Annotated in this window: 111 protein-coding genes, 1 pseudogene and 1 riboswitch (2 of these 113 only partly in view); of the genes and pseudogenes, 57 read left to right on the forward strand and 55 right to left on the reverse strand. The window is 74.9% G+C overall.

Annotation, left to right across the window (positions count from 1 at the left end; translation table 11 throughout):
- The 7 genes from mraY to mraZ form a co-directional block, all read right to left on the reverse strand.
- Positions 1–356, reverse strand: the beginning of a protein-coding gene (mraY, locus tag GCU60_RS01625) for a phospho-N-acetylmuramoyl-pentapeptide-transferase (protein ID WP_163201884.1). It extends 721 nt beyond the left edge of the window; the window shows 356 of its 1,077 coding nt (coding positions 1–356); it begins with the start codon at positions 354–356; the stop codon falls past the left edge of the window.
- Positions 353–1,741, reverse strand: a complete 1,389-nt coding sequence (locus tag GCU60_RS01630) for a UDP-N-acetylmuramoyl-tripeptide--D-alanyl-D-alanine ligase (protein ID WP_163201885.1) — start codon at positions 1,739–1,741, stop codon at positions 353–355. Before GCU60_RS01630 ends, mraY begins: the two co-directional genes overlap by 4 nt.
- Complete coding sequence (locus GCU60_RS01635; protein WP_345770319.1) at positions 1,738–3,291, reverse strand: UDP-N-acetylmuramoyl-L-alanyl-D-glutamate--2,6-diaminopimelate ligase; 1,554 nt, start codon at positions 3,289–3,291, stop codon at positions 1,738–1,740. The genes GCU60_RS01630 and GCU60_RS01635 overlap by 4 nt, the downstream gene beginning before the upstream one ends.
- A gap of 154 nt (positions 3,292–3,445) precedes the next feature.
- Positions 3,446–5,299, reverse strand: coding sequence for a penicillin-binding transpeptidase domain-containing protein (locus GCU60_RS01640; RefSeq protein ID WP_163201887.1), 1,854 nt, complete (start codon positions 5,297–5,299; stop codon positions 3,446–3,448).
- A gap of 3 nt (positions 5,300–5,302) precedes the next feature.
- Entirely contained in the window at positions 5,303–5,959 is a 657-nt protein-coding gene (locus GCU60_RS01645) for a hypothetical protein (protein ID WP_163201888.1), read from the reverse strand.
- Positions 5,956–6,951: a 16S rRNA (cytosine(1402)-N(4))-methyltransferase RsmH gene (rsmH, locus tag GCU60_RS01650; RefSeq protein WP_163201889.1), complete on the reverse strand. Its 996-nt coding sequence runs from the start codon at positions 6,949–6,951 to the stop codon at positions 5,956–5,958. Before rsmH ends, GCU60_RS01645 begins: the two co-directional genes overlap by 4 nt.
- 422 nt (positions 6,952–7,373) lie before the next feature.
- Positions 7,374–7,808 (reverse strand): division/cell wall cluster transcriptional repressor MraZ, encoded by a 435-nt coding sequence (gene mraZ, locus GCU60_RS01655; protein ID WP_163201890.1) that lies wholly within the window; start codon positions 7,806–7,808, stop codon positions 7,374–7,376.
- Positions 7,809–8,031: 223 nt separating this feature from the next.
- Here mraZ and GCU60_RS01660 point away from each other — a divergent pair, with 223 nt between their 5' ends.
- The 3 genes from GCU60_RS01660 to GCU60_RS01670 are packed head-to-tail and all read left to right on the forward strand — an operon-like array spanning position 8,032 to position 12,672.
- Positions 8,032–9,015 carry an AAA family ATPase gene (locus GCU60_RS01660; protein ID WP_163201891.1) on the forward strand — a complete coding sequence of 328 codons (984 nt, stop codon included), beginning with the start codon at positions 8,032–8,034 and terminating at the stop codon, positions 9,013–9,015.
- Between the two features lie 4 nt (positions 9,016–9,019).
- Entirely contained in the window at positions 9,020–10,366 is a 1,347-nt protein-coding gene (locus GCU60_RS01665) for a DUF58 domain-containing protein (RefSeq protein WP_163201892.1), read from the forward strand.
- Positions 10,363–12,672 carry a transglutaminaseTgpA domain-containing protein gene (locus tag GCU60_RS01670; RefSeq protein WP_163201893.1) on the forward strand — a complete coding sequence of 770 codons (2,310 nt, stop codon included), beginning with the start codon at positions 10,363–10,365 and terminating at the stop codon, positions 12,670–12,672. Before GCU60_RS01665 ends, GCU60_RS01670 begins: the two co-directional genes overlap by 4 nt.
- Before the next feature lie 11 nt (positions 12,673–12,683).
- On the opposite strand, the gene GCU60_RS01675 is transcribed toward GCU60_RS01670, so the two are convergent.
- The 3 genes from GCU60_RS01675 to GCU60_RS01685 all read right to left on the reverse strand — a co-directional run bounded on the left by GCU60_RS01675 (position 12,684) and on the right by GCU60_RS01685 (position 15,257).
- Complete coding sequence (locus GCU60_RS01675) at positions 12,684–13,088, reverse strand: DUF3040 domain-containing protein (protein WP_163201894.1); 405 nt, start codon at positions 13,086–13,088, stop codon at positions 12,684–12,686.
- Positions 13,089–13,210: 122 nt separating this feature from the next.
- Entirely contained in the window at positions 13,211–14,461 is a 1,251-nt protein-coding gene (dinB, locus tag GCU60_RS01680) for a DNA polymerase IV (protein ID WP_163201895.1), read from the reverse strand.
- A 100-nt stretch (positions 14,462–14,561) separates the two neighbouring features.
- Positions 14,562–15,257, reverse strand: a complete 696-nt coding sequence (locus GCU60_RS01685; RefSeq protein WP_163201896.1) for a permease — start codon at positions 15,255–15,257, stop codon at positions 14,562–14,564.
- 254 nt (positions 15,258–15,511) lie between these two features.
- Between GCU60_RS01685 and GCU60_RS01690 the strand changes: the two genes are divergently transcribed.
- The 3 genes from GCU60_RS01690 (at position 15,512) to GCU60_RS01700 (ending at position 18,115) form a co-directional block, all read left to right on the forward strand.
- Positions 15,512–15,778 (forward strand): hypothetical protein, encoded by a 267-nt coding sequence (locus tag GCU60_RS01690; protein WP_204261210.1) that lies wholly within the window; start codon positions 15,512–15,514, stop codon positions 15,776–15,778.
- Positions 15,779–15,846: 68 nt separating this feature from the next.
- Entirely contained in the window at positions 15,847–17,106 is a 1,260-nt protein-coding gene (locus GCU60_RS01695) for a cupin domain-containing protein (RefSeq protein WP_163201897.1), read from the forward strand.
- Positions 17,078–18,115 carry a sucrase ferredoxin gene (locus GCU60_RS01700; RefSeq protein ID WP_239520278.1) on the forward strand — a complete coding sequence of 346 codons (1,038 nt, stop codon included), beginning with the start codon at positions 17,078–17,080 and terminating at the stop codon, positions 18,113–18,115. The genes GCU60_RS01695 and GCU60_RS01700 overlap by 29 nt, the downstream gene beginning before the upstream one ends.
- Positions 18,116–18,124: 9 nt before the next feature.
- Here GCU60_RS01700 and GCU60_RS01705 read toward each other — a convergent pair whose 3' ends face one another.
- Genes GCU60_RS01705 through GCU60_RS01715 form a run of 3 tightly spaced genes read right to left on the reverse strand, consistent with a single transcriptional unit; the run spans position 18,125 to position 20,569 of the window.
- On the reverse strand, positions 18,125–19,315 hold the full coding sequence (locus tag GCU60_RS01705) for an alkaline phosphatase family protein (RefSeq protein ID WP_163201899.1): 1,191 nt from the start codon (positions 19,313–19,315) through the stop codon (positions 18,125–18,127).
- The gene (locus tag GCU60_RS01710; protein ID WP_163201900.1) at positions 19,312–20,046 is read right to left on the reverse strand and encodes a methyltransferase domain-containing protein; all 735 of its coding nucleotides are present in this window, start codon (positions 20,044–20,046) and stop codon (positions 19,312–19,314) included. The genes GCU60_RS01705 and GCU60_RS01710 overlap by 4 nt, the downstream gene beginning before the upstream one ends.
- Before the next feature lie 37 nt (positions 20,047–20,083).
- Positions 20,084–20,569 (reverse strand): VOC family protein, encoded by a 486-nt coding sequence (locus tag GCU60_RS01715; protein WP_163201901.1) that lies wholly within the window; start codon positions 20,567–20,569, stop codon positions 20,084–20,086.
- A gap of 163 nt (positions 20,570–20,732) precedes the next feature.
- Between GCU60_RS01715 and GCU60_RS01720 the strand changes: the two genes are divergently transcribed.
- Positions 20,733–20,918: a hypothetical protein gene (locus GCU60_RS01720; protein WP_163201902.1), complete on the forward strand. Its 186-nt coding sequence runs from the start codon at positions 20,733–20,735 to the stop codon at positions 20,916–20,918.
- Between the two features lie 25 nt (positions 20,919–20,943).
- Here GCU60_RS01720 and GCU60_RS01725 read toward each other — a convergent pair whose 3' ends face one another.
- Positions 20,944–21,546, reverse strand: coding sequence for a GDSL-type esterase/lipase family protein (locus tag GCU60_RS01725; protein WP_163201903.1), 603 nt, complete (start codon positions 21,544–21,546; stop codon positions 20,944–20,946).
- Positions 21,547–21,805: 259 nt separating this feature from the next.
- On the opposite strand from GCU60_RS01725, the gene GCU60_RS01730 reads away from it, so the two are divergent.
- The gene (locus GCU60_RS01730) at positions 21,806–22,129 is read left to right on the forward strand and encodes a hypothetical protein (protein WP_163201904.1); all 324 of its coding nucleotides are present in this window, start codon (positions 21,806–21,808) and stop codon (positions 22,127–22,129) included.
- A gap of 11 nt (positions 22,130–22,140) precedes the next feature.
- On the opposite strand, the gene GCU60_RS01735 is transcribed toward GCU60_RS01730, so the two are convergent.
- From GCU60_RS01735 to GCU60_RS01745, 3 genes are read right to left on the reverse strand one after another with little or no spacing between them, the layout of a single operon-like run.
- Positions 22,141–25,932: a DNA polymerase III subunit alpha gene (locus GCU60_RS01735; RefSeq protein WP_163201905.1), complete on the reverse strand. Its 3,792-nt coding sequence runs from the start codon at positions 25,930–25,932 to the stop codon at positions 22,141–22,143.
- Positions 25,929–26,441: an SAV_6107 family HEPN domain-containing protein gene (locus GCU60_RS01740; RefSeq protein WP_163201906.1), complete on the reverse strand. Its 513-nt coding sequence runs from the start codon at positions 26,439–26,441 to the stop codon at positions 25,929–25,931. Before GCU60_RS01740 ends, GCU60_RS01735 begins: the two co-directional genes overlap by 4 nt.
- Positions 26,441–26,767 carry a DUF6504 family protein gene (locus tag GCU60_RS01745; RefSeq protein ID WP_163201907.1) on the reverse strand — a complete coding sequence of 109 codons (327 nt, stop codon included), beginning with the start codon at positions 26,765–26,767 and terminating at the stop codon, positions 26,441–26,443. The genes GCU60_RS01740 and GCU60_RS01745 overlap by 1 nt, the downstream gene beginning before the upstream one ends.
- A 193-nt stretch (positions 26,768–26,960) precedes the next feature.
- Between GCU60_RS01745 and GCU60_RS01750 the strand changes: the two genes are divergently transcribed.
- Genes GCU60_RS01750 through GCU60_RS01775 form a run of 6 tightly spaced genes read left to right on the forward strand, consistent with a single transcriptional unit; the run spans position 26,961 to position 32,376 of the window.
- On the forward strand, positions 26,961–27,494 hold the full coding sequence (locus tag GCU60_RS01750) for a YbaK/EbsC family protein (protein WP_163201908.1): 534 nt from the start codon (positions 26,961–26,963) through the stop codon (positions 27,492–27,494).
- Complete coding sequence (locus tag GCU60_RS01755) at positions 27,491–28,081, forward strand: GNAT family N-acetyltransferase (RefSeq protein WP_163201909.1); 591 nt, start codon at positions 27,491–27,493, stop codon at positions 28,079–28,081. Before GCU60_RS01750 ends, GCU60_RS01755 begins: the two co-directional genes overlap by 4 nt.
- Positions 28,078–29,760, forward strand: a complete 1,683-nt coding sequence (locus GCU60_RS01760; RefSeq protein ID WP_345770321.1) for a phytoene desaturase family protein — start codon at positions 28,078–28,080, stop codon at positions 29,758–29,760. Before GCU60_RS01755 ends, GCU60_RS01760 begins: the two co-directional genes overlap by 4 nt.
- Positions 29,757–30,566, forward strand: a complete 810-nt coding sequence (locus tag GCU60_RS01765) for a carotenoid biosynthesis protein (RefSeq protein ID WP_345770322.1) — start codon at positions 29,757–29,759, stop codon at positions 30,564–30,566. The genes GCU60_RS01760 and GCU60_RS01765 overlap by 4 nt, the downstream gene beginning before the upstream one ends.
- Positions 30,563–31,720 carry a glycosyltransferase gene (locus GCU60_RS01770; protein ID WP_163201910.1) on the forward strand — a complete coding sequence of 386 codons (1,158 nt, stop codon included), beginning with the start codon at positions 30,563–30,565 and terminating at the stop codon, positions 31,718–31,720. The genes GCU60_RS01765 and GCU60_RS01770 overlap by 4 nt, the downstream gene beginning before the upstream one ends.
- Positions 31,717–32,376 carry a flavin reductase family protein gene (locus GCU60_RS01775; RefSeq protein ID WP_345770323.1) on the forward strand — a complete coding sequence of 220 codons (660 nt, stop codon included), beginning with the start codon at positions 31,717–31,719 and terminating at the stop codon, positions 32,374–32,376. The genes GCU60_RS01770 and GCU60_RS01775 overlap by 4 nt, the downstream gene beginning before the upstream one ends.
- Here GCU60_RS01775 and GCU60_RS01780 read toward each other — a convergent pair whose 3' ends face one another.
- On the reverse strand, positions 32,377–33,354 hold the full coding sequence (locus GCU60_RS01780; RefSeq protein ID WP_163201911.1) for a PfkB family carbohydrate kinase: 978 nt from the start codon (positions 33,352–33,354) through the stop codon (positions 32,377–32,379).
- 136 nt (positions 33,355–33,490) lie between these two features.
- A complete protein-coding gene (locus tag GCU60_RS01785) occupies positions 33,491–34,237 on the reverse strand; it encodes a CDP-alcohol phosphatidyltransferase family protein (protein ID WP_204261211.1) in 747 nt (248 codons plus the stop codon).
- On the opposite strand from GCU60_RS01785, the gene GCU60_RS01790 reads away from it, so the two are divergent.
- On the forward strand, positions 34,236–35,039 hold the full coding sequence (locus GCU60_RS01790; protein WP_204261212.1) for a lipase family alpha/beta hydrolase: 804 nt from the start codon (positions 34,236–34,238) through the stop codon (positions 35,037–35,039). The genes GCU60_RS01785 and GCU60_RS01790 overlap by 2 nt on opposite strands.
- 5 nt (positions 35,040–35,044) lie before the next feature.
- Here GCU60_RS01790 and GCU60_RS01795 read toward each other — a convergent pair whose 3' ends face one another.
- Positions 35,045–35,422: a hypothetical protein gene (locus tag GCU60_RS01795; RefSeq protein ID WP_163201912.1), complete on the reverse strand. Its 378-nt coding sequence runs from the start codon at positions 35,420–35,422 to the stop codon at positions 35,045–35,047.
- Between the two features lie 116 nt (positions 35,423–35,538).
- Between GCU60_RS01795 and GCU60_RS01800 the strand changes: the two genes are divergently transcribed.
- Complete coding sequence (locus GCU60_RS01800) at positions 35,539–37,614, forward strand: HNH endonuclease signature motif containing protein (RefSeq protein WP_239520279.1); 2,076 nt, start codon at positions 35,539–35,541, stop codon at positions 37,612–37,614.
- Positions 37,615–37,671: 57 nt separating this feature from the next.
- The gene (locus tag GCU60_RS01805; protein ID WP_163201913.1) at positions 37,672–38,307 is read left to right on the forward strand and encodes a hypothetical protein; all 636 of its coding nucleotides are present in this window, start codon (positions 37,672–37,674) and stop codon (positions 38,305–38,307) included.
- Here GCU60_RS01805 and metF read toward each other — a convergent pair.
- On the reverse strand, positions 38,297–39,205 hold the full coding sequence (metF, locus tag GCU60_RS01810) for a methylenetetrahydrofolate reductase [NAD(P)H] (RefSeq protein ID WP_345770324.1): 909 nt from the start codon (positions 39,203–39,205) through the stop codon (positions 38,297–38,299). The genes GCU60_RS01805 and metF overlap by 11 nt on opposite strands.
- A gap of 140 nt (positions 39,206–39,345) precedes the next feature.
- Here metF and GCU60_RS01815 point away from each other — a divergent pair, with 140 nt between their 5' ends.
- The 3 genes from GCU60_RS01815 to GCU60_RS01825 are packed head-to-tail and all read left to right on the forward strand — an operon-like array spanning position 39,346 to position 42,988.
- A complete protein-coding gene (locus GCU60_RS01815) occupies positions 39,346–40,542 on the forward strand; it encodes a polyprenyl synthetase family protein (protein ID WP_239520280.1) in 1,197 nt (398 codons plus the stop codon).
- Positions 40,542–42,038, forward strand: coding sequence for a phytoene desaturase family protein (crtI, locus tag GCU60_RS01820; RefSeq protein ID WP_163201914.1), 1,497 nt, complete (start codon positions 40,542–40,544; stop codon positions 42,036–42,038). The genes GCU60_RS01815 and crtI overlap by 1 nt, the downstream gene beginning before the upstream one ends.
- Positions 42,035–42,988 carry a phytoene/squalene synthase family protein gene (locus GCU60_RS01825; RefSeq protein WP_345770325.1) on the forward strand — a complete coding sequence of 318 codons (954 nt, stop codon included), beginning with the start codon at positions 42,035–42,037 and terminating at the stop codon, positions 42,986–42,988. The genes crtI and GCU60_RS01825 overlap by 4 nt, the downstream gene beginning before the upstream one ends.
- Here GCU60_RS01825 and GCU60_RS21460 read toward each other — a convergent pair.
- The 3 genes and pseudogenes from GCU60_RS21460 to GCU60_RS01840 form a co-directional block, all read right to left on the reverse strand.
- A pseudogene (locus GCU60_RS21460) lies at positions 42,985–43,293 on the reverse strand (hypothetical protein); the annotation flags it as partial. The gene GCU60_RS01825 and the pseudogene GCU60_RS21460 sit on opposite strands and share 4 nt — an antisense overlap.
- Complete coding sequence (locus GCU60_RS01835; RefSeq protein ID WP_163201916.1) at positions 43,191–43,556, reverse strand: lycopene cyclase domain-containing protein; 366 nt, start codon at positions 43,554–43,556, stop codon at positions 43,191–43,193. The pseudogene GCU60_RS21460 and the gene GCU60_RS01835, both read right to left, overlap by 103 nt.
- 42 nt (positions 43,557–43,598) lie before the next feature.
- The gene (locus tag GCU60_RS01840; RefSeq protein ID WP_163201917.1) at positions 43,599–43,922 is read right to left on the reverse strand and encodes an Rv2175c family DNA-binding protein; all 324 of its coding nucleotides are present in this window, start codon (positions 43,920–43,922) and stop codon (positions 43,599–43,601) included.
- 13 nt (positions 43,923–43,935) lie between these two features.
- On the opposite strand from GCU60_RS01840, the gene GCU60_RS01845 reads away from it, so the two are divergent.
- The 3 genes from GCU60_RS01845 to GCU60_RS01855 all read left to right on the forward strand — a co-directional run bounded on the left by GCU60_RS01845 (position 43,936) and on the right by GCU60_RS01855 (position 48,092).
- Positions 43,936–45,078, forward strand: a complete 1,143-nt coding sequence (locus tag GCU60_RS01845; RefSeq protein ID WP_163201918.1) for an alpha-hydroxy acid oxidase — start codon at positions 43,936–43,938, stop codon at positions 45,076–45,078.
- Positions 45,079–45,160: 82 nt separating this feature from the next.
- Entirely contained in the window at positions 45,161–47,149 is a 1,989-nt protein-coding gene (gene pknB / locus GCU60_RS01850; protein ID WP_163201919.1) for a Stk1 family PASTA domain-containing Ser/Thr kinase, read from the forward strand.
- Positions 47,150–47,162: 13 nt separating this feature from the next.
- Positions 47,163–48,092 (forward strand): deoxyribonuclease IV, encoded by a 930-nt coding sequence (locus GCU60_RS01855; protein WP_345770326.1) that lies wholly within the window; start codon positions 47,163–47,165, stop codon positions 48,090–48,092.
- Here GCU60_RS01855 and GCU60_RS01860 read toward each other — a convergent pair.
- The gene (locus GCU60_RS01860; protein ID WP_163201920.1) at positions 48,089–49,087 is read right to left on the reverse strand and encodes an IS481 family transposase; all 999 of its coding nucleotides are present in this window, start codon (positions 49,085–49,087) and stop codon (positions 48,089–48,091) included. The two genes, GCU60_RS01855 and GCU60_RS01860, sit on opposite strands and share 4 nt — an antisense overlap.
- 267 nt (positions 49,088–49,354) lie before the next feature.
- Between GCU60_RS01860 and GCU60_RS01865 the strand changes: the two genes are divergently transcribed.
- Positions 49,355–50,521, forward strand: a complete 1,167-nt coding sequence (locus GCU60_RS01865; protein WP_204261214.1) for a S8 family serine peptidase — start codon at positions 49,355–49,357, stop codon at positions 50,519–50,521.
- A 189-nt stretch (positions 50,522–50,710) separates the two neighbouring features.
- Complete coding sequence (locus GCU60_RS01870; RefSeq protein WP_204261215.1) at positions 50,711–51,211, forward strand: hemerythrin domain-containing protein; 501 nt, start codon at positions 50,711–50,713, stop codon at positions 51,209–51,211.
- Here the strand turns inward: GCU60_RS01870 and GCU60_RS01875 are convergent.
- The 3 genes from GCU60_RS01875 to GCU60_RS01885 form a co-directional block, all read right to left on the reverse strand.
- A complete protein-coding gene (locus GCU60_RS01875) occupies positions 51,208–52,221 on the reverse strand; it encodes a GntG family PLP-dependent aldolase (protein WP_163201921.1) in 1,014 nt (337 codons plus the stop codon). The genes GCU60_RS01870 and GCU60_RS01875 overlap by 4 nt on opposite strands.
- Entirely contained in the window at positions 52,214–53,551 is a 1,338-nt protein-coding gene (locus GCU60_RS01880; RefSeq protein WP_163201922.1) for a class II 3-deoxy-7-phosphoheptulonate synthase, read from the reverse strand. Before GCU60_RS01880 ends, GCU60_RS01875 begins: the two co-directional genes overlap by 8 nt.
- Positions 53,552–53,640: 89 nt before the next feature.
- Positions 53,641–54,663 (reverse strand): ATP-dependent 6-phosphofructokinase, encoded by a 1,023-nt coding sequence (locus GCU60_RS01885; RefSeq protein ID WP_163201923.1) that lies wholly within the window; start codon positions 54,661–54,663, stop codon positions 53,641–53,643.
- A 218-nt stretch (positions 54,664–54,881) separates the two neighbouring features.
- Here GCU60_RS01885 and GCU60_RS01890 point away from each other — a divergent pair, with 218 nt between their 5' ends.
- Positions 54,882–57,032: a methyl-accepting chemotaxis protein gene (locus GCU60_RS01890; RefSeq protein WP_163201924.1), complete on the forward strand. Its 2,151-nt coding sequence runs from the start codon at positions 54,882–54,884 to the stop codon at positions 57,030–57,032.
- Between the two features lie 57 nt (positions 57,033–57,089).
- Here the strand turns inward: GCU60_RS01890 and GCU60_RS01895 are convergent, their stop codons facing one another.
- The 7 genes from GCU60_RS01895 to GCU60_RS01925 all read right to left on the reverse strand — a co-directional run bounded on the left by GCU60_RS01895 (position 57,090) and on the right by GCU60_RS01925 (position 60,955).
- The gene (locus GCU60_RS01895) at positions 57,090–57,722 is read right to left on the reverse strand and encodes a hypothetical protein (protein ID WP_163201925.1); all 633 of its coding nucleotides are present in this window, start codon (positions 57,720–57,722) and stop codon (positions 57,090–57,092) included.
- Between the two features lie 10 nt (positions 57,723–57,732).
- A complete protein-coding gene (locus tag GCU60_RS01900) occupies positions 57,733–58,026 on the reverse strand; it encodes a GlsB/YeaQ/YmgE family stress response membrane protein (protein WP_163201926.1) in 294 nt (97 codons plus the stop codon).
- A 151-nt stretch (positions 58,027–58,177) separates the two neighbouring features.
- Positions 58,178–58,627, reverse strand: coding sequence for an STAS domain-containing protein (locus GCU60_RS01905; protein WP_163201927.1), 450 nt, complete (start codon positions 58,625–58,627; stop codon positions 58,178–58,180).
- Positions 58,628–58,727: 100 nt separating this feature from the next.
- The gene (locus tag GCU60_RS01910; protein ID WP_163201928.1) at positions 58,728–58,946 is read right to left on the reverse strand and encodes a helix-turn-helix domain-containing protein; all 219 of its coding nucleotides are present in this window, start codon (positions 58,944–58,946) and stop codon (positions 58,728–58,730) included.
- Positions 58,877–59,935 (reverse strand): PucR family transcriptional regulator, encoded by a 1,059-nt coding sequence (locus GCU60_RS01915; protein ID WP_163201929.1) that lies wholly within the window; start codon positions 59,933–59,935, stop codon positions 58,877–58,879. Before GCU60_RS01915 ends, GCU60_RS01910 begins: the two co-directional genes overlap by 70 nt.
- Positions 59,936–60,017: 82 nt before the next feature.
- Positions 60,018–60,506, reverse strand: a complete 489-nt coding sequence (locus GCU60_RS01920; protein ID WP_163202140.1) for a polyadenylate-specific 3'-exoribonuclease AS — start codon at positions 60,504–60,506, stop codon at positions 60,018–60,020.
- A complete protein-coding gene (locus GCU60_RS01925; RefSeq protein WP_204261216.1) occupies positions 60,506–60,955 on the reverse strand; it encodes a Rid family hydrolase in 450 nt (149 codons plus the stop codon). The genes GCU60_RS01920 and GCU60_RS01925 overlap by 1 nt, the downstream gene beginning before the upstream one ends.
- A 50-nt stretch (positions 60,956–61,005) precedes the next feature.
- Here GCU60_RS01925 and glpK point away from each other — a divergent pair, with 50 nt between their 5' ends.
- Positions 61,006–62,481, forward strand: a complete 1,476-nt coding sequence (gene glpK / locus GCU60_RS01930) for a glycerol kinase GlpK (RefSeq protein ID WP_163201931.1) — start codon at positions 61,006–61,008, stop codon at positions 62,479–62,481.
- A 3-nt stretch (positions 62,482–62,484) separates the two neighbouring features.
- Here glpK and GCU60_RS01935 read toward each other — a convergent pair whose 3' ends face one another.
- On the reverse strand, positions 62,485–63,405 hold the full coding sequence (locus GCU60_RS01935) for an SDR family oxidoreductase (protein WP_163201932.1): 921 nt from the start codon (positions 63,403–63,405) through the stop codon (positions 62,485–62,487).
- Between the two features lie 121 nt (positions 63,406–63,526).
- Between GCU60_RS01935 and GCU60_RS01940 the strand changes: the two genes are divergently transcribed.
- The 3 genes from GCU60_RS01940 to GCU60_RS01950 are packed head-to-tail and all read left to right on the forward strand — an operon-like array spanning position 63,527 to position 66,607.
- Positions 63,527–65,056, forward strand: coding sequence for an NAD(P)-binding domain-containing protein (locus tag GCU60_RS01940; protein WP_163201933.1), 1,530 nt, complete (start codon positions 63,527–63,529; stop codon positions 65,054–65,056).
- Positions 65,053–66,003 (forward strand): alpha/beta fold hydrolase, encoded by a 951-nt coding sequence (locus tag GCU60_RS01945; RefSeq protein WP_163201934.1) that lies wholly within the window; start codon positions 65,053–65,055, stop codon positions 66,001–66,003. The genes GCU60_RS01940 and GCU60_RS01945 overlap by 4 nt, the downstream gene beginning before the upstream one ends.
- A gap of 16 nt (positions 66,004–66,019) precedes the next feature.
- The gene (locus GCU60_RS01950) at positions 66,020–66,607 is read left to right on the forward strand and encodes a TetR/AcrR family transcriptional regulator (RefSeq protein ID WP_163201935.1); all 588 of its coding nucleotides are present in this window, start codon (positions 66,020–66,022) and stop codon (positions 66,605–66,607) included.
- 4 nt (positions 66,608–66,611) lie between these two features.
- Here the strand turns inward: GCU60_RS01950 and GCU60_RS01955 are convergent, their stop codons facing one another.
- On the reverse strand, positions 66,612–67,373 hold the full coding sequence (locus GCU60_RS01955; protein ID WP_345770327.1) for a lysophospholipid acyltransferase family protein: 762 nt from the start codon (positions 67,371–67,373) through the stop codon (positions 66,612–66,614).
- Positions 67,374–67,483: 110 nt separating this feature from the next.
- Here GCU60_RS01955 and GCU60_RS01960 point away from each other — a divergent pair, with 110 nt between their 5' ends.
- Genes GCU60_RS01960 through GCU60_RS01970 form a run of 3 tightly spaced genes read left to right on the forward strand, consistent with a single transcriptional unit; the run spans position 67,484 to position 70,280 of the window.
- Positions 67,484–68,302 carry an alpha/beta hydrolase gene (locus GCU60_RS01960; protein ID WP_345770328.1) on the forward strand — a complete coding sequence of 273 codons (819 nt, stop codon included), beginning with the start codon at positions 67,484–67,486 and terminating at the stop codon, positions 68,300–68,302.
- Positions 68,299–69,021 carry a hypothetical protein gene (locus GCU60_RS01965; protein ID WP_163201936.1) on the forward strand — a complete coding sequence of 241 codons (723 nt, stop codon included), beginning with the start codon at positions 68,299–68,301 and terminating at the stop codon, positions 69,019–69,021. Before GCU60_RS01960 ends, GCU60_RS01965 begins: the two co-directional genes overlap by 4 nt.
- A gap of 29 nt (positions 69,022–69,050) precedes the next feature.
- The gene (locus tag GCU60_RS01970) at positions 69,051–70,280 is read left to right on the forward strand and encodes a TIGR00300 family protein (RefSeq protein ID WP_163201937.1); all 1,230 of its coding nucleotides are present in this window, start codon (positions 69,051–69,053) and stop codon (positions 70,278–70,280) included.
- A gap of 4 nt (positions 70,281–70,284) precedes the next feature.
- Here the strand turns inward: GCU60_RS01970 and GCU60_RS01975 are convergent, their stop codons facing one another.
- The 4 genes from GCU60_RS01975 to GCU60_RS01990 are packed head-to-tail and all read right to left on the reverse strand — an operon-like array spanning position 70,285 to position 73,179.
- Positions 70,285–71,274, reverse strand: coding sequence for an ROK family glucokinase (locus GCU60_RS01975; protein WP_163201938.1), 990 nt, complete (start codon positions 71,272–71,274; stop codon positions 70,285–70,287).
- On the reverse strand, positions 71,271–71,597 hold the full coding sequence (locus tag GCU60_RS01980; RefSeq protein ID WP_163201939.1) for a hypothetical protein: 327 nt from the start codon (positions 71,595–71,597) through the stop codon (positions 71,271–71,273). The genes GCU60_RS01975 and GCU60_RS01980 overlap by 4 nt, the downstream gene beginning before the upstream one ends.
- Positions 71,594–72,742, reverse strand: coding sequence for an ArsA-related P-loop ATPase (locus tag GCU60_RS01985; protein WP_163201940.1), 1,149 nt, complete (start codon positions 72,740–72,742; stop codon positions 71,594–71,596). Before GCU60_RS01985 ends, GCU60_RS01980 begins: the two co-directional genes overlap by 4 nt.
- Before the next feature lie 5 nt (positions 72,743–72,747).
- Positions 72,748–73,179, reverse strand: coding sequence for an SRPBCC family protein (locus tag GCU60_RS01990; RefSeq protein WP_163201941.1), 432 nt, complete (start codon positions 73,177–73,179; stop codon positions 72,748–72,750).
- A gap of 154 nt (positions 73,180–73,333) precedes the next feature.
- Between GCU60_RS01990 and GCU60_RS01995 the strand changes: the two genes are divergently transcribed.
- Positions 73,334–75,127: an AMP-binding protein gene (locus GCU60_RS01995; RefSeq protein ID WP_163201942.1), complete on the forward strand. Its 1,794-nt coding sequence runs from the start codon at positions 73,334–73,336 to the stop codon at positions 75,125–75,127.
- Between the two features lie 44 nt (positions 75,128–75,171).
- On the opposite strand, the gene GCU60_RS20020 is transcribed toward GCU60_RS01995, so the two are convergent.
- From GCU60_RS20020 to GCU60_RS20865, 5 genes are all read right to left on the reverse strand, one after another.
- Positions 75,172–76,296, reverse strand: a complete 1,125-nt coding sequence (locus tag GCU60_RS20020; RefSeq protein ID WP_163201943.1) for a glycosyltransferase — start codon at positions 76,294–76,296, stop codon at positions 75,172–75,174.
- Entirely contained in the window at positions 76,293–77,573 is a 1,281-nt protein-coding gene (locus GCU60_RS20860) for a M48 family metalloprotease (protein ID WP_163201944.1), read from the reverse strand. The genes GCU60_RS20020 and GCU60_RS20860 overlap by 4 nt, the downstream gene beginning before the upstream one ends.
- A 103-nt stretch (positions 77,574–77,676) precedes the next feature.
- Entirely contained in the window at positions 77,677–78,765 is a 1,089-nt protein-coding gene (locus GCU60_RS02010; protein WP_163201945.1) for an NlpC/P60 family protein, read from the reverse strand.
- 17 nt (positions 78,766–78,782) lie between these two features.
- A riboswitch (cyclic di-AMP (ydaO/yuaA leader) is annotated at positions 78,783–78,959 on the reverse strand.
- A 186-nt stretch (positions 78,960–79,145) separates the two neighbouring features.
- Positions 79,146–79,469 carry a hypothetical protein gene (locus tag GCU60_RS02015; RefSeq protein ID WP_163201946.1) on the reverse strand — a complete coding sequence of 108 codons (324 nt, stop codon included), beginning with the start codon at positions 79,467–79,469 and terminating at the stop codon, positions 79,146–79,148.
- Positions 79,470–79,550: 81 nt separating this feature from the next.
- Positions 79,551–81,296: a D-alanyl-D-alanine carboxypeptidase family protein gene (locus tag GCU60_RS20865; RefSeq protein WP_163201947.1), complete on the reverse strand. Its 1,746-nt coding sequence runs from the start codon at positions 81,294–81,296 to the stop codon at positions 79,551–79,553.
- A 188-nt stretch (positions 81,297–81,484) separates the two neighbouring features.
- Between GCU60_RS20865 and GCU60_RS02025 the strand changes: the two genes are divergently transcribed.
- Positions 81,485–83,266, forward strand: a complete 1,782-nt coding sequence (locus GCU60_RS02025) for a DEDD exonuclease domain-containing protein (RefSeq protein WP_163201948.1) — start codon at positions 81,485–81,487, stop codon at positions 83,264–83,266.
- Entirely contained in the window at positions 83,263–83,550 is a 288-nt protein-coding gene (locus GCU60_RS02030) for an Lrp/AsnC ligand binding domain-containing protein (RefSeq protein WP_163201949.1), read from the forward strand. The genes GCU60_RS02025 and GCU60_RS02030 overlap by 4 nt, the downstream gene beginning before the upstream one ends.
- A 12-nt stretch (positions 83,551–83,562) precedes the next feature.
- Here the strand turns inward: GCU60_RS02030 and trpD are convergent, their stop codons facing one another.
- The gene (trpD, locus tag GCU60_RS02035; protein ID WP_345770329.1) at positions 83,563–84,627 is read right to left on the reverse strand and encodes an anthranilate phosphoribosyltransferase; all 1,065 of its coding nucleotides are present in this window, start codon (positions 84,625–84,627) and stop codon (positions 83,563–83,565) included.
- 5 nt (positions 84,628–84,632) lie between these two features.
- Entirely contained in the window at positions 84,633–85,061 is a 429-nt protein-coding gene (locus tag GCU60_RS02040; protein ID WP_163201951.1) for a hypothetical protein, read from the reverse strand.
- Positions 85,062–85,185: 124 nt separating this feature from the next.
- Here GCU60_RS02040 and ctaE point away from each other — a divergent pair, with 124 nt between their 5' ends.
- The 4 genes from ctaE (at position 85,186) to qcrB (ending at position 89,524) form a co-directional block, all read left to right on the forward strand.
- On the forward strand, positions 85,186–85,806 hold the full coding sequence (gene ctaE / locus GCU60_RS02045; protein ID WP_204261304.1) for an aa3-type cytochrome oxidase subunit III: 621 nt from the start codon (positions 85,186–85,188) through the stop codon (positions 85,804–85,806).
- A 7-nt stretch (positions 85,807–85,813) separates the two neighbouring features.
- On the forward strand, positions 85,814–86,656 hold the full coding sequence (qcrC, locus tag GCU60_RS02050) for a cytochrome bc1 complex diheme cytochrome c subunit (protein ID WP_163201953.1): 843 nt from the start codon (positions 85,814–85,816) through the stop codon (positions 86,654–86,656).
- Between the two features lie 73 nt (positions 86,657–86,729).
- Positions 86,730–87,842 carry a cytochrome bc1 complex Rieske iron-sulfur subunit gene (gene qcrA / locus GCU60_RS02055; RefSeq protein WP_163201954.1) on the forward strand — a complete coding sequence of 371 codons (1,113 nt, stop codon included), beginning with the start codon at positions 86,730–86,732 and terminating at the stop codon, positions 87,840–87,842.
- Positions 87,842–89,524, forward strand: coding sequence for a cytochrome bc1 complex cytochrome b subunit (gene qcrB, locus GCU60_RS02060; protein ID WP_163201955.1), 1,683 nt, complete (start codon positions 87,842–87,844; stop codon positions 89,522–89,524). Before qcrA ends, qcrB begins: the two co-directional genes overlap by 1 nt.
- 757 nt (positions 89,525–90,281) lie before the next feature.
- Here qcrB and GCU60_RS02065 read toward each other — a convergent pair.
- Positions 90,282–90,686, reverse strand: a complete 405-nt coding sequence (locus GCU60_RS02065) for an aa3-type cytochrome oxidase subunit IV (RefSeq protein ID WP_163201956.1) — start codon at positions 90,684–90,686, stop codon at positions 90,282–90,284.
- A 45-nt stretch (positions 90,687–90,731) separates the two neighbouring features.
- On the reverse strand, positions 90,732–91,619 hold the full coding sequence (ctaC, locus tag GCU60_RS02070) for an aa3-type cytochrome oxidase subunit II (protein WP_163201957.1): 888 nt from the start codon (positions 91,617–91,619) through the stop codon (positions 90,732–90,734).
- Between the two features lie 249 nt (positions 91,620–91,868).
- On the opposite strand from ctaC, the gene GCU60_RS02075 reads away from it, so the two are divergent.
- The 3 genes from GCU60_RS02075 to asnB are packed head-to-tail and all read left to right on the forward strand — an operon-like array spanning position 91,869 to position 94,542.
- Entirely contained in the window at positions 91,869–92,237 is a 369-nt protein-coding gene (locus GCU60_RS02075; RefSeq protein WP_163201958.1) for a metalloprotease, read from the forward strand.
- Positions 92,227–92,577: a DUF3817 domain-containing protein gene (locus GCU60_RS02080; protein ID WP_163201959.1), complete on the forward strand. Its 351-nt coding sequence runs from the start codon at positions 92,227–92,229 to the stop codon at positions 92,575–92,577. Before GCU60_RS02075 ends, GCU60_RS02080 begins: the two co-directional genes overlap by 11 nt.
- 33 nt (positions 92,578–92,610) lie before the next feature.
- Entirely contained in the window at positions 92,611–94,542 is a 1,932-nt protein-coding gene (gene asnB, locus GCU60_RS02085; RefSeq protein WP_163201960.1) for an asparagine synthase (glutamine-hydrolyzing), read from the forward strand.
- A 167-nt stretch (positions 94,543–94,709) separates the two neighbouring features.
- On the opposite strand, the gene GCU60_RS02090 is transcribed toward asnB, so the two are convergent.
- Positions 94,710–95,081 carry a HesB/IscA family protein gene (locus GCU60_RS02090; protein WP_163201961.1) on the reverse strand — a complete coding sequence of 124 codons (372 nt, stop codon included), beginning with the start codon at positions 95,079–95,081 and terminating at the stop codon, positions 94,710–94,712.
- Between the two features lie 153 nt (positions 95,082–95,234).
- On the opposite strand from GCU60_RS02090, the gene GCU60_RS02095 reads away from it, so the two are divergent.
- Genes GCU60_RS02095 through GCU60_RS02105 form a run of 3 tightly spaced genes read left to right on the forward strand, consistent with a single transcriptional unit; the run spans position 95,235 to position 97,703 of the window.
- Positions 95,235–95,864: a DUF3043 domain-containing protein gene (locus GCU60_RS02095; RefSeq protein ID WP_163201962.1), complete on the forward strand. Its 630-nt coding sequence runs from the start codon at positions 95,235–95,237 to the stop codon at positions 95,862–95,864.
- Between the two features lie 40 nt (positions 95,865–95,904).
- Entirely contained in the window at positions 95,905–96,708 is an 804-nt protein-coding gene (locus tag GCU60_RS02100) for an MBL fold metallo-hydrolase (protein ID WP_163201963.1), read from the forward strand.
- An 11-nt stretch (positions 96,709–96,719) separates the two neighbouring features.
- Positions 96,720–97,703, forward strand: a complete 984-nt coding sequence (locus tag GCU60_RS02105; protein ID WP_163201964.1) for an aldo/keto reductase — start codon at positions 96,720–96,722, stop codon at positions 97,701–97,703.
- A 42-nt stretch (positions 97,704–97,745) separates the two neighbouring features.
- On the opposite strand, the gene GCU60_RS02110 is transcribed toward GCU60_RS02105, so the two are convergent.
- On the reverse strand, positions 97,746–97,958 hold the full coding sequence (locus tag GCU60_RS02110; protein ID WP_163201965.1) for a hypothetical protein: 213 nt from the start codon (positions 97,956–97,958) through the stop codon (positions 97,746–97,748).
- A 113-nt stretch (positions 97,959–98,071) separates the two neighbouring features.
- Here GCU60_RS02110 and GCU60_RS02115 point away from each other — a divergent pair, with 113 nt between their 5' ends.
- The 4 genes from GCU60_RS02115 (at position 98,072) to GCU60_RS02130 (ending at position 100,504) form a co-directional block, all read left to right on the forward strand.
- Entirely contained in the window at positions 98,072–98,518 is a 447-nt protein-coding gene (locus tag GCU60_RS02115) for a phage holin family protein (RefSeq protein ID WP_163201966.1), read from the forward strand.
- Entirely contained in the window at positions 98,515–99,009 is a 495-nt protein-coding gene (locus GCU60_RS02120; RefSeq protein WP_163201967.1) for a DUF3618 domain-containing protein, read from the forward strand. Before GCU60_RS02115 ends, GCU60_RS02120 begins: the two co-directional genes overlap by 4 nt.
- The gene (locus GCU60_RS02125; protein ID WP_163201968.1) at positions 99,006–99,278 is read left to right on the forward strand and encodes a DUF4235 domain-containing protein; all 273 of its coding nucleotides are present in this window, start codon (positions 99,006–99,008) and stop codon (positions 99,276–99,278) included. The genes GCU60_RS02120 and GCU60_RS02125 overlap by 4 nt, the downstream gene beginning before the upstream one ends.
- Positions 99,279–99,364: 86 nt before the next feature.
- Positions 99,365–100,504, forward strand: a complete 1,140-nt coding sequence (locus GCU60_RS02130) for a YhjD/YihY/BrkB family envelope integrity protein (protein ID WP_163201969.1) — start codon at positions 99,365–99,367, stop codon at positions 100,502–100,504.
- Between the two features lie 25 nt (positions 100,505–100,529).
- On the opposite strand, the gene gcvT is transcribed toward GCU60_RS02130, so the two are convergent.
- Entirely contained in the window at positions 100,530–101,633 is a 1,104-nt protein-coding gene (gcvT, locus tag GCU60_RS02135; protein WP_163201970.1) for a glycine cleavage system aminomethyltransferase GcvT, read from the reverse strand.
- Positions 101,634–101,766: 133 nt separating this feature from the next.
- Here gcvT and GCU60_RS02140 point away from each other — a divergent pair, with 133 nt between their 5' ends.
- Positions 101,767–103,278, forward strand: coding sequence for a leucyl aminopeptidase (locus GCU60_RS02140; protein ID WP_345770330.1), 1,512 nt, complete (start codon positions 101,767–101,769; stop codon positions 103,276–103,278).
- Positions 103,279–103,326: 48 nt separating this feature from the next.
- On the opposite strand, the gene GCU60_RS02145 is transcribed toward GCU60_RS02140, so the two are convergent.
- Positions 103,327–103,683 (reverse strand): oxidoreductase, encoded by a 357-nt coding sequence (locus GCU60_RS02145; protein ID WP_204261219.1) that lies wholly within the window; start codon positions 103,681–103,683, stop codon positions 103,327–103,329.
- 152 nt (positions 103,684–103,835) lie between these two features.
- Here GCU60_RS02145 and lpdA point away from each other — a divergent pair, with 152 nt between their 5' ends.
- The 3 genes from lpdA to GCU60_RS02160 all read left to right on the forward strand — a co-directional run bounded on the left by lpdA (position 103,836) and on the right by GCU60_RS02160 (position 108,165).
- Positions 103,836–105,215, forward strand: a complete 1,380-nt coding sequence (gene lpdA / locus GCU60_RS02150) for a dihydrolipoyl dehydrogenase (protein ID WP_163201972.1) — start codon at positions 103,836–103,838, stop codon at positions 105,213–105,215.
- 49 nt (positions 105,216–105,264) lie between these two features.
- On the forward strand, positions 105,265–107,175 hold the full coding sequence (sucB, locus tag GCU60_RS02155; protein WP_163201973.1) for a 2-oxoglutarate dehydrogenase, E2 component, dihydrolipoamide succinyltransferase: 1,911 nt from the start codon (positions 105,265–105,267) through the stop codon (positions 107,173–107,175).
- Positions 107,176–107,259: 84 nt separating this feature from the next.
- Positions 107,260–108,165 (forward strand): TIGR01777 family oxidoreductase, encoded by a 906-nt coding sequence (locus GCU60_RS02160; protein WP_163201974.1) that lies wholly within the window; start codon positions 107,260–107,262, stop codon positions 108,163–108,165.
- A 3-nt stretch (positions 108,166–108,168) separates the two neighbouring features.
- Here the strand turns inward: GCU60_RS02160 and GCU60_RS02165 are convergent, their stop codons facing one another.
- Positions 108,169–109,770 carry a serine/threonine-protein kinase gene (locus GCU60_RS02165; protein WP_163201975.1) on the reverse strand — a complete coding sequence of 534 codons (1,602 nt, stop codon included), beginning with the start codon at positions 109,768–109,770 and terminating at the stop codon, positions 108,169–108,171.
- Between the two features lie 59 nt (positions 109,771–109,829).
- Here GCU60_RS02165 and GCU60_RS02170 point away from each other — a divergent pair, with 59 nt between their 5' ends.
- The 3 genes from GCU60_RS02170 to GCU60_RS02180 all read left to right on the forward strand — a co-directional run.
- Entirely contained in the window at positions 109,830–111,128 is a 1,299-nt protein-coding gene (locus GCU60_RS02170) for an NAD(P)/FAD-dependent oxidoreductase (RefSeq protein ID WP_345770331.1), read from the forward strand.
- A 105-nt stretch (positions 111,129–111,233) separates the two neighbouring features.
- Positions 111,234–111,893, forward strand: coding sequence for a lipoyl(octanoyl) transferase LipB (lipB, locus tag GCU60_RS02175; RefSeq protein WP_163201977.1), 660 nt, complete (start codon positions 111,234–111,236; stop codon positions 111,891–111,893).
- Positions 111,890–112,232: the 5' portion of a PPOX class F420-dependent oxidoreductase gene (locus tag GCU60_RS02180; protein ID WP_163201978.1), read on the forward strand. Its footprint extends 41 nt past the window's final position; the window shows 343 of its 384 coding nt (coding positions 1–343); its start codon is at positions 111,890–111,892; its stop codon lies off the right edge, out of view. The genes lipB and GCU60_RS02180 overlap by 4 nt, the downstream gene beginning before the upstream one ends.

Genomic DNA, 112,232 nt, shown 5'->3' on the forward strand with positions numbered 1-112,232 from the left:
TTGGCGGTCTTGTTCAGCCCGAGGCTGCGCCGGTGGCGGATCTTCAGGTAGTCGTCGAGGAAGCCGACGGTGCCCATGCCGACCATGAGGAACAGCAGCAGCAGCCCGGTGGCGGTGAACCCCCAGCCGGTCTGCCCGACGAAGACCAGGTGGGCGACGACGTACCCGACGACGGTGGCGCCGACGATCACCGTGCCGCCCATCGTGGGCGTGCCCTTCTTGGACAGGTGGCTCTCGGGGCCGTCGTCCCGGATCTCCTGGCCCAGGCCCTGCCGGCGGAAGGCGCGGATGGCCAGCGGCGTCAGCAGGATCGAGACGATCAGCCCGACGGCCGCCGCGATGAGGATGCTTCTCACTCAGGCCCACCCAGCAGGTCGGCGGCGAGCAGCTCCAGGCCGTAGGAGCGGCTGGCCTTGACGAGGACGACGTCCCCCGGGCGCAGCAGCTCCGACAGGAGCTCGAGGCCAGCGGCCCGGTCCGGCACGTGCACCGACTCCTCTCCTGCGCGCCGCCCCGAAGCGGTCGCGCCCTCCGCTATGCCTACCGCATCCGGACCCACCGCGATGACCACGTCGACACCAGCGGCCACGGCGTCGCGGCCGAGCCGCACGTGCTCGGCGTCGGCGTCGGGGCCGAGCTCGGCCATCGCGCCGAGGACGGCGATGCGCCGCGTGGCGGGCAACCCGGCGAGCGCGGCCAGGGCGGCGCGCATCGACTCGGGATTGGCGTTGTAGGCGTCGTTGACGACGATGACGCCGTCGTCCCGCCGGTCCACCTCCATGCGCCAGCGGCTGCGCGGCTCCGCCGCGGACAGCGCGCCGGCGACCTGCTCCGGCGTCATCCCCGCCGCCAGGGCGGCGCCGGCGGCCGAGAGCGCGTTGGCGACCTGGTGCTCCCCGACGACGCGCAGCGCGACGGCGTGCCGCTCCCCCGCGGTCACCAGCGTGAACCGGGGGCGCGCCGACCCGTCCAGCGTCACGTCGGTGGCGCGCACGACGGCCTCCTCGCCCCGGCCGGTCGTCACGACGCGGGCCCGGGTGCGGGGGGCCATGCCGAGCACGCGGGCGTCGTCGGCGTTCAGCACGGCCGTCCCGTCCTCGTCCAGCGCCTCGACGAGCTCGCCCTTGGCCTGCGCGATGCCGTCGGGGCTGCCGAACTCCCCGAGGTGCGCGGAGCCGACGTTGAGCACCACGCCGACCTGCGGCCGGGCCACCCCGCACAGGCGGGCGATGTGGCCGGGCCCCCGGGCGCCCATCTCCAGCACGAGGAACTCGGTGCCCTCGTCGGCGGAGAGGACGGTCAGCGGCAGGCCGATGTCGTTGTTGTACGAGCCGGGCGGGCTGACGGTGGCACCGGCGGTGGCCAGCACCTGCCCGAGCAGGTCCTTGGTGGAGGTCTTCCCGGACGAGCCGGTGATCGCCAGCGTGCGCAGCCCGCCGGCGGTGAGCCGCCCGTGCACGAGGGCCGCCAGCCGGCCCAGCGCCACCACCGCGTCGTCGACGACGACGCACGTCAGCGCGGGGTCGGGCCGGGTGACCAGCGCGGCCACGGCACCGGAGCTGACAGCGGCGCCGAGGTAGTCGTGCCCGTCCACCCGCTCCCCCGCCACTGCGACGAACAGGTCGCCGGCCGCGACGGCTCGCGAGTCCAGGGTCACGGCGCCGGTCACGACGGTCGCGGGGTCGCCCTCGACCCGTCCCCCGGTCGCCTCGGCGATCTCGGCCACGGTCAGCGCGATCATGCCGGCGTCCCGGCGAGCAGCTGCCGGAGGACCTCGCGGTCGTCGAACGGGTGCACCGTCCCCGCGACCTCCTGACCCGTCTCGTGCCCCTTGCCCGCCACCAGCACGGTGTCCCCCGCCCGGGCCAGGCGGACGGCCGCGGCGAGCGCGTCCCGGCGTCCGCCGACCTCGATGATCTCCGCCCGGGCCCCGTCCGGCACCTCGTGGGCACCGGCGAGCACGGCCGACCGGATCGCGGCCGGGTCCTCCGACCGCGGGTTGTCGTCGGTCACCACCAGCACGTCGCTGCCCTCGGCGGCCGCGGCGCCCATGTCGGGCCGCTTGCCCGGGTCGCGGTCCCCACCGCAGCCGAGCACCGTGATCAGCCGGCCGGGGGTGGCGGCCCGCAGGGCGGCGAGCGCGGTGCGCACCGCATCGGGGGTGTGCGCGTAGTCGACGACGGCGACGAAGTCCTGCCCGGCGTCCACGGGCTCCATCCGACCGGGCACCACGGTGTCGGCAAGCCCGGCCAGCGCGTCCTCGACGGCCACGCCGACACCGTCGAGCAGCGCGACGGCGAGCAGCGCGTTGGCCACGTTGAACCGGCCGGGCAGCCGCAGCCGCGCCGGCCAGCGCCGTCCGCCGGGGCCGTGCAGGGTGAAGGTGGACCCGCCGCCGGGCGCCGTCGCCACGTCGGAGGCGGTCCAGTCGGCGGTCGGCAGACCCGCGCTGGAGACGGTGACCGGGCGCCGGTCCGGCCGCTCGGCCAGCCGCCGACCGTAGGGGTCGTCGACGTCGACGACCTCGACGGCGGCCCGGCCGTCGAACAGCATCGCCTTGGCCTGGAAGTAGTCCTCCATGTCGGCGTGGAAGTCCAGGTGGTCGCGGCCGAGGTTGGTGAAGCCGGCGGCGGCGAAGCGCACCCCACCGACCCGTCCCTGGACCAGGGCGTGGCTGGAGACCTCCATGACGACGGCGGACACCCCGGCGTCGGCCATTCCGGCCAGCAGCGCGTGCAGGGCCGGCGCCTCGGGGGTCGTCCGGACGCTCGGCAGCGCGGTGACGGCGCCGTCGGCGGTCCGGGTGCGGGTCTGCACGGTGCCGATCAGCCCGGTGGACCGGCCGGCCGCGGCGAGCCCGGCCTCGACCAGGTAGGCGGTGGTGGTCTTGCCGTTGGTCCCGGTGATGCCCAGGACGGTCATCCGCGAGCTGGGCTGCCCGTACACCCGGTCGGCGACGGCGCCGAGCACCGCGCGGGGGTCCTCGACGACGCACACCGGCAGCCCGGTGGCGACGGCGTCGTCGCGGCCGGTCGGGTCGGTCAGCAGGGCGACCGCGCCCCGGTCGACGGCGTCGGCGGCATAGCGGACCCCGTGCGTGCGCGCGCCCGGCAGCGCCGCGTACAGGTCACCGGGACGGACCTCGCCGGAGGCCAGGGTGACCCCGCTGATTCCGGGGGCGGCGCCTGCTGCGGGAACGACCGGGTCGCCCACCAGGTCGGCGAGATCGGCGAGAGGCAGCGGGCGGCTCCCCGCGGGCGGCGGGGTCGCCCCGGCGTCGGTCGGGGTCACGGGGCTCCAATCTACCGGCGGGTGCCGGTGCATCCGGCATGCGCGCGCGCACGCCGCGTCGCGGCCGGGGAGGCGGGACGAGCGGTGCGGCCTCGGGCGGTGCGGCCTCGGGCGGTGCGGCTGCGGGCGGAGCGGCGGCTGCCGGGGTCGCGGCTCAGGGCGAACCGGTCAGGCGGAATTCGGGACGCGCGGTCCCCGAGGGCACCACGGCGTCGGCCGTGAGCGCGGCTCGCATGATGTCGGCGAACACCGGGGCGGCGACCTGGCCGCCCTCGGCGTTGCTGGTCGGCCGCTCGAGCTCGACGGCCACGACGTACTGCGGGTCGTCGGCCGGGGCGAACCCGACGAACGTGGTGACGTACCCGCCCCCCGCGTAGCCGCCGGTCTCGGGGTTGGCGCGCTGGGCGGTGCCGGTCTTGCCCGCGACCCGGAAGCCCTCGATCTGGCCCAGCGGCGCGGTCCCCCCGGGCCCGACGACCGCCTCCAGCATGAAGGCCAGGTCGTCGGCGGTGGACTCGCTGATCACCCGGGTCCGCTCGCCCTCGGGGGCCGGCCGCACCGTGCCGTCGGCGCCGGTGACCGACCGGACGATCCGCGGCTCGACGCGGACGCCGTCGTTGGCGATCGTCTGGTAGATCGACGCCATCTGCAGCGTGGTGACCGAGACGCCCTGGCCGATCGGGATGTTGGCCGCCCGGCTCTGCGTCCAGTCCGCGGAGCTCTCCAGGATGCCGCGGCTCTCACCGGGCAGCTCGATGCCGGTGGGCTCCCCCACGCCGAAGGCCCGCAGGTACTCCTCGAGCTTCTGGTCGCCGACCTCGCGGGCCAGCATGATCGTGCCGACGTTGCTGGACTTGGCGAGGATGCCGGTGACCGTCCAGTCGACCGGGGCGTGGTCGTGGGCGTCCCGCACCACGCGGTCACCCGCATCGATGTGGCCGTTCACCGACAGCACGCGGTCCGGCGTGGCGTGCCCCTCCTCCACGGCGGCGGCCAGCGTGACCGCCTTCATGATCGAGCCGGGCTCGAAGACGTCGGAGAGCACCGGGTTGCCCAGCAGGTCGGGGTCGGTGGTCCGGTAGGCGCCGGGGTCGTAGCCAGGGCATGAGCCCATGGCGACCACCTCGCCGGTGCGCACGTCCTGGACGACGGCGGAGGCCCGGGTGGTGGCGCCGTCCGCGCACGCCTCGCCCAGCCGCGTGTCGGTGACGAACTGCAAGTCCTGGTCGAGGGTCAGGGTGACGTCGTCGCCGTCGGTGGCCGGCGTGGACTCGTCGATGCCCGACGGGATGGGGTTGCCCCCGCTGCCCACCTCGACGGTGCGCTGCCCGTCGGTGCCCGAGAGCTGCTCCTCGTAGGCCTGCTCGATCCCGGCCAGGCCCGCGCCCTCGCGGCCGACGAACCCGACGATCTGCCCGCCCACCGCGCCGGCGGGGTACAGCCGGACGGGGTCGTCCTTCAGGAGGACGCCGGGGATCTCCAGCTCCTCCACCAGCTTCGCCGTCTCCGGCGGGACCTGGGTGGCGAGCTCGACGTAGCGACCCTCGCCCGAGAGCTTCTCGGTCAGCTCGGGCACGGGGACGTCGAGCAGCGTGGTCAGGGCCAGGGCGGCGCGCTTGGGGTCGCGCACCACCGTCGGGTCGGCGACGACGCGGGAGGCGTCGACGGTGTAGGCCAGCGGGTGGCCCTCGCGGTCGAGCACCTGGCCGCGGAGCGCCGCGACCGTGTAGGTGCGCAGCCGGTCCTGCTCGGCGGCGCTGGCGTACGCGGCCCCGTCGATGCCCTGCAGCACCACGAGCCGGCCGACCACGAGCACCAGCAGGGTGATGAGGAAGGCCAGCCCCCACCGGTTGCGCCGGCCGCGCTGCTCCACCGACAGGCCGGCGCCGCGGCTGTGCCGGGTTCCGGGCTCCCGGCGGGAGACGAAGGGGCCGGTCCCGCCGCGGACGGAGGACGACGGGCGGGCGGCGCGGGGACCGTCACCGGGTCCACGGACGCTGTTCGGCACGGCTCAGTTCCCGCCCGGGGGTGCCGGGGCGGGCTCGGCGGCCGGGGCGGGCTCCGGGGCCGGCTCGGGCTCGGGAGCCGGCTCGGGCGTCCCGCGCATCGTCGTCGTGCCCTCCGGGCCGAGGACGAGGTAGCCGGCGATGCCGGCCGGCACCAGGCCGGCGGCCGCGGCGGCACGGGCGACCTCGACCGGGGTCTCGCCGGCAACCACCCGCTGCTCGAGGCCCTGCACGGTCTGGGCACGGGCGGCGTTCTCGGCCCGCATCTGGGTGGCCTTGAGCGAGTCGACGGCGATGGCGGTGTTGAGCACCAGCAGGCCGACGGTGGTCAGGGCCAGCAGCGCGACCACGATCAGGACGAAGGGCCCGCGACGGGAGAGCAGGCCGGCGCGGCTGCGGCGCCGGGGCGCCGTGGTGCCGGCGGGCACCAGGCGCAGGTCGGGCCGCAGGGCGGCACGGGGAGCACCGGACCGGGGCGCCGGAGTGCGCGGCGCGGACGCCCGGGCGGCCGGAGCGGCGTGGGCGGTGCGCGCGGTGCCGGTCCGCGCGGTGGCGGTCCGGGCGGCGGTGGAGGTCCGCGCGCTGCCGTGCGTGCGGGCGGCCGTCCCGCGGGTGGCCGTCTCGGAGGGCGCCGTGGCGCGCACGGCGGCGGCCCTGGTCATGCCGCCCGCCGGATGCGCTCGGCGGCCCGCACGCGGGCGGAGGCGGCGCGGGGGTTGACGGCGACCTCGTCGTCACCGGGGGCCTCTCCCCCGCGGGTGAGCAGGCGGAGCACCGGCCCGTACTCGGGCAGGGGCACCGGCAGCCCCGGTGGGGTCCGGTCGGCCGCGCCGGCGGCGAGGGTCTGCTTCACGATCCGGTCCTCCAAGGAGTGGAAGGTGATGACCGCGACCCGGCCGCCCACGGCCAGGGCGTCGATCGCGGAGGGAAGGGCGCGCTCCAGCGCGCCGAGCTCGTCGTTGACCTCGATGCGCAGGGCCTGGAAGGTCCGCTTCGCGGGATGGCCGCCGGTGCGCCGGGTGGCGGCCGGGATGGACTCGCGGACGAGCTCGGCCAGCCGGGCCGTCCCGGTGAAGGGCTCGCGGACCCGCTCCCGGTCGATCGCCGCGGCGATGCGGGAGGCGAAGCGCTCCTCGCCGTACACGCGCAGCACGCGGGCCAGGTCCTTCGGCGGGTAGGTGTTGACGACCTCGGCCGCGGTGCGCCCGGTGCCCGGGTCCATCCGCATGTCGAGCGGGGCGTCGGTGGAGTAGCTGAAGCCGCGGTCGGGGCGGTCCAGCTGCAGCGAGGAGACGCCGAGGTCGAAGAGGACGCCCTGGACCTCGTCGACGCCGAGCCGGTCGAGCACCTCGGGCAGCTCGTCGAAGACGGCGGGGACCAGCGTGGTGCGGGCGGCGTGGCCGGCGGCCTCGATGCGGCGGGCTGCCTCGGCGCGCGCGTCCGGGTCGCGGTCCAGGCCGATGACGCGCAGGCCGGGGTGGGCGTCCAGCAGCGCGAGCGTGTGACCGGCCAGCCCGAGGGTGGCGTCGACGAGCACGGCGCCGTCGGCCGCGAGGGCCGGGCCGAGGAGCTCGGTCACGCGGTCGAGGAGGACCGAGACGTGCACCGGTGGCTGCGACGGGCCCGGGGCCGCGGCAGGTCCGGTGGTGCTCATCGTCTGCTGCCTCTCGAACTGTCCGGGCGCTTCCCGCGATGGTGCCGCGCGGCTCGGGGTGGCGGGGGGATCCACCGGCGCGCGGGGTGCGGGATCGGGCGGGTGGGGCGCAGGGGGGCGGTGGGGCGGGGTGGGGATCGTGGGGAGCAGTGGGGCGGGGGTGGGCCGATCGGGGATGTACCCGGCCCCGCGGGGTCCGCCTGGCGTCGGGGAAGAGCGTCAGGTGGCGCCCCGCGGGGCGGGTGGGGTCACCCACGCCGGTCTGGGCCGGCGCTACCCGATGTCCTGCGCGGTGCTCCGCTGCGTGGGACCGAGCCGCGGGGAAGGCGGCTGGGGCCCGATTCCGGTCGAGCCGCGGGGAAGGCGGCTCGAACGGGGTGCGGCGCGGAGACCGGTGGGGGCGGGTGGGGTGCTCCCCGGGATCACGACAGCGTCGGCATCCCCTCGCTCTCCATGTCGGCGTACGCGGCCTCCAGTTCGGCCACGTAGGCCTCCCAGTTGGCGGCGTCCCAGATCTCGAAGCGGGTGTCGACACCGACGACGACGACGTCGCGGTCCAGCCCGGCGTACTCGCGCAGGCTCGCCGGGAGCGTGATGCGACCGGTCTTGTCGGGCTCGATCTCGACCATCGACCCGAAGCTCATGCGGGCGGCCATGCGGGCGCGGGCGGTGTCCGAGGGCGCCATCGCGGCCATCGCGGCGCTCTGCTCGGCGACCCGGGCCATGGTGAGGCCGTAGACGCAGCGCTCCTGGCCCTTCTTGATCACCATGCCGTCGGCCACCTGCTCGCGGAAGCGGACGGGGAGGGCGAGCCGGCCCTTCTCGTCGAGACGCAGGGGGTAGCTGCCGACGAACACCGGATCACCCCCTGCATCTGTCCTCCATTGGCTCCGCAGCGACCCCTGGACGGTCCCTGCCTCCCCACCGGACGACACAGTAACCCACTGGCCCCCACTGGACGCCACCTGAGGCCGTGTCGTGACCCATCGGCCCCACTCCGGTCCGCGGGCCGTCCGCGCAGCGCTGAGCTGCGCGATCGCGACACCCCGTCACGACGCCGTGGCGACGTACGGTGGAGTGGTGACGGAGGCGACACGGGCCGCTGACGGGACGGCCGACGCGTCGGTCGATGTCGCTGCGGAGGGCGCGCGGATAGCGGCGAGCATCGCCCGCGTCGTGCAGGGCAAGGACGACGTCGTCCGGCTGGCGCTGGTCGTCCTGCTGGCCGAGGGCCACCTGCTGATCGAGGACGTGCCGGGGGTCGGGAAGACCACCCTGGCCAAGGCGCTGGCCGCCTCCGTCGACGCGAGCGTGCGACGGATCCAGTTCACCCCCGACCTGCTGCCCAGCGACGTCACCGGGGTCGCCGTCTACGACCAGGAGACCCGGGAGTTCGAGTTCAAGCCCGGCGCCGTGTTCGCCAACATCGTGGTGGCCGACGAGATCAACCGGGCCTCCCCCAAGACCCAGTCGGCGCTGCTGGAGTGCATGGAGGAGCGCCAGGTCACCGTCGACGGCGTCAGCTATGAGCTGGCCCGGCCGTTCATGGTCATGGCCACGCAGAACCCGCTGGAGATGGAGGGCACCTATCCCCTCCCCGAGGCGCAGCGGGACCGCTTCACCGCCCGGGTGTCGATGGGCTACCCGGATCCCGCCGCCGAGCTGGCGATGCTGGACGACCGCGCCACCACCGATCCGCTCGCCGGCCTGCGCCCGGTCGCCGACGCCGCGCTCGTCCGGTCGCTGGTCGCCGCCGTCGGCCGGCTGCACGTCTCGGAGGCGGTGCGGCGGTACGTCGTCGCCCTGGTCGAGGCCACCCGCCGCTCCCCCGACCTCCGGCTGGGCGCCTCCCCGCGGGCGGGGCTCCAGCTGCTCCGCGCCGCCCGCGCTTCGGCCGCCCTGCAGGGTCGTGACCACGTGCTGCCCGACGACGTCCAGGCACTGGCCGTACCGGTGCTGGCCCACCGGCTGCTGCTCGGGAGCGAGGCCGCGGTCGGGCGGCGCAGCACCGAACACGTCGTCGCCCAGCTGCTGGCCTCGGTCCCCGTCCTCCGCGGACGCTGAGGCGGTGCGCGGAGCTCCCGGGCGGGCCCTGTCCGCCCTCACCGTCCGCGGCCGCTGCCTGGTCGGCGGCGGCCTCGCGCTGGCGCTGGCCGGCGCGGTCCTGGGCGAGCGGCCCCTCGTGCAGCTGGCCGTCTTCGTCCTCGCGCTGCCGCTGCTCGCCGCGCTCGGCGTCGTCCGCGGGCGGTTCCTGGTCACCACGCGGCGCAGCGCCACGCCTGCCCGGGTGCCGCGCGGGACGCCGGCGGAGGTCGTCCTGGAGCTGGGCAGCACCGACACCCGCCGCGGCGGGCTGTGGCTGCTGACCGAGCAGCTGCCCGCCGCCCTCGGGCGATCCCCCCGGTTCACCGTCTCGGGGCTCGCCGCCGGCGCCACCACACCGCTGCGGTACACCGTCACGGGCCGCTTCCGGGGCCGCTACGAGCTGGGACCGCTGAAGCTGCGGGTGGTCGACCCGTTCGGCCTGGTCGAGCGGACCGCCGTCGGCACCGGCACCGCCCCGCTCGTCGTCGTCCCCCGGGTGCGCCCGCTCGGCCCTGGCGGCCCCGGCGCCGGCTCCGGGCGCGGTGGCAACGGCTCGCACCGGGCGATCAGCGCGCAGGGCGACGACGACGTCAGCGTGCGGGACTACCGGCGCGGCGACGACCTGCGGAAGGTGCACTGGAAGGTCACCGCGCGCACCGGCGAGCTCATGGTGCGGCTGGAGGAACGCCCCTGGCGGGCCCAGGGCACCCTGCTTCTCGACACCCGCGCCCGCGCCCACCTCGTCGCGCCGCTGCGCCCGGACGCGGGCGCCGCCCCGGGCCCGGCCGGCGACGACTGCCCGCCCGCCGACAGCCTGGAGTGGCTGGTCGAGGCGGCGGCGAGCATCGGGGTCACCCTGGCCGGCCGCGGATCCGACGTCCGGGTGGTCACCGACGCCGGCGAGCTCGCCCCCGCCCCGGGCCGGGCCGGGCTGCGCGCCGACGAGCTGCTCGACCGGCTGGCGACCGTGCGGCCCTCGCGGGTGGCCGGCCTGCACGACGCCGTCACCACCGCCTGCCGTGCCGCGGGTGACGGGCCGCTGATCTGCCTGCTGGGCGCCGTCGGCCCCGACGACGTGGCCGAGCTGGTGCAGCTGCGGCCGGGGCCGGCGACCGACGTCGCCGTGCTCGTGGACGTCACCGGCTGGGCCGACCCCTCCTCGCGCGGCCGCCGCCCCGCGGGCGGGTCCGACGTGCTCCGGACGGCCCGGGAGGAGGCGGCCGCCCTGCTCACCGCCGCCGGCTGGCAGGTGGCGACGGCGACCGCGGACCGCGGCGTCGCCGACGTGTGGGCGGCGCTGGGCGGCGTTCCCCGCGGGGTGCCGGCGTGACCCGCCCGGACGTGCCCTCGGCCCTCGCCGCGGCCACCGCCACCTTCCTGGGCGCGTTCGCCCTCACCCCGGTCTTCTCCTCCACCGCCTGGGTGCTGCCCGTGGCCGCCGTCGTCGCCGTCGTCCTGGCCGGCGGGCTGCTCCTGCGCGGCGCCGGGCAGGGGCTGTCGCAAGGCCGGGCGACCGCCTGGCCGGCCGAGCGGCTGGGCACGCTGCTGGTCCCCGTCGGGCAGGTGGCGCTCGTGCTCTGCGTCCTCACCGCCCTGTTCGCCCCCGACCGGGCGGTGGCGGGGCTCCTGCCCACGCCGGGCAGTGTCGGCGACCTCGTCGGCGTCCTCTCCGACGGCACGGCGGAGATGCAGGAGCAGGCCACCCCCGCGCTGCCGCTGACCGGGCTGCTCGCGCTGACCACGCTCTTCGTGGGGCTGGTGGCGGTCGTCGTCGACCTGGTCACCGTGGCGGGCCGTCGCGGGGCGCTGGCCGGCCTGGCGCTGCTGGTCCTGGTCTGCGTCCCGGTCGCCACCGTGACCGGCGCCGTGGGGTTGCCGGCCCTGGTGGCGCCCGCGATCGGGTTCGCGGTGCTCCTGCGCGCCGACCAGCGGCGCGTGCTCGGGGGGCTGCACGGCTGGACCGGCGGCACCGGCGCGGCGCTGCGCATAGGAGTGGCCGCCCTGGCCGCCGCCCTCGTGCTGGGCCCCCTGGTGCCGACCCTGCAGGAGGGCTCCTTCGCCACCGGGTTGGGTGGCGGCGCCGGCGGCGCGACCGGGACGGCGCTGGACCCGGCGGCCGAGCTGCGGGGGCAGCTCACCCGCGGCGAGCCGATCGACCTGTTGCGCGTGGACGCGTCGGTCGAGGACCTCGGCTACCTGCGCGCCGTCGCCCTCGACGAGTACGACCCGGTCGACGGCTGGACGCTCAGCAACCTCGACGGCCAGCGGACGGTGGCCGAGGCCGAGAGCCTTGCCCCGCTGCCGCCCCGCCAGCTCGCCCGGCCGGTCACCGCCGAGATCGAGGTGCTCGAGCACGACGACCGGTTCCTGCCCGTCCCCACCTCCCCCCTGTCGGTGCAGGTGGCGGGGAACGCCGAGGACTGGCGGTTCGACGTCCCGACCGGCACCGTGTTCGGCCGCGACGTGACCACCGCAGGGCAGCGGTACCGCGTGACGGCGAACGAGCCACGGCCCTCCGCGGAGCTGCTCTCCGGCGCCCCGCCGATGGCGGCGGACCGCCCCGTCCAGGAGCGCTTCGCGGCCCTCCCCCCGCTCGACCCGGCGATCGGCGAGCTGACCGCCCAGCTGACGTCGGGCGCTCCCACGCCGTACGAGGCGGTCCGCCGCATCCAGGCCTACCTGACCGACCGCAGCAACGGGTTCGTCTACAGCCTCTCCACCGCCCCGGGGACCTCCGGCGACGACCTCGTGGACTTCCTGCGCCTCAAGCGCGGCTACTGCGAGCAGTACGCGGGGGCGATGGCGGTGCTGGTGCGGCAGGCGGGCATGCCGGCACGCGTGGCCATGGGCTACACGCCGGGCTCGGTGCAGGACGACGGCTCGCGGCTGATCACCAGCGACGACGCCCACGCGTGGGTCGAGGTCTACTTCCAGGCGTACGGCTGGGTGCCGTTCGACCCCACGCCGATCGCGGTCGACCGCCGGGTGCAGCTGCCGTGGTCACCGCGCACCTCGGCCGAGCAGGACGTCACCCCGACCGCCCCCGGCTCGGCACCCACCGCCGCCCCGCCGGTGGAGGTCCCGCGGGAGGACCGCGTGCCGGAGGCGGCCCCCCAGGCGGCCGCCCGCCCGGAGGAGGCGACGTCGCTGCGGCCGGTCCTGGCGGGCGTCGGCGCGGTGACCCTCGCGGCGGTGCTGCTGATCCTCCCCGGCAGCCTGCGGGCGCTGCAGCGCCGTCGCCGGCTGGCCGGCGGTGACGCGGCGCAGCTGTGGGACGAGCTGACGGCGAGCGCGGTGGACCTGGGCATGCGACTGCACCCGTCGTGGACCCCGCGCCGCATCGCCGGCGCTCTCACCGACGCGGCCACCCCCGGGGCGGCAGCGGCGTTCGGCGAGCTGGCGCGGGCGGAGGAGACGGCCACGTTCGGGCGGCCCGGGAGCTCGCCCGGCGACCCGCGGCTGGCGGCGACGCTGCGGACGGCGCGGCAGGCGCTGGTCGGCGCCCAGCCCTGGCCCCGGCGCCTGCGGGCCCGGGTGTGGCCGGTCTCGCTGGTGAGCGGGGTCCGGGACACGACGGCGCGCTGGGCCCGGAACGCCGCCGGCCGCCGTCCCGGAAGGACGACGGCCGGCGGCTGAACGCGGTGCGGCTACTGGTCGTAGCGGCGGCGGAAGCGCTCCTCGAGGCGGCTCTTCATCGGCTGACGGCCGCGGGTGCGGCCTCCCCGACCGGCCGCGGAGGACCCCCGGGGACCGGCCGGACCGGCGGACTCGACCACCGCGCCGGTGGCGGCGCGGTAGTTCAGCACGCCGAGCGTCGCGCCGCCGAAGGCGACGAGGAAGCCCAGCACCCCGAGGGGCACCGAGCTGGTGACGGCGCCGGCCACGAGGACGGCGAAGCCGACCAGGACCAGCAGCCCGCCGAGCTGCAGCATGCGGCGGGCCTTCTGACGGCGATCGCCGGTGCGGACCGAGGAAGCGAACTTGGGATCGTCATCGACGAGGGCGCGCTCGATCTGCTCCAGCAGACGCTGCTCGTGCTCGGAGAGCGGCACGTCGACCTCCAGGGTGGGGCGAAGCCGTCGGAGGCTCCCGCCGACGGTATGACCGAGGATACGAGCCGTTCGCAAGCGGCGAAAGGCGACGGCCCGGCGACCCGCCGGACGGACGGTGATGATCATCCCTCCGGGTGGGCGCGGCGGCCCGTCCGCGCAGCTCCGGGGCCCGCTCCCCCGGGCCGCCCCGAACGGTGCAGCAGCGTGGCCGGGCGGACGGCGCCGGCCCCGAACCGGCGGGCGGCGCGGTCTGCGGCCAGCTCGGCGTCCCGGCGGCCGTGCTCGCGGGCCCCGAGCTCCAGCTGCTGGGGGGCCGCCCCCGCGTCGACGAGCCGTTCGGCCCGCACGCCGACCAGCCGGATGCGGGCGCGCTCGAGGCCCAGGGCGTCGTAGAGGGCCCGGGCGGTGTCGTAGAGCTCCTTCCCCACGTCGGTGGGGGTGCCGAGCGTCCGGCTGCGGGTGATCGTGGCGAAGTCGGCGAACCGCACCTTGATGCTCACCGTGCGGGCCAGGCAGTCGATCGAGCGCAGCCGCCCGGCCGTGCGCTCGGCCAGGTGCAGCAGCTCCCGGTGGATGACGGCGGGGTCGTCGACGTCGGAGGAGAACGTCTCCTCCGCGCCCGTGGACCGCTCCGGCTCGTCGGGCACGACCCGGCGCGGATCGCGTCCCCACGCCAGCTCGTGCAAGTGCGTGCCGGCCGCCGCGCCCAGCGCCCGCTGGAGGGTCCGCGCCGGCACGTGCGCCAGGTCGCCGACCGTCCGCAGCCCGAGCCGCAGCAGCGTCTCCTCGGTCTTGGGGCCCACGCCCCACAGCGCGTTCACCGGCAGCGGGTGCAGGAAGCCCATGACCTCCGGCGGGCGGACGACCAGCATCCCGTCGGGCTTGGCGCGGGTGGAGGCGAGCTTCGCGACGAACTTGGTGCCGGCGACGCCGACCGAGCAGGTGATGCCCTGCTCGTCGTAGACCCGGGCCCGGACGTACTCGCCGATCGCCACGGCGTCGCCCAGCCGGCGGCCGGCGCCTGCGACGTCGAGGAACGCCTCGTCCAGCGAGAGCGGCTCGACCAGCGGCGTGATCGACCGGAACAGCGCCATGACCGACCGGGACACCTCGGTGTAGAGCGCCATGTCCCCCGGCAGGACCGTCGCCGTCGGGCACAGCCGCAGCGCCCGGGCGGTGGGCATGGCCGCGTGCACCCCGTAGCGGCGGGCCTCGTAGGTGGCCGAGGTGACCACACCCCGGTTGCCGGCGCCACCGACGATCACCGGCGTGCCGGCCAGCTCGGGCCGGCGGCGCACCTCGACGCTGGCGAAGAACGCGTCCATGTCGACGTGCAGGACGGTGCAGCCGGCCGCTCGGGACACGCTGCCCACGACCCCCTCCCCACTCCTCCGTCGAACACGTGTTCGACAGCGGGGACGATAGCGGGTCCGTGCCGGGGCGGCCGATTCAGGACCGCCCCGGCGTGCCGGATCAGCCGACCGAGATCCGGTCGGCCTCCGCGTCCCGCTTGCTCGGCCACATCTTGGCGCCGACGATGCCGCCCAGGGAGGCGGCGGCGATGGACAGGCCCAGCCCGAGAACTGCCCAGCCGGCGGCGGAGCGGGCCACGTCGGCCGCCTGGCCGGCGGCGACGTCGGGCAGGTTCGCCCGGTCGATGCCGCCGACGTCGGTGACCACGCCGGCCAGCGACCCGAGGAGGGCACCACCGCCGAACAGCGTCAGCACGAGCAGGGCCACCACTGTCAGGGCCCACACCAGGATGCCGTGCAGCAGTCCGTCGGCGAGGCCGCGCCACACCGCGGTCGCGCCCGCGGTCAGCCCGCCGAGGAACAGGGCGATCAGCCCGTTCACCCCGCTGATCCAGTCGGCGCTGTTGCCGGAGGACGAGCCGATGTCCCACCAGCCCAGTGCGAGGGTGGCGAGCTGCAGCAGCAGGAAGGTGGGCATCGCCACCACCAGGCCGGCCCACACCGGCCCCCAGCGGACGCGGTCGCGCCGCGACGGCGCCACCGACACCTGGGTGGGCCGCTCGACCCGCTCCTCCGTGCGGAAGACCGGCGGGGGTGCCGTGCGCGTAGCGCCCGCTACCGGCTCCACCCGGGTCGCGGTCTGCTCACGGTCCACGTCGTCGTTGAATCCTTCGGTACGTACTCGACCCTCGGTCATGACCTCTCCTGTCTCGTGCGTCGTCTCATGTGCACGGGAAGGGATGCCCGGGGAGCCCCGCGCCGACCGCGACCGTCGCGAGCTGTAACACGAACGAGATGCATCGCGGTGGGCCGCGCCCGGCGTCCGGCACGCGGTCCGCCGGACCCCGACCGCCCAGGTCACCGGCCATGTGTGGCTGCCGAGCAGGTGAGGTACAGCAGGCTCCGCAGGGCCGCCGTCCGGCGGCCTGCGTCGATGGATCGGAGGAGCCAGTGGCGCTCGACGAGGACATGACCACCCCGGGTGACGGCGGTGCCGACGGCGGCGCCGACAGCGGCGCCCACGGTCCTGCTGACGGCGGTGCCGCCGGCGGCGGTTCCGACGGTGGCGCGGACGGCGGTGCCGATGGCGGCGCGGACGGCGGTGCCGATGGCGGCGCGGACGGCGGTGCCGATGGCGGCGCGGACGGCGGTGCCGATGGTGGTGCCGACGGCGGCGCGGACGGCGGTGCCGATGGCGGCGCGGACGGCTCGGCCTGACCGAGGACCCGACCCCGCAGGGCGGTGCGGAGCAGCTGCTCCGCCCCGCCCTGCGGCGGTGCACGGACATGGAGCCGGAGCTCTTCGGGCAGCGGTACTGGGCCCGCCGCCCGCTGCTGACCCGCGCCGAGGACACCGGCAACTCCTTCACCGACCTCCTGGATCTCCCGGCGGTCGACGAGCTGCTCTCCCGCCGCGGCCTGCGGACCCCCTTCCTGCGGATCGCCAAGGACGGCGCCGTCGTCGACCCCAAGCGCTTCACCACCTCCGGCGGCGCGGGTGCCGAGATCGCCGACCAGGTGTCGTCGGAGGCCGTGCTGCGCCTGTTCGCCGACGGCAGCACCGTGGTGCTCCAGGGCCTGCACCGGCTGTGGCCGCCGCTGATCGAGTTCGCCGACCAGCTCGCCGCCGACCTGGGCCACCCCACCCAGGTGAACGCCTACATCACCCCGCCGTCCTCGCGCGGGTTCAGCCCGCACTACGACGTGCACGACGTCTTCGTGCTGCAGGTGGCCGGCGAGAAGCACTGGACGATCCACGAGCCGGTGCTCCCCGACCCGCTGCGCACCCAGATCTGGAACGACCGCGCCGACGAGGTGGCCGCCGCGGCCGAGCGCGAGCCGGTCATCGACGCGGTGCTGCGCCCCGGTGACGCCCTCTACCTGCCGCGCGGGTACCTGCACTCGGCCCGGGCGCTCGGCGAGATCAGCGCCCACCTGACCGTCGGCATCCACTCGGTGACCCGCTGGGCGGCCGCCGAGTCGGCGCTGGACGTGGTGCGGACGCTCGCCGCCGAGGACCCGGAGCTGCGCGGCTCCCTGCCGCTCGGCCTGGACCTGACCCGCCCCGACTCGATCCGCGGCGACGTCGCCGCCGTGATCGCCGGTCTGCAGGAGTGGCTGGGTCGCGTCGACCCGACCGAGGTGGCCGACCGCCTGCGGGCCCGCTCCTGGGCGCAGGTGCGCCCCGAGCCGGTCGCACCGCTGGCGCAGGCCACCGCCGCGGCCGCGCTCACGCCGGACACGGTGCTGCGGCTGCGCACGCGGCTGCGGTGCTCGCTGCGCGACGCCGCCGGGGGCGGCATGACGCTGATCGCCGGCCGGCGGTCGCACTCGTTCCCCGCCGACGTCGGGCCGGCGCTCAGCGCGCTGCTGGAGGTGGGCGAGCTCAAGGTCGGGGACCTCCCCGGGCTCGAGCCCGCCGACCGGATCACGCTGGCCCGCAGGCTGGTCACCGACGGGATCGCCACGGTGCCCGACGCGGTGCCCGGGAACGCCCGGACCAGGGACGATGACGGTCATGGCCACGCGACCGGGGAACACCGGTGAGCCGACGGACCCGGTGGGGGGCGTGACCGGCCCGCTCCCCCCGGAGGCCGACGACTTCTGCCGCACCGACCTCCCCGCCCGTCCACCCGGCCGGCTGGACGGCACCCGGTGCTCGGTGCAGGCGCTGGCGCGCGCGGACTCCGGGATCGCGACGGCGTCCCCCGTGTCCCGCTGGCTGCTGATCGAGCAGCCGGGTCCGTGGGGACGGCAGGCGCTGCTGCAGTCCCGGTTCGACGCCGCCGTCGCGCCGCTGCTGGCCGAGCGGGCCGACCGCGAGGGCGTGCGGGTGCTGCTGGTGCGCCGTCCCGGCGACCGGCTGGCCGACTCCGGCCGCCGCTGGGCCTACGCCGACAGCCGGCCCGGCCGCGAGGGCCTGTGGTGGTCGGTCCGGTCCGCCGACGACGAGCTGGTGACCGCCCCGTGGGACGGCTCGGTCGGGGAACGGGCGCACGGCGACACCTACCTGGTCTGCACCCACGGCGGGCACGACGCCTGCTGCGCCCTGCGCGGGCGGCCGCTGGCCCGTGCCCTGCCGACACCGGGGCCGGCCGACGTCTGGGAGTGCAGCCACCTGGGCGGTGACCGGTTCGCGGCCAACCTGCTCGTGCTGCCGCACGGCTTCTACTACGGCCAGGTGCCCGGCGACGGCGGTCTCGTGGTCTCCGCCCACGCCCGCGGGCAGGTGGCGCTGCCGTGGCTGCGCGGCCGGGCCGGCGTGGCCGCGCCCGCGCAGGCTGCCCAGCACCACGCCCGCGAGGAGCTGGGACTGCTCGGCGTCGACGACCTGCCGCCGCTCGGGGTCACCCGGCTGGACTCCCCGGACGTGGGCGCGGAGCGCTGGGAGGTGACGCTCGCCGGGCCCGCGGGAGCCGCCGTCGTCGTGGTGGTGGAGAGCCGGCCGTCGCCGGAGACCGTGCACCTGACCTGCCAGGCGACCCGGCCCGGGCGGGTGCGCACCTGGCACCACCTGTCGCTGTCGACGCGCCCTCCGGCCCCGGCCGTCGGCTGAGCCGGGCCCTCAGCCGAGGGCGCGGCCGTGGGCGGCCAGCAGCGGGATCGCGAGCTCGGTGGCGGTCAGCGACCCGTGGTAGGCCGCGAGCCGGCTCGGCCCCGGCTCCAGCCGCGGGCTGACCAGCGCCCAGCTGCCGCGGGCCAGGGCGACGACGTCGCCGATGCGGGCGGCGAGCGCGTCGGCGACGGGGCCGAAGACGCCGGTGGCGATCGCCTCGTCGCGGCCGACCACCCAGGCGCGGTCGCCGAGGATCTCCCGCCACCGGTCGAGGACGTCGGCCTGCGCGCCGGGCTCGGCGTGCACGTAGCGGGCGCGGGGCTCGCCGGCCAGCAGCCGCACGCCGTCGGCGAGGTCGGTCTCCTCGTCGAGGTCGAAGCGGGTGTGCGCCGGCACGTCGAGCATCCCGTGGTCGGCGGTGACCAGCAGCGCGCCGTCGTCGGGCAGGCCGTCGACGAGCTGGGCCACCAGCCCGTCGACCAGTGCCAGCTGCGCCCGCCAGCTGGGCGAGTCGACGCCGCGGACGTGCCCGGTCAGGTCCAGCTCGGCCAGGTATCCGTAGACGAGGGCCCGCGAGCCGGCGTCGAGCGCGGTGCGCATCAGGGCGGTGAGGTCACCGTGGCCGACGGCGCCGGTGTAGTTCGCCCCGCGGTAGGCGGCCTCGGTGAGCCCGGAGCCGGCGTAGGCCCACGGGCCGACGGCGGTGACCGCCACGCCCTCGGCGGCGGCGCGCTGGAAGACGGTGGGCTGCGCCATCCACTCGGTGGGGTCGGGGTCGTCGGCCCACTGCGTGTGGTTGAGGGTGCGGTCCTCCCCCGGCACGTCGGTGACGAAGCCGAGGACGCCGTGGGAACCCGGGGGCAGGCCGGTACCCAGGGTGGTGAGGCTGACCGGTGTGGTGCTGGGGCAGGGCGCGGCGAGGTCGCCGGCCGGGCTGGTCATCGCGGCCAGGGTGGGCGCGAGGTCGGCGTGGGCCCGGATCAGGTCGGCGCCGAGACCGTCGACCAGCAGCACCGCGACCCGGCGCGCGCCCCGTAGCGCCTCGGTCAGGCCGAGCGGGTCGGCCGGGAGGTCCCCGCGGTGCACCGGGGCGCCGAGCGCCGCGCTGACGCCGGGCAGGACGTCGGCCAGGCTCGCGGCGCCGTAGGCGGGCCGCTGCAGGTCGGCGGGGAGCACGGAGGCGCCGGCCGCCGCTGTCACGGCCGGGTGGCCAGCAGGTGCAGGCCGGCGGCGACCTCGCGGTAGGGCGAGATCTCGGCCAGCGCCAGCTCGAGGTTCCGGACGGCGTCGGGCTCCGCGCCGGAGGCCGCCTCCAGCAGGTCGGCGACGACCGAGACGCCGCGCCACCCCCCGGGGGTCAGCCCGGCGCCGTCGACGAGGTCCAGCAGCGCCTCGGGGGTGAACCGGCGGCGGGCGGGCCGGCCGGGCGCCGTGTCCCGGTCCTCCAGGACGGCGAGCGACTCCACCGGGTGCCCGGCGACGGCGCGGGCGAGCACCGCGCCGGCCCGGTTGGCGGCCGCGAGGCTCACCTGGCCGCCGGAGCGCAGCGCCCCGGCGATCTGCCGCAGGGTGGCGGCGGGGTCGTCGACGACCTCGAGCACCCAGTGGCACAGCGCCAGGTCGTAGCCGTCGTCGTCGGCGAGGACCTGGTGCAGCAGGTCGCCGTCGCCCTGCACGCCGACCACCCGCTCCCCCACGCCGTCGTTCTGCGCCCGGCGGGAGAGGGTCGCCAGGGCGTCGGCGCTGGGGTCGACGACGGTGACCGTGTGGCCGAGGCGGGCGAGCGGGACGGCGAACATGCCGCTGCCGCCGCCGACGTCCAGCACCCGCAGCGCGGTGCCGGCGCCGACGAGCGGGTCGAGCGCGGCCCACACGGCGGCGGTGCGGGCGGGCAGCTTCGCCGCGGTCGGCGACGGGGGAACGGTCGGCACCCACCGAAGCCTAGTGGCGGGCGCGGTGCCGCTCCTCTCAGACGGCGACGCCGTCGGCCGCGCGCCGGATCTCGGCGATGTCGATGCGGCGCATCTGCAGCATGGCCAGGGTGGCGCGCTGCGCCCGGCCGGGGTCGGGGTCGTTGGTCAGCCTGAGGAGCTCCTCCGGGAAGACCTGCCAGGAGACGCCGAACCGGTCCTTGAGCCAGCCGCACATGCTCTCCTCGCCACCCTCGGTGAGCCGGTCCCAGTAGTGGTCGGCCTCCTCCTGGTCCGAGCAGACGATCTGGAAGGAGACGGCCTCGGTGAAGGAGAACATCGGACCGCCGTTCAGCGCGGTCCACGGCTGCCCGTCGAGGGTGAAGTCGACGGTCACGACGTCGCCCTCCGTCATGGGCGCGGGCAGGCCCGGCCCGTAGCGGGTGATGGCGCCGATGCTGGAGTTCGGGAAGATCGAGGTGTAGTGCCGGGCGGCCGGCTCGGCCTGGCCGTCGAACCACAGGCACGGGATCTGGGTGGGCATGGCGGGTCCTCTCTCGCGTCCGGCCGGATCGCCGGTCGAGGGATAGACGGTTCCGGCCCGCCGAACTGATCGGTGACGTCCCTGCGCGGAGGCGGTCGTTTACCGGTCGCCGCTGCGAGGGCACAGACCTGCGGTCAGGTTCGCCGCAGACCGAGGAGATCCCATGGCCACGACCAACCGCCCCCGACTGCTCCGCCGGACGGCGGCCGCGTTCGCCATCGCGGCCGCGACCCTGACGACGGCCGCCTGCGGGGAGGACGTCGTCGACGACGGCGTCGAGCAGAACGTGGAGGAGGGCGTCGACCAGGTCCAGGAAGAGGTCGAGGACGCCACCGACGGCGAGGGCTGAGCGCCTCGCTCCACCGCGCCGCCCGTCAGCCGATGATCCAGCGTCGCCAGTGCGGGCGGACGAGATCGGCGAGGACCGCGTAGCCGGCGGCGCCGGGATGCGCACCGTCGCCGGCAGCCACCTCGGCCGTCCAGGTGGGGTCGGCAGCGAGGGTGGTGAGGACGGGGACGTACGGCACGCCGTGCTCCGCGCAGGCGCTCGCGAAGCGGCCGTCGAGGGCCGCGGTGCGCTCGTTCTGGAACCCGTCGGCGACGGCGGGCGGCCCCACCACGAGCAGCGGCCAGCCGGCGGCGGCGGTACCGGTCAGCACCCGGGTGAGCGCCGCGACCGACCGCTGGGGCGCCAGGCGCGGGGCGCCGTCCTCCTCCGTCGTGTCGTTGACCCCGGTGGAGAGGACGACGCGTGACTCCCACGCCCCGCCCGCCAGCCGGGGGCGGCACTCGGCCGCCCACCGGTCGGCGACCTCGGCGGTGGTCTGCCGCCGCACGCCCAGGACGTAGCTCGTCGACGGCAGGCCGTCGCGTGCGTCGGCGGCGGCCAGCCGGCCGGCCCAGCCGAGGTGCTCGGGGTCGCCGATCCCGGCCACGTAGGAGTCGCCGACGAAGCAGATGCGCAGGTCACGCGGCATGGCCCCATCCTGGCCGCTCCGCCCGGTGATCGGCGCTGCCAGGGCTGGAGTGCCAGAGCGTGCGAGATGCCCCGGACGCCGCACGACGGGCGGCGGGCGGCGGGCGGCGTGTCGTCGCGTCGTCCCCGGCAGGCGTGATGTCGGCGTAGAGCGACCTCCGGGAGCCGGTCGGCTGCCGGCGTCACGACGAGAGACGGCGCGTCGGTCGTGAATGCATCAGTGGCGCCGGTCGTCTGCCCGGAACCGTTAGGTTCCGGGCATGACGGTCGTGATCGGTCTGGTGCTGGTCCTCTCGGCGGTGGTCGTGGCCGTCCTGCAGGCGGGGTGGGTCGCCCGGTCGGCTCGGCTGCCGCTCCAGTGGTGGCGCGTGTCCCAGCCGCTGCCCACCAAGCAGCGGTACGCCTCCGATCTGACCATCGCCGCACTGGTCCTCGCCGGGGCGTTCACGGCCGAGCACGGCCGGCCCGTCTGGACCTTCTACGTGGTCGGTGTCGGCGGCGCGGTGGTGGTCGCCGCCGCTCAGGCCGCCACCGTCCGCCTGCTGCGCAGTCGCGAGAGGGCCACTGCCGCCACGGGCTCCTGACGCCCGGCGCGTCAGTGGCCGGAGCTGCCCGGACTGGAGTGCCAGAGCTTGCGGGGTGGCCCGGACGCCGCACGACGGGCCGCGGTCGCGGCGTCGTCGCCGGCCGGCTTGATGTCGGCGTAGGGCGACATCCGGAAGCCCGTCGGGTGCACCAGCACCGGCCGCACGACGACGGGCCGGCTGCTGCGCGACGCCGCAGCCCCGGTGATCGCCTGCTCGGTGACCTCCCTGCCTTCTCCCGCCCACCCCGCAGCCATCAGCTCCGCCACCGCCTCCATGCCACCGGCCTCCCAGGCCTCGTGCAGCGCCGGTAGCTCCCAGGCCCCGGTGGCCCGCAGCGACACCCCGCGTGGCCCGGTGCGGCGCAGCACCCCGCGGATGACCAGCAGCCACGAGTGGAAGACCGTCGCGGCGTACGGCCCCTGCGCGTCCTCGAAGAAGGTGGAGTCGGTGCAGCCCGAGCCGTCGTCCAGGGTCACGAACACCACGCGCCGGCCGGACCGGATCGGCGGCGTCTGGGTGGCCACCTTGACCCCGGCCACCAGCACCTCCGAGGCGCTGCGGCAGCCGAGCAGCTCTCCGGCCGGCACCGCGCCCAGCGCGGCGAGGAACGGCCGGTAGAAGTCGACGACGTGCCGACTGGCGTCCAGCCCGAGCACCTCCAGCTCGGCGCGCACCAGCTCCGCGTCGGTGAACTCGGGCAGCCCGCTGCTCTCCGCCCAGGACGGCGCGGCCGCCTGCCCCTCGGCCTCCTCCTCGGGAAGACCCAGCCCCATCAGGTCGAGGCTCAGCTGCCCGTTGGAGCTCGCCCGCGCGCCGCTGCGGCTCCACCTGTCCAGCTCGCTGATCTGCAGCAGCAGGTCGCGCCGGGTCACCTGCCGGCGTCGCCGGGTGGGCCGGCCGGCCTCGCGGTCCCGCATCCCGAACCCGTACAGCGAGTCGAACCCGCCGGCCAGCACCAGCCGCTCCACCACCGGCCGGGACACCGACGCCCGCGACCAGAAATCCGTCAGTGACCGATAGGGCTGCCCGTTGACGATCCGGGCCACCTCGTCGTCGGAGATGCCCTTCACGTCGGCCAGGGCGAGCCGGATGCCGTACCGCGACGGATCGGGCATCGCCACCGGCATCCACTCAGGCCGCCGCCACCCGCCCCGGTCGTCGGTCTCACCCTCCACCTCATCCTCAGGGTCTGCGCCGTCGTCGCTGGTCAGGCGCTCGATGCGGTAGCTGCCGGCCGAGGCGTTGACGTCCAGGCCCAGCACCCGGATCCCGAAGTTGCGGGCGTCGTCGAGGATCAGCCGCTTCGGGTACATGCCGGGGTCGTGGGTCAGCACCCCGGACAGGAAGGCCGCCGGGTGGTGCGTCTTCAGCCACGCCGACTGGTAGGTGGGCAGCGCGAACGCCGCCGCGTGCGCCTTGCAGAAGCCGAACGACCCGAAGGCCACCAGCACCTGCCAGACCTGCTCGGCGACCTCCACCGGGTAGCCGGCGTCCAGCACGCGGGGCATGAACCAGGCCCGCACCTCGGGATGGGCGTCCTTCTCCCCCAGCGCGCGGCGCACCTCGTCGGCCTCGGCCAGCGTGCACCCGGCCATCCGGGACACCACCTGCAGCACCTGCTCGTGGAAGACCACCACCCCGGCGGTCTCGGCCAGCGCGAACTCCAGGTCGGGGTGCGGGTACTCCGCGTCGCGCCAGCCGTTCCGGGCCAGGAGGAACGGGGTGACCATGTCGCTCTTCACCGGCCCGGGCCGGAACAGCGAGATGTCGATGATGAGGTCCTCGAAGGTCTGCGGCCCGAACTTGCCGACCAGCTCGCGCTGACCCGGGGACTCGATCTGGAACATGCCGAGCGTGCGGGTCGAGCGGATCAGCTCGAAGGTCGTCGGGTCGTCCCGCGGCACGGCGTCGATGTCCACCTGCTCGTGGTCCACCCGGGCCACCTCGTCGAGGGCGTGCGCGATCGCCGACTGCATCCGGATGCCGAGCAGGTCGAGCTTGAGCAGCCCGAGCTCCTCGACGTCGTCCTTGTCGAACTGGCTCATCGGGTAGCCGAGGTAGCTGCTCTCCACCGGGGTGCGGTCGAGCAGCGTGGCATCCGACAGCAGCACGCCGCAGGGGTGCAGCGCGATGTGCCGGGGCAGCCCGTCGAGCCGGGAGACGAGGTCGAACAGCAGGTCGAGGTCGCCGGTGCCGCCGGCCCGGCGCGAGCCGTACCTGCTCGCCTGCAGCTCGGGCAGGTCGCGCAGCGCGGCGTGCACCTGGTTGGCCCGGATGTGCGGGAACGCCTTGGCGACGGCGTCGATCTCCGCCTGCGGCAGCCCCAGCGCGGCGCCGACGTCGCGGATCGCGTGCCGCACCCGGTAGGTGTCCATCATCGAGATGCAGCTGACCCGGTCGGCGCCGAACCGGTCGATGACCGCGTCGTAGACCTCCATCCGGCGGGCGGACTCCACGTCGATGTCGATGTCGGGCAGCTGGTGGCGCAGCGGGGAGAGGAACCGCTCCATCAGCAGCCCGTACCGCAGCGGGTCGACGTCGGAGATGCCGAGCAGGTAGGTGACCAGGCTGCCGGCGCCCGACCCGCGCGCCGCGGCACGAACCCTCAAGCTCTTAATGAGGTCGACGACGTCGGCGACGGTGAGGAAGTAGGAGGGGTAGCCGAGGGACTCGATGACCCCGAGCTCCTCGGCCAGCCGCTGCCGCACCCGCGCCGTGGGCGTCACGCCGCGGCGACCCAGCCCCGCCTCGCAGCGGGCCCGCAGCACCTGCGCGGAGCTCATCCCCCGCTCCGCGGGCGAGGTGACGACGTCGAGCTCGGGATAGCGGACGGTGCCCACGCCCAGGTCGCCGGCGACGTCGACGGCGCACTGCTCGGCCAGCCGGGCGGTGCGCTCGAGCAGCCGCAACGCGGCGTCCCGGTCGGGGCCGACGAGGTCCTCGGCGACCTCGGCCATCTCCTTGCCCGACTTCAGGTAGCCCTCGGCGGTGGTGCGGTCGACGTGCCGGGCACCGAGCGGCACCAGTCGCCGGGCCGCGTCGAGCACGTCGGCGGTCGGCGCGTCCAGGGCGTCGACGTAGCGGACCGCGTTGCTGAGGACCACGGGCACCTGCTGCTCGGCGGCGAACCGCAGCGCCGCCTGCGCGCGCTGCCGGTCACCCCGGCCGCGGTGGTGCACCACCTCCAGCGCCAGCCCGGACCCGAACACCGCCCGCCAGGCGTCGAGCTGGTCGGCGGCCAGGTCGGCCCGACCGGCCAGCAGCGCCCGCCCCACCGGCGAGTCCGGCCCCAGCAGCGGGACCAGCCCGTCGGCGTGCTCGGCGGCGATCGCCAGCGAGCTCACCGGCTCGCCCCGGGTGCCGCGCAGATGGGTGGCGCTGGTGAGCCGGCACAGCGAGCGCCAGCCGGCGCCGTTCCGGGCCAGGAAGGTGACCCGGGGCAGCCGCGGGTCGACGCTCGCCCCACCCCGCGCCGGGGCCCGGCGGGCGGACGCCGCGGCCCGCGACCGGGGGGCCCGCGCCGTGGCGGGGTCCTCCCCCAGCACGTGCGCGAGCGCCGGCGGCACGCTCGTGCCCAGCGCCGGCGCCACCGCCAGGTCCACCCCGAAGATCGGCCGCACCCCCGCCGACCGGCAGGCCAGCGCGAACTTCACCGCGCCGTAGAGCCCGTCCCGGTCCGTGAGGGCCAGGGCCGACATGCCGTGCTCGGCGGCACGGGCCACCAGATCAGCCGGGTGGTTGGCCCCGTACCGCATGGAGTAGCCGGAAGCGACGTGCAGGTGGACGAAGGGGTCGCTCACCGCCTGGTCCGGGACATGGAACCGGACACAGCACCGGACACAGCACCGGACACCGGACCGCCGACCACGTGCGGCCGGGGGCAGCGGGGCCCGACGACGTCCAGCCGCGCCTCGACCACGTCGAGGAAGCCGCGCACGTCGCGGACCAGGTCGTCGGCCTCGCGCTCGGTGACCGCACGGGACAACCCGGCCTCGGCGGCGGCGCGCTTGCCCGCGCCCGCGGCGAAGAAGGTGGCCCACTCCCCCAGCTCCGGGGCCACCTGCCCGAGCAGGACCCAGGCGCTGCGCGGCCGGCGGCGGCCGGCCTCGGGACGGGTACGGGCAGCCAGCACCGCCGCTGCGGCGCGGAGGGCCGCGAGGTGCGCGGTGGCGTACCGCTCCCGCGGATCGGGGGCCGCGGCGGCCGCGGCCAGCCCGCGGTGGGCCTGGCCGAGCAGCGCGGTGGCGGCGGCAGGCAGGGCGGGGGGCAGCGGCAGCTGGGCGGCCGGCACGGCCCGGGCGGCGCCCATCAGTCGTGCACCCGGACGAGCCACCAGCGGTTGGCCGAGGCGTCCCACGAGAGGTCGAACACGCCGGCGAAGCTCATCCGCGACCGGCCGGCGCGGACCGCCTCGACCCGCCAGACCTCGCGGGGGGCCACCAGCTCGGCGGAGGCGCCACCGACGGCGCTCTCGTCGCGCAGCCACCACGGCGCCGTCTCGACCCAGGAGTCGAGCAGCTCGCCGACGGCGTAGCGCGACTGCCCGCGCCAGAACTGCACCGGCCCGAGCGGACCGCGCTCGACCTGCACCTCTTCGCCGGCCCGACCGACGACCTCACCGAGCACCCGGCTCATGACAGACCTCCCCACGCCTCACCCCGCGCACGCCGACCCGGCGTCCACCGGCGGGGAAGAGCCGGGCGGAACGGGCCACACGGTGTTCGAACGTCTGTTCGAACACGTGTCCAGTAGACCCGAGCGCCCTGGCGTCGTCAAGCCGCGCGCACGGCCCGGCGCGCCCCCGGCGCAGCGGTGGCAGGATCAGTGCATGAGCCGACCCCCGCACCCCCGGGTGGCCGCCGTCGCCCGGGCCCTCAGCGAGGCCGGCGCCGGGGGCGAGGTGCGCGTCCTCCCGGAGGAGGTCCGCACCGCGGCCGCCGCGGCGGCCGCCCTCGACGTACCGGTCGGCGCGATCGTCAACAGCCTGGTGTTCCTCGCCGACGGGTCCCCCGTGCTGATCCTCACCAGCGGGGCGCACCGGGTCGACGCCGGCCGGGTCGCCGCCCTGCTGGGCGTGGCCTCCCTGGAGCCCGCGCCGGCCGCCGAGGTCCGCCTGCACACCGGCCAGCCGCCCGGCGGCGTCGCGCCGCTGGGCCACCCCGCCCCCCTGGGCACGCTGGTCGACGTCGAGCTGGCCCGCTACGACCGGGTGTGGGCCGCCGCCGGGCACCCGGCCGCCGTCTTCCCGACCGACTACGAGGAGCTGCTGCGGCTCACCGCCGGCACCCCCGCCGAGGTGGGGGACGGGCCGGTCGACGCCGCACCGACCACCCCCGCCCGCCCGGAGGTGGCGGCGCTGTGACCGGCACCCGGCCCGCCACACGGATCCTCGAGCTGCCCGCGCCGTGGATGCGGGAGCACATGCACGAGGTGCTGGCCATCTACGGGGTGGCCATGGGCTACGACTCCGGCATCGTGGCCGGGCGGTACGGCTACGCGATCCAGCACACCGAACGTCCCGGCTTCCGCGCCGTCGGCGCCTTCGCGCAGACGTCCGAGGGCGAGCGCCTGGTCGGGTTCGGGTACGGCTACCTCGTCGCGCCCGGCCAGTGGTGGCACGACCAGGTGCGCGCCGCGCTCGACCGGCGGACGGCGAAGAAGTGGCTGCCCGGCGCCTTCGAGGTCTGCGAGCTGCACGTCGACCCCGACTCCCAGAGCCTCGGCCTGGGCCGCCAGCTGCTGCACGCGCTGGTCGACGTGCCGCACCCGGTGGCGCTGCTCTCCACGCCCGACGCCGACACCAAGGCCTTCCGCCTGTACCGGGCCGACGGCTTCGTCGACCTGGCCCGCGGCTACCACTTCCCCGGGGACTCCCGCCCCTTCGCCATCCTCGGCGCCCGGCTGCCCCTGCATCCGCGGGACGGCTCGGCGGCGAACTCCCGAGCGTGACCACCGCACCCTCCCCCGCCTCCGGCCCCGTCGACGTCCTCGTGGATGCCGTCGTCGTGGGCTCCGGCCACAACGGCCTCGTCGCCGCCTGCTACCTCGCCGCCGAGGGCCTGTCGGTCGAGGTGGTGGAGTCCGACGACGTGCTCGGCGGCGCGGTGTCGACGGTCGAGCGCTGGCCCGGGGTCCGGGTGGACCGCGGCTCCAGCGCGCACGTGATCGTGCGGCACAGCGGCATCGTCGAGGAGCTCGGCCTGGCCGGCCACGGGCTGCGCTACATCGACTGCGACCCGTGGGGGTTCGCGCCGGCGCCGTCCCCCGGCGCCCCCGGCCCCGACGGCCTCCCGCTGGTCTTCTCCGTCGACCTGGACGCCACCTGCGCCTCCATCGAGGCCGCCTGCGGCCCGGAGGACGCCGCCGCCTACCGCCGGTTCGTCGGCGTGTGGGGTCCGCGCAGCCGCGCGGTGGTGGCCTCCTTCGGCCGGGCGCCGAGCGCCGGCGGGCTGGTCCGCTCCTTCTGGCCGCTGGGCGCCCCGGCCGAGGGCCGCCCGCGCACCCCCGGCGGCGAGCTCGCCGTCGACTTCCTGGGTTCCGGGGACGCGCTGCTGGACAGGTGGTTCACCAGCGAGCGCCTCAAGGCGGCGCTGGCCTGGTTCGGCGCGCAGTCCGGCCCGCCCATGTCCGAGCCCGGCACGGCCGCGATGGTGGGCTGGGTGGCGCTGCTGCACGACGTACCGCCCGGCCACCCCGTGGGCGGCTCCGGCGGACTCACCCAGGCCCTGCGGCACCGGCTGGAGTCCGACGGCGGCCGGGTGGTGCTCGGCGACGGCGCCGAACGGCTGCTGGTCGAGGACGGGCGCGTGACCGGGGTGCGCACCCGGTCCGGCCGCACCGTGCGGGCCTCCGCCGTGGTCGCCGCCTGCCACATCGACGTCACCCGGCGCCTCGCCGGGGACGACGCCCCGCCGGTGCTGGCCGACGCGGCGCCGCCGATCGGCAACGGCTTCGGCCTGGTGGTGCGGGCGCTGACCGACGCCCCGCCGTCCTATCCCGGCGTCGCCCCCGAGCAGGCGCTGCACGGCTTGCAGCTGCTGTGCACCGACCGCGGCCAGCTCGCCGCCGCGCACGGCGACTGGGGAGCCGGCCGGGTTCCCCGCGAGCCGGTGCCCCTGGCGATGTCGTTCTCGGCCAGCGACCCCACCCTGGCGCCGCCCGGGCGGCACGTCGTGACGATCTGGGGGCAGTGGTACCCCTACGCCCTGGCCGACGGCGCCGACTGGGACGCCCTCGCCGAGACCGAGGCCCAGCGGCTGATCGAGGCCGTCGACCGGTACGCGCCCGGTTTCGCGGACTCGGTCCAGGAGACCTACGTCCAGACGCCGCTGGCGCTGGAGCGGGAACTGTCCCTGCCCCGGGGCAACGTCATGCACGTGGAGATGGGCCTGGCCAGCATGTTCGCCTTCCGGCCGGCCCCTGGACTGTCCGGCTACCGGGTGCCGGGGCTCCCGGGCCTCTACCTGGCCGGCGCCTCGACGCACCCCGGCGGCGGGGTGTCGGGCAACTCGGGGCGGACGGCGGCCCGGGTGCTGCTCGCCGACCGCCGGGCCCTCCCCCGCGCCCGCGCGGCGGCGGACAGGACCCTGCGCCGCGCCGCCGCCCGGCTGGTCCGGGCGCGGCCGTGATCCCGTCGATCGCCGCGATCCCGCTGCCGCGCGACCTGACCGTCCGCCGGCTGGTGCCACTGGCCCTGGCGCTGGCCCTCGTCGGCACGGCGATCGCCTATCCGCTCACCGACGGCGGCACCCGGAACGCGGTCAGCTGGGCGATCGTGCTGCTGGGCGCGACGCTCTCGGTGGTGCACGCGTCGCTCAGCCGCGGGCTGCGCGCCGGCGTCACCGTCCTCCTGCTCGTCGGGGCCGTGTCGGTGGCGTTCGAGTCGGTCGGCCTGGCCACCGGCTACCCGTACGGCAGCTACACCTACAGCGACACCCTGGGCCCCACGCTGCTCGGCGTCCCGTTCCTGGTGCCGCTGGCCTGGCTGATGATGGCCTGGCCGAGCTGGCTGCTGGCCGAGCACCTCGCTCCCCGCCGCCGGCCGGTCCGGATCGCCTGGGCGGCCGGGATCTTCGCCGCCTGGGACGTGGTCCTGGACCCGCAGATGGTGCAGGCCGGCTACTGGACCTGGGCGGACCCCTCCCCGGGCCTGCCCGGGATCGACACCGTGCCGCTCACCAACCTGGCCGGCTGGCTGTTCGCCGGTGCGGTGCTCATGACCCTGCTCGACCTGCTCGTGGCCCGCACGCGGCACCCCGGCCCGTCGCGGATCGGTCCGGCGGCCCCGTTCCTCGCGCTGGGGTGGATGACCCTCGGCGGGGCCCTGGCGCACGCCGGCTGGCTGGGGCTGCCCGGCTCGGCCGCCTGGGGCGCGGTGCTGGCGGTGCCCGTCCTCCTGGCCCTGGCGGCGCGGCACCGACGGGAGCGGCGGTGAGCGGTCGCCTGGTGCGCACGCTGGCCGCCGTGTCGGTGGTCGGTGCCGCGCACGCCGCGGTCAACGCCGCGCTGCTGCGCCGTCCACCGGCGGACCCGCCGTCGTCCGGCCGGCCGGTCACGGTCGTCCTCCCGGTACGCGACGAGGCTGCGCAGGTGGGCGCCTGCCTGGCCGCCCTGCTCGACCAGCGCGGGCTCGACCGCCTCCGGGTCGTCGTGGTCGACGACGGCTCCACCGACGGCACCGCCGACGTCGTCCGCGCGGTGCACGACCGGCGGGTCCGCCTGGTGACCGCTCCCCCGCTCCCGCCCGGCTGGCTCGGCAAGCCGCACGCCTGCGCCGCCGGGGTCGCGGCCGCGGCACCGCAGGGCGACGGCGAGGTGCTGGTGTTCGTCGACGCCGACGTGCGGCTGTTCCCCGACGCGATCGCCGCCGCTGTCGACGTCCTGGACGGCAGCGGGCTGGACCTCGTCTCGCCGTGGCCGCGCCCGCTGGCGGTGGGGGCGGCGGAGCGCCTGGTGCAGCCGCTGGCCCCGTGGCTCTGGATCACGACGCTCCCGCTGCGCCTGGCCGAGCGCTCGCCCCGGCCGTCGCTGGCGGCCGCCAACGGCCAGTTCCTCGTCGTGCGCCGCGACGCCTACGAGCGGGCCGGCGGTCATGCCGCCGTCCGCGGCGAGGTGCTGGAGGACATCGCCCTGCTGCGTGCCGTCAAACGGTCCGGTGGCCGCGGCGGACCGGTCGACGGCTCGCGGCTGGCCGCCTGCCGGATGTACGAGGGCTGGCCGCAGGTGCGCGACGGCTACGCCAAGTCGCTCTGGGCGTCGGTCGGCGGCCGGCCGGCCGGGGGGCTGGCCGCGGCGGCGGCGCTGACCGCCGTCTACGTGCTGCCCCCGGCGGCCGCGCTGACCGGCTCCCGTGCGGGGCTGGTCGGCTACCTGGCCGGGGTCGCCGGGCGGGTGGCCAGCGGGGTGGCCGGTGGCAGCCGGGTGTGGCCCGACGCGCTGGCGCACCCGCTGTCGGTGCTGGTGCTCGACGTCCTGATGGTCGGCTCGGTGCGCGGCCGGCGGCGCGGGACGCTGCGCTGGCGCGGTCGCACGGTGACCGCCGACCCCGCCGGGCCGACCCCGGTGTCCTCGGCGACGATGGCCCGGTGACCACTCCCGAGCAGTCCCGGCCGCGCACCACCTTCGACCCGGAGCAGATGGAGACCGGCGCGTTCTACCGGGTGATGAACTCCGTGGTCGTGCCGCGCCCGATCGCGTGGGTGTGCAGCCGCTCGGCCGAGGGCGTGGACAACCTGGCGCCGCACTCCTTCTACACCGTCGCCTGCGTGGACCCGCCCATCGTGCAGTTCACCTCGGTCGGCCGGAAGGACTCGCTGCGCAACGTGGAGGCGACCGGCGAGTTCACCGTGAGCCTCACGCCGGAGGCGCTGTTCGAGAAGATCAACGCGACCGGCACGGACTTCCCCGCGGGGATCAGCGAGGCCGAGGCCGTCGGCGTCCGGCTGGAGCCGTCGGACAAGGTGTCGGCGCTGCGGGTCGCCGACTCCCCCGTCACCCTCGAGTGCACCCTGCACAGCACGCTGCGGCTGGGCGACAGCACGGTCGTGCTCGGCCGGGTGGTGCACGTCAGCGTCTGGGCCGACGCGGTGCGGGACGGGCGCCCGCGCATCGAGCAGCTGCGCCCGCTGGCCCGCCTCGGCGGCAACGAGTGGGCGACGATCGGCGAGGTGCGAGAGATCGCCCGCATCCCCTACCGCGGGTGGGCCGAGGACCCCTCGATCGGCGAACGCCTCAGAGGCAGCTGATCAGCCGGGCAGGTGGGCGGCGACCTCGTCGGCCGCCTCGGCCCCGAAGGCCTCGGCGAAACGGGCCAGGAAGCTCTCCCGCGGCAGGTCGTACTCCTGCGTGCCGACGACCTCGACGGCCGCGGTCGCGACGGCCGAGCCGAGCTGGGTGGACCGCTCGAGCCCCAGGCCCCACGCCCGTCCGGCGATGAACCCGGCGCGCAGCGCGTCGCCGCCGCCGGTGGGCTCCACCGGCTTGGTCTCCGGGACGGCGATGACGGTCAGCGGCTCCTCGCCGGCCCGCCGCACCAGGACGCCGTCGGCCGCCCGGGTGGTCACCCAGCAGCCGACGCGCTCGAGCACCTCGTCGGCGGTCCAGCCGGTCTTCTGCAGCAGCAGGGCCGCCTCGTACTCGTTGGTGAACAGCACCTCGGCGCCGGCGACCAGCTCGCGGATCATCTCGCCGTCGGCCCAGGCCAGCTGCTGGCTGGGGTCGGCGGCGAAGGGGTAACCGCGGTCGCGGCACTCCTGGGTGTGCCGCACCATCGCCGTCGGGTCGTTGGGCCCGACGACGACGAGGTCGGCGCCGCCCACGCGGCCGACGACCGGCGCCAGCTCGATCTGCGAGGCCTCGGCCATGGCGCCCGAGTAGAACGACGCGATCTGGTTGTTGGCCTCGTCGGTGGTGCAGACGAACCGGGCGGTGTGCTTCAGCTCCGACCAGTGCACGCCGGCGGTGTCCACGCCGTGCCGGGTGAGCCAGGCGTCGTAGTCGGCGAAGTCGCTGCCGACGGCGCCCACGAGCACCGGCGTCAGACCCAGCAGCCCCAGCCCGTAGGCCATGTTGGCGCCGGCGCCACCGCGGTGCTGCACGAGGTCGTCGACCAGGAAGGAGAGCGAGACGTTCTCCATCTGGCCCTCGACGAACTGCTCGGTGAACCGACCGGGGAAGGTCATCAGGTGGTCGGTGGCGATGGAGCCGGTGACGACGACGGGCACGGGGTTCGCTCCTGGGAGAGGTGTGGCTGGCGTCGACGGCGGCGGGCCGGCTGCGAGGGCCTGGAAGGGGGCGGGGCACCGAACACCTTAGGAGCCGCCTTCCGCCGGTGCCCTGGCGAGGTGCACGCCCGGCCGGTCAGTCCGGTGGCGGGACGTCCCCCTCGCCGGGCCCGCCGAGCTCCCCGCGCAGCCAGAGGCCGAGCTGGACGACGCCGACGGCGCCCAGCAGGGCACCGACGGCGGCCCCGCTGGTGACCACCACGCGGTCGGCGCCCAGCCCGGCGACCTCCAGGCCGGACACCACTCCGGCGCCACCGAGGGTGAAGCCGGCCAAGGCCACCCGAGTGGGGCGCTCCCACAGCGAGATGGGGCCGGTGCGGTGCACGCCCGCCTGGCCGGCGCGCGCCCGCAGGTAGTCCGGCAGCCAGCACAGCGCACCGAAGGTGACGGCGAGCCAGCTCGGCGCACCGGCTGCCCACAGCGCCGCGGCGTAGGCGGCCTCGGTGAGCCGGTCGACGACGGAGTCGAGCACGTACCCGCGCTGCGAGGCCCGGCCGGTGCCGATGGCGAGGGCGCCGTCCAGGCTGTCCAGCAGCCCGGAGAACCCGACCAGCACGCCGGCCAGCACCAGCCAGGCCCCACCGGCGGCGGCCGGGGGCACGGCCGCGGCCGCGACCAGCACGCCGGCGGCCGTGGCCACCCACGGCGGCAGGGCGGCGAGCGGCCGGGCGAGCGTGTGCGCCAGCGTCAGCCAGCCGCGGACCAGCGGCGCGCCGGTGTCTGCGCCACCGTGCCAGCGCGACCAGGCGGCCAGGTACTCGTCCCGCGTCAGCACCGCGCCTCCTCCCCCGGCCGTCGGACCCACCAGGGACAGTAGGGCCATGCCCGCCGCCTCCCCCACGCGACGCCTGCTGCTGGTCCTCCTCGCGGTGGCGGTGCTGGGTGCGGCGGCCCTCGCCGTCGTGCTGCTCACCCGGGAGCACGGCCCGGCGGCGTCGGTCCGGCTCCCCGCGGCCGGAGAGGAGCCGGGGCCGGTCCTCCTCGTGCCCGGGTACGGCGGCAACACCGCGGTGCTGGAGCCTCTGGCCGACCGGCTGCGGGCGGCCGGCCGGGACGTCACCGTGATCGCGGTCCCCGGCGACGGCACCGGTGACCTGCGGGAGTCCGCCGCCGTCCTCGATGCCGGGGCGAGGGCCGCGCTGGAGCGCACGGGGGCGGAGAGCGTCGACGTCGTCGGCTACTCGGCCGGTGGGCTGGTGGCGCGGATCTGGGTGGCCGACGGCAACGCCGACGTGGCCCGCCGGGTGGTCACGCTCGGCGCCCCGCACCACGGCACCGAGCTGGCCGGGTTCGCCGGGGCCTTCGCCGCCGACCGGTGCCCGGACGGGTGCCGGCAGATGGTCCCCGGCAGCGACCTGCTGGTCGGGCTGAACGAGGACGAGACCCCCGACGGGGTCGACTGGGTGTCGCTCTGGACCGAGCAGGACTCCGTCGTCACGCCGCCCGGCTCGGCCCGGCTCGACGGCGCGCTGAACCTGCCCGTCCAGTCGATCTGCGCCGGGGCGCGTCTGACCCACCAGGGCCTGCCGACCGCCCCGGTCGTCACGGCGATCGTCGTCGAGCAGCTGACCGCCGACGAGGTGGTGCCGCTCGCCGCCGCGGACTGCGCCCGCCTGGGCGGCTGAGCGCCTCAGCCGAGCGCGACGACCAGGCAGCAGCCGGCCAGCAGCAGTGCGACGGGGGTCATGAGCATCCGCTCGGGGCGGCTGCGCGAGATCCCGTTCATCAGGACGCCGAGGGCGAAGTAGCCGGTCAGTACCCAGATGCCGACGTCAGCCACCGCCTCGGGCAGGACCACGAGCGCCCCGGCCGCCTGCAGGATCACCACGGCGAACGCCGCGTACAGGACGACGGAGACCGCGCTGCCGACCCGCAGCCCGCGCGGCAGCACGTCGTGCTGCCCGCCCCAGGCGAACCGGCCCAGCGGCCGGCCGGCGACCAGCAGGAGCTGGAGCACGGCGAGGCCGGCGAGGAGCAGGCAGGCAACGACGGAGGCAGCGGTGACCACGCGCGCAGGCTACGGCTCCGGCCGGGCCCACCTGCGCGGCGCGCGGCACTCGACCGACGGAGAAAGTGCTGGTGGACGGCTTGCTGCGCGGATTGTTCGAACATATGATCGAACGCATGTCCACGGATGCGCCGAGCGACTGGTATGCCGAGGTACGCCGCCGCGCGGTGGCGGCGGGTCGACGGCGCCGGGCGGCCACCGCCTCCACGGACTGGCCCGAGTTCGCACCTCCGGTGGCCCTGTCCGACGGGCCCCTGGGCGAGGTCCAGGCCGCGGACCGCGAGATCGCCCGCCAGACCGCGTTGCGGGCACGTGCGGTGGCCCGGTTCGCCGCGGACCGTCCGGCCACGGCCGACCGGGCGCAGGGCGAGCCGGGCGCCATGAGCGCCGAGCGCTGGGCCACCCGCCCGGCCAACCTGCGGGCGGTGAGCGAGTGGGCGGGGCGCGAACTCGTGGTGGCTCTCTCCCTCAGCGCGCAGGCCGCCGATGCCCTGCTGACCCGCTCGCTCGACCTGGTGCACCGGCTGCCCGGGACGCTGGCCGCGCTGGAGGCCGGTGCACTCCACCCGGGGCATCTGTGGACGATGCTGGACAAGGTCGCCCCGATCGAGGACGCCGTCATCCGCGCGGAGGTGGAGGCCGAGCTGCTGCGCTGGGCCGTCGGCCGGGTCGTCTCCCCCGCTCAGCTGGGCGACAAGGCACGCCGGGAGGTCGCGCGGCGGGACGCCAGGGCCGCCGCGCGACGGCTGGAGAAGGCCCTGGCGCAGCGTGGCATCCACCTGCGGCCGCACGACGTCGACGGCATGGCCACCCTGACCGTGATCGCCACCATGCCCGAGGCCCGGGCGCTGCACCGGGCGCTGGTCGCCTGCGCCGACTCCCTGGCCACGGACGACGACCCGCGCACCCGAGGGCAGAAGATGCTCGACTGCCTGCTCGACCTCGTGCTGCGGCCCGGTGAGAGCGAGCTGCCGCCGGTTCAGGTGCTGCTCACCGTGGTGGCGTCGATCGCCACGCTGTCCGGTGGCGACGAGGCCGGGGAGATCGACGGCCAGGTGATTCCCGCGGAGATGGTCCGGCAGTTCCTCGCCGCCCTGACCGGGGTGGGCCCGGACGATCCGACCGGCGGCGACGGAGCGGATCACGGGCGCCCGGCCGATCCGATCCCGTGGCAGGAGCGGGAGCAGGGGGAACTCGAGGGCTGGTGGGCGGAGATGGAGCGGCGCGTCCTGGCCGGCGAGCTGGTCGACCCGGATCCCGAGCCCTGCCCGCTCTCCTCGCAGGACCTCGACGGCCTTCCGCTCGACCGCGACCCGTCGCCCGGGGGCACCGACCCGGAGCTCGAGGACGGCGCCCCGGGGCCCGGCGATGACGACCTCGGACCCGGCGGCGGCGAGCTGGAGCCGACGGATCGTCGGGCGACGGCCGATCGGGCGGTCGACGACGCCGGGCAGGCGCCCGGGCCGCCGAACCGATGGGCAACGGCCGATAGGGCCGTCGACGACGCCGGACAGGCGGTCGAGCGCGCCCACCGCGCCCTGGCCCGGGCCGAACGGGCCGTGCGCACCGCCGCGGTCGCCGACACCGCGGACGAGGACGCCTGGCGGGCGGGACCCGGCGGACGTGTCGCCGACGCCGCGGACTCCATCGCCGGACTGCGGGCGGTGGGTGCGGCACAACGCGACCTGATCGCCGAACTGTTGTCCACGACCGGCGGGGGCGGGCTGGCCGAGCGTCCGCGCATCGCCCTGACCGACGCGCTGACCGGCGCGCTGGTCGCTCTCACCGACCTCCCCGGACTGCGCCGGGCGGGCACCTGCGGCCTGGCCGCCTGCCGCCGGCACGATGCCTGCTGCCGCCACGACCTCTCTGCCCGACCGGGGGTTGGCCCGCCCGGGCCCACGGACGGCTACCGCCCGTCCGCCGGGCTCGACCGCTTCGTGCGCGGCCGCGACAGGCGCTGCCGGTTCCCGGGCTGCCGTCGGAGGGTGCCCCGGGGCGGCGAGCTGGACCACAGCCACCCCTACCCCGCGGGCCCGACCAGCGCAGGAAACCTGGCCGGGTACTGCACCACCGACCACCGCGGCAAGCACCAGGCACCGGGGTGGCGGCACCGGCTCGACGCGGACGGCACCCTCACCGTGACCACCCCGACCGGCCTCGTCGCCGTCACCGCCCCGCCGCCGTACTGACGGGGTCACCGGGGACCACCGTGGGTGAAAGCGTCCGGCCCGGGGCATGGTCGGCCCATGGCTGCACCTCTCAGCGACGCCGTCGTCGTCGACGTCCTGCGCCGGGTCGACCGGTTGCTCACCCCGCTGGCCACCCGGCTCGGCCGGCCGCCCGCGCTCCCCCGCGACCAGCGCGACAGCTGGTGGGCCGACCAGGTCTCCCGGGTGGCGGCGGGCGTCTCGGCTACGCCCCGCTTCGCCGGCAAGCTCGCCGACCTGCTGCCGCTGCAGAACACCGTCGGCACGGCGGTGCAGTCCCTCGTGGTGCTCGGCGTGGCCGGGGAGCACGACGTCACCGCACCCGCCGAGCGGGTGTCCCTGCTGGCCCGGGTCCTGCTCGACCGCGAGCTGCCCGCGAGCCGCGTCGAGCCGCTGCTGGCGGGCGGCAAGGGCACCTACGTCCAGGGCACCCTCGGCCCGCGGGAGGAGCGCACCGGCGTCCGGGGCGCCGGCCGCACCCTGTGGCGCGCCGCCCGGCTGCTCAGCCGGATCGACGACGCGCTCGACGCCCGCCCGAAGGGCCGGCTCGCCGCGCGGGCGCTGTCGAACCTGCCGGTCGTGGGCGTGGTCGGCGGCTACCTCGCCGAGCGCGAGGGGCTCCGCCGCGCGGCCGCCCGCGCCGCCGACCTGCTCGAGGGCGCCGTCAGCCCCTGACGTCGCCGTCGGGGCCGACGAGGTTGGTGAACACGTCGCGGGTCGCCGTCGACCGGTTCATGGTGATGAAGTGGATGCCCGGCACGCCCTCCTCGAGCAGGCGGGCGCACAGGTCGGTCGCCACCTCCACACCGAGCGCCCGCACCGCCGCCTTGGCCTCCGGGCCCTCCCCGTCGAGCGCGGCGAACCGCTCGGCCAGCTCGGCGGGGAACGCCTGGCCGGACAGCTCCACGATCCGGGTGATCTGCCGGACGTTCGTGACCGGCATGACCCCGGCCAGGATCGGCACCTCGCAGCCGCGCGCGGTCACCCGGTCGCGCAGCCGCAGGTAGTCCTCGGCCCGGAAGAACATCTGGGTGATGGCGAAGTCGGCGCCGGCCTGGCACTTGGCGACGAACCACTCGACGTCGGAGTCGAAGTCCGGCGAGCGCGGGTGCCGCTCGGGGAAGGCGGCCACCCCGACGGAGAAGTCACCGATGGAGCGGATCAGCTCCACCAGCTCAGAGGCGTACTGCAGCCCGTCGGGGTGGGCGACCCAGTCCGACTGCGGATCGGCACCCGGCGGGTCGCCGCGCAGGGCCAGCAGGTTCCGCACGCCCGCCGCGGCGAGCCGGCTGACGACGTGTCGCAGCTCGGCGACGCTGTGGTCGACGGCCGTCAGGTGGGCCAGCGGGGTCATCGTCGTCTCGGCGGCGATGCGCTCGGTCACCGCGACGGTGCCCTCGCGGGTGGAGCCGCCGGCGCCGTAGGTCACCGACACGAAGGAGGGCCGCAGGCGCTCGAGCTCGCGCAGCGCCGTCCACAGCTGCGCCTCCCCCTCCGGCGACTTCGGGGGGAAGAACTCGAACGACCACGTCGGGCGCTCGGTGGCCAGCAGCTCGCGCACGGTCCGGGTCACGCCAGCCGAGGGTACGGGCGTAGCCCAGGTCACCCGACCGGCAGCTCCCGGTTTCCTCCCCTCCGGGTGCATCCGCACCGGGGTCCGGGGACGAAGAGCGGCAGGAACACGCACACCACAGAGCGCGGACGGAGGTCCTCATGGACCGCAGCACGGGCATGACCACGCTGACGAGGTCGGCCACCGCCGGGTTGGGCGATACTGAACAGATGATCGCCGGGGCGCAGCAGCGCGAGTCCGCCCGCTCCGCCCCCACCCTGGCCGCCGCAGAGCTGGACCGGCTGCGCGCCGCCGTCGCCGAGGCGCTGACCGACTTCCTCGACCGGCAGCGCGCGACGCTCGCCGCCATGGACCCACGGCTGGCCCCGGTCACCGACGAGGTCTGCGCCATCGCGGAGGGCGGCAAGAAGCTCCGCCCCTCCTTCGCCTACTGGGGCTGGCGCGGCGCCCGGCACGCCGGCGCCGGCGCGGGCGAGGAGGACGCGGCCGTGCTGCGGGCCGTCGCCGCGCTGGAGTTCGTGCACGCCAGCGCGCTGGTCCACGACGACGTCATGGACGCCGCCGGCACCCGCCGCGGCCGGCGGACCACCCACATCGGCTTCGCCGACCGGCACGCGACCGAGGACCTCTCCGGTGACCGCGACCTCTTCGGCGTCGGCGCCGCCATCCTCGTCGGCGACCTCGCCCTCGTGTGGTCCGACGAGATGCTGCGCTGCTCGGGGATCTCCGAGGCCGCCCTGGGCCGGGCGCGCGCGGTCTGGGACACGATGCGCACCGAGGTCACCGCCGGCCAGTACCTGGACCTGCTCCGTGCCGCCGGTGGGCTGCCCGGCGCCGAGGGCGCCCTGACGGTCGCCCGCTACAAGAGCGCCGGCTACACGGTGCAGCGGCCGTTGCAGCTCGGCGTCGCGATCGCCGGCGCCGGCCCCGCGGTGGTCGAGTCCTGCACCGCCATCGGCCTGCCCCTGGGCGAGGCGTTCCAGCTGCGCGACGACGTCCTCGGCGTGTTCGGCGACCCGTCGGTCACCGGCAAGTCCGCCGACGACGACCTGCGCGAGGGCAAGCAGACCCTGCTCATCGCCCTCGCCGAGGAGGTCGCCGACGACGCCGGCCGCCGGCTGCTGCGCGACCTGCTCGGCAACCCCGACGCGGGCACCGACGAGTTCGACGCCCTGCGCGCGCTGCTGGTCTCCACCGGCGCCCGCGACCGGGTGGAGGAGCGGATCACCCGCCGCACCGTGGAGGCGCGGGCCGCCATCGCCGACGCCCCCATCGCCGACGACGCCCGGGACGCCCTCGACGCGCTCGCCGTCGCCGCCACCACCCGCACCGCCTGATGGTCCGCACCGTCCCAGGTCGCACCGATCGCGTCGTCGTCGTCGGGGCCGGGCTGGCCGGGCTCGCCACCGCGCTGCGGCTGCGCGGCGCCGGCCGCGAGGTCACCGTGGTCGAACGCGGCGAGGGCCCGGGCGGGCGGGCCGGGCGCATCGAGCGCTCCGGCTACGCCCTGGACACCGGCCCGTCGGTCTTCACCGCCCCCGAGGTCGTCGCCGACACCCTGGCCGCCGTCGGGGAACGGCTCGAGGACCGGCTGACGCTGCGCCGGCTGGACACCAGCTACCGCGCGCAGTACGCCGACGGCACCCACCTGGACGTGCACGCCGACCCCGACGCGTTCGCCGCCGAGGTCGCCGCGCTGTGCGGTCCGGCCGAGGCCGACGCGCTGCGCCGCTACCTGGCCGACCTCGCCGAGCTCTACCGCCTGCAGCTGACCACCTTCATCGACCGCAACCTCGACTCCCCGCTGGACCTGCTCGGCCCCGAGCTGGTCACGCTGGCCCGCCGTGGTGGGTTCGGCCGGCTGTCCCGGCACGTCGGCAGGTACTTCGCCGACGACCGGCTGCGCCGGCTGTTCAGCTTCCAGGCGCTCTACGCCGGCGTCTCGCCGTTCCGCGCGATCGCCGCCTACGCCGTCATCGCCCAGCTGGACATCGGTGCGGGCGTCTGGCACCCCGAGGGCGGCATCGCCGCGGTCCCCCGGGCGCTGGGCGCGGCGGCCGCCGACGCCGGCGTGGTCTTCCGCTACGGGACCTCGGTGGCCGAGCTGGAGACCAGCGGCGGCCGGGTCGGCGCCGTCCGGCTGACCGACGGCGAGCGGCTGCCCTCCGACGCCGTCGTCGTCACCTCCGACGCGCCGCACACCCTCGTGCCCGGGCTCAAGGGCCCGCGCCGGCCGGTCTACTCCCCCTCGTGCGTCGCCCTGCACCTCGGCGTCCGGGCCGAGGTGCCTGGGCAGGCGCACCACACCATCAGCTTCGGCGCCGCCTGGGAGCAGGTGTTCGACGAGCTCACCCGCGACGGCCGGCCGATGAGCGACCCCAGCCTGCTGATCAGCATGCCGTCGGTGACCGACCGCAGCCTGGCGCCCGACGACGGCCAGGTGCTCAGCGTGGTCGCGCCCACGCCCAACCTGGACCCGCGCAGCGGCGGCAACCCCGACCTGGACTGGACGGAGCTCGCGCCGCGGTACCGCGAGGAACTGCTGGCGACCCTGGAGGCCCGCGGCTTCACCGGCGTCGGCGACGCGATCGAGGTGGAGCACATGGACACCCCCGAGACCTGGGCCGCGCAGGGCATGGCCGCAGGCACGCCGTTCGCGCTGGCGCACACCTTCGGCCAGACCGGCCCGTTCCGGCCCTCGACGCTGCCGCGCAGCGGTCCGGAGAACGTGGTGCTGGCCGGCTCCTCGGTGCAGCCCGGCGTCGGCGTCCCGATGGTGCTGATCAGCGGCCGCCTGGCGGCCGAGCGGATCACCGGGCCGGTGGGCCGGTGACCGCCCTCCGCCCGCCGGGCACCCAGGCCGCCCGCCAGGAGCAGCTGGCCGCGGCGTACCGGCACTGCGCGGCGATCGCCGCCGAGCACGGGAAGAGCTACCACCTGGCCACCCGCCTCCTCACCGCCGACCGACGGCCGGCGGTGCACGCCCTCTACGCCGCCGCACGGGTGGCCGACGACCTGGTCGACCACCCCGGCGCCGACCCCGAGGGCGACCTCGCGGAGTGGTCGCGGGCCGTGCTCGCCGAGCTGGAGGCGGGCTGGTCCGACGACCCGGTCCGGCTCGCGCTGGTGCACACCTACCGCCGCTACGACATCCCGCTCGAGCACCTCGTCGACTTCCTGGCCGCGATGACCAGCGACCTCGACATCACCGGCTATCCCGACCTCGCCGCCCTGGACCGGTACATGTGGGGCTCGGCGTCGGTCATCGGGCTGCAGGTGCTCCCCGTCCTGGGCACGGCCCGGGGCGTCCCCCGCGAGGAGGCCGCGCCGCACGCGATCGCGCTGGGCGAGGCGTTCCAGCTGACCAACTTCCTCCGCGACGTCGGCGAGGACGTCGACCGCGGCCGGGTGTACCTCCCCGAGGACCTGATGGCCGCCCACGGCGTGACCCGGGAGCAGCTCGAGGCCAAGCGGTTCGACGACGGCTTCCGCGAGCTGATGCGCGAGATGGTCGCGATCGTGCGCCGCCGCTACGACGACGCCGCCCCGGGGACGCCGATGCTCGCGCCGGAGTCGCGCGACTGCGTGCGGGCGGCCACCGCCCTCTACGGCGGGATCCTCACCGAGATCGAGCGCGCCGACTACCGGGTGCTCGACCGGCGGGTGTCGGTGCCCAAGCCGCGGCGCCTGGCCGTGTTCGCCCGCCGGTTGACCGCCGCCCAGCTGGCCAGGGTGAGGGTGACCATGGCGAACCCGAAGAGCAGGTCCTCCACCGGCGCGTAGGCGATCCGCGGCCCCCAGATGGTGCGCTCGTCGTAGGTGACGACGTCCAGGCCGGTGAGCACGCCGTTCATCAGGAGCTGGAACGTCACGATGATCGCGTAGGCGGTCCAGAAGACCTTCCGCGTCACCATGCGCGTCCGGTAGACGGCCAGGTCGACGACGAGGACGGCGACGACGGCGAGGACGGCCAGGGTCGAGTAGCTCACCGCCCGGTCACCTCTCCCCCGGGCAGGGCCTCCTCGGCGGGGTAGCCGGCGTCCCAGCCGGTCACCTTGCGCACCGCCTCCAGCGCCAGCACCGAGCACAGCGGGACGACGAGGAAGAAGAGCACCTCCTCCACCGGGATGCCCCCGGGCAGGCGGACGCCGAGGGTGCGCACGTCCGAGTAGTCCCAGTGGCCCTGGGTGATCGCGTAGAGCACCCAGACGACGAACACGGTGAACTCCGGCACGACGGCCAGCAGCAGCCGCCGCCAGCGGGCGTAGACCCGCACCCGGAGGACGAGCTCCAGCGGTGCGGTCACCACGAGGCAGCCGACCAGCAGCCCGAGGTAGGTCAGCTGCTCCACGTCAGCAGCTTCGTCCCGGTGCCCCCGGCCGGATGCATCGGCTCAGAACGCCAGGGCCTGGGCGCGGCGGGTGACCTCGGTGTGCCGGTCGTCGCGGAGCGCCTGCACCGGCGTGCCGGGGAGCGTGTCGTCCTCCCGGAACAGCCAGTCGAAGGCCTCCTCGTCGGTGAAGCCGCCGTCCTGCAGCACCGTCAGCAGACCCGGCAGGTGCTTGAGGATCACGCCGTCCTGCACGAAGTCGGCGGGGATCTTGCCGTTGCCGCTGCCGGGGACGGCCATCAGCTTCCGGTCGCGCAGCAGCTGGCGGACCCGGTTGGGCGAGGTGCCCAGGAGCTGGGCGACCTCCGTGGGGGTGAGCGTGTCCATAGAGTGCCAGCCTATGGCGAGCAGCGAGCCCACGAGCAGCCCGGTGCCGGGACAGCGACGGCGTGCCGTCGGCGAGGAGACCCCGGAGGACCGGGAGCCCCCGTTCCTGGACCTGGACCTGCTCGAGGCCCGGGCCCGCGAGCTCCTGCCGCCCGACGTCTTCGACTACTACGCCGGGGGCGCGGAGACCGAGACGACGATGGCCGAGGCGACCCCCGCCTGGCGGTCCTGGCGGCTGCGCCCCCGGGTGCTGCGCGGCACCGCCGACGTCGACCTGTCCACCGAGCTGCTGGGCACCCCCGTCCGCACCCCGATCGGCGTCGCCCCGTGGGCCTACCAGGGGATGGCGCACCCCGACGGCGAGCTGGCCACCGCCCGCGGCGCGGCGGCGTCCGGGGCGCTGATGACCGTCTCCACCAGCGCCACGCACACCCTGGAGGAGGTCGCCGCGGCGGCCGACGGCCCGCAGTGGTTCCAGCTGTACCGGCTGCACTCCGCCCGGCACACCGACGACCTGGCCCGCCGCGCCGGGGACGCCGGCTACCGCGCGCTGGTGCTCACCGTCGACCTCGCCCTGCTGGGACGCCGGCGACGGGACCTGCGCCACGACTTCGCGCTGCCGGCGGGCCTGCGGATGGCCAACCACCCGCCGGCCGACGCCGAGCCGTCGCTGCGGGACCTCGCCACGGCGAACTGGACCTTCGACGACATCGCCCGCTTCGGCGACCTCTCCGGTCTGCCGGTGGTGGTGAAGGGTGTCCTGCGCGGCGACGACGCCGCCCGGTGCGTCGCCGCGGGTGCCGCCGCCGTCTGGGTGTCCACGCACGGTGGCCGGCAGGTCGACCCCGCGGTGGCCAGCGCGCACGCCCTCCCCGAGGTGGTCGAGGCGGTCGGCGGCGACGCCGAGGTGTACGCCGACGGCGGGGTCCGGTCGGGCTCCGACGTGCTCACCGCGCTCGCCCTCGGCGCGTCGGCGGTGTTCCTCGGGCGCCCGGTCGCCTGGGGGCTGGCCACCGGGGGTGCGGCAGGTGTCGGCGGGGTGCTCGACGGGCTGACCGAGGAGCTGGCGCACACGATGGCGCTGTGCGGACTCCCGGAGGTGCGGTCGGTGCCGCGGGACACCGTGGCGCCCGCCGGCGTGATCCGGCGCACCTGACCATTCGCCACAGGCGCCCCGGATACCCCCTGCGCCGCGTCGTGGGACGACCAGCGCCGTCTGCGCTCCTACACTCCTCAGGGTGGACACCGCCGTGACCGACCCCGTGGTCGGGCTCGTTCTCGAGGGGCGCTACCGCCTCGAGGAGCGACTCGCGCGCGGCGGCATGTCCACGGTCTACGCCGCCACGGACCTGCGGCTGCACAAGACCGTCGCGGTCAAGGTCATGGCCGAGCACCTGGCGCACGACCCCACGTTCGTCGACCGGTTCACCCGCGAGGCGCGCGCCGCCGCGATGCTCAGCCACCCCAACGTCGTCGGCGTGAGCGACCAGGGCAGCGACCAGGGCCTGGTGTTCCTGGTCATGGAGCTGGTCCGCGGCCGCACGCTGCGCGACCTGCTCAGCGCCCGCGGGCGGCTGACCGTCGCCGAGGCGTTCGCCGTGCTCGAGCCGGTGCTCGCCGGGCTCACCGCTGCCCACCGGGCCGGCATCGTGCACCGCGACATCAAGCCCGAGAACGTGCTGATCGGCGTCGACGGCGTGGTCAAGGTGGCCGACTTCGGCCTGGCCCGCGCCGTCGTCGGCACCGGGCAGACCAGCCAGACCGGCGGCGTGCTCATCGGCACGGTCGCCTACCTCTCCCCCGAGCAGCTCGAGCGGGGCCGGGCCGACGCGCGCAGCGACATCTACGCCGCCGGGATCGTGCTGTTCGAGATGCTCACCGGCCACCCGCCCTTCGGTGGCGACACCCCGCTGGCCGTGGCCTACCAGCACGTCCACCACGACGTCCCGGCGCCGTCCACCGAGGTCCCCGGCCTGCCGTGGCAGGTCGACGAGCTGGTCGCCCGCACCACCCGGCGGGACCCGGCCGGGCGCCCGATCGACGCCGGGGGCTTCCTGGCCGAGATGAACGACCTCCGCAAGGACCTCGGCATCGACCCGGTGCCCGTGCCGACCGGCCACAGCAGCGCGGGCCCGGACACCCTGCGGCCCACCAACCGGCCGACCCGCCCCCGCCCCTCCGACCGGCACCCCAGTGACCCCGGCACCGCGGTGGTCGGCGGACGGTCCGCGCGCGGCGGGCGCACCAGCATGCTGCCCGGCATGGGGGCCGGCCCGACCACCGACGTGCACGGCCGCCGTCCCCAGCCCGCCCGCCCGCGCCCCGGCGTCCCGGACCACATCCGGCGCCGCCGCGCACGGCTGGTCGTCGCCGTCATCGCGCTGATGGCGATCACCGTCGGCGCCGTCGGCTGGTGGCTGGGCATGGGCCGCTGGACCGACGTGCCCGCCCTGGCCGGCAAGCAGCAGGACGCCGCCATCGACCTGCTGCAGGGCGCCGGCCTCGACCCGGACCCGGTCGTCGCGGAGTGGAGCGAGACCGTCCCCGAGGATGAGGTCATCTCCACCGACCCCTCCTCCGGCGAGGTCATCCGCGGCACCGACGTGCGCGTCGTGGTGTCCAAGGGCCCCGAGCGCTACGAGGTCGCCCCCGACCTCGTCGGCAAGCCGGTCGAGGAGGTCGAGGCGGCCCTGGAGAACCTGCCCGTGCAGGTCACCCGGGCCGAGGACTACGACGACGACCTGCCCCCGGGAGCGGTCATCCGCTTCGACCCGGCCGCCGGCACCCCGCTCAAGCGCGACCAGGTGGTCACCGTCGTGGTCAGCCAGGGCCGGGCCCCGGTCGCGGTGCCCGACGTGACCGGCCAGCAGCCCGACCAGGCGACCGCAAACCTGCAGGCGCTCGGCTTCACCGTCGAGCGGATCGAGGACGGCCGCAGCGACACCGTCGACAAGGGCGAGGTCATGGCCGTCGACCCGGCGCCGTCGGCCGGGCCGGTCCGCTTCGGCAGCGTCGTCCGGATCCAGGTGTCGGCGGGCATCCCGCTGGTCACCGTCCCCGACGTGCGGGGCAAGACCGGTGACGAGGCCACCCAGATCCTTGAGGCGGCCGGACTCCGGGTGGAGGCCACCCGCTTCTTCGGCAACAGCGTGCTGCGCCAGAGCCCCGCCGGGGGCGAGACCGTCGAGCGGGGCACGCCGGTCACGATCCTGCTCAGCTTCGGATAGGCCGCGCCCGCTCGTGTCGAACACCTCCCCCGGTGTGCCGCCCGTCGGCGCGCACATCCAGATCAAGGGCGGCCTGGCCAAGGGCGGGCTCGCCTACACCGATGCCGTCGCCGCCCGCGCCGTGCAGGTCTTCGTCGGCAACCCGCGCGGGTGGAAGCTCACCGACGGGGACCCGGCCCAGGACGCGCTGTTCACCGCCGGCTGCGCCGACCGGGGCGTGCCGTCGTTCATCCACACGCCCTTCCTGGTGAACGTCGGCTCCCCCACCGAGGCCACGGTCGAGCAGTCGATCGCCTCCATCGCCCACAACCTCCGCCGGGGGGCGCAGCTGGGCTGCCGGGGCGTGGTCGTGCACGCGGGCTCCGCGGTGGGTGAGGACCGCTACGCGGACGCGCTCCGCCAGCTGCACGAGCGGCTGCTGCCGGTCCTGGAGGCGGCCGACCCGAACGGGCCGCGGCTGCTGATCGAGCCGACCGCCGGCGGCGGCAGGGCCCTCGCGGCCACCGTCGAGGACCTCGGCCCCTACTTCGCCGCACTGGAGCACCACCCGCTTCTCGGGGTCTGCTTCGACACCTGCCACGCCTGGGCGGCGGGGCACGACCTCTCCGTCCCGGGCGGCATGACGGCGACCCTGGACGTCCTGGAGGCGACGGTCGGGCCGGGACGGCTCGGGCTGGTGCACGTCAACGACTCGCTCGACGCGTGCGGCTCCAAGCGCGACCGGCACACCACCATCGGCGCGGGCACCATCGGTTCGGGCCCCTACGGCACCGGCCCGTTCGCGGAGCTGCTGCGGCACCGCACGACGGCGGACGTGCCGATGGTCGTGGAGACGCCGAGCGAGCGCGACGGCCACCCCTCCGCCGGGCATGCGGCCGACATCGCCCTGCTGCGCTCGCTGCGGGACGAGGTGCCGGGGACCGCTGAGGCCCCCGCCGCCTAGCTGTACTGCTCGGTGACGTTGGTGCAGCGGGTGATCGGTGGGAGGTTGCCCAGGGCGGTGTGGGGCCGGTGGTGGTTGTAGTGGTGCAGCCAGCCTGACAGGGCCGCTCGCCGGTTGGTCTCAGAGGTGAAGAGCCGGCGGTAGGCCCACTCCTCCAGCAGGGTGCGGTTGAGTCGTTCGACCTTGCCATTGGTCTGCGGGCGGCGGACCCGAGTTCGGGAGTGCTTGATGCCCAGGGCGGCGTGTTCATCGCGCCAGGCGTGGCTCTTGTAGGCGCTGCCGTTGTCGGTGAGCACACGCTCGACGGTGATCCCGTGGCTGGCGAAGAAGGTCCGGGCTCGGGTCCAGAAGGCCAGCGCGGTGGCGGCGGTCTCGTCGTCGAGGGCTTCGGAGTAGGCCAGCCGGGAGTAGGCGTCGACGGCGGAGTGGACGTAGCAGTAGCCCAGGTTCGGCCGGCCGGAGACTTTCCGCGGCCGCGCGGGGTCCTGATGGATCTGGCTGTTGCGTTTGCCCTGGTCTCGGCCGTGGGCGCGCCAGCCGCCGCCGTCGGGGATGTTGCCCAGCTTCTTGATGTCGATGTGCACCAGCTCGCCGGGGCGGGTCATCTCGTAGCGGCGGATCGGTTCGCCGGTGGCCCGGTCGACGTGCCAGAGCCGGTTGATCCGGCAGCTGGTCAGCACTCGGTGCACCGTCGAAGGCGCGCACCCGACCTTGCCGGCGATCGCCACCGGGCCCAGCCGCTGCTTCCACCGCAGGTGCACGATCTTCCGCACCACCGGCTGCGGAGTTCTCCGCGGCGAGTGCGCGGGCCGGCTGGACCGGTCGACCATCCCCGCCGGGCCGGCCTGCCGATAGCGGGTCGCCCAGCGGGTCGCCGTTGGCCGGGACACCTGGAACCGCTCCGCTGCTCGGGCGATCGGCCAGCCGTCCTCGACGATGCAGCGGGCCAATCGAAGTCGGCCGGTCTCAGTCAACGGCGCATTACGGTGGACCACGAGGGACCTCCTGGGTCTGTGCGGGTGCTTGGCGGCTCCCACACCCAACCCGGAGGTCCCTCCTCACATCAAGATCAGCTGCTCACCGCAGCACTGCACCAACCTGTCCGGGCAGTACACCTAGCCCGCGACACGCCCGGCGGAGGGCGCCGCGCCGCGCCGACCTGCGTATCGATTCCAGGGGGTTCCGTTCCGCCTGTCCGTGGGCTTCACTCTGCGCACCCGCGCCGCTGCAGAGAGCGGCCGTCCGGTGACCGAGGAGTACCTGTGCAGATCCGAAAGACCCTCGCCGGCGTGGCAGTCGCCGTCGTCGCATCCTCCGGCGTCGGCGCCACCGCCGGAACCGCGGCGGCCGCCCCGCCGCCCGCGTCCGACGTCGCCACCTACATCGTCACCCTCCAGCCGGGCAGCACCCCCGGCCCGGTCGCCGAGCGGGCCGCTCGGATGGGTGGCAGCGTCCGGCACCTCTACACCGCGGCCCTGGACGGATTCGCGGTCCGCCTGCCCACCGCCCTGGCCGAGCGGCTCGCCTCGCTCCCGGGCGTCGTCGCCGTGGAGCGCGACGCCCCGGTCACCCTGGCCGCCACCCAGACCTCGGCCACCTGGGGGCTGGACCGCATCGACCAGCGCGCACTGCCGCTGAGCGGCAGCTTCACCTACGGCGCCACCGGCGCCGGGGTCACCGCCTACGTGATCGACACCGGCATCCGGCTGGACCACGCCGACTTCGGTGGCCGGGCCGTCACCGGCTACGACGCCGTCGACGGCGGCAGCGCCGACGACTGCAACGGGCACGGCACCCACGTCGCCGGCACCGTGGGCGGGGCCACCCTGGGCGTGGCCAAGGCGGCCTCGCTCGTCGCCGTCCGGGTGCTGGACTGCGCCGGCTCCGGGACGAACGCCGGCGTCATCGCGGGCATCGACTGGGTGACCGCCCACCACCAGCCGGGACGGCCCGCGGTGGCCAACATGAGCCTCGGCGGCGGCGCCAGCAGCGCGGTGGACAGCGCCGTGCAGCGCTCGATCGCCGACGGCGTCACCTACGCCGTGGCCGCGGGCAACGGCAACGCCTCGGGCGTTCCGCAGAACGCCTGCAACTCCTCGCCGGCCAGGGTCTCGGCCGCGCTGACCGTGGGGGCCTCGGACCGCACCGACCGGCCCGCCTCCTTCAGCAACTACGGAAGCTGCGTGGACCTGTTCGCCCCTGGAGTCTCCATCACCAGCGACTGGCACACCGGCGCGACGGCGACGAACACGATCAGCGGCACGTCCATGGCGACGCCGCACGTCGCGGGCGTGGCCGCGCTGTACCTGCAGGGCGCCCCGACCGCGTCCCCGGCCACGGTGGCCACGGCCATCCGGGCGGGGACGACGAAGAACGCCGTCCCGACCAACCGCACGGCGAACAACGACCTGCTGTTCAGTACCTACTGATCCGCCGCCGGCCGGGGCCGGGTCGTCCGCAGCCGCGGACGGCCCGACCCTCCGGCTGACGCCCGGCTCGCTGCCCTACCGCACCCGCGAACCGTCCTGGTGCCGGCCGGCGGCGGTCGGGTAGCTTGCCCGCGGTGCCGCGTGCCGGTGACGGCCCGCGTCAGGCATGGAGGCGCCGGACACGGAGAGGTGGCCGCGGCCATCCCTGACCACATCCGTCGAACGACGACCGACCGGGCCCGCGCCTGGGCACACGAGATGCGCGCGGTGCACGCGCGGCTGCGCGCGGCGATCGAGGTCGCGCGCGACTCGGTGGAGGCCGGCGCGGGCCTCACCCCGCCGGACCGGGAGCTGCTCCTGCACTGCTGGGGCTTCTGCGCCGCCCTGGACGGCCACCACCGCGCCGAGGACGAGCACCTCTTCCCCAGGATCGGCGCGGCTCTCCCCCACCTGGTGCCGGTTCTGGCCCAGCTCCGGCAGGACCACGCCATGATCGGGCACCTGCTCGGCCAGCTCGGCCGGGCGCTCGACGAGGGGGCAGCCGCCGCGGAGCAGCTGCGCCACCTCGACGGCATCGAGGCGGTCATGGAGACGCACTTCCGCTACGAGGAGCTGCGCCTGCTCGACGTCCTCGACCAGGTCGTCCCCGAGGGCGTGACGGCTCCGGACCTCTTCGGCCCGCTCGCCTAGCGGTCCAGGAGCTCCGCGAGCACGTCGGCGGCCCGGTCGATCCCCGCGCGGTCGACGTCGAGGTGGGTGACCAGGCGGATCCGGCGCGCGCTCACCTGGGAGACCAGCACGCCCTGCGCCTTGGCCGCCTCGGCGACCAGGGGCGCGGCGACGTCATCGAGCACGACCATGTTCGTGTGCACCGTCGCCGGGTCGACGCCGAGCCGCTTGGCCAGGTGCTGGGCGTTCTCGTGGTCCTCCCCCAGCCGCGGCAGGTGGTGGTCCAGGGCGTAGGTGCACGCGGCGGCCAGCACGCCGACCTGGCGCATCCCGCCGCCGAGCCGCTTGCGCCACAGCCGGGCGGTGGCGATCCGCTCCGCCGAGGCGACCAGCACCGAGCCGACCGGCGTCCCCAGACCCTTGGAGAAGCAGACGGAGGCGGTGTCGGCCAGCCGGCCGTAGGTCGACAGCTCGACACCGGAGGCGACGTGCGCGTTCCAGATCCGGGCGCCGTCGAGGTGGACGGCGACGCCGGCCCCCCGCGACCAGTCCCAGAGCTCCTGCAGCTGGTCCAGCGGCTGCACCAGCCCGCCGCCGCGGTTGTGCGAGTTCTCCACGGCGATCGCGGCGGTGGCGGTGAGGTGCCAGTTGTCCTGCGGCCGCACCTGCTCGATCAGCTGCGCGGCGTCGAGCCGGCCGCCCGCCGAGACCACGGTGCGCGTGGAGATGCCGAAGATCGCCGCCGCGGCACCCATCTCGTAGGTGACGACGTGCGCGTCGGCGTCGCAGAGGATCTCCTGGCCCGGCTCGCAGACCAGCCGCATGCCGATCTGGTTGCCCATGGTGCCGCTCGGCACGAACAGCGCGGCCTCGTGGCCGAACATGCCGGCCACGCGCTCCTCGAGCGCGGTGACCGTCGGGTCCTCGGCGTAGACGTCGTCACCCACCTCGGCCTCGGCCATCGCCCGGCGCATGCCGTCGGTGGGCCGGGTGACGGTGTCCGAGCGGAGGTCGACCAGCGACTCAGCCACGCAGCATCTCCGCGACGAGGAACGCCAGCTCCAGGGACTGACCGGTGTTCAGCCGGGGGTCGCAGGCCGTCTCGTACCGGCTGTTGAGGTCGGCGTCGCTGATCTCCATCGCGCCACCGAGGCACTCCGTGACGTCCTCACCGGTGAGCTCGACGTGGATGCCGCCGGGCCACGTGCCCAGCGCCCGGTGCACGGAGAAGAAGCCCAGCACCTCGTCGACGACGCGGTCGAAGTGGCGGGTCTTGTAGCCGGTGGGCGACTCGTGGGTGTTGCCGTGCATCGGGTCGCACTGCCACACGACCTGGTGGCCGCTGGCGGTGACCTTCTCCACGATGCCCGGCAGGACGTCGCGGATCTTCCCGTTGCCCATCCGGCTGATCAGCGTCAGCTTGCCCGGGACGCCGTCGGGGTCGAGCCGCTCGACGAGCTCCGTGGCCTGCTCCGGCGTCGTCGTCGGGCCGATCTTCACGCCGACGGGGTTGGCCAGCTTCGAGACGAACTCGATGTGCGCGCCGTCCATCTGCCGGGTGCGCTCCCCCACCCAGACGAAGTGCGCGCTCAATGCGTAGGGGCGGCCCTCGTGCACGCGCAGCAGCGCCTGCTCGTAGTCCAGGATCAGCGCCTCGTGCGAGTTGAACAGCTCCACCCCGCGCAGCGCGTCGGAGTCGATGCCGCAGGCCTTCATGAACGCCAGCGCCCGGTCGATCTCGCGGGCGATGACCTCGTAGCGGACGCCGGCCGGCGAGCTGGCGACGAAGTCCTTGTTCCAGTCGTGGACCGCGTGCAGGTCGGCCAGACCGCCGCGGGCGTACGCGCGGATCATGTTCATCGCCGCGGCCGAGTTGGCGTACGCGCGGACCAGCCGGTTGGGGTCCGGGATGCGACCAGCCAGCACCGGCTCCAGCGAGTTGACCATGTCACCGCGGTAGGACGGCAGCCCGAGCGCGTCGGTGTCCGACGACCGGGGCTTGGCGTACTGCCCGGCCACCCGGCCGACCTTCACCACGGGCACGCTGGCGCCGTAGGTGAGGACGACGGCCATCTGCAGCAGCGTGCGGGTGGTGGCCTGCAGGTGCGGCTCGGTGTTGAGGTCGAAGGTCTCGGCGCAGTCGCCGCCCTGGAGCAGGAACGCCTTGCCCTGGGCGACGTCGGCCAGCTGGGCCCGGAGCGTGTCCACCTCGGCGGGCGCCACGATCGGCGGCACCGTCGACAGCGTCCCCAGGACCGTGTCGAGCGCGGCACGGTCCGGCCAGCGCGGCTGCTGGGCGGCGGGGAGCTGCCGCCAGCGGTCGAGACCGGGCACTGCCTGCGCGGGAACGGGGGCACTCACACAGCTCAGGGTACGGCGCCCCCGCAGCCCCCCGTGGCCCCGTCCGGAGGCTCACCCGAGCTTGCGAGGGGTGAGGGGGACGGGGTCCTTCAGCCGAAGAACACCTCGGCCTCGGCGTAGCGCTCGGGCGGGACCAGCTTGAGCTGCGCCGTCGCCTCGCTCAGCCGCACACGCACGATGTCGGTCCCGCGCAGCGCGACCATGATCCCGGTGGCCCCGTCGTGCACGGCGTCGACCGCGGCGAGCCCGAAGCGGGTGGCCAGCACCCGGTCGAACGGGGACGGCGTGCCGCCCCGCTGGACGTGACCGAGCACGACGGCCCGCGACTCCCGGCCGGTCCGCTCCTCGAGCACCGCGGCCAGCGCGGGCCCGATGCCGCCGAGCCGGACGTGCCCGAAGGCGTCGGTGGCCCCGGAGGACGTGCGCAGCGAGCCGTCCCTCGGGGCGGCGCCCTCGGAGACGACGACGATCGGCGAGAAGCCGGACGCGAACCGGTGCCGGCAGTGCTCGACCACGGCGTCGACGTCGAACGGGTGCTCGGGGATGAGGACGACGCTGGCCCCGCCGGCCATGCCCGCGTGCAGGGCGATCCAGCCCGCGTGCCGCCCCATCACCTCCACCACCAGCGTGCGGTGGTGGCTGTCGCCGGTGGTGTGCAGCCGGTCGATGGCCTCCATCGCCACGCCGACGGCCGTGTCGAAGCCGAAGGTGTAGTCGGTGGCGTCCAGGTCGTTGTCGATCGTCTTCGGCACGCCCACCACCCGGACCCCGGCCTCGCCCAGCCGGGTGGCGACCCCGAGGGTGTCCTCGCCGCCGATCGGGATCAGCGCCTCGATGCCGAGCCGCTCCAGCGTGGCCAGCACCCGCTCGGGGCCGCCGTCGACGGCGTAGGGGTTGGTCCGCGAGGTGCCGAGCACCGTTCCGCCGCGGGGCAGGATGCCGCGCACGGCCGCCAGGTCGAGCGGCACGCTGTCGGCGTCCAGCACACCCCGCCAGCCGTCGCGGAACCCGACGACCTCGTCGCCGTGCCCGGCGCCCTTGCGGACGACGGCCCGGATGACGGCGTTCAGCCCCGGGCAGTCGCCGCCGCCGGTCAGGATGCCGATGCGCATGCGTTCCTCCGAGCGGACGGGCCTGCCGGGCAGCTGCCGCTCATGGTGCCGCAGGTCAGGCCGTCGACGGCCGGTTCTCGCGCGCCACACCCGCCCCACCCGTCGCACCGGATGACGAACACGTCACGAACCGCAGGTTCCGTGCCGAAATCGTCCCGATCTGCCGAGGAACCCCATGGCAGCGCGATCGGACGCTGCACCGACCGGAAAGGCAGAACATGCGCTGGACGAAGCTGCCCCCCTGGGCGGCGCCCGCGAACTGGGGCATCCGCACCAAGGTGGTCGCGCTCGCGGTGGCCAGCGTCGCCGTCACCGGTGTGGCCATGGGCGGCGTGAGCGCCTGGCAGAGCGGGGGCTTCGCCGACGACGCCGAGCGCGACGTGCGCGCACTGGTCGACGAGGACATCTCCCGCACCGCGGCCGGGGTCCAGGACGTCGTCGCCACCCAGGGCGCGTCCACCGCCGCCAAGGTCGACTCGGACCTGGCCACGGCCTTCTACGTGCTCGACCAGTCCGGTGGCTTCTCGATCGACACCTCGGCCAGGGACCAGGTCACCTGGGACGCCAAGAACCAGCTGTCGGGCGAGGTCACGCCGGTCACGCTCCCCCGGGTGCTGATCGGCGGCGAGTGGCTCGGCAAGAACAGCGACGTCGCCGTCCCGACCCCGGTCGTCGACACCGTCATGGACATGGTCGGCGCCACCGTCACCATCTTCCAGAAGACCCCCGACGGCAACTTCCTGCGGGTGGCCACCAACGTCCGGGCGGCCAACGGGGCCCGCGCCATCGGCACCTACATCCCCGCGGTGAACCCGGGCGGCAGGCCCAACCCGGTGAACGCCGCCGTGACCAGGGGCGAGACCTTCCGCGGGAACGCGTTCGTGGTCGACTCCTGGCTCGTCTCCGCGTACGCGCCGCTGTACGGCCCGGCCGGGGACGTGACCGGCGTGCTCTACGTCGGCGTCAAGCAGGAGAACCTGCCCGCGCTGCGCGAGAGCCTCAACGCCACGACGGTCGGCGACACCGGCCACATCGAGGTCTACGGGGGCACCGGTGACCGCGCCGGCACCGTCCTGATCAGCCCCGACGCAGTCCGCGACGGCGAGAACATGCTCGAGGCCACCGACGCCGAGGGCGGCGCCTACGTGCAGCAGATCGTCGAGGCCGGCGTCGGCCTCGAGGGCGACGAGCAGGCCACCGTCCGCTACGTGGACCCGGAGGCCGGGCCGACGACCGTGCGGGTCTCCTACTACCAGCCGTGGGACTGGGTGATCGCCACGGTGGCCCGCGACCGCGACTTCGCCGGCCCGGTGAAGATGCTCGACGAGGGGCGCTCGAACATGGTCACGGCGCTGCTCATCGCCGGTGTCCTCATCGCCCTGCTCGGTGGCGCGATCGCCTACTGGGTCGGCCGTCGCCTCACCAAGCCGCTGATCTGCCTGCGCGACCGGATGGCCGAGATCGCCGACGGCGAGGGTGACCTGACCCAGCGCATGGACGACTCCCGCGACGACGAGGTCGGCCAGCTCTCCGGGGCCTTCAACCGGTTCGTCGACAAGGTGGCCGGCACGGTGCGCGACATCCACCGGTGCGCCCAGGAGGTCGCCGCCTCCGCCACCGGCGTCTCCGGGGTCGCCGACGGTCTGGCCACCCGCGCCGCACGCAGCCGCGACCAGGCGCAGGGTGCCCACGGCGTCGCCGCGGACATCAGCGCCAGCGTCTCCTCGGCCGCGGCCGGCGCGGAGGAGATGGGCGCCTCGATCACCGAGATCGCCCGCAGCGCCGCCGAGGCGGCCGAGGTCGGCCGCCAGGCCGCCTCGCTCGCCGAGCGGACCGAGTCGACGATCGCCGCGCTGGGCGCCAGCTCGGCCGAGATCGGTGACGTGGTGAAGGTGATCTCCGGCGTGGCCGAGCAGACCAACCTGCTCGCGCTGAACGCGACGATCGAGGCGGCTCGGGCCGGTGACGCCGGCAAGGGCTTCGCCGTCGTCGCCAACGAGGTCAAGGAGCTGGCGCAGGAGGCGGCGAAGGCCAGCGAGGAGATCGCCCAGCGCGTCCAGGGCATCCAGTCCGAGACCACCGCCGCGGTGCGCTCCATCGCCCAGATCGCGGAGGTCGTGCGCTCGATCAACGACCACCAGACCACGATCGCCAGTGCCGTGGAGGAGCAGACGGCCACCACCCGCGAGCTCACCCGCAGCGTGGCCACGGCCGCCCACGGCGCGGGCACGGTGACCACCACCCTCACCACGGTCAGCCAGGACGCCGACGACAGCGCCGCCGACGTCGAGCGCGCCCGCTCGGCGGCCCAGGAGCTCGACAACCTGTCGAAGGAGCTCAACCGGCTGCTGGCGGTCTTCACCGTCTGAGCAGGAGTCCCCGCACGACGGGCCCCCTCCGGAGATCCGGAGGGGGCCCCGTCCGCGTCAGGTGCCGGTGGTGTCCCGGTCGACGCTGATGTGCGGGACGGGCGACCGTCCACCGGCCGCGAGCCACTCGGCGACCCCCGCCGGGTCCCTGCGGGCGAGCTCGTCGAGGAGCACCTCCCGGAGCTCGGCGACCCGGCGATGCTCCCGGGCCGACCGGAGCAGGTCCTCGGTCCCGAGCCAGGCGTGGACCAGGTCCTGGGTCGGCAGCGCGCCCACGACCGACCGCAGCTCGGCGGCGCCGGCCACCGGCGGTCCGGGCTGCTCCTCGGCCAGCCAGTCGGCCGCCACGAGAGATGCCACGACCAGCAGGAACAGGACGACCACGCCGCCCGCCCCGCCCAGTGCCGGGAGGCCGGCACCGAACGGGACGGCGAGGAAGCCCACGACGGCGGCGTGGACGACGGTCCGGCGCGACGCCGCGTCCTGCCGGGAACCCGAGCGGGCCAGCGCCACGGTCCCGCCCGCGAGTGCCCCGACGGCCGGTGCGTACAGCAGCATCCACGGCCACGGCGCGACCACCGCGCCGATCAGCGCCGTCGTGACGAAGATCGTCGCCGCGAGGACCCGGCCCACCCGTACGGCGACCCGCAACGCCGAAGGCCGGCCGGCCCAGGTGACCTGGGTGCTCATGGGGCGTCGGTCAGGCCACGCCGCGGCGTGTGCCGGAGTCCGCCGCCCGGCGGTCGGAGAACCGGTTGTAGACGAGCAGCACGATCACGGCCCCGATGACCGAGCCGATGATGCCGGCGGGGCTGAAGCCCCGGTCGCGGAAGCCGCCGAAGAGCAGGCCGAGGACGAGCCCGCCCACGACGGAGCCGCTCACCCCCAGCAGCAGGGTGGCGATCAGGCTCATCCGGTCCTTGCCGGGGACGAGCGCACGGGCGAGGAAGCCGGCGATGAGGCCGACGACGAGCAGCCAGAGCAGGGAAAGCATGAGGACTCCGTCCGGAGGGGTGGGGAATGGGGTGCAGCAGAGGGATGTCCGTTCCCCGGGCTGCAGACCCGGTCCCTCCTGGGCACCGTTCGCCTCCCGCTTCCTGCCGGGAGCCGGAAAGGTCGGCCGCAGCGGCGCGGGATCGGCCCCCTCAGCCGGCCCGGCGCCGGCGTGGGCGGCCGTCCGGTCCGTCGGCCGGGTCCGGCAGTCCCATCAGCGAGAGCAGCCGGCACACCACCCGCGAGGGGTCGACCAGGACCACGTCCGGCTGCATTGCCGGCGCCAACCCGTGGGTGTCGACGAACGTCACCCCGGACAGGTCCACCGCGACGAGCTCGGCCCGGCTCGAGCGCACGTGGTCGAGGACGGCCGCGAGCAGGTCGCCGCCGACGAGGTCCAGCTCGCCGGAGACCACCACCACCGGCCGGGGGCCGTCCCACTCGACGTCGAGGGCCATCGCCGCCTGCTCCCGCTCCGGGACGGATCGCGGGCACGGTTGCGCCACCACCCGGGGACGGGGACGGATCGCGGCCCGTCGGCGGTCGGGGGTGCCGGTGGATCGGGCGCGGAACCGCAGGACCGGGTGGGTGTTCCGTGTCATGGTCCGACGCTAGGACCGCGGGGGCGCCGCCCGGCAGGCAGCGGCCCGGACGACTACCGGCGGGTCTCCTTGCCGTGTCCCGGCAGTTCCGCGCGACGGCTCACTCGGTGGTGAGGGCCGTGGCCGGCCAGTCGAGCAGTCGTGCCCCGGTCACGGCGACCATGAGCGGCAGCTGGTCGGCGGGGTCGGCGGGGTCGTAGCCGGTCAGCTCCCGGACGCGCTGCAGGCGGTAGGTCACCGCCCGCACGCTCAGGTGCAGCCGGCGGGCGGCCGACGCCGCGTTCCGGCCGTCGGCGAAGTAGGCCTCGACCGTCGCCACCAGCGCCTCGGGTCCACCGCGCGCGTCGGACAGCGGCCCAGGACGGTGCCGACCAGGTCGGAGATCGCGTCCTCGTCGCGCAGGAGCACGCGGTAGACCAGCATGTCGCGGGCGTGGACGACCCGGTCGCCCAGACCGAGCCGCTCGGCGACCTCCAGCGCCTCGACCGCCTCGCGGTAGGACCGCAGGACGCCGCGGGGGCCCGGGTGCGACCGGCCCACCCCGACCCGCCACTGCGGTCGCCGGGTCAGCCGCGCCACGGCCGGACCGGCTGCCTCGGCCAGCGCGTGCCCGTCGCCGTCCCGGCCCTGCGCCGGGCCGGAGGAGATGACGCTGACCAGACGACCGTCCTTGGCCGCCACCAGCAGGCCCCGGTCCCCGAAGCGCATCCGCGCCTCGTCCTCCAGCCACTTCGTCAGGTGCATGCCGGAGTCGGCGGGGCGGTCGGTGGCCGCCACCGTCACGGTGTGGCTGCCCGTGAGGGCCAGGCCCAGGCGCTCGGCGCGTTCCACCAGCGAGCCGACCTCCGACCGGCCGGTCAGCAGGTCGTCGACGAATTCCCGCCGGAAGGCCTCTTCCCGGCGGACCACCTCCCGCTGGGCCTCCTCGTGACCGGCGGCCAGCGCGGCGAGCGCGGTGTCCGCGCCCTGCCACACGGCCTCCCCCACCGCGACGAGCCCGGTGGAGCCCAGGGAACGGCCCCGTGCGTCGGCGACGAGCCGTGGCAGTCGCGGCCAGAGCCGGCGGGAGGCCGTCATGTAGAGGTCGACCAGCGCGGGCAGCGCGACGCCCTGCTGCGCGGCCCGGGCCCCGAGGTCCCGGCAGTGCTGGGTCTCGGCGGGGGTGAGGCGCCGGTCGTGCACGGCCACCTCGACGAGGGCGGTCAGGTAGCCCTCCAGCAGCGAGGTGGGCAGTCCGTGCTCGCGGGCCGCCGCCTCGCGCACCTCGGCCACCACCGCCGACGGGAGGGGTTCCGGGGCGCGGCGCACCCTCCGCAGTCTTCCGTCCCCGCCGGAGGGAGCCGACGGTGCCCCCTCGGGGCAGGGCCCGGCGCCCCCGCGCAGCGGCCCGTCAGCGGCCGGCGGCCTCGATCGCCTGCCAGCGGGCCAGGTTGAAGCGGGCGTCGACCAGCGCGTCGTGCGTGCCGGCCGGCTTGGGCGGCAGGGCCGGCTGCCCGCGGTCGTCCCACCGCTGGCGCAGCTCGCGGGTGAACCGCGGGATCGGGCGGGGCAGCGCCGGCATCGCGCCCCACAGCTGGCACAGCGCCACGTGGTCGTAGGCGGCGAACCAGGCCCAGAGCTCGATCTCCTCCCCCGGCGCGGTGAGGAAGGAGAGCAGGTCCTCCCGGATCCGCTGCCGGCTGCGCCACGCCTTGTCCGCCGGGGAGGGCAGCTGGTCGAGCACGTTGCGCCGCACCCACGGGATGGCCCGGTCGGGGTCGAACTCGGTGCTGACCGCGTAGAACTCGCGGCCGGTCTCGTCCACCACGCCGATGGAGACCAGGTCGATGGTCGTGCCGTCCTCGATGAACTCGGTGTCGTAGAAGTAGCGGCGCACCATCACTCGTCCAACGTAGCGGCGTCGTCCGGCGGCCCCGGCTCCTGCCACGAGTCGCGGACCGCGACCGCCTCCACCTCGACCAGCTGGTCGGGATGGGCGAGCACGGTGACGCCGACCAGCGTGCTCGGCGCGGCATGCCGGCCGAACGCCTCGCGCAGCACCGCCGCGGCGGCGGCGAGGTCGGACCGGTCGGTGGTGGCGACGTAGACGGTGGTCCGGAGGACGTCGCCGAGCCCCGCCCCGGCCGCCTCCAGCGCCGCCCTCAGGTTGTCCACGACCTGGCGCGTCTGGCCGGCGACGTCGCCGACCGCGACGGTCCGCCCCTCGGCGTCGAGCGGGCAGGCGCCGGCGGTGAACACCATGCGCCCGGGGTCGGTCACCGCGGCGTACGCGTGGGGCAGGGAGTCGGCGAGGCCCGGCGGACGGACGAGCTCGATGCCTGGAGTCACGCCGCCGATCATGGGTCACGCGGGCGCGCGCCGCCCGCTAGGTTCGAGCCATGCCGGTGCTGGCGATCGATGCAGGGACGACCGGGGTGACCGCCCTGGTGGTCGACGAGCAGGGTGCGGTGCTGGCGCGCGGCTACCGCGAGTTCGCGCAGCTGTTCCCGCGCCCGGGCTGGGTGGAGCACGAGCCCGACGACATCTGGACCGCGACCGTCGCCGCCTGCCGGGAGGCGCTGGCCGGCAGCGACGCGCAGCCGACGTGCGTCGGGATCACCGACCAGCGGGAGACCGCGGTGGTCTGGGACCGGCGGACCCTGCACGCCCCCCGGCCGGCGATCGTCTGGCAGGACCGGCGCACCACCGGCATCTGCGACCGGCTGCGCGGCGACGGCGTCGAGGACCGGGTGGCCGCACTCACCGGGCTCCGGCTGGACCCCTACTTCACCGGGACCAAGTTCGCCTGGCTGGCCCAGCACGAGCCCCGGCTGTGGGCCGGGGTGCGCGAGGGCTCGCTGGTGCTGGGCACCGTCGACTCCTACGTCATCGCCCGGCTCACCGCTGGGGCGGCGCACGTCACCGACGCGACCAACGCCAGCCGCACGCTGCTGTTCGACCTGGAGAAGGGGGCCTGGTCAGCGGAGCTGTGCGACCTGTTCGACGTCCCCCGGTCGGCGCTGCCCGAGGTGGTCCCGAGCTCCGGCGTCGTGGGCACCACCGACCCGGACGCCTTCCTGGGCCTGTCGCTGCCGATCGCCGGCATCGCCGGCGACCAGCAGGCCGCCCTGTTCGGCCAGGCCTGCTACTCCCCCGGCGACTCGAAGTGCACCTACGGCACCGGCTCCTTCGTGCTCACCAACACCGGCACGACGCCGGTGCGCTCGGGTGCCGGGCTGCTCACCACGGTCGCCTGGGACCTGGGCGACGGGCTGGTGTACGCGCTCGAGGGCGCCATCTTCGTCACCGGCGCCGCAGTGCAGTGGCTGCGCGACGGGCTGGGGCTCATCGACTCCGCCGCCGAGATCGAGGGGCTGGCCCGCACGGTGCCCGACTCCGGCGACGTCGTCTTCGTCCCGGCGCTGACCGGGATGGGCGCTCCGCACTGGGACCCGCACGCCCGCGGCGCGCTCCTCGGCATCACCCGCGGGACAACCCGTGCGCACATCGCGCGGGCCACGCTGGAAGCGATCGCCTTCGAGGTGCGCGACGTCGTCGACGTCATGGTCGACGAGGCCGGCCTGTCGGTCCCGGAGCTCTCGGCCGACGGCGGCGCCAGCGCCAACGACCTGCTGCTGCAGCTCCAGGCCGACCAGCTGGGCGCCCCGGTCCGCCGGCCGAAGGTCACCGAGACGACGGCGCTGGGGGCTGCGTTCCTGGCCGGCCTGGGCACCGGCGTGTGGAGCAGCACCGACGAGCTGGCGCAGACCTGGGCGCTGGACCGACGGTTCGAGCCGACCGCCGGCGCGCGGGACGACGGTCGGCACGACCGCTGGCGTGGCGCCCTCCCCCGCGCCGGCGGCTGGACCGGGTAGGACCTACGCGGCGGGCTCGTCCTTGGAGCGGTCCCCGACGGAGTTCTTGCCGAACTCGCGGCCGCCCAGCGCCTGGATGTCGCGCTCCAGCTGCGGCACCCGCTTGGCCGAGACCGCCATCGCGACCTTCTCGGCCACGACGCCGGTGACGAGCTGGCGCAGCGCCGCCACGGTGCCGACCGAGCGCGGCACGAACACCCGGCGGCGGCGGGTCTCCATGTTCTCCACCAGCGCCTCGGCGCACGCCTCGACCGAGGTGAAGGCGCCCAGCGGGCCGGGCAGCTGCTTGCGGGTCTGCTTGAAGGTGGGCAGCGCCTCCTCCGTGTCGCGCACCATGTCGGTGTCGATCCAGGTCGGGTGGGCGCTGGCCACGGTGACCCCGCGGTAGGCGACCTCCAGGCGCAGCGCGTCGCCGAAGCGCTCGACGCCGGCCTTGGACGCGCAGTAGGCGCTCATCCCCGGCAGCACGGTGAACGCCGCCGCCGAGCTGATCAGCAGCACGTGCCCCCTGCGCTTCGCGATCTCCGGCAGCGCCGCGTGCGCGGTGAGCATCGTGCCGATCAGGTTGACCTCGATGGTGCGGGCCAGGGCGTGCGCCGACGAGGTCATGACCGTGGTCAGCGGCGCGATGCCGGCGTTGGCGACGACGATGTCCAGCCCGCCGAACGTGTCGACCGTCCGCTGCACGGCGGCCTTCAGCGCCTCGGGGTCGGTGACGTCGGCCTCCACCCACAGGTGCTCGGGGCCGAGCTCGTCGGCCACCCGGGCCAGCTCCTGGGGCTCCAGCCCGACCAGCGCCACGCGGGCGCCGCGGGCCGCGGCCTTGCGGGCCAGGGCGGCGCCGATGCCACGTGCGGCACCGGTGATCAGCACCGACCTGCCGGTCAGGGACGTGCGCTTGCGCTTGCCGGGTCCAGCCGCCATGGAACTGCTCCTGTCGGTCCGTCGCGCTCGAATTGAGCACTGCTCCCTCGCCGTTGTAGCTTGTTGAGCGTTGCTCAGCAAGCGGAACGAGATCGTGGGAAACCACTGCAAGGAGCCGTTCGTGACCAGCACGCTCGAGAGCCCCGCCCCCGCGCAGCCCGGCGCCGTCCGGGAGGTGAGGACGGCGATCATCGGGTCCGGCTTCGCCGGTCTCGGCATGGCCATCGCGCTGAAGCGGCGCGGCGAGTCCGACTTCGTCCTCCTGGAGCGGGCCGACGACGTCGGCGGCACCTGGCGCGACAACACCTATCCGGGTGCGGCCTGCGACGTGCAGTCCAACCTCTACTCGTTCTCCTTCGCCCAGAACCCGGACTGGGGCCGGTCGTACTCCGAGCAGCCGGAGATCCAGGCCTACCTGCGCGGGGTGGCCGACCGCTTCGACGTCCGCCGGCACTGCGTCTTCGGCGCCGAGGTGACCGCCGCCCGCTGGGACGACACCGCCCAGCGCTGGCTGGTCTCGACCGCCGCCGGTGAGTTCAGCGCCCGCGTCCTGGTCTCCGCGGCCGGCGCGCTGGCCGACCCGACCTACCCCGACATCCCGGGGCTGGACTCCTTCGCCGGCACCGTCATGCACTCGGCCCGCTGGGACGACACCCACGACCTCACCGGCGAGCGCGTCGCCGTCATCGGCACCGGCGCCTCGGCGATCCAGGTGGTCCCGGCCATCCAGCCGATCGTCGGCAGCATGGCCGTCTACCAGCGCACCCCGGCCTGGGTGGTGCCGCGCACCGACCACCCGGTCAAGCCGTGGATGCGCCGCCTCTACAAGCTGGTCCCCGGCTTCCAGAACGCCGTCCGCGCGTTCCTCTACCTCTTCCGCGAGTTCCTGGTCATCGGGATGGCCAAGAACCGGCGGTTCCTCAAGCCCGTCGGCAAGCTGGCGAAGGCCCACCTGCACCGCCAGGTGCGCGATCCCAAGCTGCGCCGCGCGCTGACGCCGGACTACACGATCGGCTGCAAGCGGATCCTGATCAGCAACGACTACTTCCCCGCGGTCGCCGCCCCCAACGCCGAGCTGGTCACCGCCGGCATCCAGGAGGTCCGGCCGCACTCGGTCGTCGCCAGGGACGGCGTCGAGCGGCCGACGGACACGATCGTGCTCGCCACCGGCTTCCACGTCACCGACCTGCCGATCGCCGAGCGGATCCGCGGCCGCGACGGCCGCTCCCTGGCCGAGGTCTGGGCCGACGGCATGGTGAGCAACCGCAGCGCCGCCGTCGCCGGGTTCCCGAACATGTTCCTGCTGGTCGGCCCGAACGTCGGCGTCGGCCACACGTCGATGGTCTACATGATCGAGTCCCAGGTGGCCTACGTCGACGACGCGCTGAGGACGATGGACGCCGAGGGGCTCGCCGTGCTCGAGACCACCCCCGAGGCCCAGGAGGCGTGGCGCTCCCTGATCGCGGAGAAGTCGAAGGGCACCGTGTGGCTCGCCGGCGGGTGCGCCAGCTGGTACCTGGACAAGCACGGGCACAACACGACGCTGTGGCCGGACTTCACCTTCCGCTTCCGCAAGCTGACGCGGCAGCTGGACCGCGAGAACTACGTCGGCGTCCCCGCCGGCACCCAGAGCCAGGAGGTGGCCGCGTGACCGTCCCGACGCTGCTGCGCCAGGTCGCCGCGGTCCGCACCGCGGACGGCGCACTCATCCACGCCGTCGTCGACGGGTCCGACGACGCGCCGGTCACCCTCGTCCTCGCGCACGGCTGGACGCTGGCCCAGGCCGCCTGGGACGACGTCGCCGAGCTGCTCACCCCGCGCGTCGCCGCCGGCGAGCTGCGGCTGATCCGCTACGACCAGCGCGGGCACGGCCGCTCCACCTGGGGCCGCTACGCCGACGACGTCGCCGAGCTCTCCATCGACCAGCTCGGCGAGGACCTCGGCACGCTGATCGACGAGCTCGCCCCCTCCGGGCCCGTGGTGCTCGGCGGCCACTCGATGGGCGGCATGACGATCATGTGCCTGGCCGCGGCCCTCCCGGAGCTGTTCGGCGAGCGCGTGACGGGCGTGGCGCTGGTGTCCACGTCAGCCGGCGACCTGGCCCCGGCGGGGAAGAACCTGGCCGAGCGGCTGCAGCTGAAGCTCGCCCCGGGCATGGTCACCGTGGCGATCGGTGGCGCGCGGGCGTTCGAGCGGGTGCGCCAGCTGCTGCCGCCCACGCACCCTCGCCACCAGAAGCTCGTGCGCGAGCTCCTCTACGGCGCCGACGCCACCGACGAGATGGTGGTGACCGGGGCGGAGATCATGCACGCGTCGACGGTGCGGGCGTTCGCCGCCTTCTACCCGGCGCTCGGCCAGCACGACAAGCGCTCGGAGCTCGAGGCGCTGACGAACGTGCCGGTCGAGATCCTGGTCGGGGACAGCGACAAGCTCACCCCGAAGCGGCACAGCCGCCAGCTGGCCGAGGCCCTTCCCGGCGCGCGGCTGCAGATCGTCCCGCGCTCCGGCCACATGCTGCCCCAGGAGGGCGCCCCGCTGGTCGCCGAGGCGATCGAGCGGCTGCTCACCGCGGCGGCCGCCGGCCGGAGCGCCGCATGAGGGTTCGCCGGCGCCGATGACGGCGTCCTCCCGCCCCGAGCACCCCCGGCTGCGCCGCAGCGCCGGGGACCGGAGGGCGCAGCTGGTGCAGATCGGGCTGGAGCTGCTGCCGACGACGCCGGTGCAGGAGCTGACCATCGACGAGGTGGCGCGGCGGGCCGGCATCAGCCGCAGCCTGCTGTTCCACTACTTCGCGACCAAGCGGGAGTACTACACCGCCGTCACCCGTGCGGCGGCGGACGTGCTCCTCGAGCACCTCCTCCCCGCGCCCGGCACCCCGGCAGAGCAACAGGTCACCGGCATGCTCGACCGCTACGTCGGGTGGGTCGAGACGTTCCCCGAGAGCCACCTGGCCTTCGTGCGCGGCGCCGGCGGTGGCGACCCGTGGGTGTCGGAGGTGTACGAGGAGACGCGCGGAAAGCTGGTCGAGCTGGCGCTGACCACCCTCGAGCTGCCCGATGACGCGCTGCGCCGTCAGCTCGTGCTGGCCTGGTTCGCCTTCACCGAGGACCTGGTCGGCCAGTGGGTCGCGGAGCCCACGCTGCCCCGGACCGAGCTGCTCGGACTGCTGCGCGACGTCCTGGACCGGCTCGTCGCCCGCTGAACCGCTAGCCCGCCAAGGACGTCGGTGCGCGGTCGGCGGCCTCGTTGGCCGGCGGCTGCAGGGTGGCGACGACCTCGTTCGCGCTCGCCCCCGTGGCGTCCATCGACTTCTTCACGGTGGCGCCGTAGACGTCGACGTACTCCTGGCCCGACAGCGTCATGATCTCGTACATGATCTCGTCGGTGATCGAGCGCTCGACGAAGCGGTCACCGGCCAGGCCCTCGTAGCGGCTGAAGTCCAGCGGCTCGCCGAAGACGACCTTCACCCGGGTCAGCTTCTTGCCGAACGGGAGCTTTCGGCTGCTGTAGCACATGGCGACGGGGATGACCGGGCAGCCGGTCTCCAGCGCCATGCGGGCCACGCCGATCTTGCCCCGGAACAGGCGTCCGTCGGGTGAGCGGGTGCCCTCCGGGTAGATGCCCAGCAGCTTGCCCTCGTGCAGGGTGCCGATCCCGGTCTGGATCGCGTCCTCCGCGGCCGACGCGCTGGACCGGTCGATCGGCACCTGGCCGGCGCCGGTGAAGAACGCCCGCTGGAGGAACCCCTTCGCGCCCGTGCCGGTGAAGTACTCGGCCTTGGCCAGGAAGGTGACCCGCCGCTTGAGCTGAAGCGGCATGAAGATCCAGTCGGCGGCCGACAGGTGGTTGCTCGCCAGGATCGCTGCGCCCGTCGCGGGCACGTGCTCGGTGCCCTCGGCCTTCGGACGGAACACCACGCGCACCGCCGGGCCGATCGCGACGAACTTGAGGAACCAGTAGAACAACACGCCTCCCTCGGGGACTGCCAGACTAGGGAGCCTGGGGCTCGAATCACAATCGGGTGCCCACCGTGAGGTAGCTGACACCGGCGTCGAGCCGGACGCCGAGGAGGACCACCGTGCCCGGACCGACCCCTGTCCCCGAGGTCATGCCCGGCGCCGAGCCGTTCTCCTTCCCCGGGGGCGACGGCCCGGACGGGCGCACCGGCGTGCTGCTCGTGCACGGGTTCACCGGCACGCCGATGAGCATGCGGCCCTGGGGCGAGCACCTGGCCGCCGAGGGCTTCGCCGTCAGCTGCCCGCTGCTGCCCGGCCACGGCACCCGCTGGGAGGACTGCAACGCCAGCACCCACGACCAGTGGACCGGCACCGTCGAGGACGCCTTCGACGAGCTCGCCGGCCGGTGCGACCGGGTGTTCGTCGCGGGCCTGTCGATGGGCGGCACGCTGGCCACCCGCCTGGCCCAGGTGCGGCCGGACGACGTCGCCGGGCTGCTGCTGGTCAACCCGGCGCTGATGACCCAGCGGCTGGACGCCAAGCTGCTGCCGCTGATCGCCCGCCTCACCGGCAGCTGGGCGCCGATCGCCAGCGACATCAAGAAGCCCGGCGTCACCGAGCTGGCCTATCCGAAGCTGCCGACCCGGGCGATGATGCAGCTGCGCGGGCTCTGGGCCACCACCCGCGCCGAGCTGCCCCTGGTCACCGCGCCGACCATCGTCTTCCACAGCGCCGAGGACCACGTCGTCGAGCCGGTGAACAGCACGGTGCTGCTCGACGGGATCTCCAGCGCCGACACCGAGGAGGTCGTCCTCCGGGACAGCTACCACGTGGCCACCCTGGACAACGACGCCCCGCTGATCTTCGCCCGCTCGGCCGAGTGGATCCGGGCCCACGTGCGGGCCGGCGAACCCGACGCACCGCCGGCCGACCGCCGGTGACCGAGCGACGGGGGCGAGGCCGCCGCGACAACGGTCTGGACGCCACCCTCTGGAGCCCGGTGCGCGACGTGGACCCACGGGTCGGCGAGCACCTGCTCGACGTGCTCGAGGCCGCCGGGATCGCCGCCTACCTGGAGCCGGCCGCGGACGTCGCCCCGTACACCCGGTCGGTGTTCCTGCCCAGCCCGCCCTCGGACCGGTTGTTCGTCGACCGCACCCGGACCGCCGAGGCCCGCGGCCTGGTCGACCAGTACGCCGACGAGCACCCGGTGCCGCCGTCCCGGCCGGAGCCCCGCCCCCTGCGCCAGGACCTCGACCGGGACATCGACCGGGACACCGACCGGGACATCGACCAGGACGCCGAGTGGCGGCGCATCGTGGCCGCGTTCGAGGCCGAGCACGGGCGGACGGTCCTCGACGAGCAGCCCTCGGACGCCGCTGTTCCGCCGCCGGCGGAGATCCCGATCCTGGACCGGCCCGAGGAGCACTACGAGCCGCCACCGCCCCCGCCGCTGCCGGTGCCCGCCCCCGCCGTCCTGTACGCGGTGCTGCTCGTGCTCGCCGGCGTGCTGCTCATCGGCGCCCCCGAGGTGATCGGCCTCTCCGGTGACGCCGGGCTGGTCCTGGGCGTCGCGATCGTCGCCGGCGGTGCGGCCGTGCTGGTCTCGCGCATGCGGGAGCGGTCGGTCGACGACGGGGACGACGGCGCGGTCGTGTAGCGCCCCGGCCGCGGGCTACGGTGCGCGACGTGAGCAGCGTCACCGCCGTCGTCACCCTCACCGGCCACCTGATGGACACCGGGATCCTGGCCCGGGTGCTCGACGACGTCCTGGAGTACGGGGGCGACTACCGGATCACCGACCTCGACCTCGGCCGCGAGCACGAGGACGAGTCGACGGCGCTGATCGAGGTGCGGGCCGACGAGGCCGAGCGCCTCGACCGCATCCTCATGCGGGTGCAGGTGCACGGCGCCAACCCGATCGACCCCGGCACCGCCACCACCCGGCCGGCCCCGGCCGACGGTGTCTTCCCCGACGACTTCTACTCCACGACCAACCTCGACACCCTCGTGCGGCTGGACGGCGAGTGGCTCCGGGTCCGCCGCCCCGAGATGGACTGCGGGCTCGTGGTCACCGAGGAGGACGGGCGCTCCGTCGTCGACACGGTGCCGGTCAGCGACGTCCGGGCGGGCGACGCCGTGGTGTGCGGCGCCTCCGGCGTCCGGGTGGAGCTGCCGCCGGCCGCGCCGAAGGGCAGCGACGACGACTTCGGCTTCATGAGCTCGGCGGTGTCCAGCGAGAAGCCGCAGGCGCTGCTGGTGCGCCAGATCGCCGAGCGGATGCGGGAGGTCAAGGCCGAGGGCAGACGGATCCTCTGGGTCGGCGGCCCGGCGGTGGTGCACACCGGCGCCTCCCCGGCGATGGTGCGCCTGGTCCGCGCCGGCTGGGTCGACGTGCTGTTCGCCGGCAACGCCCTGGCCACGCACGACATCGAGTCGGCGCTGTTCGGCACCTCCCTGGGCGTGGACCTGGCCAAGGGATCGGGGGTCCCGCACGGCCACGAGCACCACATCCGGGCGATCAACACCATCCGGGCCGCGGGGTCGATCCGGGCGGCCGTCGACTCCGGCGTCCTCACCGGCGGCGTCATGCATGCGATGGTCGGGGCCGGCCGGCCGTTCGTGCTGGTCGGCTCGGTGCGCGACGACGGCCCGCTGCCCGACGTGCACACCGACGTGATCGACGGTCAGCGCGCCATGCGGGCCGAGCTGCACGACGTCGGTTTCGCCATCATGGTCGCCACGATGCTGCACTCCATCGCCACCGGGAACCTGCTGCCGGCGTCCGTCCCGCTGGTGTGCGTGGACATCAACCCGGCCACCGTCACCAAGCTCGCCGACCGCGGCAGCGCCCAGGCCATCGGCATCGTCACCGACATCGGCCTGTTCCTCGAGCACCTGGCCCGGGAGCTCTGCTGACCGGTCAGGCCTCGCCCTCCGCGACGGCCTTCCGCACGAGGTCGGCGGCGCCGACGATGCCGGCCTGGGCGCCCAGGGCCGCGGCGACCACGCGTGGTCCGGGGCGGAACCCGCGGCCGGGCAGCGCGCGGTCCAGCCGCTCGCGGGCCGGCCGCAGCACCATCTCGCCCAGCACGCTCACGCCGCCGCCGATGACGACCACCTCCGGGTCCAGCACCGCGGCGAGGTCGGCGATGCCCTGACCGAGCCAGTAGCCGACCTCGGTGACCAGCTCCAGGGCCAGCGGGTCGCCGTCGTAGGCGGCGCGCGCCACGTGCTCCCCGGTGAGTCGGTCGGGCTCGCAGTCCACCCGCTCGAGCAGCAGCGCGGCAGCCGCCGGTGACGTGCGCGCCACCTCCCGGGCGGTCTGGCCGAGCGCGGTGCCGCTGGCGTACTGCTCCCAGCAGCCGCGGTTGCCGCACGCGCACAGCCGCCCGTCGGGGACCACGCGCATGTGGCCCCACTCGCCCGCCACCCCGTGCGCACCGCGGCGGAGCCGGCCGTCGAGCACGATCCCGCCCCCGATGCCCGTGCCCAGGGTGATCATCAGCGCCAGGTCGGCGCCCCGGGCGGCGCCGTAGCGGTACTCGGCCCAGGCCGCGGCGTCCGCGTCGTTGCCCACCCACAGCGGCCGCTGCAACCGGGCGCCCAGGTCCTTGCGCAGGGTCGAGTTCCGCCAGGCGAGGTGCGGGCTGAACAGCACGGTGTCGCCGGTCCGGTCGAACCAGCCCGCGGCGCCGACACCGACGCCGACGACCTCGCCGTCGTGCCCCTCGGCCAGCTCCTCCACGACGGCGGCGATGGCGTCCTCGGTCTCGCTGACCGACGCTCCGGGGGTGGCCCGGCGCGCGGTGGCCAGGATCGTGCCGTCGGGCGCCACCAGCCCCCCGGCGACCTTCGTGCCGCCGATGTCGATGCCGAGCGCCGGCAGCTCCTGCGCGTCGCCGGCGGTCACGCGATGTCGATCCGCTGCGCCTGCGGCGGCGGCTCCTCCGCCCCGGCCGCGGGCTCGTCCTCCGCCTCGGGCGCCGGCTGCACGTGCTGGGCCGCGTCCGCGGCGAACGTCCGCAGGGCGGCGGCAGCGGTGGTGAGGACGTCGGCCAGCGCGGCGGTGACCTCCGGGCGCTCACCGCGGACGACCGCGGCGGCCTGGCACACCGGGCACCAGCGGCAGTCCGCCGCGTGGTCCGCGGAGGTGGCGGCGTCGGTCGGCTCGGGACCGCGGACGGCGTCGAGCAGACGCCGGGCCTGCTCGATCCAGTCGGCACCGGTCGTCATGAGGTCCTCCCCTCGGCGGCCAGGAGATCGGCCGGCCACTGCTGCGGATCCGGTCGGAAACTGACCTCGAGCCGCGCCTGCGCGCTCCCGGGGTCGGCGAGCCGTCCCCCGGTCACCTCGCACCGGCGCAGCAGCGAGTCCAGCCGCAACGAACGTCGATCCTCCCCCACGGCCACCACGAGGTCATCGCCCCACCGGGTCAGGGAGACCTGCGGCCGCTCGGCGAAGGGCAGCGGCACGGTCAGCTGCCAGCCGGTCTCGCCCCGCCGTGGCTCGGGGGCGGGCGTCCCGCCGGCCGTCGGCAGGTCCAGCCCCTCGACCAGCCCGAGCGCACGGGGCACGTCGGCCGGGTCGCCGGTGGCCTCCGGGACGGCGTGCACCGGCGCGAGCGCGCCCAGCCCGGCGACGGCGTCGTCCTGCTCCGCCGCCCGGTGCTCCCACCACTCCCCCGCACCTGCGGTGGGGAGGACGCGGGCGAGCACCGCCGCGGGCCGCAGACCGTGCAGGCCGAGCACCGTCGTGGCGCTGCGCAGCGCGCCGACGGCGGAGCTGCGGGCGGGGGCGGTCAACCAGACCGCGGTCCCGGTCGGATCGGCGAGCCGGTCACGGGCGAGCAGCCCCTCGACCACCGGGAGGACCGCCAGCGCGGCGTCGAGCGGCCCTCGCTTCACCGCGCCGGCGCCCACCGCCGCCGTGCGCACCGCGGCCAGCGCACGCACCGTCGGCGGCAGCGCCAGCCCGGTCCACCAGCGCAGCGCGGCCGGGAGGGCGAGCAGCCGCAGCGCGTCGTCCAGTGGTCCGGCGTCCACGACCACCAGGTCGGCCTCCGCGTCACCGAGCGCGGCGAGGAGGGCGAGCTCCTCGCTCCCCGGCAGGGGGACGACGGAGGTGGCCGGCGGCAGCGTCAGGTGCGGCGCCAGGCCGGCGAGCGCCCCGGAGTGCGCCGACCACAGGTCGGCCACCGCACGGGTGCCGGAGATGCGGCCGAGCTGCAGCCCGGGCTCGTCGTCCAGGCCCTGCACCGGGGAGGGCTGCCGGCCGAGCAGCAGTGTCGAGCGACCCGACCGGGCGGCGCGGACCGCGGCCGCGGCCGCCACCGTCGAGGAACCGGCGCCGCCCGGGCCGGTGACGAGCAGGGTGCGCACGCCGCTCAGCTCTCGACGCGCTTCTTGAGCTCCTTGAGGGCGGTGTCGAGGATGACCTTCTCCGCCTTGCGCTTGATCATGCCGAGCATCGGGATGGAGAGATCGATGGTGATCGAGTAGGTCACCTCGGTGCGCCCCCCGCTCTCGCTGAGCGTGTAGGAGCCCTCCTGCCGCTTCTGCATCTGGCCCTTGACGAGGGTCCAGGAGACGCGGCGGTCGTCGTCCCAGGTGTACTCGAGGACGTAGTCGTCCTTGACCGCACCGGCGTCGAGCACGAAGTGCACGCGGCGGGCGCGCCCGTCCTCGCCGCTCTCGAGCACCTCGACCTTCTTGGCGGCGGCGACCCACTGCGGATACGCGGGGAAGTCGGCGATGACCGCCATGACCTGGGCCGCGGGCGCCTCGACGACGATCGACTGGGTGGACTGGTCCGCCATGGCAGCAGGCTAGCCGCTCGGGGGCCACCAGGAGGGTCGGGGCCGAAGCTCGGCTACTCCCGGGTAGCTAGAGACGTTAGATTGACGCCGACGTCCCCGGGCCGGGGTCGCCGGCGACGGTGCCGGGCGACGGCCGGGGAGGAGAGGACCGGGCGTGCGCGAGTTCAGCGTTCCAGCGACCTACCAGGTCGGGGCCGACGAGGCCCTGACCGACATGCTCACCGCAAACGTGGCCGAGCACGGAGACGAGGTCGGGTTGCGGCGGCAGGTGGCCGGCCGGTGGACCGACGTCACCTGGGGTCAGTTCGGCGCCGAGGTCCGCGGCGTCGCCAAGGGGCTCATCGCCTCCGGCGTCGCCGCTGGTGACCGGGTCGCCCTCCAGGCCAAGACCCGCTACGAGTGGACCGTCCTGGACTTCGCGATCTGGACCGCCGGCGCCGTCGTCGTCCCGATCTACGAGACGTCCAGCGCCGACCAGGTCGCCTGGATCCTCGCCGATTCCGGGGCCACCGCCGCGGTCGTGGAGCGCGACGAGCACGCGGAGGCGATCGCCTCGGTGCGCGACCAGGCGCCGGACCTCAAGACCGTGCACGTCATCGACGACGGCGCGCTCGAGCAGCTGACCACCGCCGGCGCGGACGTGCCCGACAGCGAGCTGGAGGCCCGCCGGGCCACGCTGAACGCCGAGAGCGTCGCGACGCTGATCTACACCAGCGGCACCACCGGCCGGCCCAAGGGCTGCGAGCTCACGCACTCGAACTTCCTGTTCGAGATCGGCAACGGGATCACCCTGCTGGACCGCTTCATGAGCGTGCAGGGCTCGCTGCTGCTGTTCATCCCGCTGGCGCACGTCCTGGCCCGCGTCCTGCAGGTCGGCGCCGTCAAGAACCGCACCGTCATCGGGCACACCCCGGACGTGAAGAACCTGGTCGAGGACCTCGGCGAGTTCAAGCCGACCTTCGTCCTGGCCGTCCCCCGCGTGTTCGAGAAGGTCTTCAACCAGGCCAAGGCGAAGGCGGAGGGCGACGGCAAGGGCAAGATCTTCGACAAGGCGGCCCAGGTCGCCATCGACTGGTCGCGCGCCCAGGACACCGGCGGCGCCGGTCTCGGCCTGAAGGTGCAGCACGCCCTGTTCGACAAGCTCGTCTACGGCAAGCTGCGCGCCGCGCTCGGTGGCCGCTGCCTGGGCGCGATCTCCGGCGGCGCCCCGCTCGGCGAGCGGCTCGGCCACTTCTACCGCGGCATCGGCGTCACCGTCTTCGAGGGCTACGGCCTCACCGAGACCACCGCCGCCGCATCGGTCAACCACGACGAGGCGCTGCGCATCGGTACCGTCGGCCGGCCGCTGCCCGGTGTCGAGTTCCGGATCGCCGAGGACGGCGAGGTGCTCATCAAGGGCGGCATCGTGATGCGCGGCTACTGGCGCAACGAGGACGCCACGAAGGAGGCCATCGACTCCGACGGCTTCTTCCACACCGGCGACATCGGCGTGCTGGACGACGACGGCTTCCTCACGATCACCGGCCGCAAGAAGGAGATCCTGGTGACCGCGGGCGGCAAGAACGTCGCGCCCGCCGTCCTGGAGGACCAGATCCGGGCCCACCGGCTGGTCAGCCAGTGCATCGTCGTCGGCGACCAGCGCCCCTACATCGCCGCGCTGATCACCCTGGACGAGGAGGCCCTGCCGCAGTGGCTGGAGTCCAAGGGCAAGGACACCGGCCTCACCGCCGAGCAGCTGCGTGAGGACGCCGACGTGCTCGCCGAGATCGACTCCGCGGTGAAGGATGCGAACAAGGCGGTGTCCCAGGCCGAGGCCATCAAGAAGTTCACGGTGCTGGCGACCGACTTCACCGAGGACAACGGGATGCTGACGCCGAGCCTGAAGCTCAAGCGCAACGTGGTCATGAAGGAGTTCGGCTCCGAGGTCGACTCGCTGTACGCGCGCTAGACCTTCCCGACCTGAGCCCCGCCCCGCCTCGCGCGGGGCGGGGCTCAGTGCTTCTCCAGGAGCTCCGCGAACGTGGCGGCGATGGTCGTCCAGGACCACCGCCGCTCGACCCAGGCCCGGCCGGCCGTCCCCATGGCCCGGGCACGCGCCGGGTCGTCCAGGAGTCCGGCCAGCGCGCCGGCCACCGCCTCGGGTGACCGGGGGTCGACGACGTGGCCGGTGACGCCGTCGGCCACCGCCTCCGGCGCCCCACCCGACGTGCCGGCGACCACCGGGCGCCCGCAGGCCGCGGCCTCCAGGAACACCATCCCGAGCCCCTCGACGTCCAGCCCCCCGCGGCGGGTCCGGCAGGGCATGGCGAAGACGTCCCCTGCCGCGTAGTGCTGCGGCAGCTCGTCGGAGCCCACCGGCCCGGTCAGGACGACGGAGTCCTGCAGCCCCGCGGCGCCGACCGCGCGGCGCAGGGCCGCCTCGTCGGGGCCGCCCCCGACGAGGAGCAGCCGGGCACCGGGGTGCCGGGCGAGCACGCGGGGCCAGGCAGCCACGAGCACGTCCTGCCCCTTGCGGGCCACCAGTCGGGACACGCAGACCACCACGGGCGCGTCCCCGAGGCCCCACCGGCGGCGCACGGCGGTCCCGTCGACGTCCGGGGTGAACCGGTCGACGTCGACCCCGGGCGAGAGCTGGGCGAGCCGGGTGCGGTCGGCCAGCGCCGGGGCGAGCCGGTCGCGGGTGTACTCGCTGATGTAGGTGACGACGTCGAGCCCCGACGCGATCCGCTGCATCACCTGCCGGCTGCCCGGCAGGGCCACCCAGCCGGTCTCGTGCCCGTGGGTGGCGCCGACCAGGTGCCGGACGCCGGCCCGGCGCAGCTGCGGCGCCAGCAGCCCCAGCGGGGCGGCCGCCCCGAAGAACGCCGTGTCGCAGCCGAAGCGCTCGACCAGCTCGACCGCGGCGCGGGCCGTGCCGCGGGTGGGCAGCAGCATCCCGGTGGGCCGCCGGACCACCGGGTAGGGCAGCGCGGCGTCGTGCTCCGCCGAGCCCGGCGCGTCGGAGGCCAGGACGACCAGCGAGTCCGGCGGCCGGCGCTCCAGCAGCGCGGCCACGAAGGTCTGGATCCCGCCCTGCCGTGGGGGGAAGTCGTTGGTGACGACGAGGGTGCGGCTCACCCCTCCTCCAGCCGCTGCCAGTCCTGGGCCAGCGCGATCCGCTGGGCGGCCGTGGGGTGGCTGCCGAAGTACCAGTGCCAGGCGGCCGGCGGATCGGGGTCGCCGAGGTTGGTCGTCGAGAGCCGGCGCTGCATGGCGATGAACGCCTCGGGATCCCGCGTCAGGTCCAGCGCGTGCACGTCGGCGCGCGCCTCGATCTGCCGGGAGACCAGGTTCTGCAGCGGGGTGCCCAGCAGCCCGCCGACGGAGACGAGGAGCAGCAGCAGGGGCACCACGCGGGGGTCGCCGGGAGCCTCCGCGCCGGCGCGGCGCAGCAGCGGCGCCCAGGACAGCAGCCAGCCGAGCAGGGCGGTCGCGGCGCCGGCTCCCAGCGCGCCCATGAGCGTGCCGGTGAGGACGTCGTCGTTGGCGACGTGACCGAGCTCGTGGGCCACGATGGCCTCGATCTCGGCGTCGGGCAGCCGGTCGAGGAGCGTGTCGTAGACGACCACCCGGCGGGTCGAGCCGAACCCCGAGACGTAGGCGTTGAGCGCCGTCGTCCGGCGGGAGGCGTCGGACACCAGGACGTCCTGGACCGGGGTGCCGTTCTCCTCGGCCAGGGCCAGCAGGTCGCTGCGCAGCTCGCCCGCCGGCAGCGGCTCGAACCGGTTGAAGGCCGGCTCGATGACCACCGGGTAGAGGAAGGAGCCCACCACCACCAGCGTCGCGGCCGCCAGGCCGGACCAGGCCCACCAGGTCCGCGGTGCTCGGCGGACGAGCCACAGGAAGGCCAGCACGACCAGCGTCGTCAGCACCGCGCTGATCGCCAGCGACACGGCGACGTCGCGCAGCCACAGGCCCCAGCCGCGGGTGGAGAGGCCGTAGCGGTGCCGGACCACCTCGGCGTAGGCCGACACCGGCAGCGTGACCAGGCGGCCGACGACGACCAGCGCCGGCACACCGAGCAGCACCTGCCCGGCCCACCGACCGCGCAGTGGGGCTCCCGCGGCCTGCACGAGCCGCGCGCCGAGGCGGGTCAGACCCAGCAGGGCGGAGGCGGCGAGCCCCAGCGAGATCGAGACCAGCGACGCCGGCCGTAGCGCCCCGGCGAACTCCTCGGCGCGCGCCACCTGGTCGGCGTCCAGCCCCGCCGTCGGGTCCGGCGCGGTGCGGCCACCCGGCGGCACGGGCAGCACGTCCCAGGGCGTCCGGAGGACGACGACGAGCAGGGCGGCAACCCCGAGGAGCAGCGCCACGGCGAGCGCGGTGCGAGCTCCTGACCGCCCGCCTCGCCGCACCCGACCGATCCTAGTGAGCCCCTCGGGCCGGGGTCCGGCCACCGGACGACGCCGGGCCGGTGACCCCGTCAGGGATCACCGGCCCGGCGTCGGTCGGGGGTCGTCAGCCGGCGATGCGGCGGGCGCTGTTGTAGTTCGGCATCGAGTCCAGGCTCGCGACCTTGACCGGCTGGCCGGAGGTCGAGGCGTGCACCATCTGGCCGTTGCCGATGTACATGCCCACGTGGCTCACCGGGCTGTAGAAGAACACCAGGTCGCCGGGCTGCAGGGCGCTGCGCGAGACCGGCGTGCCCGTCTGCGACTGCGACTTGCTCGAGTGCGGGAGGCTCACGCCGGCCGCCGCGTAGGCGTAGGACGTCAGACCCGAGCAGTCGAAGGCGTTCGGGCCGCCGGCACCCCAGACGTAGGGGTCGCCGACCTGGGCCAGCGCGGTGTTCACGGCCACCTGGGCGGCCGAGCTGGCCGCGACGACGCTGGTGGGCGCGGGCGCGGGCTGGGTGTCCCCGCCGTGCGCCCGGGCCACCTCGGCCTGCTGCGGCGCGCTGAGCCGGTCGTACTGGCGCTGGTACTCGGCGATCCTCGACTCGAGCTCCCGCTGCTGCTCGGCGATCTCGTCGACCGCGCGCTGCGCCTCGGCCGTGGCCTCGTCCGCGGCGTCGCGGGAGGCCTCGGCCTCGTCGGCGACCAGGGACACCTCGCCGAGCACCTCGTTGGTGTGGCCGGCGATGGCGTCGAGGGTGCCCAGCTGGGAGACCATCTCGTCGGCGGAGCCGCTGGTCAGCAGCACGTCGAGCTGCGAGACGCTGCCGCCGGTGTAGGCGATGCGGGCGAGCTGGCGGATCTGCCCGTCGAGGGCGTCCAGGCGCCCCTCGGCGGCTTCCGCGGCCTCGGCGGCCTCGCGGACGTCGCTCCGGTGGCGCTCGAGGACGACCTTCGCCTCGTTGAGCTTCTCGGTGACGATCTCCAGCTCGTGGCTGGCCTCGGCGACCTGAGCGGCGGCCTGGTCGGCGGTGACCGCGTCGCCGGGCACGGCCGAGGCGGTGCCGGGGAGGACGGTCAGGGTCAGCGCGGCGGTGGCGCCGACGAGGAGTGCGGAGCGCAGCGGGCCGAAACGGCGGGCACGGGTGCCGGCCTGGCGATCGGTGTGCAGCTGTGCGCGGGCATGCGTGAGTGGGGCGTGAGGGGTCGCCACGTGCGGCGGCTCTCCATTTCTTCCGCTACGACCGCCTACCGAGTTAGCTGACGGGTTCGGGCTGGGAAGACTGGCCCTATCCCCCGGGCCGGCGAGCCGGCCGCGGGAGAACTCACCCCAGAACTGCGGTGGGTCCCCGGTTCACCTCGGGCGCCGGTACTGCGCGCCGTGCGGTGATTAGGCGGTGAACGGTCGAGGTCACCCCTCTGCGGATGACGACCGCCCGACCGAACGGCGACGACCCTACGACCGTGACAAAGGCGTGACAAATGGAGGGGCGTGATACGTGTGTGACGAACATCCCGCCCCACTGGGCGCGCCTGCGCCGTGGTAGGGGTCTCGGGGTGTAGGGGCGGCGGACGCCACGGACGGGCCCGCGGTCAGCCGATCCGGCGTCCGCGCGACCCGTCGCCGCCCTCGTCCACGGCGCCGTCCCGGTGCCGCAGCGGCGGCACCAGGCCCCCGTCGGCCAGCGCCCGCACGGCCCGGCGCTCGACGTCGTCGAACTCCACGACCACGCCGGGCGGCGGGACGACGGCGTCCTCCGCCGTGGCTCCGGCGCCGGGTCGGGCACGGCCGGTCATCGGGACCACCACCACCGGGTCCACCCCCTGCCATCCCGGTGGGGCACCCAGCAGGACGGTGACGACGCAGTCGGCGCAGCCGGTCCCCCGGACGGTGCAGGTGTCGCAGTCGATGAGCATCGCTTCTCTCCTCCGTGAGTCGCTGCGCACGCTAGGAGGACCCACCGACATTTCCGGCCCGACCGCGTCCGGCCGCGGCGCTCACGTCCCCGCGTATTCCCAGTGCCACGGCTCCTCGCGGCCGTTGCCCTGGTCGGCCCAGGTCGGGTGCAGGAAGCCGAACCGGCCCGCGTTCGCCACCATCCAGGCGTACTGCGGGGTGCCGAAGGTCTGGATCCCGCCGCACAGGTCCACGGCCAGCCCCCAGCCGTGGTTGCTGGTCCCGGGCACGGCCGCCAGGGCCGGCTTCTCCCCGAACAGGCGCACCTGGCTGCTGTAGGTCCGGTAGGAGTCGGTGATGCAGATCGGTCCGCCGAACTGGGCGGCGTAGGCCGCGGACAGGGCCCGGTAGGCAGCCGCCGCGTCGCAGCGCAGCGAGTGCCCGGCGACGCCCAGCGGGCACATGGCGCTCGGCGGGATCAGCCCGTTCGGATAGCCACCCCAGGACCGGGCGCCGTCGTAGCTGGGCGGGTAGACGGTGTTGCCGCACTCCATGCGCAGCGCTCCCCCGGCCGGTCCGGGGACGTCGGCGGCCGGCCGCTGCGGCAGGCTCGGCCGGCCGATGCCCAGCACCTGGTCCCCCGGCAGCTTCCGCACCACCACGGCACCGGCCCGGCCGTCGGCCGCCAGCATCGTGCCCGGGTCCAGCGCGAGGCCCACGTGCCCGAGCCCGGACTCACCCGTCCCCAGGAAGACCAGGTCCCCGGGGAGCACGTCGGCCGGCTCCACCGGGGTGGTGACGGCGAACAGCTCCCCCTGCGTCCCGGGGAGCGAGATGCCGGCCTGGCCGTACACCGACTGCACGAGCGTGCCGCAGTCCCAGGCGTCGGGGCCGGCGGTCCCGGGCGCGTAGGGCCGGCCGAGGGCCTCCATGGCCCCGCTCACCGCGGTCACCGTCTCCGCCGGCAGCACGAGGAGCGAGCTGGGCTGACCCGGGAGCTGCGCCGCGCCCGGCTGCGCCCCGCCACGGGCCGAGGCCACCGGCACCAGCCGCTCCGGCAGGGCCCGCTCCGGGGCGCGCAGGTCCGCGGCCGGCAGCGCCGCGAGCCCCGCGGTGGCCAGCTGCTCCACGTAGGCGCGCCAGTTCGCCGCCGTCCGCTCGTTGACGTCCACCTGCTCCTGCTGCAACGCGGCCAGCTGCCCGTCGACGACCTCCAGGGCCTCGTCCAGCTCCGCGGTGACCGCGTCGGCCGCCGACTCGAGCTCGGCCACCCGCGCGTCCACCTCGGCGGCGCGGGCCGACGCCTCGTCCAGGGCGGCCCGCGCCCGCGCCGCCTCGTCCAGCGACGCGCGGCGGAAGGACTCGGCGACGCCGATGATCTCCGCGGCGTGCGCGTCCACCGCCTCCAGGAAGCCCAGGCCGGCCAGCACGTCGGCCGGGTCCCCGCCGCCGAGCAGCAGCGTCAGCGGGGTCAGCGCCCCGCGGTCCCGGTACACGGCGGCGGCGTAGCTCGCGACCTCCCGCTGGTGGACCGACAGCTCCCCCTCCGCGTCCGCGAGGACCGCCTGCGCCTCCTCGACCGCCCGGCGCGCCTCGGCCTGCGCCTCGCGGGCGGCGACGACGTCGGCCTGCTGCGCGCGGAGGTCCTCCTGCACCTCGGCCGCCCGCTGCTGGAGGCGGTCCAGGGCCCGGCTGTCGAGGACGCCGGTCGTGCCACCCGGCTGGTCGCTGGGTGCGGCCCCCGCAGGCGACGAGGGCGCGACCGCCAGCACCAGCGCGGCCAGCGCCACCGCCCCGATCCGGCACCCCGCCGGCACGGACGGGCGCGACCAGGAGCGCGCGATCATTCCGACCACCTTCACCAGTCGGGGCGGACCGCCCGGTTCGCGGCCGCCACCGGCACGAATGGTGTCCTGCCCGGGTCGGGAGTGCCAGACGGGACGCGCCCGGTGGCAGGGGAAACCCCCGGACGGGGGGAGGTCGCGACCGGCGCGCGTCCCCGGGAGTGTCAGCACCCGCACCTAGCGTCCGCCCCGTGCCACCCGCTCCCGCCCCGCCGCGCTACCAGCAGGTCTCCATCGAGGAGGTGGGGACGCCGCTGTCCCAGGTGACCTTCGTCGTGGTCGACCTGGAGACGACGGGCGGCTCACCCAAGGACTGCGCGATCACCGAGATCGGCGCGGTGAAGGTCCGCGGCGGCCAGGTGGTCGGCGAGTTCCAGACCCTGGTCGACCCCGGCCACGAGATCCCCCCGTACATCAGCGTGCTGACCGGGATCACGACGGCGATGGTCGCCGCGGCACCCCGGATCGCCTCGGTGCTGCCCGCCTTCCTCGAGTTCGCCCGCGGCGCCGTCCTGGTGGCGCACAACGCGCCCTTCGACCTCGGCTTCCTCAAGGCCGCGTGCGCCGGATCCGGCATCGTCTGGCCGGCCACCGCCTCGGTCGACACCGCCGTCCTCGCCCGGCGGCTGCTCAGCCGCGACGAGGTGCCCAACTGCAAGCTCGGCACGCTCGCGCCGTTCTTCTCGGCCACCACCTCCCCCACGCACCGGGCGCTCGACGACGCCCGCGCCACCGTCGACGTGCTGCACGGGCTGTTCGAGCGGCTGGGCCCGCTGGGCGTGACGACGCTGGAGGAACTGACCGGCATCACCCGGCAGATCGACCCCGAGCGCCGTCGCAAGCGCCACCTGGCCGACGACGTGCCGCACGGGCCGGGCGTGTACGTCTTCCGCGGTCCGCGGGACGAGCCCCTCTACGTCGGCACCTCGACCGACCTCCGCACCCGGGTGCGCAGCTACTTCTCCTCCAGCGAGCAGCGCAGCCGGATCACCGAGATGGTCGGCCTGGCCCAGCGGGTCGACGCCATCCCGTGCGCCCACGCGCTGGAGGCCGCGGTGCGCGAGCTGCGGCTGATCGCCGAGCACAAGCCGCGGTACAACCGCCGCTCCCGCTTCCCCGAGCGCGCCCTGTGGGTGCGGCTCACCGAGGAACCGTTCCCCCGGCTCTCGGTCGTGCGCCGGGTCCGTCCCGGCGCGGGCGTGTTCCTCGGCCCGTTCCCCGATCGCCGGGCGGCCGACTCCGCGGTCGCCGCCGTCCACGAGTCCCTGCCGCTGCGGCAGTGCACCGCCCGCCTCTCGCCCCGCACACCCACCAGCGCCTGCGTGCTCGCGGGCATGGGCCGGTGCGGCGCGCCGTGCACCGGCGCCCAGACGGTCGTGGAGTACGCCGACGTCGCCGCGGTGTTCGCGGCCGCCGTGACCCACGACCCCCGCCCGCTCGTTGCCCCGCTGCTGGCCCGGGTCGACCGCCTGGCGGCGGAGGAGCGGTACGAGGACGCCGCCGTGCTCCGTGACCGGGTCGCCGTGCTCGTCCGGGCCCTGCGTCGCCGCCAGCGGCTGGAATCCCTGGCCGCGGTACCGGAGCTCGTGCTCGCCCGCCCCGACGGCGAGGGTGGCTGGGAGCTCTCCGTCGTCCGGTTCGGCCGCCTGGTGTCCGCGGGGTGCGCCCCGCGCGGGACGACGGTGCGCAGCGTCCTGGCCGCGTTGCTGGCGACCGCGGAGACGCTGCCGGGCACCGACGGCGCCCCGACGACGTCGGTCGACGAGACCGAGCTCGTGCTGCGCTGGCTGGAGAAACCCGGCACCCGGCTGGTGCAGCTGACCGGGACGCTGGCCAGCCCCGCCCCCGGCACCGGCGCCTTCAGCGGCTTCCTCGGCCAGGTCGAGGCCGGCCGCGCCGGTTCCGATCCCTTCGGCGACTCCCGGTCGCTGGGCACGCGCGCCCGCCCGGAACGGATAGCATCGCCGGCGTGATCACCGCCATCGTGATGATCGACGCCGCGACCGACTCGATCGCCGAGGTGGCGCAGGCCGTCGCAGAGCTCGACGGGGTCAGCGAGGTCTACTCCGTCGCGGGCGAGGCCGACCTGATCGCCATCGTCCGCGTCCGCGAGTTCGAGCAGGTCGCCCAGGTGATCGCCGGACGCATCAACAAGGTGCCCGGCGTCGTCGACACCGACACCCACATCGCCTTCCGCGCCTACTCCAGGCACGACCTCGAGGCCGCGTTCTCGATCGGCTTCGACACCGCCGACTGAGCCGCGCGGGGCTCAGCCCTGCGCCGGGGCCACCTCGCGGCTGACCGCGATCCAGCGGTCGAGCAGCGCCGCCGCCCGCCCGTCGTCGATCGCCGCCGCCGCGCGCTCCAGGCCGGCCGCGAGCGCGTCGTGCAGGCGCACCGCCCGCTCGTCGAAGGCCGCCAGCGCTGCGGCCGCGTTCAGCAGCACCGCGTCGCGCACCGCCCCGCGCTCGCCGTCCACGAGGCGGCGGAAGACGTCGGCGTTGGCGCGGGCGTCGCCACCGCGCAACGCGTCGGGCGCCGGGGCCTCGATGCCCAGCGCCGAGGGGTCCACCCGGTCGGGCTCGACGGCGCCGTCCCGCACGACCCACACCGACGACGTGGTGGCGGTGGTCAGCTCGTCCAGGCCGTCGTCGCCGCGGAAGACCAGCGCCCGCATGCCACGCCGGGCCAGCACGTCGGCCATGACCGGCGCCATGCGCGAGTCGGCACAGCCGATCGCCGCCGCCACCGGGCGCGCCGGGTTGGTCAGCGGCCCGAGGAAGTTGAACACCGTCGCGATGCGCATCTCCCGCCGTGCGGGGCCGGCGTGCCGCATGCCCGGGTGGAAGACGGGGGCGAAGAAGAACCCGATGCCCGCCGCGGTGACGCAGTGCGCCACGCCGTCGGCCGGCAGGTCGATCACGACGCCCAGCTCCTCCAGCACGTCGGCGGCCCCGGAGGACGACGACGCAGCGCGACCACCGTGCTTGGCCACCGGCACGCCGGCGGCGGCCGTGACGACGGAGGCCATCGTCGAGATGTTCACCGTGTGCGCGCCGTCGCCACCGGTGCCGACGATGTCGACGCAGTCCATGGCCAGCCGGACCGGCGTCGCCTGCTCCAGCATCTCCGCCGCCAGCCCGGCGACCTCGGCGGCCGATTCCCCCTTGGCGCGCAGCGCGACGGCGAAGGCGGCCACCTGCACCGGGGTCGCCTCCCCCGTCATGACCTCGCGCATCGCCCAGCGGGCGTCGTCGGCGGTCAGGTCCTCCCGGGCGAGCAGGCGGTTGAGCAGTGCCGGCCAGGTGGGCGCACCGGTGGAGGCGGGAGCCACCGGCGTCACGGGCGCACGACCGGACGCCGGGCGTGGGCGCGCAGCAACTCGGCCACGACGCCCGGGGCGACCAGCGGGTCCACCGGCATCGGCAGCGTCGCCTCGGCCCGCGACCAGTGCGCCAGCCAGCGGTCGGGCTGGCGGGCGATCAGCAGGCAGACGGCGGGGCGGTCGGCGACCTCCACCTCGAGCTGCCGGGTCAGCGCCATGCCGCCGGTCGGCTGCGCCTCCCCGTCGAGGACGCAGAGGTCGATCCCACCGGCGTCGACGGCCGACACCACGTCGTCGGCCGTGGCGCACTCCACCCAGGTGATCGGCCCCACGTCGGCCGCCGGTCGCCGGCCGACGGCGGTGCGGACCGCGTCGCGCACCTCCGGGCGGTGGCTGTAGAGCAGCACGGTGGCCGGTGCGGTGGACGTCTCGGCAGCGCTCACGCGGCCGAGACTAGTGCCAGCGGGCCTCTGTGCAGGCCATACCCGGCGAGTCGGTATCGAGCTGATCACATCGACGCCACGCCGTTCCCACCCGCAGTCGTGACGGGGGGCTGCCGATGCCATGATGATCCTCGTGACAACGGCCCCCGTGGCGAGCAGCACCTTCGACCCATCGCGGGTGCACTCCCTGACCCGACCGAACATGGTCAGCGTCGGCACGATCGTCTGGCTCTCCAGCGAGCTGATGTTCTTCGCCGGCCTGTTCGCCATGTACTTCACCGCGCGAGCCCGGGCCACCGAGGGGTGGCCACCGGAGCCGACCGAGCTGAACCTGCCCTACGCCACCGTCTTCACGGTCATCCTGGTGCTCTCCTCGGTGACCTGCCAGTTCGGTGTGTTCGCGGCGGAGAACGGCAACGTCTTCGGTCTCCGACGGTGGTTCACCATCACCTTCGTGATGGGCCTGGTCTTCGTGCTCGCCCAGGCGAACGAGTACCGCGAGCTGATCGCTGACGGGACGACGATCTCGTCGTCGGTCTACGGCTCGGTCTTCTACATAACGACCGGGTTTCACGCGCTGCACGTGATCGGCGGGCTCGTCGCCTTCGTCTTCGTGCTCATCCGGTCCACCATGGGCCGCTTCACGCCGGCACAGGCGACCTCGGCGATCGTGGTCTCCTACTACTGGCACTTCGTCGACGTCGTGTGGGTCGGGCTCTTCGCCACGATCTACCTGATCCGCTAGGGGACCGGTGTCCACCACGAACACGCAGTCAGACGGCCCGCCCGCCGACGCCCGCACCCCGGATGACCGGGCCCGCGTGCGCCGCCGCTCCAAGCAGCGTCGGCGCGTCGCCAACGTCGCGGGTCTCTTGGCCTCCCTGGTGCTGACCGGTGCCCTGTACTCGGTGTTCGCACCGGCCCAGGCAGCCGACGACACCACCACGGAGTCCGCCGCGGAGGCTGCAGGCCGTGAGCTGTACGAGAACAGCTGCATCACCTGCCACGGCTCCAATCTCGAGGGCGAGCCCAACCGCGGGCCCTCGCTCATCGGAGTCGGCGAGGCCGCCGTCTACTTCCAGGTGCACACCGGCCGCATGCCGCTGGTCCGCCAGGAGGCCGACGCGCCCGACAAGCCCGCCGTGTTCTCCGACGAGGAGATCGACCAGCTGATGGCCTACATCCAGGCCAACGGCGGCGGCCCGACCCTGCCCTCGGGCAACCTGCGCGACGGGGACCTGGCCGAGGGCGGCGAGCTGTTCCGCCTCAACTGCGCCTCGTGTCACAACTTCGTCGGCGAGGGCGGCGCCCTGTCCTCCGGCAAGGCGGCTCCGAGTCTCGAAGACGCCAACGACCTCGAGCTCTACACGGCGATGCTGACCGGTCCGGAGAACATGCCGGTCTTCGGGGACAACCAGCTGTCGCCCGAGGAGAAGCGGTCGATCATCAACTACGTCCAGAGCGTGCAGCAGCAGGCGGACCCGGGCGGCGCCGGCATCGGGCGCATCGGCCCCGTGGCCGAGGGACTGGTCATCTGGGTGGTCGGCGTCAGCATGCTCATGTTCGGCATCTTCTGGATGGGGAGCAAGGCGTGAGGCACCCCGTCCGCTCCCAGGTCACCACAGCAGCCGTGCGATCGCAGGTCACGATCGCCGGCGAGGAGGAAGCGTGAGCACCCGCGACGCGCACCCGGGTTCCACCGGCGGTGCGGACACCCCGGGACCGCTGCACGGCGGCCCGGACGAGGACTACACCCCCGAGCTCCTCGCAACCATGAGTCGCGAGGAGCTCGACGTCCTGGGCGCCCGGTACGACGGCGTGGAGATCCTCCACGTCGACCCGGGCCCGGAGCCGGGCTCACCGCTGGAGAAGCGCGCGATCCGCCAGGTCGGCTGGACCTTCGCCGGGGCCGGGATCTCCGCGTTCCTCTTCCTGGTCGTCTACGCCGGCTCGGGCTGGTTCCTGCCGAACTGGAACTGGGCCACCGAGGGCACCACGTGGAGCGCGCTGTTCAACCCGCTGCTGGGCCTGTTCATGGGCCTGGCCTTCGCGCTCGCCGGCGTCGGTCTGGTGCTCTACACCAAGAAGCTGCTGCCGCACGAGACGGCGGTGCAGGACAAGCACGACGGCTCGCACTTCGACCGCGTCACCACCGGAGCGACCCTCGTCGGCGGGCTGCACAACAGCGGCCTGGCCCGGCGCAAGCTGATCACCCGGTCGCTCGGCTTCATGGGCGCCGGTTTCGGCCTCATGCTGCTGGCCCCGCTCGGCGGCCTGATCAAGAACCCCAACACGGGCAACGTGCTGGGTCGCACCAGCTGGGCCGAGGGCGTCCGCCTCGTCCGTGACGACGGCAGCCCCATCCGACCGGGTGACCAGGAGCCCGGTTCCCTGGAGACGGTCTTCCCCGCCGTGGCAGGCGGTAACTTCCAGCCCGACGCGGCGACGATGCTGATCCGGCTCCGTCCGGAGCAGGTCGCCGCCGACCAGCCCCGCGAGGGCCAGGAGGACTTCGGCTACGGCGACTACGTCGCCTACTCCAAGATCTGCACGCACGCCGGCTGCCCGGTATCGCTGTACGAGCAGGAGACGAGCCGGATCCTGTGCCCCTGCCACCAGTCGCAGTTCGACGTCACGCAGGGTGCGAAGCCGGTCTTCGGTCCAGCCACCCGTTCGCTGCCGCAGCTGCCCATCACGGTCGACGACGAGGGCTACTTCGTCGCACGCAGCGACTACCCTGAAGCCGTAGGCCCCACGTACTGGAACCGGGAGCGGATCTGATGGCAGCTACCGCCACGACGCCGGGTGCGCCCACCTCCCGGCTGAGCAAGGCCGCGACCGAGTTCGACGACCGGCTGATCGTCGCCGGGCCGGTCCGCCGCACCCTCAACAAGGTCTTCCCCGACCACTGGTCGTTCCTGCTCGGGGAGATCGCGCTCTACGCCTTCATCATCGCGCTGCTGTCGGGCACGTACCTGACCTTCTTCTTCGACGCCTCCATGGTCGAGGTCGAGTACCAGGGCGAGTACGACCCGCTTCGCGGCGTCCAGATGTCGGCCGCCTACGCATCCGCGCTGGACCTCTCCTTCGACGTGCGCGGTGGCCTGTTCATGCGCCAGATGCACCACTGGGCGGCGCTGCTCTTCGTCGCCGCCATCGTGGTGCACCTGCTCCGCATCTTCTTCACCGGCGCCTTCCGCCGGCCGCGGGAGAGCAACTGGCTCATCGGCGTGGTCATGCTGGTCCTCTCGCTGCTCATGGGCGTCACCGGCTACACCCTCCCCGACGACCTGCTGTCGGGCACTGGGCTCCGCATCATCAGCGCGATCCTGCTGTCCATCCCGGTCATCGGGACCTGGGCGCACTTCGCGATCTTCAACGGCGACTTCGTGGGCACCGAGATCATCGGGCGGTTCTACATCGCCCACGTGCTGATCTTCCCGGCGATCCTGCTGGCACTGATCGCCGTGCACCTGCTGATTCTGGTCAAGCAGAAGCACGCCCAGTTCCCCGGCCCGGGCCGCACCGAGCACAACGTGGTCGGCAACCGCCTCTTCCCCGCGTTCGCCGGGAAGGCCACCGGGCTGTTGCTGGTCGTGTTCGGTGTCTGCGCTGGGTTGGCCGGTCTGGTCCAGATCAACCCGATCTGGCTCTGGGGCCCGTACAACCCGGCGCAGGTCTCCGCCGCGTCCCAGCCCGACTGGTACATCGGCTTCCTGGACGGCTCGACCCGCATCTTCCCGGCCTGGGACATCAACCTGCCCGGTGACTACACGATCCCGGCGCTGTTCTGGCCGACGGTCGTGGTCGCGGGTGCGATGTTCACGGTCCTCGCGCTGTACCCCATGATCGAACGCAAGCTGACCGGCGACACCGCGGCGCACCATCTGCTGCAGCGTCCGCGCGACGTCCCCGTGCGCACCTCGGTCGGCATGATGGCGCTGACGTTCTACTTCTGGCTGATGGTGGCCGGCGGCAACGACGTCATCGCCGACAAGTTCGACATCAGCCTCAACGCGATGACCTGGATCGGTCGCATCGGCGTCATCGTCCTGCCGCCGATCGTCTACGTGCTCACCTACCGCATCTGCCTGGGCCTGCAGCAGCACGACCGCGAGGTGCTGGAGCACGGCATCGAGACCGGTGTCATCCGCCGGCTCCCGAGCGGTGAGTTCATCGAGGTCCACCAGCCGCTCGGCCCGGTCGACGAGCACGGCCACGGCCAGCTGGCCTACGGCGGCGCTCCGGTGCCCAAGCGGATGAACCAGGTGGGCGGTGCCCGCCGGGCCATCCGCGGCTTCTTCACCCCGATCGAGCAGCCGTCCGCGGTCGAGCTCGAGCAGCAGGGCGAGGGCCGCGGGTTGGCGGCCGGCGAGGCGTCGCGGGAGCTCACCAGCTCGGGTCGTCCCTCCGACGGCGGCCGTCCTTCCGATGGTGGCCGCCCGCAGGACACGCGCGACTGATCAGCAGCACTCCAGGTGAGGGCCCCGGTGGACATCCACCGGGGCCCTCTCCGTTTCCCCTGCCACTCCCCCGGTGCTCCGCCGGCGGCCGGGCCGGCTCCGGACGAGGGCGGGCTCCGCGCCGGCGTCTGCCTGCCCGTCGGCGCCCGTAGGTGTGCGCCCCACCCGACCGCGGTCCTGGGCGCTCCCCGCACGGACCCGGCAGCAGGCTGCGCGCCGACCGAGGGCGTCGAGGGCGGCGACGGTGGCGACGGTGGCGGGACCAGGACGCCATCGCCGCCGCACCCCGCGTGCACGCCCCGCGGGTCGTGGCCCGGGCACGAGCCGGGCCAGGGGAACGGGCGGCCGACCCGGCACCTCCCGGCCGCGGAGCCGCTCGCCGCGCTGACGCCCGGCGCCTCGGAAACTCGGCCGGGACCCGACGAACCGGCGCGGAGCGGACCATCGCCTCACGCGTCCTGCGGCCGGGCGGATGCGTGATGCCTCCCCCGAGAAGGCCCTCCCCCTGCCCGTCGAGCCGCACAGGGAGGCTCAGGGCGGTTCAGGGCGGTTCAGAACGGTTCCGCTGCACTCCCCGACGTCCGGCGGCGATGATCAGGCGGGGGCACTGCCGGCCGTCGTCCGGGGCGGTCCCGGCGCAGCGGCCGGCGACACCACCGCGACTGGACGCCGTGCGGCTGCCGGAGCGGCCGGACGAACGACAGGGCCCACTCCGCCTGGTGGCGGAGGGGGCCCTGTCGTCGGCGTCGGACGCCGGTCAGCCCTGTACGGCGTTCTGCCCCGTGTAGTACTCGAAGAGCAGGCCACCCACCGAGATGAGCAGCGCAGCCGCGGCGATGAGCATCAGCCAGAAGTAGAAGAACGCCAGCGCCAGGCCCATGAGCGCCGCGGAGAGCGCCAGGGTGATCGGCCAGTAGCTTGCCGGCGGGAAGAAGCCGAGCTCTCCCGCTCCCTCGGCGATGTCGGCGTCCTTGCGGTCCTCGGGGCGCGCATCGATGCGCCGTGACACGAACCAGAAGAATCCGCCGATGAGACCGGTCAGGCCGCCGGAGAGCGCGAGTGCCGTCGTGCCGATCGGCTCACGGCTCCACAGACCGTAGACGATCGCTGCAACTACGCAGAACACCGTGATCAAGTTGAAGATCAGCGCTTCGACCTTCACGGCCGTGCCTCCTCGTGCTTCTTACGGGTCCGGGGAGCCGACACCTCAATCACCGGCGGACTGCTGCTGGTCGACGGTCTTGCTCTGCGCCAGGTCCAGAGGGGTGGTCGTGGCGGCGTCGCCGGGCTGACCGATGGACTCCAGGGCCTCGAAGGTGTCCAGCCCCGACTCCCGGGCTTCGAGGTACGCCTCGTAGTCGTCGGGCGAGACCGAGCGGACCTCGAAGTTCATGTACGCGTGGTAAGTGCCGCACAGCTCCGCACAGCGACCGACGTAGGCGCCCTCCTCGCGGACGGTCACCTCGAAGACGTTGTCCCGGCCGTTCTCGTTGCCCGGGATCACGTCGAGCTTGAAGAGGAACTCCGGCACCCAGAATGAGTGGATGACGTCTGCGGAGGCGAGCTCGAAGCGGATCGTGCGGTCGGTCGGGACCACGAGGATCGGGATGTCCGTGCTGGTGCCGACCGTGCTGACCGGCGTGCCGTCGGGCCCCTGCGTCTCGGGGTACACGAACTCCCAGTTCCACTTGAAGGCGTTGACCGCGATCGTCTCGTCCGGGTTGTCGCTGCGCTCCTTCACCCGGTTCTGCGTCACCACGGTGAAGAAGAAGAGACCGGCGATGATCACGAACGGGATGACCGTGAGCACGATCTCCAGCGGCAGGTTGTAAGCCGTCTGGCGCGGGAGCTCGTCCCCCCGCTTCCGGTGCCGCACGACCGTGTAGCCGATCAGTCCCCAGACGATGAAGCCGACGATCAGGGCGGCGATGACCGACCCCGTCCAGAGCTCCCGCATCTCGGTGGCCTCTTCGGTGATGCCCTCCGGCCAGCCGAAGCGCCAGAACTCGTTGTTCGGCATCTCGCATCCGGTGAGGGTCAGCACCCCCAGGAGACCGAGCGCGGCCAGCCGCGCGAGCCTGCTGCCTCGAGCCACTGCTCGCTGCCTCCTCGTCCTCCGCCCGGTCACCGGGCGGTCCTTCCAGCGGATCCTCCACCGGTCTTCGGCGGAGTCGAACCACGCCGATCACAGTGTGGGGTGAGCCTAGCCGACCCGCCTCCGGGGCCGACCACCGGAGACGGCCACCGGCGGGTCGCACGCCACGGCGGAGGTGTCGGGCCGGAGCTCGCCCCGGCCCCCGCGCGAGCCCAGCCGGCGCCGGACCGCGGCGGTTAGAGTCGAGGCGTGTACTCCCGGCTGCTGACCCCGAGGTGGGTGCTCCTGCACCTGCTGGTGATCGCCCTCTTCGTCGCGACGTTCTTCCTCGGCTACTGGCAGCTGAGCAAGGCCGAGGCCGGAGGCGGCGCGGTGAACTGGAGCTACGCGCTCCAGTGGCCGCTCTACGGGTTCATGGGCCTGTGGTTCTACCTGCGCATGGTGCGCGACGAGCTGCACCGGGACCCGGACGCCGGGAAGCCGAGCAACGCCGTCGTCCTCTACCAGCGGCCGCGGATCGACACCACGGGCGACCCGGAGCTGGCCGCCTACAACGCCTACCTCGCCGAGCTCAACGAGCGGGCCCTCGGTCAGCGGAGCGCCAGCAATGGCCGCTGAGCGCACCGCCCCCGCCCGCGACTCGGAGCAGGCGATCGCCGCCGCCCTGCAGCGGTACCGGGTGATGGCCACCGTCGTCGGCGTGCTGCTGGTCCTGCTGTTCGTCGTCGCGATGCCGCTGAAGTACTGGGCGGACATGCCGACCATGGTCACCGTGCTGGGCACCGCCCACGGTTGGCTCTACGCCTTGTTCTTCCTGTCGGCCGTCGACCTGGCGCTGCGGGCGAAGTGGAGCCTGAAGGGCACGGTGATCACGCTCGTGCTCGGGACCATCCCGTTCCTGTCGTTCGTCGGCGAGCACAACGTCACGCGGAAGATGCGCGCCGGCCAGCCGGTCTGACCCTCCGCTCCCCCACCCCGAGGACTCAGCCTGATGTGTGGCCTGCTCGCCTACTTCTCCACCGACGCCGAGCGCGTCACCGACACCACCGTCACGGCGGTCCGCGAGGCGCAGCACTGCCTCCGCCACCGTGGGCCCGACGAGAACGAGGCCTGGTGGGACGGGCGTGCGGTGTTCGGCTTCAACCGGCTGTCGTTCATCGACATCGAGCACAGCCACCAGCCGATGCCCTACGCCGACGGCCGCTACCGGATCGTCTTCAACGGTGAGATCTACAACTACCTGGAGCTGCGCGAGGAGCTGAAGGCCGCCGGGGCCACCTTCGCCACCGAGGGCGACACCGAGGCGATCGTCGCCGGCTACCACCAGTGGGGCGAGGACGTCGTCCACCGGCTGCGGGGCATGTTCGCCTTTCTCATCTGGGACACCCAGGAGAAGAAGGTCTTCGGGGCCCGCGACCCCTTCGGCATCAAGCCGCTCTTCACCGCCCGCCTGGCCGACGGTGCGCTGGTCTTCAGCTCGGAGAAGAAGGCCGTCCTGGAGATGCTCGGCGGCAGCGAGGCCGCCGGCGGCGTGGATGCCGCGTCGCTGCAGCACTACCTGACGCTGCAGTACGTGCCGGAGCCGGCGACGCTGCACCGGGGCATCCGCCGCATCGAGAGCGGCACCAGCTTCACCGTCGTCGACGGCGAGCTGACCACGAGGCGCTACTTCCACCCCACCTTCCCGATCCGGCCGGTCGCGAAGGACGAGCAGCAGGCGCTCTACGACCGGATCGCCGACGTGCTCGACGACTCGGTGCGCATGCACATGCGCGCCGACGTCACGGTCGGGTCCTTCCTCTCCGGCGGCATCGACTCCACGGCCATCGCCGCGCTGGCCAAGCGCTACAACCCGAAGCTGCTCACCTTCACCACCGGCTTCGAGCGCCAGGGCTTCTCCGAGATCGACGTCGCGGCCGAGTCCGCCGCCGCCATCGGGGTGGAGCACATCACCAAGGTGGTGACCGCCCAGGAGTTCGCCGAGTCGATCCCGCTGGTGGTCTGGTACCTCGACGACCCGGTCGCCGACCCCGCGCTCGTGCCGCTGTACTTCATCGCGCGCGAGGCCCGCAAGCACGTGAAGGTCGTCCTCTCCGGGGAGGGCGCCGACGAGCTCTTCGGCGGCTACAACATCTACCGCGAGCCGTTGTCGCTGGCGGCCTTCGAGAAGCTCCCCCGCGGTATCCGGCGCGCCCTCGGGGCGCTGTCGACGAAGCTGCCCGACGGCATGCGCGGCAAGGACCTGCTGCGCCGCGGCGCGATCCCGCTGGAGCAGCGCTACTACGGCAACGCCCGGCTCTTCCGGGACGACGAGCTCGGCTTCCTGCGGACCCGCGACGCCGACCTCTCGCACGTGACCGTGACCCGGGAGCTCTACGAACGCACCCGGGCCGCAGGCTACGACGACGTCACGGCCATGCAGTACGTGGACCTGTTCACCTGGCTGCGCGGCGACATCCTCGTCAAGGCCGACAAGATGACGATGGCCAACTCGCTGGAGCTGCGGGTGCCCTTCCTCGATCCCGAGGTCTTCCGCGTGGCCTCGACCATCCCGGTGGACCAGCGGGTGACCAAGGAGACGACGAAGTACGCGCTGCGCCGGGCGCTGGAGCAGATCGTCCCCGCCCACGTGCTGAACCGCCGCAAGCTCGGCTTCCCGGTGCCGACCCGCCACTGGCTGGCCGAGGACCTGCACGACTGGGCGCGCCAGGTGATCACCGACAGCGGCACCGACGAGTGGCTGGACAAGTCCCAGGTGCTGGCGATGCTGGCCGCGCACCGGCAGAACCAGCGGTCGGGCTCCCCGGTGGACTACTCCCGCAAGCTCTGGACGCTGCTGGTGTTCATGATCTGGCACGGCATCTTCGTCGAGGGCCGGATCGAGCCGGAGATCCCCGAGACGGTCTACCCCGTCCGGCCGTGACACCGCGGTCCTCCGGACCGCACCGCGGCCACGAGCCGTACCCCTGCCGGCGGAGCCCCGTCGTCGTTCCTCCCGGGACCCTTCGGGCCCCACTCGTCACGACCCGTGAACGCGACAGAGCCCGGCACCTCCGAAGAGGTGCCGGGCTCTGCGGGACGTGTCGTCCCTCAGCTGAAGCTGTCCCCGCAGGCGCAGGAGCTGCCCGCGTTGGGGTTGTCGATCGTGAAGCCCTGCTTCTCGATGGAGTCGACGAAGTCGATCGTCGCGCCACCGAGGTACGGCCCGCTCATGCGGTCCACGATGACCTCGACGCCACCGAACTCGTAGGTCTGGTCACCGTCGAGGAACCGCTCGTCGAAGAACAGCTGGTAACGGAGGCCGGAGCAACCGCCCGGCTGGACGGCGATGCGCAGCCGCAGGTCGTCGCGACCCTCCTGGTCCAGCAGCCCCTTGACCTTGGCGGCCGCCGGGTCGCTGAGCACGACGCCGGTGACGCCGGCTGCCCCGCCATCGATGGTCGTGGTGTCCTGCACCGACATGTTGTGTCCTCCCAGATCCGAGGTGCCCGCTGCGGCACTTCCTGCAGCGGACCAACACCGCCGTGGCGGTGGCTCTTCCCCTGCGCCGTCCACTGTACGGCTCCCGGCGCGACCTCCGGGGCTCCGTTGCTCACACACGTAGACTTCCGGCCCGTGAAGCTCCGCCTGCCCGGCCGCCGTGACAGCACCCCGACGACCGATGCCGCCTCCGACGCCACGTCCGGCGACGGCGACGAGCTGACCGCTCAGCTGCTCAAGGCCGGCGGCAAGGGTCGCCCGACGCCCAAGCGCGCCGAGGCCCAGGGCCGCCGGCAGGGTCCTCCCCCGCCGCCGCCCACCACGCGCAAGGAGGCCTACAAGCGCATGCGCGAGCAGCAGGCCGCGCGCCGCGCCGAGACCCGCCAGGGCGCGGCCCGGGGCGACGACGCCTACCTGCCCGCGCGTGACCGCGGTCCCGTGCGGAAGCTGGTGCGCGACGTGGTCGACAGCCGCCGCAACGTCGGCAGCCTGTTCCTCGCCGTGGCTGCCGTGGCGCTGATCGGCACCTTCGCGCCGAGCCTGGCGGTGAAGACCTACTCCAGCTTCGTGCTGTTCGGCTTCTTCCTGGTGCTCATCGTCGACTCGGTGGTGCTGGGCCGGAAGATCAAGAGCTCCGTCGCGGCACGGTTCCCCGACTCCGACCACAAGATGAAGGGCCTGGTCTGGTACGGCATCAGCCGGTCGACCATGATCCGCCGGTGGCGCTTCCCCAAGCCCGAGGTCCCGCTCGGCGCGCAGGTCTGACCCTGGCGCGGCCCGGCCGGCCGGCGGCCCGGCGGCGCTGATGCAGGTCACCCTCCTGGGCACGGGCGCCGCGGACGGCTGGCCCAACCCGTGGTGCGACTGCCCGTCGTGCGCCGATGCGCGGCGCCGTGGCGAGCTCCGCCGACCGACGTCGGCGCTGGTGGACGGCGTCCTGCTGCTGGACCTGGCCCCGGCCCCGCCGCCGGTCGAGGTGTCGCTGGCCGGCGTGCACACGGTCCTGGTCACCCACGACCACCCCGACCACTGCGCGCCGCTGAGCCTGCTCGCGCGCCAGTGGGTGCGCCGGTCCCAGCCGCTGACCGTCGCCGGGCCCGGCCCCGTGCTGGACGCCGTCCGGCCGTGGCTGGGCCCCGACGACCCGGTGGAGCTCCTCCCCCTCGAGCCCGGCGCGGTGCTGGAGCGCGCGGGCCACCGGGTGGTGGCGCTCGCCGCCGCGCACGACGTGCCCACGGTGCTCTTCGACGTCACCGGTCCCGACGGCGCCCGGCTGCTGTACGCCACCGACACCGGCCCGCTCCCCCAGGCGACGGTCGAGGCCGTCCGCGGCGCCGCCTACGACCTCGTGCTCCTGGAGGAGACGTTCGGCCGGGTGACCGGCCACGGCACCGGTCACCTGGACCTGGCGACGTTCCCCGACCAGCTGGAGCGGCTGCGCGCGGTCGGTGCGGTCACCGCAACGACCGACGTCGTCGCCGTCCACCTGGGGCACCACAACCCGCCGGCCGCCGAGCTGGCCGGCACCCTCGCCGGCTTCGGTGCGCGCCTGGTCCCGGACGGGACCTCGGTGACGACCCGGTGCGCGGCGACCGCACCCGGCGCCTAACGTCGGCAGTCGTGGAATTCAGACGACTCGGCCGCTCCGGCCTGACCATCTCCGAGATCGCGTACGGCAACTGGCTCACCCACGGCGGGCAGGTCGAGGAGGACGCGGCGCACGCCTGCGTCCGCGCGGCCCTGGACGTCGGCATCACCACGTTCGACACCGCCGACGTCTACGCCGGCACCCGCGCCGAGACGGTGCTCGGTGCCGCCCTCGACGGGCACCGGCGGGAGTCGATCGAGCTGTTCACCAAGGTCTACTGGCCGACGGGCCCCGGCCGGAACGACCGCGGGCTGGGCCGCAAGCACGTCATCGAGAGCTGCCACGCCTCGCTGCGCCGGCTGCGCACCGACTACGTCGACCTGTACCAGGCCCACCGCTACGACCCCTCGGTGCCGCTCGAGGAGACGATGACCGCCTTCGCCGACCTGGTGCGACAGGGCAAGGCGCTCTACATCGGCGTCTCGGAGTGGAACGCCGAGCAGATCGCCGCCGGCGCCGCGCTCGCCCGCGAGCTCGGCATCCAGCTGATCAGCAACCAGCCGCAGTACTCGATGCTGTGGCGGGTGATCGAGGCCGAGGTCGTGCCCACGTCGGAGCAGGAGGGCCTCTCGCAGATCGTCTGGTCGCCGCTCGCGCAGGGGATCCTCACCGGCAAGTACCTGCCCGGCCAGCAGCCGCCCGCCGACAGCCGCGCCGGGCACGCCGAGGCCGGTCAGTCGATGAAGGGCTTCCTGCGCGACGACATCCTCACGCGGGTCCAGGAGCTGCGGCCCGTCGCCGACGACCTCGGGCTCTCCATGGCCCAGCTGGCCGTCGCGTGGGTGCTGCAGAACCAGAACGTGGCCGCGGCCATCATCGGGGCCAGCCGCCCCGAGCAGGTGCACGACAACGCCCGGGCGGCCGGCGTGACCCTCGACGCCGACGTCCTGACCCGCATCGACGACGTCCTCGGCGACGTCGTGGAGCGCGACCCGGCCAAGACGGCCCGGGGCTGACGGCGGCCCGCCGCCTGCTGACCCTCGACCTCGAGTGGAGGTTCAGGAGGCGGCGAGGCCCATCGGGCCGTAGGCCTTCTCCTCGCCGTCGAACAGCGTGACCGTGGCGACGCCGTTGTCGAGCAGCTCCCGCCAGTTCTCCCCGAGCCACGACTCCGCGTCGCTCTGGTTCTCGCACTCCGGGACCTCGACCCCGACCGAGGCGGGGTCGAGGGTGGATCCGGACGGGTCCTCGAGACGCCAGTGCCAGCTCATGGGGGCAGGCTAGCCGCGCGGGGCCGCCGTTGCGCCGATGTGATCGTCGCCGCCGGTTACCGGGCGATGCCCGGGGGCATGGCAGTCCACCGACTGCTTCCACCGGAGGACCCATGACCTCGCCCCGCCCGCACGGCACGTCCGGCGCCACCAGCGCCGACGTCGCTCCCCTGCCCGAGAACGCCTCGACCGGCCAGCTGATCGGCCAGCTCACCGAGCAGATCAGCCGGCTCGTCCGCGACGAGGCCCGGCTCGCCCAGGCCGAGGTGACCCAGAAGGCCAAGAAGCTCGGCGTGGGTGCCGGTCTCTTCGGCGGCGCCGGGCTGGTCGCCTTCTTCGGGGTCGCCGCCCTGATCACCGCCGCGATCCTCGCGCTGGCGCTGGTGCTGCCCGCCTGGCTGGCCGCGCTGATCGTCGGCGTCGTCCTCCTCGCGGTGGCAGGCGTCCTGGCGCTGATGGGGAAGAAGGACGTCCAGCAGGGCTCCCCGCCGGTGCCCACGGAGGCCATCGCCGGCGTCAAGACCGACATCGCGACCGTGAAGGAGAGTGCGCAGCGATGAGCACGCCCAACGGGTCCGCACCCGGCGACGGACGGACCGACAAGGGACCGACGGATCCCGACGAGATCAGGGCCGACATCGAGGCGACCCGCGCGCAGCTCGGTCGCACCGTGGACGAGCTGAGCCAGCGCCTCGACGTCCCCGCCCGCGCCAAGGAGAGCGCGGCGCGCGCCAAGGACACCGCCGTCGAGACCTACCGCGAGAGCCCCCCGGCGTTCGCCGGGGCCGGCGCGGCGCTGGCCGGCCTGGTGGGCCTGGTGCTGTGGCGCCGGCGGCGCGCGCGGCGGCGGGCCAGCACCGAGGAGCTGCTCGTCGGCGCCCGGGTCGGTGGCCGGCGCGAGGCCAAGCGGGCCCGCAGGGAGCTGGCCGCCCGGCGCACCGCCGCGCGGAAGGCCACCCGGAAGGCCGCCCGGAAGGCCGGGAAGGATGCCCGCACGACCACCCAGACGGCCGAGAAGCGGGTCCGTCGCATCGCGAGGAGGAAGCGTTGAGCAAGGGAGCCAAGTTCGCCTACCGGCCGATCGGCCTGCTGGCCGGCATCGTGGCCGGTTCGCTGAGCGGGATCGTCTTCAAGCAGATCTGGAAGGCGGTCGCGAACGAGGACGACGCCCCGTCGGCGCTGCAGAGCGAGTACCCGATGCGCGAGGTGGTGCTCGCCGCCGCGATTCAGGGCGCGATCTTCGCGGCCACCAAGGCGGCCATCGACCGGGCCGGGGCGCGCGGCTTCACCAAGCTGACGGGCAGCTGGCCCGGCGACTGACGTCCCCGGCGGCGGGCCGGGCATCCCCGGCCCGCCGGCCACCCACCCTTCCCGGCCGGACGACGGCCCCTGACCAGGGAGTAGCAGTGACCCGCACCCGCCCCCGCGAGAGCGCCGTCGACCGGATCCGCCAGCGCGTCGAGGAGAAGGCCGCCCGCCGCGCCGCAGCCGCCCGGACGACGGCCGACGGCGGCCCCCCGCCGGGCGCGAACCGGTTGCCTCCCGGCGCGCCGGCCCCCGAGCAGCTCCCCGGCATCGACGCCGACGCCCCCACGCAGATCCCGGCGCGGGGCTGGAAGCAGATCCTCAAGCGGGCGTGGGCGGAGAACAACGCCGACAACATGCCGATCATCGCCGGCGGGGTGGCGTTCTTCGGCTTCCTGGCGATCTTCCCGGCGCTGCTGGCGCTGATCTCCATCTACGGCCTGGTCTCCTCCCGCGAGCAGGCGGCCGCCCAGGTGGCGGAGTTCACCGCCGGTCTGCCCGACGCGGCCCGCGACCTGATCACCGACCAGGTCACGTCCATCACCGAGGCCGGCGGGGCGCTGACCTGGGGGCTGGTCCTGTCGACGCTGGCCGCGCTGTGGAGCGCCTCCGGCGGCGTGAACAACCTGGTCAAGGCGGTCAACATCGCCTACGACGAGGTGGAGACCCGCAACTTCGTCAAGCTCCGCGCGCTCTCCCTGGCCCTCACCCTCGGCGCCGTCGTCTTCGTCGTGCTGACCATCGGCCTGGTCGCGGTCCTGCCGGTCGTGATCGACGCGCTGCCGCTCGGCGCCGTCGGCAGCGTGTTCGCCGAGATCGCCCGCTGGGCGGCGCTGCTGGCCGTCGTCGCCGGGTCGCTGGCGGTGCTCTACCGGGTGGCCCCCGACCGGGACGCGCCGCGGCTGCGCTGGGTGAGCCTGGGCTCGGTCGTCGTCACCGTCGTCTGGGCGCTGGTCAGTCTCGGGTTCACCATCTACGTGAACAACTTCGGCAGCTACGACAAGACGTACGGCGCGATCGCCGGGGTCATCGTCCTGATGCTGTGGCTGTACCTCACCTGCTACCTGGTGCTGCTCGGCGCGGAGATCAACTCCGAGGCCGAGCACCAGACCGGCCACGACACCACCGACGGCGAGCCGATGCCCATGGGCGAGCGCGACGCGGTGAAGGCCGACACGCTCCCGGCGAAGGCCGAACCCGACAAGGGCGACGGCGACCCCACCCGCAAGAACGCGTCCTGACCCGAGCGCCGGGCCCTCGTCCGGCTCAGCGGACGTGCGACGGCACGAACGGCGGCCGCACCGCCTCCACGGCCAGGGCCCTCCCCCGGACGTCGACGGTCAGCAGGTCGCCCTCGGTGATCCCGGCGGCCCGGTCGAGCAGGGCCAGACCGATGCCGGCGCGCAACGAGGGCGAGAACGTCCCGCTGGTCACCGTGCCGACCGGGGTGTCATCGCCGCCCAGGACGGTCATGCCCGGCCGTGGGCTCTGCCGCCCCTCCGCCCGCAGCCCCCACAGCAGCCGGGCGGGCCCGCGCTCCTTCTCCGCCAGCAGCGCCGCCCGCCCCCAGAAGGCGGGCTTGGCCCAGCCGACGGCCCAGCCGGCCCGCGCCTGCAGCGGCGTGATGTCCCGGGACAGCTCGTGACCGTGCAGCGGGTAGCCCATCTCGGTGCGCAGCGTGTCCCGCGCCCCCAGCCCGCACGGGCGGATGCCGAGGTCCTGCCCGGCCTCCAGCAGGGCGTCCCAGAGCTCACCGGCCCGGCCGGCCGCCACCAGAAGCTCGTAGCCGTGCTCCCCGGTGTAGCCCGTGCGGCAGACGGTCACCTCGGCACCGCCGGCACCGGTACCGGCCACGAACGACATGTAGGGCAGCCCGCCCGGCACGCCCAGCAGCTCCAGCACCTGCAGCGACCGGGGCCCCTGCACGGCCAGGACGGCGACCTCGGTGTGCAGGTCGGTCACGGTCACCCCCGCGGGTGCCGCGTCGGCCAGCCGGCCCAGCACCTCGGCAGCGTTCGCGGCGTTGGGCACCAGCAGCACGTCGTCGTCCCCGCGCAGGTAGACGATCAGGTCGTCGACGACGCCCCCGTCCTCCTGGCAGCAGAGCGTGTACTGGGCCTGGCGGGGGCCGATGCGGGAGAGGTCGTTGGTGAGGCAGCCGTCCACGAGCGCCGCCGCCCCCGGCCCGCGGACCGTGCCGGTGCCCAGGTGCGAGACGTCGAAGAGGCCCACGCCGTCGCGGACTGCGGCGTGCTCGACCAGCACCCCCGCCCCGGCGTACTCGATCGGCATCGACCAGCCGCCGAAGTCGGCGACCTTGGCACCGGCCGCGACGTGCCGGTCGTGCAGCGGGGAGGTCAGCTGACTCACGCTGGCCAAGGTAGTGGCGGCTCCCCCTCCGAGGCTCGCCCCGAGCCGGGCGACGTGCTGGAACGGCCCGCCGTAGGGCCCCGGGCCGAGCCTGCGAGGCATGGGGGACGGCGGGTCCTTCTACGATCAGGCGGTGCCACCGACGATCTCCGCGACCGACCACCCGCTCGAGAAGCTGACCGCCGACGCCGTCGTCGTCGCCGTCGGCAAGGGTCCCGACGGACCCCTCCCCACTCCCGGCGCCGAGGCCGTCGACCGCCTGCTGGGCGGACGCCTCTTCGGCGCGCTGGCCGACCTGGGAGCCCGGGGCGGCGAGGAGGAGGTCACCCGGCTGCCCTCCTTCGGGCAGGGCCCGTTCCCCGTGGTCGCCGTCGTGGGCCTGGGCGCGCCCGACGCCGCCGGTGGCTACGCCCCCGAGGCCGTGCGCCGCGCCGCCGGTGCCGCCAGCCGGGCGCTGCGCGGTCGCCGCTCCGTGGTGACCCTGCTCGCCGCCGTGGGCGGCACGCCCGACGCCGACCGGCTGCACGCCGTCGGCGAGGGCTCGCTGCTCGGTGCGTACGAGTTCACCGCCTACAAGTCCGACCTGCCGGCCGATCGCCCGACGCCGCCACAGGACTTCACCGTCGTCGTCCCCGGCGCCGCCGCCGCGGAGACCGCGCTGCGGCGGGTCCGCGCCGTCGCCGACGCCGTCGCGCTCGTGCGCGACCTGGTCAACACCCCGCCGAACGACCTCTTCCCCGCCGAGCTGGCCGCCCGCGGTGCCGCCGCCGGCGAGAAGCTCGGGCTGGCCGCGGAGATCCTCGACGAGGACGCCCTGGTGGCCGGCGGCTACGGCGGCATCCTGGCGGTCGGCGGCGGGTCCAGCCGCAAGCCCCGGCTGCTGCGCCTGACCTACTCCGGCGCCAACGCGCGCAAGAAGATCGCGCTGGTCGGCAAGGGGATCACGTTCGACAGCGGCGGCATCTCGATCAAGCCCGCCGCGAAGATGGAGGACATGAAGAGCGACATGGCCGGTGCGGCGGCCGTGATCGCCACCGTGTGCCTCGTCGCCCAGCTCCGCCTGCCCGTCGAGGTCATCGCGACCGTCCCGATCGCGGAGAACCTGCCCAGCGCGACCTCCTACCGACCGGCCGACGTGGTCACCTTCCGCAACGGCAAGAAGGCGGAGATCACCAACACCGACGCCGAGGGCCGGGTCGTGCTCGCCGACGCGATCGCCCGCGCCGCCGAGGACTCCCCCGACGTCCTGCTGGAGACCGCCACCCTCACCGGCGCGCAGATGGTCGCCCTCGGCGGCCGCACGTCCGGCGTCATGGGCAGCGACGACCTCCGCGACGCCGTGGTCGCCGCCTCGAAGCGCACCGGGGAGGCCATGTGGCCGATGCCGCTGCCGCCCGAGCTGCGCCGTGGCCTGGACTCGACGGTCGCGGACATGGTGAACGCCAACGCCGACCGCCTCGGCGGCATGCTCGTGGGCGGCCACTTCCTGTCCGAGTTCGTCCCGGCCGGCCTGCCGTGGGCGCACATCGACATCGCCGGCCCGAGCTACAACACCGGCGCTCCGTGGGGCTACACGCCCAAGGGCGGCACCGGCGTGCCCGTACGCACCCTGCTCGCGACCATCGAGGCGCTCATCGCCGACTGACCCGCTTTTCCGCGGAAAAGCTCATGAGCTTTTCCGCGGAGAAGCGGGTCACTGGCCTCGCTTCTGGCGGGCGGACCAGTCGCGCATCCGCTGGGGGTAGCCGGTGACCTGCGCGTCGTAGACCGGGATGGTCAGCTCGCGGGACAACCGCCGGGCGACCTCCGGGCCGGCGATGCGACGGCGGGTCCACTCCCCGTCCGCGGCCACGAGCACGATCGTGGACTCGGTGACCGCGGTGCGCGGCTCCACGTAGCCCTCCACCCCGCGGCGGGTGGCGACGAACTGCTCCAGGTGGCTGAGGTCGGCGCGTTCCGACGCGCGGTCGAGGGTCGCCCGCCGGCCGTTCCCCCCGCCGTTCCCCTGCGCGCGGGCGCCTCGCCCACGCAGCCGGTCGAACAGACCCATGCGCCCTCCCCTGCCGCTACGGCGGCCGTGATCACCACGACGCTCGCGAGAGCAACGGTGCTCCCGGCCGGGTCGTTCCCGGAGTGGCAGGATGGGCACCAGCCCCCGCCCGCTCGAGCGGGGCCGCCGCCCGCCGCACCTGAGGAGCACCCGTGAGCGCACCCGCCTCCCCCGCCGACCTGGTCATCCTGGGAGGTGGCTCGGGTGGCTATGCCGCTGCCTTCCGCGCCTCGGAGCTCGGGCTGAACGTCGTCCTCATCGAGAAGGACAAGGTCGGCGGCACCTGCCTGCACCGCGGCTGCATCCCCACCAAGGCGCTGCTGCACGCCGGCGAGGTGGCCGACCTGGCCCGCGAGGGCGAGCAGTTCGGTGTGAAGACGTCGCTGGCCGGCATCGACATGGACGGCGTCAACAACTACAAGAACGGCGTCATCGCCAAGCTCTACAAGGGCCTGCAGGGACTGGTGAAGGCCCGCAAGATCACCTACGTCGAGGGCGAGGGACGGCTCACCTCCCCGACCACCGTCGAGGTGGACGGGCAGAGCTACGAGGGCAAGCACGTGCTGCTGGCCACCGGCTCCTACCCGCGCACGCTCCCGGGCATCGAGCTCGACGGCACGAAGGTCATCACCAGCGAGGACGCCCTCGAGCTCGACCGCGTCCCCAGCTCGGCGATCATCCTCGGCGGCGGCGTCATCGGCTGCGAGTTCGCCAGCGCCTGGAAGTCCTTCGGTGTCGACGTCACGATCGTCGAGGGCCTGCCGCACCTGATCCCGCTGGAGGACGAGTCCTCCTCGAAGCTGCTGGAGCGCGCGTTCCGCCGTCGCAAGATCGGCTTCGAGCTCGGCAGCCGCGTCGCCGGCGTGCAGACCACCGACAACGGCGTGAAGGTGACGCTGGAGAACGGCAAGGAGCTGGAGGCCGAGCTGGTGCTCGTCGCCGTCGGCCGCGGCCCGGTCAGCTCCGGCATCGGGTACGAGGAGGTGGGCGTGCAGATGGAGCGCGGTTACGTCCTCGTCGACGAGTACATGCGCACCAACATCCCGACGATCTCCGCCGTCGGTGACCTCGTCCCCACCCTGCAGCTGGCCCACGTGGGCTTCGGCGAGGGCATCCTCGTCGCCGAGCGGGTGGCCGGCCTCGAGCCCGCGCCCATCGACTACGCCGGCGTCCCGCGCATCACCTACTCCGACCCGGAGGTCGCCTCGGTCGGGCTCACCGAGGCCCAGGCCAAGGAGCGCTACGGCGAGGTCAAGACCCTCACCTACGACCTGGCGGGCAACGGCCGCAGCCAGATCCTGAAGACGACGGGCGCGGTCAAGCTCATCCAGTCCCCCGACGGCCCCGTCGTCGGCATCCACATGGTCGGCAGCCGGGTCGGCGAGCTCATCGCCGAGGCCCAGCTCATCTACAACTGGGAGGCCGAGGCCGACGACGTCGCCAGCCTCATCCACCCGCACCCGACCCAGAGCGAGGCTCTCGGCGAGGCCCACCTGGCCCTCGCCGGCAAGCCCCTGCACGTGCACGGCTGAACGATCCACTCCCCCATCCCCGCACCGCGCCAGAAGGAGCACTGCCCCGATGCCGACGTCCGTCACCATGCCCGCCCTGGGCGAGAGCGTCACCGAGGGCACGGTCACCCGCTGGCTCAAGCAGGAGGGTGACCAGGTCGAGGTCGACGAGCCCCTCCTCGAGGTGTCGACCGACAAGGTCGACACCGAGATCCCCTCGCCGGCCGCCGGCGTGCTGACCAAGATCCTGGTCGCCGAGGACGAGACCGTCGACGTCGGCGCGGAGCTCGCCGTCATCGGTGGCGAGGGCGACGGCGGTGGCTCGGCCCCCGCCGGCGACGCCGCCTCCGCGGACGACGACACCACCCCGCAGACGCCCGACCAGCAGGTCGAGGACGCCGATGGCGGATCCGAGCAGGAGCAGCAGCCTGCTGCCGAGCCCGAGCCGGAGCCCGCGCAGGCCTCGGGCGGCTCCGGCGGCGGCGAGGGCGGTGGCTCCGGCGGTGGCGAGGGCACCCCGGTGACCATGCCGGCGCTGGGCGAGAGCGTCACCGAGGGCACGGTCACCCGCTGGCTGAAGGCCGTGGGCGACGAGATCACCGCGGACGAGCCGCTGCTGGAGGTCTCCACCGACAAGGTCGACACCGAGATCCCCGCCCCGGTCAGCGGCACGCTGCTGGAGATCACGGTCAACGAGGACGAGACCGTCGACGTCGGCGCGCAGCTGGCAGTGATCGGCACCGGTGCGGCCGGTGGCGGGTCCGCCCCCGCGCCGAAGCAGGAAGCGCCGAAGCAGGAAGCGCCGAAGCAGGAGGCCCCTGCCGAGGAGAAGCCGCAGGCCGCACCGGAGGCCAAGCCGGCCGCCACCGCGACCGCGCAGCCCGGCGGCGACTACGGCGCCAGCGGTGCGCAGCCGGCCCAGTCCCCGACCTCGGCCCCGCCGCCCCAGGTGGCCCCGCAGGCACCCGCGGCCGCCCCGGCCGGCGACGGCGACGGCGACGGCGGAGGCGGTGGCGGTGGCGGTGGCGGTGGCGGTGGCGGTGGCCAGTACGTCACCCCGCTGGTGCGCCGGCTGGCGTCAGAGCACGGCGTCGACCTGGGCACCGTCTCCGGTACCGGGGTCGGCGGCCGGATCCGCAAGCAGGACGTGCTGGCGGCCGCCGAGAAGAAGGCGGCCCCTGCCGCCGCTCCCGCTGCCCCGGCCGCGTCGGGTGGCACGCGGACCCCGTCCCCGGCCGCCACGCCGGACACCTCCGTCCGTGGCCGCACCGAGAAGATGTCGCGGCTGCGCACGGTCATCGCCCGCCGCATGGTCGAGTCGCTCCAGGTGAGCGCGCAGCTGACCACGGTCGTCGAGGTCGACGTCACCCGCATCGCCAAGCTGCGGCAGCAGGCCAAGGCCGACTTCGAGGCCCGCGAGGGCGTGAAGCTGTCCTTCCTGCCGTTCTTCGCCAAGGCGGCGGTCGAGGCCCTGCGGGCGCACCCGACGGTCAACTGCTCGATCGACCAGGAGGCCGGCACGGTCACCTACCACGACACCGAGAACCTCGGCGTCGCGGTGGACACCGAGCGCGGTCTGCTGGTGCCGGTGATCCACGAGGCCGGAGACCTGAGCATCGGCGGGCTGGCCCGCAAGATCGCCGACCTCGCCGAGCGCACCCGCACCAACAAGGTGACGCCCGACGAGCTGGGCGGGGGCACGTTCACGCTGACCAACACCGGCAGCCGGGGCGCGCTCTTCGACACCCCGATCATCAACCAGCCGCAGGTCGCCATCCTGGGCACCGGCGCGGTCGTGAAGCGCCCGGTCGTCGTCCAGGACCCCGACCTCGGCGAGGTCATCGCCGTCCGGTCGATGGTCTACCTGGCGATCACCTACGACCACCGGATCGTCGACGGCGCCGACGCTGCCCGTTTCCTCACCACGGTGAAGGAACGGCTCGAGGCCGGACAGTTCCACGGCGAGCTCGGGCTCGCCTGATCGACGCCCGCTCGGGGCCCCGGTGACCACCGGGGCCCCGAGCCCGTTCTGCCCTGCTCACGGGTCCACACCGGGGAGTGCCGCATGAAGATCGCCGTCGCCGGGGCCTCCGGCCTGATCGGCAGCGCCCTGCTGCCGGCGTTGCGCGCCGACGGGCACGAGGTGGTGCAGCTGGTCCGGCGCACCCCGCGGACCACCGAGGAGCACCGCTGGGACCCGCAGCACCGCCGGATCGACGCGGCCGTCCTCGAGGACGTCGACGCGGTGGTCAATCTGGCCGGCGTGGGCGTGGGTGACCGGCGGTGGAACGAGAAGCACAAGCGGGCCGTGCTCAGCAGCCGCGTCGACACCACGACCACGCTGAGCGAGGCGCTGGCCGGTCTGGCCGCGGCGGACCCCGCCCGCTCCCGCGTGCTCGTCAACGCCTCCGGCGTGGGCTGGTACGGCGACACCGGCGACCGGGTCGTCGACGAGTCCGCTCCGGCCGGCGACGACTTCCTGGCCGAGGTGTGCGTCGCCTGGGAAGGGGCCACCCGTCCGGCCGCCGACGCCGGCGTGCGGGTGGTCCGGCTGCGCACCGGCCTCGTGCTGGCCCGCGGCGGCCTGCTGGGCCGGCTGCTGCCCATCTTCCGCGCCGGTCTCGGCGGGCGGCTCGGCTCCGGGCAGCAGTACATGCCCTGGATCAGCCTGGACGACGAGGTCGCCGCGATCCGGTTCCTGCTCACCCACCCGGTCAGCGGACCGGTCAACCTCTGCGGACCGGCGCCGGTGACCAACGCCGAGTTCACCGCGGCGCTGGGCCGGGTGCTGCACCGGCCGACGGTGCTCGTCGTCCCGCCACCGGCCCTGTGGCTGGCGCTCGGCGAGTTCGCCCCCGTCGGGGTCCTGGCCGGTCAGCGCGCCGTACCCGCCGCCCTCACCGACGCCGGCTTCCGCTTCACGCACACCGACGTGGAGTCCGCGCTGCGGGCGGTGCTGGCCCGGGGCTGACCCTCAGCCCACCCGCTCGGCGCCGTCGATGCGCCAGCCCTCCGGCGTCCGCACCAGCAGCAGCCTGACCTGGGCGTCGGCGCGGCCGGGAGCCGTGCGCAGCGTCGGCCCGTCCGGCACGTCGGCCGGGACGACGCGGTAGTCGGGCCACCGATCGGTGACGAGCAGCTCGGCCTGCGCCTCCGAGGCCTCGGTCACGACCAGCTCGACGACCTCGGGCGCGAACCTGCTCAGCACCTCCCCGGCCGACGCCAGTGCCCGGACGTGCTCCTGGTCGGCGGCCAGCAACGCGCTGCCGGCCGTGTGGACGGAGGCGAGCCGCTCCGCCCCCTGGCCGGTGAAGGCCTCGGAGCGGCGCTGGTACAGCACCTCCACGAGCGCGCGCCACTCCTCCGGCGTCCGTGGCGTCGCACCCTCCGGCACACCGCCGGTCGTCGGCGCGGCGTCCTCGGCCGGGACCTCCCGGGACGGCGACGGCTCGCCCGCAGCTGCCGGGGCCGGCGCCGTGGCGGCCGCGACGGACTGTCCGCCGCCGGTCCCCTCCTCGCCCCAGCGCCCGCCCACCCATGCGGTGAGCGCCAGCGCGCTGAGCACGGCGGTCGCGACGAGCAGGCCGCGGACGACCGACGGGCGGGCGACGGAACGCAGCCGGCTCCCGGCGTGACGGCCGCGCTGAGAGGTCGCGACCACGGGGGCCGGCCGCGGCCGCCGGCCGGGGACCACGTGCGTCACGGCCGTCCGCACGTCCGGGCGCCCTGCCTGCGACGCCACCGCGGAGAGCGCCACCGGGGCCGCGGCACACGCGTGCCGGAGGTCGAGCGCGAAGGCCGCCGCCGTCCCGCGCGCGTGCGGATCGGCCGAGAGCCCGCGCCGGACCACCTCGACCAGCGCCGGGGGTGCTTCCGGCGCGAGCTCCGCCACGTCCGGCAGGTACCCGTCGGCGGCGACCGCGAGGGTGTCCCCGGGGGTCGCGGCGTTCCACGGGGCGACGCCGGTCAGCGCGTGGAACGCCGCCGCGGCCACCCCGAAGACGTCGGCGGCCGGGCCGGGCGCGGCCCCTCGGGCGACGACCGGGTCGACGTAGGCCGGGGTCACCTCCGCGGGCGCCGCATCCCCCAGGACGCGCGCCACCCCCAGGTCGGTGAGCACCGGCCGGCCCTCGGCGGTGAACAGCACGTTGCCCGGGGAGAGGTCGCCGTGGACGACCCCGTGGGCGTGGGCGTGCGCGAGCGCCGAGGCCACCGGCGCGATCGCGGTGACCACCTCGCCCGGGGTCAGGCGCCCCCGCCGGGCGAGGAGGCCGGCGAGGCTGCCCCCGGCGAGCAGCTCCAGGACCAGCGCGACCCGGGGCACACCTCCGCGGCGCGGCTGGTGGACCACCTCGACGAGCCGCACGAGGTGCGGGTGGTCCAGCTCGCCGAGCAACGCCGCCTCCCGCGCCTGCCGTTCCGGGTCTCCGGCCACCAGCACCTTGACCGCCACCGGGTCGCCCCCGCCGCGCGGGACCGCCCGCCAGACCTCCCCCGACCCGCCACGGCCGAGGGGTTCCTGAAGCGTGTAGCCGGGGACGACGGGGGGCACCGGGGTCGGGTCGGCGGCGGGCATGACGGGCACCGTAGACGGGATCGGGTGGCCGCCGTTCCGGTTGTCCACAGGTCGCACCGGTGGTCCGTCCCGCCTGGGAGCTGTGCGCCGGTTACCGTCGGGCGGTGTCCACGCCGCAGCAGGCCGAGGTCGTCGTGGTCGGGGCCGGGCTGGCGGGGCTGTCCGCGGCCTCCCGGCTCGCGGCCGCCGGGGTCGACGTGCACGTGCTGGAGGCGTCCGGTCACGTGGGTGGACGGCTGGCCACCGAGCGGATCGACGGCTTCGTCGTGGACCGCGGCTTCCAGGTGTTCAACACCGGTTACCCGCGGGCGGCCGACCTCGACCTCCCGGCCCTGGAACTCGGCTGGTTCGAGCGGGGCGCGATCGTCCGGGCCGGGGGCCGCGCGCACCCGGTGGTCGACCCCCGCCGCCGCCCCGGGTCCGCGCTCGGCACGGCGACGGCGCCCCTCGGCGGCCTGCGCGAGAAGGCGGCGCTCGTCGCCTTCTCGCTCCGCGCGGGCTACGCCCCCGTCGACCGGCTGCTGGCCCGTCCGGAGACGACGGCGGCGCAGTCCCTCCGCCGGGCCGGCGTGGGCGACGCCGCGATCGAGCGGTTCCTCCGGCCTTTCCTCGCCGGCGTCCTGCTGGAGGAGGAGCTGGCCACCTCCAGCCGGTACGTCGACCTGCTCTGGCGCAGCTTCGTGCGCGGTGCCACCGGCCTGCCCGCCTCCGGGATGCAGGCCATCGGCGAGCAGCTGGCCGGACGCCTCGACCCCGGCCGGGTGCACCTGGGCACCCCGGTGCGCTCGGTCGCCCCCGGCACGGTCGGCACCGACGACGGCCCCTGGTCGGCCGGAGCCGTCGTCGTCGCGACGGATCCGGGGACGGCGGCCGGCCTCCTCCCCGCCGTGGAGGCGTCCGCGCCGCGGCAGGTGACCACCCACCTGCACGTGCTCCCGGAGTCCCCCTGGCCCAGTGCGCTCATCGTGCTCGGGCAGCCCGACGGACGGCTGGTCAACTCGGCCGTCGTGTCCGATGCCCAGCCGCGCTACAGCCCCGACGGCCGGGCGCTCGTCGCCAGCTCCACCCTCGGGCCGACCCGGGAGACCGACGTCCGCGGCGAGGTCGCGGCGGCGCACGGCGTCTCGCCGTCGGAGCTGGAGCACCTGACCACGGTGACCGTTCCGGGGGCGCAGCCGGCCGCGCTGCCCCCGCTGCAGCTGCGCCGCCCGGTCGACCTGGGCGACGGCGTCTACGTCTGCGGGGACCACCGGGACACCCCCTCCATCCAGGGCGCCATGGCCAGCGGCGCCCGGACGGCGCGCGCCGTGCTCCGCGCACTGCGGCCCACCAGGCCCGGCACCACGGGGAACGGCTGACACCCGCGCCCGCGGTCGAGGTCCGGGATCGAGAGGCCGGATTCCGAGGACCGCGCCAGCGGCGTGCGACCGCCAGGCGTCCCGGCTCGGGCCTAGGCTGGGGCCGTGACGCTCGAGGTGCTCCGGCTCGGCCTGGTCGACTACGAGGAGGCGTGGGCGCGGCAGCGTGAGCTGCACGCCCGACGCGTCGCCGGGGAGGCCCCTGACACCCTGCTCCTCCTGGAGCACCCGCCGGTCTACACGGCCGGCAAGCGCACCGAGCCGCACGAGCGCCCCTTCGACGGCACCCCGGTCATCGACGTCGACCGCGGCGGCAAGATCACCTGGCACGGACCGGGCCAGCTCGTCGGCTACCCGATCGTCGCGCTGCCCGACCCGGTGGACGTCGTCGCCTACGTCCGCCGGCTCGAGGGCGCGCTGATCGACGTGTGCGCCGGGCTCGGCGTCCAGGCCGGCCGGGTCGAGGGGCGCAGCGGCGTGTGGCTGCCGGCGGACCCGCCCGGCAGCGGCCACCGGGCGGAGCGCAAGGTCGCCGCCATCGGCATCCGGGTCGCCCGCGGCGTGACGATGCACGGCTTCGCGCTCAACTGCGACCCCGACCTGACGGCGTTCGCCAACATGGTCCCGTGCGGTATCCCGGACGCCGGGGTGACCTCGCTGTCGGCGGAGCTCGCCCGCGACGTCCCGGTGGCCGAGGCCCTGGATCCGGTTGAGACGGCGATGCGCGCGGTGCTGACCTCCGAGCCCGCAATCGCGCCGGCGTGACCGCACTCCCCCGGAGCGAGTACGTCAGCCTGACCACCTTCCGGCGCACCGGTGCTCCCGTGGCGACCCCGGTCTGGGCCGCCACCGACGGGGAGCGGCTGGTGGTGTGGACCCGCGCGGACTCCGGCAAGGTGAAGCGGCTGCGCCACACCTCCCGGGTCACGGTCGCGCCGTGCGACGTCCGCGGCCGCACCACGGGCCCGGCCGTCGACGGCGTGGCCGGGTTCGTCGCCCCCGCCGACCAGGCGCAGGCGCTGGCTGCTCTGCGCCGGGACTACGGGCTGAAGTTCACCCTGGGCAACGCCACCTCGCGGCTGTGGCACCGGCTGCTCCGCCGCG

The sequence above is a fragment of the Blastococcus saxobsidens genome (assembly GCF_010682065.1).
Lineage (GTDB): Bacteria > Actinomycetota > Actinomycetes > Mycobacteriales > Geodermatophilaceae > Blastococcus > Blastococcus saxobsidens_B.

What these genes read in the sequence shown, in the direction of transcription:
- GCU60_RS01630 (WP_163201885.1), bottom strand. Translation starts at nt 1,741, where the DNA reads ATGATCGCGCTGACCGTGGCCGAGATCGCCGAGGCGACCGGGGGACGG.
- GCU60_RS01645 (WP_163201888.1), bottom strand. Translation starts at nt 5,959, where the DNA reads ATGACCAGGGCCGCCGCCGTGCGCGCCACGGCGCCCTCCGAGACGGCC.
- rsmH (WP_163201889.1), bottom strand. Translation starts at nt 6,951, where the DNA reads ATGAGCACCACCGGACCTGCCGCGGCCCCGGGCCCGTCGCAGCCACCG.
- GCU60_RS01685 (WP_163201896.1), bottom strand. Translation starts at nt 15,257, where the DNA reads ATGACCGAGGGTCGAGTACGTACCGAAGGATTCAACGACGACGTGGAC.
- GCU60_RS01695 (WP_163201897.1), top strand. Translation starts at nt 15,847, where the DNA reads ATGGAGCCGGAGCTCTTCGGGCAGCGGTACTGGGCCCGCCGCCCGCTG.
- GCU60_RS01700 (WP_239520278.1), top strand. Translation starts at nt 17,078, where the DNA reads ATGGCCACGCGACCGGGGAACACCGGTGAGCCGACGGACCCGGTGGGG.
- GCU60_RS01715 (WP_163201901.1), bottom strand. Translation starts at nt 20,569, where the DNA reads ATGCCCACCCAGATCCCGTGCCTGTGGTTCGACGGCCAGGCCGAGCCG.
- GCU60_RS01720 (WP_163201902.1), top strand. Translation starts at nt 20,733, where the DNA reads ATGGCCACGACCAACCGCCCCCGACTGCTCCGCCGGACGGCGGCCGCG.
- GCU60_RS01725 (WP_163201903.1), bottom strand. Translation starts at nt 21,546, where the DNA reads ATGCCGCGTGACCTGCGCATCTGCTTCGTCGGCGACTCCTACGTGGCC.
- GCU60_RS01730 (WP_163201904.1), top strand. Translation starts at nt 21,806, where the DNA reads ATGACGGTCGTGATCGGTCTGGTGCTGGTCCTCTCGGCGGTGGTCGTG.
- GCU60_RS01740 (WP_163201906.1), bottom strand. Translation starts at nt 26,441, where the DNA reads ATGGGCGCCGCCCGGGCCGTGCCGGCCGCCCAGCTGCCGCTGCCCCCC.
- GCU60_RS01745 (WP_163201907.1), bottom strand. Translation starts at nt 26,767, where the DNA reads ATGAGCCGGGTGCTCGGTGAGGTCGTCGGTCGGGCCGGCGAAGAGGTG.
- GCU60_RS01750 (WP_163201908.1), top strand. Translation starts at nt 26,961, where the DNA reads ATGAGCCGACCCCCGCACCCCCGGGTGGCCGCCGTCGCCCGGGCCCTC.
- GCU60_RS01790 (WP_204261212.1), top strand. Translation starts at nt 34,236, where the DNA reads ATGCCCGCCGCCTCCCCCACGCGACGCCTGCTGCTGGTCCTCCTCGCG.
- GCU60_RS01785 (WP_204261211.1), bottom strand. Translation starts at nt 34,237, where the DNA reads ATGGCCCTACTGTCCCTGGTGGGTCCGACGGCCGGGGGAGGAGGCGCG.
- GCU60_RS01800 (WP_239520279.1), top strand. Translation starts at nt 35,539, where the DNA reads ATGTCCACGGATGCGCCGAGCGACTGGTATGCCGAGGTACGCCGCCGC.
- GCU60_RS01805 (WP_163201913.1), top strand. Translation starts at nt 37,672, where the DNA reads ATGGCTGCACCTCTCAGCGACGCCGTCGTCGTCGACGTCCTGCGCCGG.
- GCU60_RS01815 (WP_239520280.1), top strand. Translation starts at nt 39,346, where the DNA reads ATGGACCGCAGCACGGGCATGACCACGCTGACGAGGTCGGCCACCGCC.
- crtI (WP_163201914.1), top strand. Translation starts at nt 40,542, where the DNA reads ATGGTCCGCACCGTCCCAGGTCGCACCGATCGCGTCGTCGTCGTCGGG.
- GCU60_RS01840 (WP_163201917.1), bottom strand. Translation starts at nt 43,922, where the DNA reads ATGGACACGCTCACCCCCACGGAGGTCGCCCAGCTCCTGGGCACCTCG.
- GCU60_RS01845 (WP_163201918.1), top strand. Translation starts at nt 43,936, where the DNA reads ATGGCGAGCAGCGAGCCCACGAGCAGCCCGGTGCCGGGACAGCGACGG.
- GCU60_RS01885 (WP_163201923.1), bottom strand. Translation starts at nt 54,663, where the DNA reads ATGCGCATCGGCATCCTGACCGGCGGCGGCGACTGCCCGGGGCTGAAC.
- GCU60_RS01890 (WP_163201924.1), top strand. Translation starts at nt 54,882, where the DNA reads ATGCGCTGGACGAAGCTGCCCCCCTGGGCGGCGCCCGCGAACTGGGGC.
- GCU60_RS01895 (WP_163201925.1), bottom strand. Translation starts at nt 57,722, where the DNA reads ATGAGCACCCAGGTCACCTGGGCCGGCCGGCCTTCGGCGTTGCGGGTC.
- GCU60_RS01900 (WP_163201926.1), bottom strand. Translation starts at nt 58,026, where the DNA reads ATGCTTTCCCTGCTCTGGCTGCTCGTCGTCGGCCTCATCGCCGGCTTC.
- GCU60_RS01905 (WP_163201927.1), bottom strand. Translation starts at nt 58,627, where the DNA reads ATGACACGGAACACCCACCCGGTCCTGCGGTTCCGCGCCCGATCCACC.
- GCU60_RS01920 (WP_163202140.1), bottom strand. Translation starts at nt 60,506, where the DNA reads ATGGTGCGCCGCTACTTCTACGACACCGAGTTCATCGAGGACGGCACG.
- glpK (WP_163201931.1), top strand. Translation starts at nt 61,006, where the DNA reads ATGCCGGTGCTGGCGATCGATGCAGGGACGACCGGGGTGACCGCCCTG.
- GCU60_RS01935 (WP_163201932.1), bottom strand. Translation starts at nt 63,405, where the DNA reads ATGGCGGCTGGACCCGGCAAGCGCAAGCGCACGTCCCTGACCGGCAGG.
- GCU60_RS01950 (WP_163201935.1), top strand. Translation starts at nt 66,020, where the DNA reads ATGACGGCGTCCTCCCGCCCCGAGCACCCCCGGCTGCGCCGCAGCGCC.
- GCU60_RS01980 (WP_163201939.1), bottom strand. Translation starts at nt 71,597, where the DNA reads ATGACGACCGGTGCCGACTGGATCGAGCAGGCCCGGCGTCTGCTCGAC.
- GCU60_RS01990 (WP_163201941.1), bottom strand. Translation starts at nt 73,179, where the DNA reads ATGGCGGACCAGTCCACCCAGTCGATCGTCGTCGAGGCGCCCGCGGCC.
- GCU60_RS02015 (WP_163201946.1), bottom strand. Translation starts at nt 79,469, where the DNA reads ATGCTCATCGACTGCGACACCTGCACCGTCCGGGGGACCGGCTGCGCC.
- GCU60_RS20865 (WP_163201947.1), bottom strand. Translation starts at nt 81,296, where the DNA reads ATGATCGCGCGCTCCTGGTCGCGCCCGTCCGTGCCGGCGGGGTGCCGG.
- ctaE (WP_204261304.1), top strand. Translation starts at nt 85,186, where the DNA reads ATGATCCTCGTGACAACGGCCCCCGTGGCGAGCAGCACCTTCGACCCA.
- qcrB (WP_163201955.1), top strand. Translation starts at nt 87,842, where the DNA reads ATGGCAGCTACCGCCACGACGCCGGGTGCGCCCACCTCCCGGCTGAGC.
- GCU60_RS02080 (WP_163201959.1), top strand. Translation starts at nt 92,227, where the DNA reads ATGGCCGCTGAGCGCACCGCCCCCGCCCGCGACTCGGAGCAGGCGATC.
- asnB (WP_163201960.1), top strand. Translation starts at nt 92,611, where the DNA reads ATGTGTGGCCTGCTCGCCTACTTCTCCACCGACGCCGAGCGCGTCACC.
- GCU60_RS02090 (WP_163201961.1), bottom strand. Translation starts at nt 95,081, where the DNA reads ATGTCGGTGCAGGACACCACGACCATCGATGGCGGGGCAGCCGGCGTC.
- GCU60_RS02100 (WP_163201963.1), top strand. Translation starts at nt 95,905, where the DNA reads ATGCAGGTCACCCTCCTGGGCACGGGCGCCGCGGACGGCTGGCCCAAC.
- GCU60_RS02110 (WP_163201965.1), bottom strand. Translation starts at nt 97,958, where the DNA reads ATGAGCTGGCACTGGCGTCTCGAGGACCCGTCCGGATCCACCCTCGAC.
- GCU60_RS02115 (WP_163201966.1), top strand. Translation starts at nt 98,072, where the DNA reads ATGACCTCGCCCCGCCCGCACGGCACGTCCGGCGCCACCAGCGCCGAC.
- GCU60_RS02120 (WP_163201967.1), top strand. Translation starts at nt 98,515, where the DNA reads ATGAGCACGCCCAACGGGTCCGCACCCGGCGACGGACGGACCGACAAG.
- GCU60_RS02145 (WP_204261219.1), bottom strand. Translation starts at nt 103,683, where the DNA reads ATGGGTCTGTTCGACCGGCTGCGTGGGCGAGGCGCCCGCGCGCAGGGG.
- sucB (WP_163201973.1), top strand. Translation starts at nt 105,265, where the DNA reads ATGCCGACGTCCGTCACCATGCCCGCCCTGGGCGAGAGCGTCACCGAG.
- GCU60_RS02160 (WP_163201974.1), top strand. Translation starts at nt 107,260, where the DNA reads ATGAAGATCGCCGTCGCCGGGGCCTCCGGCCTGATCGGCAGCGCCCTG.
- GCU60_RS02165 (WP_163201975.1), bottom strand. Translation starts at nt 109,770, where the DNA reads ATGCCCGCCGCCGACCCGACCCCGGTGCCCCCCGTCGTCCCCGGCTAC.